Source organism: Photobacterium arenosum, from assembly GCF_014841115.1.
Taxonomy (GTDB): Bacteria; Pseudomonadota; Gammaproteobacteria; order Enterobacterales; family Vibrionaceae; genus Photobacterium; species Photobacterium arenosum.
In genome coordinates, this window is sequence record NZ_JACYTP010000012.1 from 57672 (window position 1) to 167252 (window position 109581).

Genomic DNA, 109581 nt, shown 5'->3' on the forward strand with positions numbered 1-109581 from the left:
TGCTTTATCCTCTGCAATGAACTATCCGTCCAAATTCTCAATAAGTGACAATGGCGCAATAACAGTGAGAATTATAATTAAGCGACTGTAAATCATGAGGGTAGCAGTTATGAAAGCCCCCATAACTAACAGTCTGTTATTGCTGGCTTTCCTGTTTTTTGTGTCAGGGCTGGCGAAGGCACAGACTGATGAGTCGCCTGCCCAGGCGGAGCAATTCGAACCAACAGCCAGAATTGTTGGTGGTATATCCGCTGTGCCCGGAGATATTCCCTGGCAGGCGTTTATCAATATTGATTTTTCTGATAACGGCACAGAAGTGTACCTGTGTGGCGGTGTGGTGATTGCTCCTCGCATCATACTGACAGCGGCGCATTGCATTATCAATGGCGGCCGAATTGCCACTCCCCTGCGTGTGAAAGTCTGGGCCGGTATTACATCGGTATTCAGTGCGACAAGCAGAAATGCTGTCCCTGTCAGCGCAATCAATGTGCATCCCAGTTACAACAGCAGTAATTTTAACAACGATATTGCCATCATCCGCCTGAGCCTGGATCTGCCGGAAACTGCGATCCCGATACAGATAGCGTCTGTCCCGACCCAGAACCGGGCGGATGCTGAATTTGCCAATACTTGGGTGGCAAACAGCAACCGTCCAGCCAATTTACTGATCTCGGGGTGGGGCAGTGTGACACCGGATCCGGATTCTGCAGGTTCCACTCAGCTGCAACAGACGGTATTGTCTGGCGTACCCGACCGGGTCTGTGACAACTTGTGGGGGAGTTCGGTGCACCCCGGGGTGTACAGTATTTTTGTCTGCGCCTCTCCTCCGTCACCTAATTTATCCCGCGACAGCTGCTTTGGTGATTCAGGCGGGCCGTTAGTCTGGCAGGATCCGCAGGCCAGCAGTGATCCGGATTTTGGCCTGCGTCTGCTGGGGCTGGTGAGCTTCGGCGAAGGGTGTGCCGGCAATCTGCCCGGAGTCTATACCCAAGTCCCTTCCTATTTTGACTGGATAGCCGCTGTCGCTGGCAGCGATTTCCGTCCCAATCCGGCAGCTGTGTTCAGCGTGAATCCTTTTCTGAAAGACTACAGCAATGCGGGGCTGGAACAGTTTCGGGTGGAGAGCAGTGGTAGCGATGACAGCGGGGGAAGCTATTCGCTGGCATGGCTGCTGGGACTCGTCGGCCTGCTTCTGTGGCGTTCGCGCAAGAAAGGCTGACAACAAATCATTTCATAACATTTCTCCGGGCTTGATATTGCAGTGTGGCGGCCTATACTAGCTGCCTGCTGTAAGTTAGGGCCTAAAAAATGCAAGTTTCAGATTTTCACTTTGACCTTCCCGATGAATTGATTGCACGTTATCCGCAGCCGGAGCGTTCATCCAGCCGCCTGTTACAACTGGACGGTAACAGCGGTGATGTGTGCCATAAATCGTTTAGAGATGTGTTGGATCTGGTGCGTCCCGGTGACCTGCTGGTATTTAACAATACCCGGGTGATCCCGGCGCGTATGTTCGGCCGTAAAGCCAGTGGCGGTAAGCTGGAAGTGCTGGTCGAGCGACTGCTTGATGATAAGAGCATTCTGGCTCACGTTCGGGCTTCTAAAGCACCCAAACCGGGCACCCAACTGTTATTGGGCGAAAATGACGAGTTTGAAGCCGAAATGGTTGCCCGCCACGATGCCTTGTTTGAAATTCGCTTCAACAGTGCGCTGACGGTACTGGAGATTCTGGAGCAGGTTGGTCACATGCCCTTGCCGCCTTATATCGACCGTCCGGACGAAGAAGCAGACAAAGAGCGTTATCAAACGGTTTATAATGCCAAACCCGGTGCAGTGGCTGCTCCGACCGCCGGGCTGCATTTTGATGAACAACTATTGGCGGATATCAAGTCAAAAGGGGCCGAGTTTGCCTTCGTGACCTTGCACGTAGGTGCCGGCACCTTCCAGCCAGTCCGGGTTGATAATATTCATGATCACCATATGCACGCAGAATACGTCGAAGTTCCGCAAGAGGTGGTTGATGCGATTCAGGCCACCCGAGCCCGTGGCGGCCGGGTGATTGCAGTGGGAACCACTTCTGTTCGTTCGCTGGAAAGTGCGGCTCAGGATGCCCTGAAGAACGGTACCGAACTGGTCCCTTTCTTTGGCGACACGGATATTTTCATCTTCCCTGGCTACGAGTTCCAGCTGGTGGACGTGCTGATCACCAATTTCCACCTGCCGGAATCCACCCTGATCATGCTGGTGAGCGCATTTGCCGGTTATGAAAATACCATGGGCGCTTATCAGCAGGCTGTTGAACACAGTTACCGTTTCTTCAGTTACGGGGATTCTATGTTCATCACCCGGCGACAGCGCTGAATCGGCTGCGCTGAGCCAGTGTCTGGCTGTGTGCGTGAATTCTGGCGCGGCAGCCTGAATAGCTGAACTTTTACTCAATATCACTGTCTGGTCTTAGGCCGGACAGTTCGCGATCCTGATTGATTGGGGGTTGCAGTGCATCAGGCGATGGGCCTTTTGCATCGACTTAACGTCAGATTGTTTCTCTGGCTTTTGGAGGCTTTGTGAAATTTGAATTAGATAAAACCCAGGGACGTGCACGTCGCGGCCGTCTGGTCTTTGAACGCGGTACGGTAGAAACGCCGGCATTCATGCCTGTGGGTACTTACGGCACCGTAAAGGGTATGACGCCGGAAGAAGTAAAAGACACAGGTGCACAGATCCTGCTGGGTAATACTTTCCACCTGTGGCTGCGCCCTGGTCAGGAAGTGATGAAACTGCACGGCGATCTGCATGACTTTATGCAGTGGCAAGGCCCGATTCTGACCGATTCAGGCGGTTTCCAGGTGTTCAGCCTGGGTGATATCCGCAAAATTACCGAAGAAGGGGTGCATTTCCGTAACCCGGTCAACGGTGACAAGATTTTCATGGACGCCGAAAAGTCGATGGAAATTCAGTACGATCTGGGCTCTGATGTGGTGATGATTTTCGACGAGTGTACGCCTTATCCGGCGACGCATGACGAAGCGAAGACATCGATGGAAATGTCACTGCGCTGGGCAAAACGCAGCCGTAACCATTTCGATAAAATGGGTAATAAGAATGCTCTGTTCGGTATAGTACAGGGCAGCGTCTATGAAGATCTGCGTGATGTATCGGTCAAAGGCCTGACTGAGATCGGCTTTGACGGTTACGCTGTGGGCGGTCTGGCCGTTGGCGAACCGAAAGAAGATATGCACCGTGTGCTGGAGCATACTTGTCCGAAATTACCGGAAGATAAGCCGCGTTATCTGATGGGTGTCGGTAAACCGGAAGACCTGGTTGAAGGTGTGCGCCGTGGTATCGACATGTTCGACTGTGTGATGCCAACCCGTAATGCCCGTAATGGCCACCTGTTTGTGACTGGCGGTGTGATCAAGATCCGTAATGCGAAACATAAAACGGATACAAGTCCACTGGATCCGCACTGTGACTGTTACACTTGTCGCAATTACTCGAAGGCGTACCTGTATCATCTGGATAAATGTAATGAAATTTTGGGTGCACGCCTTAATACAATCCACAACTTACGCTACTATCAGCGTTTGATGGAAAGCATTCGTCAGGCGATTGAAGAAGATCGTTTCGACGCATTCGTAGAAGAGTTCTACGCGCGCCGGGACCGCGAAGTTCCACCATTAAAAAACGTTTAACTATAACGAGGACGTGAATAAATGAGTCTTTTTATTTCTCAGGCACATGCAGCAGCAGAAGGCGCTCCACAAGGTGGCGGCATGCAGCTGTTTATCATGCTGGCTCTGTTTGCTGTAATTTTCTACTTCATGATCTACCGTCCGCAGGCCAAGCGGGTGAAAGAGCATAAAAACCTGATGTCTGCCATGGGCAAAGGTGATGAAGTGCTGACCAATGGCGGCCTGGTGGGTAAGATCACCAAAGTCTCAGCGGAAAATGACTACATTGTGATCGCACTGAACGACACAACTGAAGTTACCATCAAAAAGGATTTTGTTTCTGCCGTTCTGCCAAAGGGCACAATGAAATCACTGTAATTTATGGCTTTGAAGGATCTTCTCAGTGTTAAACCGGTATCCCTTGTGGAAGAACCTGATGGTGGTGTTCGCACTGCTCATCGGTTTGCTCTATGCACTTCCCAATGTGTTCGGTGAAGATCCAGCGATTCAAATCTCCGGGGCGCGTGGCGCCTCGGTAGAAATGGCCACGCTGGATAAAGTTACCGAGCAGCTTAATCAAGATAAACTCTCCTACAAATCTGTCGCATTCGAAAACGGGGCTATTCTGGTCCGCTTCAAAGACACTGAGACACAAATCAGTGCCCGCGATTTAATGAATCAATTTCTTGGCGATAACTATGTTGTTGCTCTGAACCTGGCACCTTCTACTCCTGCCTGGCTGGAAAGCCTGGGCGCCACCCCAATGAAACTCGGCCTGGACCTGCGCGGCGGTGTGCACTTTCTGATGGAAGTGGATATGGATGCTGCGATGGATAAACTGCTGGGCCAGCAAGAAGATACTTTCCGTACTGAGCTGCGTGAAGCCCGTATCCGTTACCGTGCGATTTCAGTGAAAGGCGACGGGGTGGAAATCCGGCTTCGTAACGACGAGCAAGTACAAGAAGCCAAGCGTACACTGTCGGCTTCGCACCCGGACATGCTGTTCGTTGAAGGCAGTGGTTTTGCACTCACCGCCAGCTTCACTGAAGCGCGGATGCAGGAAATTCGGAACTATGCCGTTGCTCAGAATATTACTATTCTGCGTAACCGGGTTAACGAACTGGGTGTAGCAGAGCCACTGGTTCAGCGTCAGGGCGCTAACCGCATTGTTGTGGAACTGCCGGGCGTACAGGATACGGCACGTGCCAAAGAAATTCTGGGTGCAACCGCAACCCTGGAATTCCGTGAAGTGGACACCAATGTGGATCTGGCTGCCGCCGCTGCAGGACGTGTACCACCGGGCAGCGAGGTGAAAACCTCCCGTGACGGTAATCCTGTGGTGCTGAAAAAGCGGGTGATCCTCGAAGGTTCACACATTACCGATTCCACATCCAGCAATGACGAGTATGGTCGCCCGCAGGTGAACATCAAGCTGGACAGTGAAGGCGGCAATAAAATGACAGCTTTCTCCCGTAATAACGTGGGTAAGCTGATGGCAACGCTGTTCATTGAATATAAAGACAGCGGCAAGCGTTCCCCGGCTGGCAAAGTGATTCTGGAAAAACACGAAGAAGTGATTAACCAGGCAACTATTCAGACCGCGCTGGGACGTGATTTCCGTATTACCGGGATTGACAGCCAGGCTGAAGCGCACAATTTGGCACTGCTGTTGCGTGCTGGTGCACTGATCGCGCCAATTTCAATTGTGGAAGAGCGCACTATCGGTCCTTCTATGGGTCAGCAGAACATCGACATGGGGATCCAGGCCTGTATCTGGGGTATGGTCGCCGTGATGTTGTTCACTTTGCTGTACTACCGCAAGTTCGGTCTGATTGCCAACCTGGCCCTGACGATGAACCTGGTATTGATCATTGGTGTGATGTCCATGATTCCGGGCGCCACTATGACCTTGCCGGGTATTGCCGGTATTGTACTGACAGTAGGTATGGCGGTGGATGCCAACGTGCTGATCTTCGAGCGGATTCGTGAAGAGCTGCGTGATGGTCGCAGCCCGCAGCAGGCGATTCAGCAAGGTTACGCCAATGCTTTCAGCACTATCGCTGATGCCAACATCACCACGCTGATCACCGCTATTATTTTGTTTGCGGTAGGTACGGGGGCGATTAAAGGCTTCGCGGTGACGCTGTCTATCGGTATTCTGACTTCTATGTTTACGGCTATCGTGGGCACCCGTATGTTGGTGAACCTGCTGTATGGCGGTAAGCGCATCGATAAACTGTCGATCTAAGGAGACGCTGACATGTTTCAATTAATGAAAGCGGATAAAGTGATCGACTTTATGCGTTGGTCGAAGCTGGCCTTTGTTTTGTCTGCAGTGATGATCATTGCTTCCATTTCTATTGTTGTCACTAAAGGCATGAACTGGGGGCTGGATTTCACAGGCGGTACCCTGATTGAAGTGGGTTTTGAACAGCCTGCGGATTTGGGCCAGATTCGTGATTCACTCGAAGCGTCCGGCTTTGGCGATGCTATTGTTCAGAATTTCGGAACGGCCCGTGATGTCATGGTGCGTCTCCAGCCGCGTGAAGGCGTGGCAGGTGAAACTCTGGGCAATCAAATCCTGGATGCACTCCGTGAAGGCACGCACCAGAGTGTCGAAATGCGCCGGATTGAGTTTGTCGGCCCGAACGTCGGTGATGAGCTGGCGGAAGCGGGCGGTTTGGCTATTCTGGTCTCATTGATCTGTATTCTGCTGTATGTATCCATGCGTTTTGAGTGGCGTCTGGCCGCCGGTGCTGTGCTGTCGCTGACTCACGATGTCATCATTACTATTGGTATTTTTTCACTGCTGCAAATTGAGGTCGACCTGACGATTGTCGCCGCGCTGCTGACGGTTGTCGGTTATTCACTCAATGACACCATAGTGGTGTTTGACCGTATCCGTGAGAATTTCCGCAAGATGCGTAAAGGTGGCCCGGCAGAGGTGATGAATAACTCTGTTACTCAAACCCTGAGCCGTACCCTGATCACTTCAGGGACCACCTTGTTCGTGGTGATCGCCCTGTTTATGAAAGGTGGCACTATGATCCACGGGTTTGCCACAGCACTGCTGATCGGTATTACCGTCGGTACCTATTCTTCTATCTATGTCGCTTCGGCACTGGCGCTGAAACTGGGTATTACCCGTGAGCACCTGATGCCGCCAAAAGTGGAAAAAGAAGGCGAAGAATTCGACGCCATGCCGTAATGGCGATTGGGGCAGGTTAAATTCTGCCCTTAAACGTTGGCGAAGACGTAAAAAAGCCCCGGCAATCTGATTGCCGGGGCTTTTTGTATGGCTGCTGAAAACCACCGTACAGACAGTGGTTTTCAGTGCAGTATTATTTTTTCAGTGCTTCGCTACCGTGTTCACGGATTTTCGCCAGCATAGGCTTCACGACGCGCACATTCCCGGCAACTATGTTGCCAGAGGTCAGGTAATTGGTGTTACCGGTGAAGTCGGTACAGATGGCGCCAGCTTCACGGGCAATCAGCTCACCGGCGGCCATTTCCCAAGGCTTCTGACTCAGCTTGAACACACCGTCTACACGGCCGGCGGCCAGATAGCACAGATCCAAAGCGGTACAACCGGACAAACGCATGTCATCACATTCAACAAACATCGCCTGCTGAATTTTGGCGTAGCTTTCAGAGTGTTGTTTGGCAGTGAAAGGCAGGCTGCTTGCCAGAACCGTACCGGCCAGATTACGTGGCTGAGAGGCACGGATACGCTGGCTGTTCAGCTGTGCGCCAGAACCGCGGGTTGCGGTGAACAGTTCGTTACGGGCAGGATCGTAAACAGCGGCGACTTCAGTACGGCCGCGCATACGCAGGGCAACAGAAATTGCATAATGCGGGATACCGCGCGCGAAGTTATTGGTGCCATCCACTGGGTCGATGATCCATTGGCATTCTTTGTCGCGGCCTTCTTTGGTGCCGGACTCTGCACCGACGATGCAGTGATCAGGATAAGACTTCAGAATAGTATCGATGATGATAGCTTCTGCTTCGTGATCGATATTGGTGACAACGTCGTTGCCTTTTTTACTTACTTCAATGCCTTGCGGTTTTTCTAAAGACTTAGCGACATGGTCACCGGCTTTACGGACAGCACGGATCGCGATATTTAGCATCGGATGCATAGGATCTTCCCAACGGATGTTAAAGAACTAAAAAGCGGCGGCGAGTATATCAGAGCCTGAGTAAAAAGGAAGTGGTGATTTTTTATCCAGCATAAGGACGGAATTAACTGCCAGGCTTCGCTTACAATGTTTTCCCCACTTTACAGAAGGCTGTGCTAAAATCCCCCGGTTTTGGAATCAGAGTTGGAAAACAGGCCGTCATGTTAGATCAAATCCGCGTGGTGCTGGTGGGCACATCACATTCAGGCAACATAGGCTCAGCGGCACGAGCGATGAAAGTGATGGGGTTGAGCCAGCTTGTTCTGGTCGAGCCCGCTTGTGAAATTGATGGCCAGGCTATCGCGCTGGCTGCCGGCGCGGCAGATATTGTCGAAAATGCCCGTATTGTTAACAGCCTGGATGAAGCCATTGCCGATTGCGGCCTGGTGATCGGTTCAAGCGCCCGTTCCCGCAGTCTGGAATGGCCGCAACTCAATCCCCGAGAATGTGGCATTAAAGCCATTCAGGAAGCGCCGGCTCACCCGGTTGCCTTGCTGTTTGGTCGTGAACGTACTGGTTTGACCAACGAAGAGCTGCAAAAGTGCCACTGCCACGTGTATATTCCCGCTAACCCGGAATACAGTTCGCTGAATCTGGCGATGGCTGTGCAGACGATCAGTTATGAAGTGCGCATGGCCTGTCTGGATAAGGAATCCCAAGCGTTTCCTGCCGATGACAGTTTGCCTGAATACCCGCGCACCATGGAACTGGAAAAGTTCTTTGACCATTTGTACGACGTCATGGAGCAGACACAGTTCATCAGCAGCCGTTCCGGCATGGTGATGGCAAAATTACGGCGCCTGTTTGTGCGCGCCAGACCCGAAGAGCAGGAGCTGAATATCCTGCGCGGTGTGCTGTCATCGGTACAAAAATCCCTCGCCGGACAGAAAAAGTAGTTGTTTAATGTACAGATAATGCCTGACTAAATTAGTCGGGTATATACTTGACCATTTTAGTCGGGTATGCGACACTGCTGCCATAGATTCGAGTAGGTAGCGGTGTGTTATGAGATTGACATCAAAAGGACGGTATGCAGTCACGGCCATGTTGGACGTTGCGCTGCATTCTCAGGAAGGTCCAGTACCTCTGGCTGATATTTCAGAGCGTCAGGGGATTTCACTGTCTTATTTGGAGCAATTGTTTGCTCGCTTGCGTAAAGCCGGCCTGGTGGCCAGCGTGCGTGGTCCGGGCGGTGGTTACCGACTGGGCGAAGAGGCGCATCAAATTGCTGTTGGCACTGTAATTGCGGCCGTCGACGAATCAGTTGATGCCATGAAGTGCCACGGTAAAGGGGATTGTCAGGGTGGTGTACGCTGTCTGACTCATACCCTGTGGCATGACCTCAGCGCGCGCATCAGTGACTTTCTGAACAATATTACGCTCGGTGAACTGATGCAGGACAACGACGTACTGACGGTGTCAGACCGCCAGGATCAGCGCCTTCAGAAGTCGTCTTTTGGACATAAGAATACACACGACAGCGCCACTATAGGTGTCGATGTTCGCTCCTAGCGCCCAGCGGCCCGTGTTTTTGGAGATGAAGATGAAATTGCCAATATACTTAGATTATTCCGCTACTTGCCCTGTAGACCCACGCGTTGCCGAGAAAATGGTGCAATGCATGACAATGGACGGTAACTTCGGTAACCCGGCTTCCCGTTCCCACCGTTTTGGCTGGCAGGCTGAAGAAGCGGTTGATAATGCCCGTGAGCAAGTGGCAGACCTGCTGAATGCGGACCCACGTGAGATCGTGTTCACCTCAGGTGCAACAGAATCTGATAACTTGGCGATCAAAGGTATTGCGCACTTCTACGGCAAAAAAGGTAAGCACATCATTACCTGCAAAACAGAACATAAAGCGGTTCTGGATCCTTGCCGTCAGCTGGAGCGTGAAGGTTACGAGGTGACTTACCTGGAGCCTGAGTCAAACGGTCTGATCGATTTGGCTAAGCTGAGTGACGCCATCCGCGAAGACACCATTCTTGTTTCCATTATGCATGTGAACAACGAAATCGGTGTGATTCAGGACATTACCGCGATTGGTGAAATCTGCCGCGAACGTGGCGTGTTTTTCCATGTTGATGCCGCTCAGTCTGCTGGTAAGTTGCCGATTGATGTACAGGAAATGAAAGTTGATCTGATTTCCCTGTCTGCGCACAAAGTTTACGGTCCTAAAGGTATCGGTGCACTGTATGTGCGTCGTAAACCACGTATTCGCCTGGAAGCACAAATGCACGGTGGCGGTCATGAGCGTGGTATGCGTTCCGGCACCCTGGCTACCCATCAAATCGTTGGTATGGGCGAAGCCTTCCGTATCGCGAAAGAAGATATGGACCTGGACCGTCAGCATGCTCTGGCTCTGCGTAACCGCTTGCTGGACGGCGTAAAAGACATTGAAGCGATGACAATCAACGGTGATCTAGAGCAGCGTGTTCCTAACAATCTGAACATCAGCTTTGCGTTTGTTGAAGGTGAGTCACTGCTGATGGCGCTGAAAGATCTGGCGGTCTCGTCCGGTTCTGCCTGTACATCAGCCAGTTTGGAGCCTTCGTACGTATTGCGTGCTTTGGGCCTGAATGATGAATTGGCTCACAGTTCAATTCGCTTCTCTTTTGGTCGATTCACGACAGAAGAAGAAGTAGACTACGCAATTTCGCAGATCCGTACCGCAGTAGATAAACTGCGTGAGATGTCACCGCTTTGGGATATGTACAAAGAGGGAATCGACCTGAACACAGTTGAGTGGGCACACCACTAAGTTGCGGTCTTCACGAATTCGAGGAAATTACCATGGCCTATAGTGACAAAGTAATTGATCATTACGAGAACCCGCGGAACGTGGGCTCATTTGATAAAGATGATAAAAATATCGGTAGCGGTATGGTTGGCGCGCCAGCATGTGGCGACGTCATGAAACTGCAAATCAAAGTGTCTGATGAAGGCATTATTGAAGATGCACGTTTTAAAACCTACGGCTGCGGTTCTGCTATCGCATCCAGCTCACTTATCACTGAGTGGGTGAAAGGCAAGACCTTAGACGAAGCCGCATCGATCAAAAACTCAGCGATTGCTGAAGAACTTGAGCTGCCGCCAGTGAAGGTTCACTGCTCAATTCTGGCTGAAGACGCCATTAAAGCCGCTGTTAGCGATTACAAAAAGAAACATCAAAGTAATTAATGAAATAAGGGTTGTTGTTCATGGCCATTACCATCACTGAAACTGCAGCGAGCCGTGTTGCGGCTTTCCTGGAAAATCGGGGCAAAGGTTTAGGCCTGCGCTTGGGTGTCCGAACATCAGGATGCTCTGGTATGGCCTATGTCCTTGAGTTCGTTGATGATATCGACGAGGGCGATGAGGTCTTTGAGCAATTCGGCGTCAAAGTGATCGTCGATGCCAAGAGCCTGGTTTACCTGGAAGGGACAGAGCTGGATTTCGTCAAAGAAGGACTGAATGAAGGTTTCCAATTTAACAACCCTAACGTGTCTAGCGAATGTGGTTGTGGTGAAAGCTTCAACGTTTAATACTCGCTGACGGCGAGACATTGCCTGGGCGCGAGCATTCTGTTTCGCGCCTCTTGCTTGTAAACCGATATCAGACGCCATATGAATCATTTCGAACTATTTGGCCTGCCTTTCCAGTTTGAACTGGACGGTAGCCTTCTTGCCACACGTTTCCGTGACCTGCAGCGACGTTTTCATCCGGATAACTTTGCTACAGCTTCTGAGCGCGATCGACTGATGGCCGTTCAAAAAGCTGCTCACATCAATGACGCATTCCAGACCCTGAAAAACCCGGTGACTCGTGCTGAGTATATGCTGGCGGAAAACGGCGTTGATATTCGCGCCGAACAGCAGACCTTGCAGGATCCTGAATTTCTGATGCAGCAAATGGAACTGCGTGAGGCCTTGGAAGAGATCCCTTCCGCTGAGGATCCTGAGTCCGCTCTGTTTGATTTTGAACAGCAGGCAGTCAGTTTGCAGAAAGCCCAACTCAGTGAGTTGAAACAATTGCTGGAAGCTAGCGAGTGGGAACCAGCAGCAGACGCAGTACGTAAACTCAAATTCATCGAAAAGCTGCGAGTCGAGGTCGAACGTCTGGAAGAGACGCTGTTCGACTGATTTTATTTACTTATCAGCTTAAAGCCCACAGGAAGGACAATGGCACTGTTACAGATTGCTGAACCTGGTCAAAGCGCTGCACCGCACGAACATAAACTGGCGGTAGGTATTGACTTGGGAACGACCAACTCTCTCGTTGCTGCTGTGCGTAGTGGCGTGGCCGAGACCCTGCCCGACGAGAAAGGCAAGTCAATTCTACCTTCTGTTGTTCATTATAATGAGCAAAGCATTCTCGTTGGCGACGAAGCCAGAAAACTGGCCCAGCAGGATCCTGCGAATACCATTATTTCCGTTAAACGCATGATGGGACGCTCGCTGACCGATATTCAGCAACGTTACCCTAATTTGCCTTATCAGTTTGAGGCATCAGAGTCAGGTTTACCGCAATTGCTGACTCGCCGCGGTAAGGTCAATCCAGTTCAGGTCTCTGCGGATATTCTGAAAACCCTGACTGAGCGTGCGAAGGCGACCTTGGGCGGTGAGCTGGAAGGTGTCGTGATTACGGTTCCTGCCTACTTTGACGATGCTCAGCGTGCAGGTACCAAAGATGCGGCGTCATTGGCCAACCTCAAAGTATTACGTTTGCTGAACGAACCCACCGCCGCAGCCATTGCCTACGGTCTGGATTCTGGTCAGGAAGGTGTGATTGCCGTTTATGACCTTGGTGGCGGTACCTTTGATATCTCGATTTTACGTTTGTCTAAAGGCGTATTTGAAGTTCTGGCAACCGGTGGTGATACAGCACTGGGTGGTGATGATTTCGATCATCTGCTGGCGGAGTGGATTCTGGCACAAAGTGGTCACAGTGACGTCCTGACAGCGTCCGAGCGCCGTGCACTGCAGGATGTGGCCACAGACGCCAAAGTGGCTCTGACCGACAGCGACAGTGCTGAGATTGACGTGCTGGGCTGGCAGGGGCAGATTACCCGAGCTCAGTTTGAAACCCTGATTCAGCCGCTGGTGAAAAAGACGCTGATGTCTTGCCGCCGGGCGGTGAAAGATGCGGGTATCGAACTTGATGAAGTGATTGAAACCGTGATGGTCGGCGGCTCAACACGCGTGCCACTGGTGCGTGAGATGGTGGGCGGATTCTTTGGCAAAACACCGCTGACATCGATTGACCCAGATAAAGTGGTCGCTATCGGTGCGGCAATTCAGGCCGATATTCTGGCCGGCAACAAACCCGATTCTGAGATGTTGCTGCTGGATGTGATTCCCTTGTCACTGGGTATTGAAACCATGGGCGGCATGATCGAAAAGATCATTCCCCGTAACACTACTATCCCGGTTGCCCGCGCGCAGGAATTCACCACCTTCAAAGACGGCCAGACGGCGATGTCTGTACATGTGGTACAAGGTGAGCGTGAAATGGTCGCAGACTGTCGTTCACTGGCCCGCTTTACCCTGCGTGGTATCCCTGCGATGGCCGCGGGCGCGGCACATGTGCGCGTCACCTACCAGGTAGATGCGGATGGGTTGCTGTCGGTCACCGCGATGGAAAAAAGCTCTGGTGTACAATCGTCCATTCAGGTCAAACCGTCTTACGGTTTGACGGATGACGAGATTGCCAACATGATTCGCGATTCGATGACACATGCTCGTGAAGATAAAGATGCCCGTGCACTGGCTGAGCAGCGCGTAGAGGCGGATCGGGTACTGGAAGGGCTGATTGCTGCCTTGGCTGCCGATGGCGAGACTCTGCTGTCGAAACAAGAGCGTGAAGCACTGGAAACCGCCATGATGGAGCTGGTTCAATTGCGTCAGGGTGAAGACCCGCGTGCGATTGAAGCCGGTATTAAGAAAACTGATAAAGCAAGCCAGGAATTTGCCGCACGCCGTATGGATAAATCCATTCGGGAGGCACTGGCCGGTCAATCGATTGATGAGGTTTAGGCATGCCTAAAATTGTTGTACTACCCCATGAAGAACTTTGCCCAGAAGGCGCTGTGCTGGATGCATCTAGTGGCGAAACTGTGCTGGATGTGGCACTGCGAAACGGCATTGGTATTGAGCATGCCTGTGAAAAGTCCTGTGCTTGCACAACCTGTCACGTCATTATCCGTGAAGGGTTTGATTCACTGAACGAAAGTGAAGAACTGGAAGATGACATGCTGGATAAGGCATGGGGCCTGGAACCTGAGTCTCGTCTGGGCTGTCAGGCCCGAGTGTCTGATGAAGATCTGGTGGTTGAAATTCCTCGCTACACCATCAATCTGGCCAGCGAAAACCATTAATCAGCAAGCCCGTCCCCCTTTGGTGACGGGCTTGCTACACTTTTAATACTTTCTGTTTGCAACGGGGGCAGGTGAATCATGGGACTGAAGTGGATTGATTCCAGAGACATTGCCATTGCCTTGCTGGAAGAGCATCCGGACGTTGACCCGCAAAGCATTCATTTTGTCGAGTTACGGGATTGGATTCTGGCGCTGGACGAGTTTGATGATGACCCAAACCACTGCGGGGAAAAAGTATTGGAAGCGGTGCAATTGTGCTGGATGGAAGAAAAGGACTGAGTGGATATTCGTTAATAGTCGATCATTCTCTTAATCTTGTGGCAAATGCCTTGTTTATTTGTCTATTTGACGGCAAGGTAAACCAATCGCTTTGATATGTGAGTGACAGCCAGCAAATTGCCTGCACTGACAAAACTAAATGGCGGACCAAAAGGTCCGCTTTGTTGTATTTTCGCATTGCTTAACTTGAAATTACGCATTCATGCACCATAAACACAGTAAATTCAGTGTGACTGGATGCGGGCTATGGCCTATCAGGCACAGACAGCCGAAGGACAGAATCCGGCTTTCTGGAAGTCTTAAGCATGCCGCCTGTACGAGCTGTGAGTGCTCGTTGGGCATATACTCAAGGAGTTTTACATGTCTTCTACTATGTCAGTATTTCTGACTCAGGACGCTGCTGCTGAGCAGTGGGGTGAGAATGCACTGGTTTCTTATACCGCTAACGGTGTTCAGATTCATGTGACCAACGACGATGTGCTGAATCTGATTCAGCGTGCCGGCCGGACTCTGGACGGTCAGGGTATCAAGCAAGTCACTCTGAGTGGCGAAGAGTGGGATCTGGAAACCATCTGGTCTTTCATTCAGGGACACCGTAATGCCAAGCCGGGCAACAGTGTCAGCTGGCCTGAGCTGGATGATGAAGATGAAGCGGAACTGCAGGCGCGTCTGACCGCCACCAACTGGGTTCGCGATATTATCAACCAGAGTGCAGAAGTGGTGAATCCTTCGCATCTGGCGAACCGTGCCGGTGAATTTATCAAATCACTGGCCCCTGATCATGTCAGTTACAAAGTGATTAAAGGCAACGATCTTCTGGATGAAGGCTGGATCGGTATTCATACTGTTGGCCGTGGCTCAGAACGCTCGGCTGCGATGCTCATTCTTGATTACAACCCAAGCGGTGACGCCGAAGCACCTGTTGCTGCGTGCCTGGTCGGTAAAGGCATTACTTTCGATTCCGGCGGCTACAGCATGAAGCCTTCTGAAGGGATGGCGGCGATGAAAGCCGACATGGGTGGCTCAGCAATGGCCACCGGTGGTCTGGCGTTGGCGATTGCCCGCGGTGTGCAAAAGCGCATTAAGCTGATCTTGTGCTGTGCGGAAAACATGGTATCGGGTCGTGCCTTTAAACTGGGCGATATCATCACGTACAAAAATGGCAAGACGGTTGAAATCCTCAACACAGACGCAGAAGGCCGCCTGGTACTGGCGGATGGCCTGATTTATGCCAGTGCCCAAAAGCCGGGCCTGATCATTGACTGTGCGACCCTGACCGGCGCGGCGAAGAATGCCCTGGGTAATGACTACCATGCCTTGTTCAGTTTTGACCACAGCATGGCGCAGAAAGCACTGATTGCCGCCAGTGAAGAGCACGAAGGTTTGTGGCCTTTGCCTCTGGGCGAACATCACCGTCGTATGATGCCATCCAGCTTTGCTGATCTGGCCAACATTTCAACCGGCGATTTCATGCCGGGTGCAAGTACAGCGGCGGCTTTCCTGTCTTACTTTGTCGAAGACTATAAGCATGGCTGGCTGCACTTAGACTGCAGCGGTACCTACCGTAAATCGGCCAGTGATAAATGGGGCGTGGGCGCAACGGGTATGGGTGTACGCACACTGGCGAACATTCTGGCCCAGGATTAATTTCATTCTCCGGTCTATTTTTACGCACAACAGTTCACGCTGTTGTGCGTTTTCAACTTAGGGAACACAGATATGCTTACCGTACTACTTTCCGCAGAACCGAGTCAGGGTGCCTGGGGCGATAAAGCGTTGGTCTCTTACCAGCAGGACAGCGTGCTCATTCACTATCAGGATGATTTTGTACTGCGCCGCATTCAGCAGGCTGCTCGTCAGCTTTCTTCTCAGGGGGCGACTCAGGTCAGCCTGAGCGGCGAGGGCTGGAGCTACGAGCGCCAGTGGGCGTTTTATTGTGGCTTTGCCGCAACACGCAAATCGGTGGACGTGCAATGGGCTTCCCAGGATGACGACGAGCTGGAGTTGCTGAACGCACGCCGTCGCAGTGCAGACTGGGTACGTCAGGTTGTTAATGCGACGCCGGAAGACATGTACCCGGAAAAACTGGCGCAGGATGCGGTAACTTTCCTGAAAAGCGTGGCCGGCGACAATATCACCCACGAGGTACTGGTTGGCGACGAACTACTGACCGAAGGCTGGATTGGTACGCACAGTGTTGGCCGTGCAAGCAGTCGTCCGCCTGTGATGCTGACGCTGGACTTTAACCCTACTGGGGATGCGGATGCACCTGTGCATGCCTGTCTGGTCGGTAAAGGAATTACGTTCGACTCCGGTGGTTACAGCATCAAGTCCAGTGCCGGTATGGTGGCGATGAAATGCGACATGGGCGGTGCGGCAACAGTGACAGCTGCTCTGGCCTATGCCATTGAACAAGGCCTGAAAAAGCGCGTTAAACTGATTTTGTGCTGTGCCGAAAACATGGTCGCCGGTAATGCCTACAAGCTGGGCGATATTCTGACCTATAAGAATGGTCTGACGGTGGAAGTGGTCAATACCGATGCTGAAGGGCGTCTGGTACTGGCAGACGGCCTGATCAAAGCCGGTGAAATGAAGGCACCGCTGATCATAGATGCCGCAACGCTGACCGGTGCGGCTATGATGGCTGTGGGTCAGGATTATAACGCTATCTTCTCCATGCAGCCTGAGCTGCTGCGCAAAGCGCAGCAATTGTCTGAGCTGGTTAATGAGCCCGCGTGGCCGTTACCGCTGCAAAAATGGCACCAGAATAATTGTCCGTCTGATTACGCAGACACCGCCAACAGCCGTGCTGTGAAAGGTGGTGGTATGGGCGGTGCTTCGAATGCTGCTGCTTTTTTGTCCCGTTTTGTCAGCGATGACAGCCGCTGGGTTCATTTCGATCTGGCTTCTTGCTTCCGTGACGGTGCTGATGCACGCTGGGCAGCGGGCGCGACGGGGCTTGGGGTGGCAAATATTGCCGCGTTGCTGTTACAGTAAGCGCTATGGGACAGGGAAACCTGCCTGCCAGAAGTGAACTGAGTATAAGGAATATAATAATGACAATTGAACGTACCTTCTCAATTGTAAAACCGGATGCAGTAGGCCGTAATCAGATCGGTGCAATTTATCATCGTTTAGAAAGCGCTGGTCTGACGATTGTTGCGGCGAAAATGCTGCGTTTAACTGAACAGCAGGCACAGGGGTTTTACGCTGAGCACGAAGGCAAGCCGTTTTACGCGCCGTTAATTGAATTCATGACGTCTGGCCCTGTGATGGTACAGGTACTGGAAGGCAACAATGCGATTACGCGCTACCGTGAGCTGATGGGTAAAACCAACCCGGAAGAAGCTGCGTGCGGTACACTGCGTGCCGATTACGCAGAAAGTACTCGCCTGAATGCCGTACACGGTTCTGACAGCCCAGAGTCTGCAGCCCGTGAAATTGCGTATTTCTTTTCCGAGGATGAAATTTGTCCTCGTGACTGATTCATGATCTGAAAGCCGGATACAACGGGAAGCCAAGGCTTCCCGTTTTTTTATCTTTTTTATCTATTAAGGTTTGATGGAGGCGCTGGCTGGCGTCAGCTAAGCTGTAATCAGCTGCTTAGCTGACATTAGCAGCAAAAGTGGAAACACGCCGATAAAGTCTGTACAATTTCGCGCCTTGAATCTTCCCGCTATTTGGGGCCACCCTGGGTCAGCGTTCCCTGACATACCGGGTGCAGGATCTGTCATTTTTTAGTGAGGCGACAACCGATGACGAATGCCAAAATCAATCTGCTGGATTTCGATCGCGAAGGACTGCGGCAGTATTTTGCCGAAGAGCTGGGCGAAAAAGCCTTCCGCGCGGATCAGATCATGAAGTGGATGTATCATTTCGGTTGCGATGACTTTGATCAAATGACCAACATCAATAAGAAGCTGCGCGAGAAACTGAAAGCCGTGGCTGAGATTCGTGCCCCTTATGTATCTGAAGCGCAACACTCGGCCGACGGCACTATCAAGTGGGCCATGCGTGTCGGCGATCAGGATGTTGAAACTGTGTACATTCCCGATGATGACCGTGCCACCCTGTGTGTGTCTTCTCAGGTGGGCTGTGCGCTGGACTGTAAATTCTGCTCTACTGCACAGCAAGGGTTTAACCGTAACCTGAAAGTGTCAGAAATTATCGGTCAGGTATGGCGCGCTGCCAAAGAGATCGGTGTTGAGAAAGAAACGGGCCGCCGTCCTATCACCAACGTGGTCATGATGGGCATGGGTGAGCCATTGCTGAACATGAAAAACCTGATTCCGTCACTGAAAATCATGCTCGATGACCTGGGTTTTGGTCTGTCGAAGCGCCGTGTCACTGTGTCAACGTCAGGCGTCGTGTCTGGTCTTGAGCAGATGATAGGTAAGATAGATGTGGCACTGGCTATTTCTCTGCACGCCGGTAATGACCAGTTGCGCTCCGAAATCATGCCGATTAACGACAGGTACAATATCGAGACTTTCCTGGATGTGGTACGTCGCTATATCGCATCCTCGAATGCCAACCGCGGCAAAGTCACGGTGGAATACATACTGCTGGATCATGTGAACGATGGCATGGAACACGCGCGGGAACTGGCGCATACGCTGAAAGACACCCCGGCGAAAATTAACCTGATCCCTTTCAATCCGTATCCGGGTTCACCCTATCGTAAGCCAAGTAATTCACGAATTGACCGCTTCATGAAAACACTGATGGAGTACGACTTTACTGTGACTGTGCGTAAAACACGTGGTGATGATATCGACGCTGCCTGTGGGCAATTGGTTGGTGATGTGATTGACCGCACAAAACGTACTATGGCAAAACAAGCGAAAGGGGAACCAATCCCAGTAAAAGCAGTCTGATAACAATAACATAAAGCTCGGAATGGATGTGAGCAAGGAGTTGTTATGATACGCTGGACCCTGTATCCGATCACAAGCGGCTTTTTTGCCGCTTGTTTGCTAGTGGGCTGTGTAACCGTTGACCCAACAGCGAAGGATCGCAGTGTGGATCCCATTGCGGTGGCGGATGCCAGAGTGACACTCGGACTCAGTTATCTTGAACAAGGTCAGCGGCAGAGAGCACAGCAAAATTTACAGAAAGCCTTAGACGTTGCGCCGGATCACCCCAGAGCACAACTTGCCATGGCACATTATTACCAACAAGTGGGTGAAAACCGTTCAGCTGAAGCGCTCTATGTCCGAGCATTGCAATATTCCCCCAAAAATGGCGATGTGCTTAATAACTATGGTGTATTCTTGTGTAATGAAGCACGGTTTGATGAAGCAGATAGCGCCTTTATGCGTGCTGTTTTACAGCCGGATTATTTTCAGGCTTCAGCGACGTATGAAAATGCGGCTTTGTGCAGCATAAAACATGGTGATGCGACACAAGCTGCAGATTATTTCAGAAAAGCATTGGATCATGAGCCTTACCGTCCGCTGTCTATGTTGCAGCTGGCAAGACTGGAGTTGACTGGTGGTGATTACCAGCTGGCCGATGCCAGGCTGGATGCATTCAGTCTGCGATACGGAGAGACTGCTGATAGTCTTGTTCTTAAAATTCAGTCGTCACGCCAGAGCGGTCGCCTTGATCGGGTGGAAAAATATGCCGAATTGTTGCGACAACAATTTCCTGATTCTCAGCAATATCAGAATTATCTAGCCAATGAATACTGAACAGAACGAAGAACGAGTAACGGAAGACGTCATTCGTCCCGGAGATATGCTACGCCAGGCGCGTGAGCAGCTTGGCTATTCTCAAAAGGATGTAGCGAGCCGACTGCGCTTGCGGATGTCTGTAATCGATGACATTGAAAACAACCGGTTTGATGAAGCTCAGATGGCCACCTTTACCCGTGGTTATGTCCGCTCGTATGCAAAATTTGTCGGTCTTGATGTTAACGAAGTACTGAACAAACTTGAAAGCATTGGTCAGGGGCAGCCGCAAGCCCAGACTATGCAAAGTTTTTCACGTAAAACCAAGCGTGACAAACACGATAACCGTGTCATGGGCCTGACCTGGCTGCTGGGGGCTGTGATCGTCGGTATGACAGCAGCCTGGTGGTGGCAAACTGAGCAAAAAACGGAAACCCCGGTTATTTCTGAGCAAGTATCGCCAGCGAATCCGCCTCTGGATGAATCACTGGCCGGTACGGTCGATGATATGGCGGGAACGCTGAACACAGACGACGTGAGTGCGATTGCGGAAGGGGCAACGCAAGAGAGTCCCGCTGACGACCCATACAGCAATACTGCTGGCGGTGATGATTTACCGCTCAACACCTTCGATGAAGCTGCTAACAATAGCACCAGCGAGATGCCTGCGGGCAGCGTGATTGATGATGAAGGCAATGTGCTTTTTGATGAAGCCAATGACTCACTGATTAGCGTTACAGCCCCGGTTGCGGAAGAAGCGCCGGCACCTGATCTGCAACTGACTTTTAACGGTGATTGCTGGATTGATATCCGTGATGCCAATGGCAAACAACTTGATACAGGTATCAAATCCAGCGGCGATGTTGTCTCTATTGAAGGACAGGCCCCGTTTAAGATAGTGCTCGGTGCGCCGAGTGTTGTTACAATGAGCTTCAAAGGTGAACCAGTTGATCTGAGCGGCTACCCGGCTGGCAGAGTCGCCAGGTTGAAGTTGCCGTTGTAAACAGAGAATGAAAGATGCATAACGAGTCTCCGATTAAACGCCGTCCTTCCACCCGAATTTATGTGGGTAAGGTGCCAATTGGTGATGGTGCACCGATTGCGGTGCAGTCAATGACCAACACCCGTACTACAGATGTGGCAGCGACGGTCGCACAAATCCGCGCACTGGAAAAAGTCGGTGCAGATATTGTCCGCGTTTCAGTGCCCACTATGGATGCGGCTGAAGCTTTTAAAGCGATTAAGCAACAGGTGAATCTGCCCTTGGTGGCTGATATTCATTTTGATTACCGCATTGCGTTGAAAGTGGCGGAGTATGGCGTGGACTGTCTGCGCATTAACCCTGGCAATATCGGTCGTGAAGATCGTATCCGTGCTGTGGTGGACTGTGCTCGCGACAACAATATTCCAATCCGGATCGGTGTAAACGGCGGCTCGCTGGAAAAAGATATTCAGCAGAAATATGGCGAACCAACGCCTGATGCGCTGGTTGAATCGGCGATGCGTCATGTTGAAATTCTGGATCGGCTGAATTTTGATCAATTCAAAGTCAGTGTTAAAGCTTCTGACGTATTTCTGGCTGTGGAGTCGTACCGCAGGCTGGCAAAGCAGATCAAACAACCTTTGCATTTGGGTATCACTGAAGCCGGTGGCGCGCGTGCCGGCGCCGTCAAATCTGCCGTTGGCCTGGGCATGCTGCTGGCTGAGGGAATTGGCGATACGCTGCGTATCTCTTTGGCCGCCGACCCCATCGAAGAAATTAAAGTCGGTTTTGATATCCTGAAATCCCTGCGAATCCGTTCCCGCGGCATTAATTTTATTGCCTGCCCAACCTGTTCACGTCAGGAATTTGATGTGATTGGCACAGTTAACGAGCTGGAACAGCGCCTGGAAGATATCACTATTCCTATGGACGTCTCTGTCATTGGCTGTGTGGTTAACGGGCCGGGCGAAGCAGAAGTGTCCCATATGGGCATTGCCGGCGGTAACCGTAAGAGCGCCTTCTATGAAGACGGTGTGCGCCAGAAAGAGCGTTTTGATAATGACAATGTGATCGATCAGCTGGAAACCAAGATCCGGGCCAAAGCGTCCATGATGGATCAGCGGAACCGGATTGACGTCATCGAAAAGTAAGCCTTTTCTGTCTGACTTACCCCGGAATCCTTCGGGGTAAGGTTCACAACGTCCTGCATAACTTATATATTCAGTTCTATTCATTCGAACTTAATCCCCATCGGTTAATTGAGAATCAACGTGGCGAAACAAATTCAAGCAATTCGAGGCATGAACGATTGCCTCCCAACTCAGTCTCCGCTTTGGCAGAAAGTGGAAAATACCGCGAAACAAGTCGTCAGCGCTTACGGATACAATGAAGTTCGTATGCCGATTGTCGAGATGACGCATTTGTTTAAGCGTGCCATCGGTGAAGTGACCGATGTGGTCGAAAAGGAAATGTATACCTTTGAAGACCGCAACGGTGACAGCCTGACACTGCGCCCTGAAGGGACAGCAGGTTGTGTACGTGCCGGTATCGAAAATGGCCTGCTGTACAATCAGGAACAGCGTTTGTGGTATATGGGCCCCATGTTTCGCCATGAGCGTCCGCAGAAAGGCCGTTATCGCCAGTTCCATCAGTTTGGCGTAGAAGTGTTTGGCATTGAAGGGCCGGATGTTGATGCAGAACTGATCATGATGACGGCACGTTTGTGGCGTGAACTGGGCATTGATAAGCATGTACGCCTGGAGCTGAACTCTATTGGTTCTTCTGAAGCCCGTGCTGCGTATCGCGATGCTTTGATTGCATTCCTTGAGCAGCATCTTGATGTGCTCGATGAAGACAGCAAGCGCCGTATGTACACCAATCCTCTTCGTGTGCTGGATACCAAAAATAAAGATATACAAGCGATTTTGACCGATGCGCCGACCTTGTCTGACTATTTGGATGATGATTCCAAGGCGCATTTTTCAGGTTTGTGTGAACTATTAGACGCTGCTGGCATCGAATACCAGGTAAATGAACGCCTTGTGCGTGGTTTGGATTATTATAACCGCACGGTTTTCGAGTGGATCACCGACAGCCTGGGTGCCCAGGGCACTGTATGTGGTGGTGGCCGCTATGACGGTATGGTTGAACAGCTGGGTGGCAAAGCGACGCAAGGCGTGGGCTTTGCTATGGGCCTGGAGCGTCTGGTACTGATGCTGGAAACCCTGGAGCTGACCGACGTTCGCCGCAGTGTAGATGTCTACGTAGTGACTGCCGGTGAAGGTACACTGATGGCAGGCATGAAGCTGGCTGAAACCCTGCGCGAAGCCGTATCGGGACTGAGAGTGATGAATCACTTTGGTGGCGGTAACTTCAAGAAACAGTTTAAACGCGCAGATAACGTGGGTGCGATTGTTGCTCTGGTTCTGGGGGAGAACGAAATTGCAGAAGGTACTGTAGTCGTTAAGGATCTCCGTGGCGGTGAGCAGCAAACATTGGCTCAGGCAGAGGTTGCCGCTAAGCTGGCAGAATTGATTTAAGAGAGGACAGGACGTGGACGTCAATACCACAGAAGAGCAACAGATTGAATCCATCAAGGCATGGATGAAAGAGAACGGTAAAGCCGTTGTGCTTGGTGCCGTACTTGGCCTGGGCGGCCTGTATGGCTGGCGTTATTATCAGGGAGAAGTGCAGGCTGCTAAGGAACTGGCTTCTGAAGCTTATACTCAGACTGTACAGGCTCTGGACAGTGGCAGCGACGAGGCTGTCAGTCAGGCTCAGACGTTTATCAATGATAACCCAAGCAGTCAGTATGCGGTGCTGGCTGCATTGCAACTGGCCAAAGTGCAGGTGGATAAAGGTGAACTGGACGCTGCAGCAGAGCAGTTAAACTGGGCTATCAGTCATACAGAAGATGTTGCTCTGTTGCCTGTGGCTCACACCCGACTGGCGCGAATTCTGGCGGCTCAGCAGTCTTACGACAATGCACTGGCGGAACTGGACAAAGTGAAAGCGGAAAGCTGGCAGGGTAAAGTGGCTGAACTGCGCGGTGATATTTTGCTGCAGAAAGGGGATAAATCAGGAGCTCGTGATGCTTATATCAGCGCACAGCAACTGGGCGCTTCTCCGGCACTGCAAATTAAACTTGACGATCTGGCCCAGTAAAGGCGACAGAGTATGCGAAAGCTATTGAAGCAAGCTGTAGCGCTCGCTGTCGCTATTGGTGTATTGAGCGGCTGTGCCAGTGAAGAAGAAGCGGTGCAAATGGCACCTCTTCCTGCGGTTGAAAACCAGTTCACGCCTGTTCAGGACTGGACACGCAATATTGATGAAGGCGTACAGCATTATTACTCGCGTCTGTCTCCGGTGACGGGATACGGGAAGTTGTTTGTAGCCAGCCGTGAAGGCAAGGTGGAAGCTTTAGATCCGGCGACGGGTAAGAGCGTGTGGGAGCACGAGATTGCCGGCAGCGACAATGCTAAGTTGTCTGGCGGCCTGACGGTGGCTTACAACAAAGTCTTTATCGGCAGTGAAAATGCTGAAGTTATTGCGCTGGATGCAGAAACCGGTGAGCAAGCCTGGCGTGTTGATATTGATGGCGAAGTGCTGGCTAAACCACTGGCGGATGAAGGCCTGCTGCTGGTGAACACCAGCCGCGGCATTCTACAGGCTTTAGATGCAGAAACCGGTGCGTCTAAATGGCAAATCAGCAGCGAAGTACCATCGTTGACGCTGCGTGGTGACAGCTCGCCTGTGTCTATCTCCGGCGGAGTATTCTGGGGGCAGGCCAACGGTCGGTTGGCGGGTGCTTTCATTCGTAACGGCCAGCTTTTGTGGCAACAGCCTATCGGCCAGCCGCAGGGAGCGACGGAAATTGATCGCCTGGTCGACGTCGATGCTGCACCTGTGATTAACGGTGACCGCCTGTATGCTGCCGGATACAACGGCAATCTGGTATCCATTGATCTGCGTAGTGGCCAACAGGTGTGGAAACGCAACTACTCTTCAGCGACTGACTTTGTGATCGACAGCGGCTTGCTGTTTCTGGTAACGGCAGAGGATCACCTGGTAGCCGTGGATATTCGCAGTGGCACAGAGCTGTGGCAAAATACTGAGCTTGCTCACCGCATTCTCAGTGCTCCGTCTGTGATCAATGGGAAATTAGTGCTGGGTGACAGCCTGGGCTATCTGCACTGGCTGGATACCCATACGGGTGAATTTCTTGCCCAGCAGCAAACCGATGGCAGCGGCATTGCTATCCCGCCGTTAGCGCTGTCAGATGGCTACCTGGTGGTGACCCGAGAAGGCAAATTGAGCAAAATGCATTTGCCTTAGTCACAGGCATATTCTGTGATAAGATTAACGCTTCGGCTCCTGTTTGTATTCACATCAGGGGCCGTTGTTATTCTACCCTTGACGTAGTGATTGTCGTTTGAGACAGACATTACTGTCATTAAGATGATGAAAAAGATAGAGGTAAACTCATTATGATTCCTGTAGTTGCCCTTGTCGGGCGCCCGAATGTGGGTAAATCGACGTTGTTTAACCGTCTTACCCGCACCCGGGATGCGCTGGTCGCTGACTTTCCTGGCCTAACCAGGGATCGTAAGTACGGTCGAGCAGAGCTCGAAGAGAACGAATTCATTGTCATCGACACCGGCGGTATTGATGGTTCCGAGGAAGGTGTCGAGACCAAAATGGCGGAGCAATCGCTAACCGCCATCGAAGAAGCAGATGTTGTACTGTTTCTGGTTGATGGCCGTGCTGGCCTTACCGCATCGGATGAAGCCATTGCCAAGCACCTTCGCAGCCGTCAGAAACCGACATTTTTAGTTGTGAATAAAATTGACGGTATTGATGCCGACAGCGCCTGTGCGGATTTCTGGCAGTTGGGCGTGGATGCTATGTATCAGATCGCCGCAGCCCAGAACCGTGGTGTGACCGCGCTGATGGAGCGTGCACTGGCACCTTTCGTTGAAGAATGGAAAGCACGCCAGGCCGAGGAAGATGACGGCTTTGTCGATATCGAAAGCCTGGATTCCGCCAATGCCATCGAAAAGGCTAACCTGACAGAAGAAGATGCAGAAGCTGCCTATAAGCGACTGCAGGAACAACCTATCAAACTGGCGATTATCGGTCGCCCGAATGTGGGCAAATCGACTCTGACTAACCGGATTCTCGGTGAAGAGCGTGTTGTTGTTTACGACATGCCCGGCACCACGCGTGACTCCATTTACATTCCGATGGAGCGGGACGGTCAGGAGTACGTGCTGATTGATACCGCAGGTGTGCGTCGCCGCAAGAATATGAATGAAGCGGTAGAGAAATTCTCGGTTATCCAGACACTGAAAGCCGTTGAAGATGCCAACGTGGTGCTGCTGATCATTGATGCCCGTGAAAATATTTCGGATCAGGATTTGAGCCTGCTTGGTTTTGCGCTCAATTCCGGCCGTTCGCTGGTTATCGCAGTGAACAAGTGGGATGGATTGGATAACGAAGTCAAAGAGCGGGTGAAATCAGAGCTTGATCGCCGGCTTGGCTTTGTCGATTTTGCTCGCATCCACTTTATCTCTGCCCTGCACGGCACGGGTGTGGGCCATTTGTACGAATCTGTGAAGGAAGCGTACCAGTCGGCGACTAAGCGTATCAGTACCTCCCTGCTGACCCGTATTATGCAAATGGCACAGGATGACCACCAGCCGCCTATGATCCGCGGCCGCCGGGTGAAACTGAAATATGCCCACGCAGGGGGTTATAATCCGCCCATCGTTGTGGTGCATGGGAACCAGGTGAACGACCTGCCGGGTTCCTATAAGCGTTATCTGATGAACTACTTCCGTAAGACACTGGACATGATGGGAACACCGATCCGGATTCACTTCCATAACAGTGATAACCCATTTGGTAATGAGAAACGTCAGAAGCTGACTGTGTCTCAGGAGCGGCAGCGTAAACGCCTGACCAATGCCCTGAAGAACAGGGACCGCAACCAGTAAACACCCAGACCCGGCTGATTGAGCCGGGTTTTTTTTGATCAGAGCAAACCGCCAGAGGATCATGTTACCGGGGGAAAGGGATCGATGAGCGAAGATTATCCTGTTAGCAGACTTGTTTTTGATCGTATCACTATGACGCTAAGCCCCTGTAAATACAGCACTGACAGGCGAGCAAGCGAACTGATTTCGAATTTCCATATATGCTGGATCTTATCTAAATAGAACACTTGGTTAGACTTTTGTGCTGTTTAAAATTCATATACAGAACATGTAACTTATGCTTTCGGGAACTGTATTGATAAATGTTCTTTTTGGAGGTGATCGCTGATCAGCCGGGACTTTGTCGTTGATCAAGCCACTGTTGCCGATCTCTGCTATTGATACACTTAAGCAGATAACACTGATCTGCATACTCAGGAGCGTGCGATATGTCTCAGCCACTTTGTCCGGAATGCCGGCTCAATCTTGTCTGGCAGCATCAAGGCTATTTTTGTCTTCACTGCGAACGCAGGGCGATAAAACATGCCACTTGTCACGATTGCGGACACCCGTTAGAAAGCCTCAATGCTTGTGGTGCCACCAGTTATTTCTGTGCGCACTGCAATGAACTCAAGTCAAAGTCTCAAGCCTTGATCACTTATACTCTGGCAGATAAAACCACGGAGTGACCTGTTACTACCAGTGCGAAAGCCGATCTGTGACGGGTTTTCTCACTTTTTACCGCATGAACCATACTCATTGATAGCCAATTCCACTCCTTTGATTTATTCTCATTTGCTAATAATTATCATTTATTAAGATCAGGAAAAGGATTCCGGTATGGATAAGCAGTGTCCGCTGCTGACGGTAGACAAGCTGTCAGTATCATTCACCATGGAGACAGGCATCGTTGATGCGGTAAAGCAAATCAGCTTTAGTGTGGACAAAGGCCAGACTCTGGCACTGGTGGGGGAGTCGGGTTCAGGTAAATCCGTCACTTCTGGCGCTGTCATGGGGCTGCTGCCGAAAAATGCCTGGGTCGATCCCGACAGCCAGATTCATTTTCAGGGAACCGATTTATTATCGCTGCCGGAAAACGTGTTGCGGGGCTACCGAGGTGGTAAGATAGCAATGATCTTTCAGGAGCCTATGACTTCGCTCAATCCCTATATGCCAATTGGGGAGCAAGTGGCTGAAGCGATTCGCTGCCACCGCGATGTCACGCGAAAAGAGGCGATGGAAGAAACGCTGGTGCTCTTTGAGCGGGTACAGCTTCCTGAGCCGCGCAAGCGACTTCGTCACTATCCTCATGAGTTCTCCGGCGGGCAGCTACAGCGGATCATGATTGCCATGGCGTTGGCGAATAAGCCTGACCTGCTGATTGCGGATGAGCCGACCACAGCGCTGGATGTCACAGTGCAGGCAGAAGTGCTGTCGTTACTTAAAGAGATCCAGGCTGAGATGGGGATGGCAATTCTGTTTATTACCCATGACCTTGGTGTGGTGCGCCATTTTGCCGATGATGTGGTGGTGATGTGTAAAGGCGAAGTGGTTGAGGCCGGTCATGTTGACAAGGTCTTTCATGCGCCAGAGCACCCGTACACCAAAATGCTGCTTGACGCTGAGCCTAAGCCGGGCGAGGTGAGCGATAAGCATCACGCCCCCGTTATCCTGGACGCCCAGGATATCAAAGTCAGCTATGTGCTGAAGTCAAACTGGCTGGGCCAGCCGATCGAACACCTGGATGCGGTGAAGGGCATCAGTCTGACATTACGGCAGGGAGAAACGCTGGGAATTGTTGGTGAATCCGGTTCGGGAAAATCCACTCTCGGCCGCGCTCTGATGCAATTGCTGCCGTTTAGTGGTGCTGTCAGCTTTGATGGCAGGAAACTGGGCGAGATGACGGCCAGAGAGCGTTTTGAACTCAAGCGTCACATGCAGATGGTCTTTCAGGACCCCTATGGTTCACTGTCACCCCGGATGACCATCGGTGAGATCATCACTGAACCTCTGACTGTTTTTACCCAAATGACAAAAAGTGAGCGCATCCAGAAGGCGCGAAAAGCACTGGACGAGGTGCGCATGGATCCCGCCAGTATCAACCGCTATCCGCATGAGTTTTCCGGCGGTCAGCGTCAGCGGATTGCGATTGCCCGCGCCTTGGTCTCTGAGCCTAAGTTTATTCTGCTGGATGAACCGACATCGGCGTTAGACCGCTCGGTACAGCTCACTGTGCTGGAGTTGCTCAAAGACATTCAGCGTCGCCATAACATTGGTTATGTCTTTATCAGCCATGATCTGGCCGTTGTGCGTGCCATTTCAGACCATGTGATGGTGATGCAGCGTGGTGAGGTGGTCGAGCAGGGTACGCCTGAGCAGATTTTTGACCATCCGCAGCAGGCGTATACCCAACGTCTGATCAGCGCCTGTATGTTGGTGGAAGTCGCTGCCTGACAGGATGAGCGATGATACTAGTCGCTGACTATAGAGCGTATATTGCCATCGGCCAGCGTGGTTTGCAGTGTATCACCGGTGTTAACCTGGCTGGCACTGCGGATCACCTGGCCGTTCTCGTCGCGGGTAATCGAATAACCCCGGGCCAGTGTTGCCAGCGGGCTGACGGCATCGAGTTTTTCAGTCGCCAGAGCCAGCTGGTGGCTGGCTTTAACGAGCCTGCGGTCCATGGCATCGAGTAAACGACGCTGGTTGGTGGCCAGCTGAGTACCTAACCTTTCCAGCTGATGGGCCGGTGAATGCAGCATCAGTTTATAGTCACTGCGATGCAGGTGTTGCTGACGGTCTGACACCTGCTTGCGCATCGCCCGTTCCAGACGGCTTCTCAGCTCATCCAGGCGCTGGCTTTGCTGGTTAAGTTGTACTTGCGGATGCTGGCGATCCAGCCTGTGTTGCCAGCGAACGAGCTGGCTTTGCCTGACGGACAGATAGTGCCGCATTGCATGCCGCAGTTGTTGCTGGTGCTGATGGATTTTCTGCATCTGTGCGCTGAGATCGCGGCTGACCAGTTCGGCGGCGGCGGAAGGTGTGGGTGCCCGCATGTCGGCGACAAAGTCTGCGATCGTCACATCCACTTCATGACCGACCGCACTGATAATGGGGATCTGGCTGGCTGCGATGGTGCGGGCCACAATTTCCTCGTTAAAGGCCCATAAATCTTCCAGTGAGCCGCCGCCACGTCCCACAATCAGCACATCACATTCCAGGCGTGTGTTGGCTCGGCCTATGGCCTGCGCAATCGAGATAGCGGCGCCTTCACCCTGTACCATAGTGGGGTAGATAACGACAGGTAAACTGGGATCCCGGCGCTTGAGCACCTGGAGAATATCGTGCAGGGCAGCCCCGGTTTTTGAGGTGATAATGCCCACCCGTTTAGGTTGCTCAGGCAGCGTTTTTTTCAGTGTCTGGGCAAACAATCCTTCTGCTGCCAGCTGCATTTTCAGTTTTTCGAACTGCTGCTGCAGACGGCCATCCCCTTCGGGCTGCATGCTGTCGATAATCAGCTGATAATCACCCCGTGGCTCGTAGAGCGACAGCCGCGCTTTCACTAACACCTGGTTGCCGTTCGCCGGGCGAAAGGTGACACGCTGGTTGTTGCCCCGGAACATGGCGCATTTAACCTGTGCCCGGGCGTCTTTCAGGGTGAAATACCAGTGACCGGACACCGGCGCTGAAAAGTTAGACAATTCACCGACCAGCCAGACAACCCCCATTTCATTCTCAAGCAAAAGGCGAACCTGAGCATTCAGACTGGACACTGTATAGATACGCGAATTCTGGGATGAGGCAGTACTGTAAAGACTCACGACAAGGAAACCTGTGGTTGCAGGAAATTAGTTCTGAAGAGGATGGTGCACGATTTTGATAGCAGTATCAAATGAATGTAGCCGCAAGGAAGGCTGAAAAGCGTACAGGCGTAGAGAGGCCCTGAACTACGGCCCGCAGCTTGGTCACTTAAACCGGAATATATTACGTATCAACGGAAAAGTGTCAATAAAAAAGATTTAATTTTTTCTAGCCAAACGTTTGCTTCGTACGTATAATTTGTTCGCAATATTTTATCCCTTCTTTAAAACCTTACATGGTGTGAGATATTGCGATGTTACGTATCAAACAAGAAGCTTTGACCTTTGATGATGTCCTGCTAGTTCCGGCACATTCGACTGTTCTTCCTAACACTGCCGATCTGCGCACCCGTCTGACCAAGACCATTACTCTGAATATCCCTATGGTATCTGCCTCCATGGATACAGTAACGGAAGGCCGACTGGCAATTGCGTTGGCCCAGGAAGGGGGAATTGGCTTTATTCACAAGAATATGTCAATTGAGCAACAGGCACGTGAAGTGCGCATGGTGAAGAAATTTGAAGCCGGTGTCGTGCAGGAGCCGGTGACGGTGAAGCCTTACCAAACCATTTCTGATGTGAAACGTCTGACGGAAGAAAACGGCTTTGCCGGTTTCCCTGTTGTAGATGACAACCACGCGCTGGTGGGTATCATTACCGGCCGTGATATCCGTTTCGTGACCGACCTGACACAGAAAGTAGAAAGCGTGATGACCTCGAAAGAGCGTCTTGCTTCTGTGACGGAAGGTGCGTCCCGTGAAGAAGTCGAAGCCGTGATGCAAGCGCATCGCGTCGAGAAAGTACTGGTGGTGAATGACCAGTTCCAGCTTAAAGGCATGATCACTGCCAAAGACTTCCAGAAAGCCGAGCGTAAGCCGAATGCCTGCAAAGATGAGCAGGGTCGTCTGCGTGTGGGTGCTGCCGTTGGCGCAGGTGCCGGTAACGAAGAGCGCGTGAAAGCGCTGGTAGAAGCTGGTGTCGATGTGCTGCTGATTGACTCGTCTCACGGTCACTCTGAAGGTGTACTGCAGCGTATCCGCGAAACCCGTGCGGCTTTCCCTGAGCTGCCGATTGTCGGCGGTAACGTGGCGACGGCAGAAGGTGCGCGTGCCTTGATCGAAGCCGGTGTCAGTGCAGTGAAAGTGGGTATTGGCCCGGGTTCAATCTGTACAACCCGTATCGTGACCGGCGTGGGTGTACCTCAAATTACGGCGATTGCTGATGCAGCGGCTGTCGCTAATGAATATGATATCCCTGTGATTGCCGACGGCGGTATCCGTTTCTCCGGTGACATGTGTAAAGCCATTGCGGCGGGCGCATCCTGCGTTATGGTCGGCTCTATGTTTGCCGGTACCGATGAAGCGCCGGGTGAAGTCGAGTTGTATCAGGGGCGTGCCTACAAGTCATACCGTGGTATGGGCTCTCTGGGTGCGATGTCTAAAGGGTCTTCTGACCGTTACTTCCAGACGGACAATGCGGCTGACAAACTGGTACCTGAAGGTATTGAAGGGCGTGTCGCTTATAAAGGCCACCTGAAAGAAATCGTACACCAGCAAATGGGCGGCCTGCGCTCAAGCATGGGCCTGACCGGCTCACCAACGATTGAAGACCTGCGCACCAAAGCGGAATTTGTCCGTATCTCCGGTGCGGGTATGCAAGAGTCGCACGTTCACGATGTGACTATCACCAAAGAAGCGCCTAACTACCGTATGGGCTCATAACACACGGACTGGACCGGTTGCTGAGGCAGCCGGTCTGCGTTAATCCGACGATTTTTCCTGGGGTGGTGAGCCGCCCCTTTTGATTGCAATTGATATTTGAGACTGCCCGAATGACCACAAATATTCATGATCAACGTATTCTTATCCTGGACTTTGGTTCCCAATACACACAGCTGATCGCACGTCGTATCCGTGAAATCGGCGTGTACTGCGAACTGTGGAGCTGGGATGTGGAAGAGGCGGATATCCGCGATTTCAATCCTAACGGTATTATCCTGTCTGGTGGTCCGGAGAGTGTCGCGGCAGAGAATTCACCTCGCGCCCCTCAGTATGTTTTTGAAGCTGGTGTGCCTGTTCTGGGTGTGTGTTACGGCATGCAGACCATGGCTGAGCAACTGGGCGGAAAAGTGGCCGGTTCCCACGTGCGTGAGTTTGGTTATGCGCAGGTTGAAGTGATTGAGCCAACGGCGCTGCTGAAAAATATTGAAGACGCTGTGGCAGAAGACGGTAACGCCCTGCTGGACGTCTGGATGAGCCACGGTGACAAAGTAGTCGAAATCCCTGCTGATTTCGTGAAAGTCGCCGCCACTGAGACCTGCCCGTACGCCGCGATGGCGAACGAAGAGAAACACTTCTACGGTGTGCAGTTCCACCCGGAAGTGACTCATACCCGTCAGGGTCTGCGTCTGCTGGAAAACTTTGTTCTCAACATCTGTGGCTGTGAGAAGCTGTGGACGCCATCTACCATCATTGAGGATGCCATTGCCCGCATCAAGGATCAGGTAGGTGACGATGAAGTGATTCTGGGCCTGTCCGGCGGTGTTGATTCATCGGTTGTGGCTATGTTGATCCACCGTGCTATCGGCGACAAGCTGACCTGTGTGTTTGTTGATAACGGTCTGCTGCGTCTGAACGAAGGTGAGCAGGTGATGGAAATGTTCGGCGATCATTTTGGTCTGAACATTGTGCATGTCAAAGCAGAACAGCGTTTCCTGTCGGCTCTGGCCGGTGAAGCGGATCCGGAAGCCAAGCGTAAGATCATCGGTCACGTGTTCGTTGATGTGTTCGATGAAGAATCGAAGAAGCTGCAAAACGCCAAGTGGCTGGCTCAGGGCACTATCTACCCTGATGTGATCGAATCTGCGGCGTCTAAAACCGGCAAAGCACATGTCATCAAGTCGCACCACAACGTAGGTGGCCTGCCGGAAGATATGGCTATGGGTCTGGTTGAGCCGCTCAAAGAGCTGTTCAAAGACGAAGTGCGTAAGATTGGTCTGGAACTGGGTCTGCCGTACAACATGCTGTACCGTCACCCGTTCCCTGGACCAGGTCTGGGTGTGCGTGTGCTGGGCGAAGTGAAGAAAGAATACTGTGACCTGCTGCGCCGTGCGGATGCCATCTTCATTGAAGAACTGCATAAAGCCGACCTGTACAACAAGGTTTCTCAGGCCTTCACTGTCTTCCTGCCGGTTCGTTCTGTCGGTGTAATGGGCGATGGCCGTAAGTACGACTGGGTGGTATCGCTGCGCGCGGTAGAAACCATCGACTTCATGACAGCCCACTGGGCACACCTGCCATACGACTTCCTGGGTAAGGTATCCAACCGCATCATCAACGAAGTGGACGGTATCTCCCGCGTGGTTTACGACATCTCCGGTAAACCACCAGCGACGATTGAGTGGGAATAATTTCCTTATTCAAATACAGTCATAATTATTGAAGAAAGGCGCCTGCAAGGCGCCTTTTTCTTTTTCCTGTCATCAGGAATACCTTAAGACTTATTGCGGTTTAACAAACTTTATATAAATCACCGTTTGGTTATTTATTCTGATTGTTTGATTTTTTTGTTAATTTTTATGCTTCTCTATTAATTATTAATGGTTTTACTGACTTGCATTGATGGGGTAGTCTTTAGCGATTTTTATACTCATTCGATTTAATAAGGAAGTACGACTATGAGTGAAGCCTTGAGTCCTGGCCAAAAATCGCGGGGCATTATCGCGTTCATTGAACGCGCCGGGCAGAAAATCCCCGATCCTGTGGTGATTTTCATGTTCTTGTTCGCCGTTGTGCTGGTGCTGACCAGCCTGATTGGCGGTATGCAGTTTGACGTGATGGGGGCTGACGGCGGTGCAGTCACACACAGTATTAAGAATATGCTGGATACTGAGCATGTCCGTTGGCTGTTCGATAATGCATTGCTGCAGAACTGGCTGGCGTTTGGGCGCGGTGTGCTGGGCGTGATTCTGATTGTGATGCTGGCGGTGGGCATTGCAGAACATTCCGGATTACTGGCCGCGCTGATCAAGAAAGTCGGCCTGCACATCAGTGATCGCTGGCTGCCTTATATGGTCGTGTTCCTGGGCATCATGTCATCCGTTGCCAGCGATGCCGGTTATCTGGTGCTGATCCCGCTGGCTGGCCTTTTGTATGCCGGGTTGGGCAAGAACCCTTTGATTGGTATGGCCGCGGCATTTGCCGGTGTGTCGGCGGGTTTTAGTGCGAACTTGATCCCCGCAACACCTTCTGATGTCATCCTGGGTGTCAATGCCCGTATTTTTGCCGAATCGCAGGGTGTTCCATTTACCACGGCCAGCGGTGAGCCACTTAACCCTGCCACCATGCATTATTACTTTATCGTTGTCTCGACGATTATACTGACCCTGGTTGGCGCCTGGGTGACCAAACGTTTTGTGGCCCCGCGCTTGTCTGCCATGAGCTATGAGTTGCCGGATGATCTCAAACTGGATGATTTCAAACTGACGACGCAAGAGCAAAAAGGGTTGCGGATGGCGGGATTGGGGCTGCTTGCGGCTCTGCTGGGTATTTATCTGCTGGTGACAGGCCCGCTGGCTCCCTATACCAATGCTGCTGGCCGGGAAATTACGCCATACCTGGACAATGTCATTCTGCTGATTTCGTTTGTGTTTGTTGTGGTGGGCCTTTGTTATGGGGTGACTACCCGCAAGTTCACATCGCTGCAGGATGTGGTCAAAGCCATGGTCAAGCAAATGAATACCATGGGCTATATTCTGGTGCTGACTTTCTTCTGCTATAACTTTTTGGCTATGCTCAGTTACTCCGGCCTTGGCACTTACGTGACCTATCTGGGCGCGACCTTCTTAGGCTCGCTGGGACTGCAGTCATTCCCGGTTGCGCTGATTATCGGTTTTATCCTGACCACGGCCTTCATCAACCTGTTTGTGGGCGGCATGACGTCGAAATGGATGCTGTTGGGGCCGATCTTTGTGCCCATGCTGTATCAGGTGAACCCGAATATGACCCCTGATTTGGTGACCGCCGCTTACCGTGTTGCCGATTCTTCAACCAATATTATTACCCCTATGATGACCTATGCCGGTGTTGTGCTGGCCTTTATGCGCAAATATAAACCTGAACTGAAATTCGGGGATGTGATTAGCATGATGGTGCCTTACTCGGCGGCTTTCCTGCTGATGTGGACAGTTGTGCTGGTGATCTTCTTTGCCTTCGGTCTGCCCCTGGGTTTCTGATCAGGCACAAGTGCCCGTCAGATACTACAGCGCCCGGTACCTGCCGGGCGCTGTGCGATAAAACATTTGTTGTCACTGACATTGTCCAGCTTCATACCATGGTCCCGGTTCAGTAGTGAATCACAGAACGTATACTCTTACCCTGATGCATCAGTTCAAAGGCCTGGTTGATATCATCCAGCGGCATGGTATGTGTGATGAAATCGTGCAGCTGAAATTCACCCTGAAGGTAACGCTCCACGATGTCGGGCAATTGGGTACGGCCTTTAACGCCGCCAAAGGCGGTGCCGCGCCAGACCCGTCCGGTGACCAGCTGAAATGGCCGGGTGGAGATTTCCTGACCCGCACCGGCAACGCCTATGATAACCGACTCTCCCCAGCCCTTGTGGCAGCACTCCAGTGCTGAGCGCATGACGTTGACATTGCCGATACACTCAAAAGAAAAATCGACGCCGCCATCTGTCATGTCAACGATGACCTCCTGGATAGGCTTGTCGTGATCCTTGGGATTCACACAGTCGGTGGCGCCCAGCTTTTTAGCCAGAGCGAACTTATGCTCATTGATATCAATACCAATAATGCGGGATGCCCCGGCCATGGTGGCGCCTATGATGGCGGACAGGCCAATGCCACCTAAGCCGAAAATGGCGACAGTATTGCCTTTATGCACTTTCGCTGTATTGAGCACGGCCCCCATTCCGGTTGTGACCCCGCAGCCGAGCAGGCAGATTTCTTCCAGCGGGGCGGCCGGATTCACTTTCGCCACTGAAATTTCAGGCAGCACAGTGTATTCAGAGAAGGTTGAGCAGCCCATGTAGTGATAAATCGGCTCGCCATTGAGGGAGAAACGTGTGGTGCCGTCTGGCATCAGCCCTCTGCCCTGAGTGTCGCGAATTTTCTGACACAGATTGGTTTTGCCCGACAGACAGAATTTACATTCTCCGCATTCCGGGGTGTAGAGAGGAATAACATGGTCGCCCACTTGTACTGTGGTGACCCCGGCACCGATTTTCTCAACAATGCCGCCCCCTTCGTGGCCGAGAATGGCGGGGAAGATCCCTTCCGGATCCTCTCCCGACAGGGTAAATGCATCGGTATGGCAGACGCCTGAGGCGACGATACGCACCAGTACCTCACCGGCTTTGGGGAGCTGGACATCGACGTCTTCTATGGTCAGGGGCTGATTCGGTCCCCAGGCAATGGCGGCCCGGGATTTAATAGTGTCCATGATGGTGGTCTCTCAGCAGCGGTAACTATTCATATAAAGTAGGAGAGATTTAGCCATTGTGCCCACTGCGGGGCGGGTCGCTGTCATCATGACGCTTAGGCACTGGAGAGGAGGCGGCGCTTGGCTTATAATCCTCCGCCCAAACCTTGTGAGATCAGAGACCCCGTGGTGAGTGACATCAACAGTCAGGATGAATTTTTTATGCGGCGTGCCATTGAACTGGCAAGCCTGGCTGAAGCCGAAGGTGAAGTTCCTGTCGGCGCCGTTGCTGTACTCAATGGCCGGGTGATCGGTGAAGGCTGGAACCGTTCCATCGGTCAGCATGATGCCACGGCACACGCAGAAATCATGGCGTTGCGTCAGGCCGGAAAAGTATGCAGCAATTACCGCCTGCTGGATGTGGTGCTGTATGTCACCCTGGAACCTTGCCCTATGTGCGCAGCGGCCATGGTGCACAGCCGCATCGGCCGGGTCGTTTTCGGCGCGTCGGATCCGAAAACCGGGGCCGCGGGCAGTGTGATGAACCTGCTCAGTTATTCAGGGGTGAATCACCATGTGGCGTTTCAGGGCGGGGTGCTGGATGCTGAGTGTCGCCAGCAGCTGCAGGCCTTTTTTAAACGCCGCCGTGCCGAGAAAAAAGCCCTGAGGCAGCAGGCCGATCAGGCCCCTGCAACTCAGGACAGCCACAAAAAAGACCAGTAAAAAACGGGTGACAATGCCTGCCACCCGTTTACTTCGTTCTGTCACTCCCTGTTACGGCAGTGACGCGCCTTTCCCCGAAAGATCTGCCGCTGAAAGGATCAGCGGCTCACGCTTTTGTTAGCTTTGGTTTTATCCAGCACCTCATCCAGCGTCTGTTCGGCGGTGTCGCTAACTGTATTATTTGCGTTGCCTTTCTGCTCGGCCGGGGTAATTGTCTGCCAGTCATCAACCAGACGGATCCCCTCGCTGTTCACCGGCTGACTGTGCGCCTGCTCGTAGCCTATGATGCTCTGATAGTAGCGACGGATGTTTTCCACATACAGCAGCGCTTCATCGCCACGGGCATATCCATAGCGGGTTTGCCGGTAGTATTTACGTTGCCGTAGCAGCGGCAGCCGCTGTTTGACATCGCTCCAGGCATCCGGGTTGCCGCCTTGCTTTTTGGTCAGGCGGCGGGCATCCATCATATGGCCGAAGCCGACATTATAAGAGGCCAGGGCAAACCACACCTTTTCATGCTCTTCAATGCTGTCGGGCACGCGGGCGACCATCTTTCTCAGGTAATCCGTACCGCCGCGGATACTCTGCTCCGGATCCAACCGGTTCTGGACCCCGACGGATTTGGCCGTCGGCAGTGTCAGCATCATCATGCCGCGCACCCCTGTGGGCGAAACGGCTCTGGGGTTCCAGTGCGATTCCTGATAAGAGAGCGCTGCCAGCAATCGCCAGTCAAATTCGCTGGCGTACTTCTTGAATGTGCCTTCCCAGCGAGGGAGCTTAGTTTCCAGCGCCCTTAAAAAGGCGCGCGTATCGACATAATCGAACTGATCAACATGGCCGAAATACTTTTCTTCCAGCTTGGCGAGTTCACCGCTTTGTTTCAGTTCACCGAAAAACTCAATCAGCAGCGCATAAAGGCTATCGTCATTGCTCTGTTCCATGAACCAGCCGATGGGTTCGTCATCTGTCAGCTCAAGGGCCACAGCAATATCGGGGTGGATACGCTGGCTGAGGGCGACATCAACTGAATCTGCGACGGTATAGTCCAGCTCACCGGCGGCGACCTGGCGCAGCAGCTCCTCGCTGTCAATTTCATCAATGGTCTGCCACACCAGGGTCGGGTGGTCTTTCTTGACAACATCCAGCGTTTTCTCATGACTGGAGTCGCGGACTATGGTCAGAGACCCCTTGTTCTGAGACAGATCGGCAAGATCACGCGGCCGCCATTGACCCTTCTTGTACACCAGGATCTGGCTGGCATAGTAATAGGCCGGCGCAGCCCGGAACATGCGTACTCGCTCCGGCGTCATGGTCAGGCCGGCAGCAAGCAGATCGACATCGCCCCGTTTCAATGCCGGAAACAGGCCGGATAAGGAGAACAAAGGCTGCATTTCCAGCTTTACCCCCAGTTTGTCTGCGAAGCGCTGCGCAAGGTCATAATCCAGCCCGGTAGGGCCGTCCGGACCTATATAGTAGGAAATCTGGTTATTCAGCGTGCCAATGCGCAAAACGCCACTGTCGCGTATCCGTTCCAGCTCAGTGCGGGTGTCGCTTTCCCACTGACAGCCAGATAATGTCAATGCTGTCAGTAGTATGGCGACAAAGGCGCGGAGATTAGTGGAAAAAACTACTCGTCTCAATAATGCATGCTCATTTTTTTATTCAGTCGTTCTTTATACCAAAGGTCGCATTCAGGACAAAGCCGACCCCCTTTGATCTTATCCGGCGGTCTGGATTTAGGTGAAAAAATGTCCGATTTTGGGCTGGTAGTCAAAGATCGCTGTGGATATCAGCCGGATTGAAAAAAAATAGCGCAAACGGTTGCGTCAGGTGTTACGTCACACTGTGTTTTCCCTTATACTATCGCCCATCGTAATTTTTCCTCCCGGACAAGTGAGAAAAAAGGGCGCTGAACAAGGTGACATTGACGTGATTCCCGGCTGGGGAGCAGGCCAATATCACCTTCATTCAACTGCTAATCGAGAGTCGTACGCACATGGAAATTTTGCGTGGTTCACCCGCACTGTCTGAGTTTCGTGTCAACAAGCTGCTAGCGCGTTGCCAAGAGTCCGGTCTGCCTGTCACCGGCATCTACGCCGAATACATGCACTTTGCTGAGCTGGCATCGCCGCTTAACAGCGAAGCGCTGGGTACGCTGACCAGCCTGCTCACCTATGGCCCTACGATTGCCGAACATGAACCTACGGGTAGCTTGTTCCTGATCACTCCGCGTCCCGGCACCATTTCTCCCTGGTCTTCCAAAGCAACAGATATCGCCCATAACTGCGGTCTGGAGCAAATCAAACGCCTTGAGCGCGGCACGGCATATTATGTCGAAACCGACGCAGCGCTGAGCCAAGACCAGCTGTCTGTGCTTAAAGGGCTGCTGCATGATCGTATGATGGAAGTCGTCTTTGACGATGTTGCTCAGGCTGAAGCCCTGTTCCGTCATGCCGAACCGGCACCGCTGCAGAGCGTGGATATCCTGGCCGGCGGTCGCCGCGCGCTGGAAGAAGCCAATATCGCACTGGGCCTGGCACTGGCCGAGGACGAAATTGATTATCTGGTTGAGAACTTTACCAAGCTGGGTCGCAACCCGAACGACATTGAGCTGATGATGTTTGCCCAGGCAAACTCTGAGCACTGCCGTCATAAAATCTTTAACGCTGACTGGACTATCGACGGTGTCGATCAGGAAAAGTCACTGTTCAAGATGATCAAAAATACCTATGAGCAGAACAGCGAGTATGTGCTGTCGGCCTATAAAGATAACGCCGCTGTGATGACCGGCTCTGAGGTAGGGCGTTTCTTCCCGGATGCGGAAAACCGCCAGTACAACTACCATCAGGAAGCGGCGCACATCCTGATGAAAGTAGAAACCCACAACCACCCGACGGCGATTTCACCCTGGCCGGGTGCATCGACCGGTTCTGGCGGTGAAATTCGAGATGAAGGCGCAACAGGGATCGGCGGTAAACCCAAAGCCGGTCTGGTGGGCTTTACTGTCTCTAACCTGCGTGTGCCGGGTTTTGAGCAGCCGTGGGAAACGGATTTTGGTAAGCCTGGTCGTATCGTGACTGCGCTGGATATCATGCTGGAAGGCCCGCTCGGTGGCGCGGCATTCAATAACGAGTTCGGCCGTCCTAACCTGCTGGGTTACTTCCGGACTTATGAAGAAAAAGTCACTTCCCATAATGGCGAAGAAATTCGCGGTTACCACAAGCCGATTATGATTGCTGGTGGTATGGGTAACATCCGTGAAGATCATGTTCAGAAGAAAGAGATTCCGGTTGGCGCCAAGCTGATCGTGCTGGGTGGCCCGGCAATGAATATCGGTCTGGGCGGCGGCGCGGCATCTTCCATGGCATCCGGCCAGTCGGCGGAAAATCTGGATTTTGCCTCGGTACAGCGTGAAAACCCGGAAATGGAACGCCGTTGTCAGGAAGTGATCGACCGTTGCTGGCAGCTGGGTGATGACAACCCGATTGCCTTTATCCACGATGTCGGCGCGGGCGGTATCTCCAATGCCTTGCCTGAGCTGGTGAACGATGGCGAGCGCGGCGGTAAGTTCCAGCTGCGTGATGTTCCTAACGACGAACCAGGCATGAGCCCGCTGGAAATCTGGTGTAATGAATCCCAGGAGCGTTACGTTATGGCGGTTGCCCCTGAGCATATGGCTGTCTTTGATGCTATCTGTCAGCGTGAGCGTGCACCGTATGCTGTGGTGGGCGAAGCAACGGAAGAGCGTCATCTGACTCTGGATGACAGTCATTTTGATAACACGCCAATCGACATGCCGCTGGACATTCTGCTGGGCAAGCCACCTAAAATGCACCGTGATGTGACCACACAGAAGGTGCAGGGCAGTGCGATTAACCGTGACGGGATTGAACTGGCAGAAGCGAGCCATCGCGTATTGCGTCTGCCAGCCGTTGCCGAGAAAACCTTCCTGATCACCATTGGCGATCGCACGGTGACCGGTCTGGTTGCCCGTGATCAGATGGTCGGTCCCTGGCAGGTGCCGGTTGCCAACTGTGCGGTCACCGCAGCCAGTTATGACACCTACCATGGCGAAGCCATGTCTATGGGTGAGCGTACCCCTGTGGCTCTGCTGGACTTTGCCGCTTCTTCCCGCCTGGCTGTCGGTGAAGCGCTCACTAACATTGCCAGTGCCGATATCGGCGATCTGAAGCGGATTAAACTGTCGGCCAACTGGATGTCACCAGCCGGTCACCCGGGTGAAGATGCCGGTCTGTACGAAGCCGTTAAAGCGGTGGGCGAGGAGTTGTGTCCGGCGCTGGGCCTGACCATTCCGGTGGGTAAAGACTCCATGTCGATGAAGACCAAGTGGCAGGAGAACGGCGAAGAGAAAGAAGTTACTTCTCCGCTGTCCCTGGTGATCACGGCCTTTGGTCGCGTGGAAGATGTGCGTAAAACCGTAACCCCACAGCTGCGTACCGACCAAGGCGACTCCAGCCTGATCCTGATCGATCTCGGCTGCGGTAAGAACCGTCTGGGTGCGACAGCACTGGCACAGGTCTACAAACAACTGGGTGATAAGCCTGCGGACGTTGACAGCCCTGAACTGCTGAAAGGTTTCTTCCACGCAGTACAAAAGCTGGTGCGGGACGAAAAACTGCTGGCGTACCATGACCGTGGCGACGGCGGCCTGTATGTGACGCTGGCTGAAATGGCTTTTGCCGGTCATACCGGTGTTGAAGTGGATATCAACACCACAGACGGCGACAGTTGTGACGATGTACTGGCTATGCTGTTCAACGAGGAGCTGGGGGCAGTCCTGCAAGTGCGGACTGATGATCTGGCACTGGTTGAAAACGAGCTGGCGAAGTACGGTCTGGCATCGTGCAGCCATGTGATAGGCACTGTGGTTGACGAAGACGCAGTCCGTATCTGGAACGGGAACGATCTGGTGCTGGATCAAAACCGCACTGAGCTGCGCGCTATCTGGGCGGAAACCACCTATCAGATGCAGGCGATGCGTGATAATCCTGCTGGCGCTGTGCAGGAATTTGAGGCTAAGAAAGACAGCCAGGATCCGGGTCTGAGTGCTTCGCTGAGCTTTGATATCAACGAAGATGTGGCCGCGCCATTTATCGCTACCGGTGCCCGTCCTAAGATGGCCATTCTGCGTGAGCAGGGTGTGAACTCCCACGTTGAGATGGCAGCAGCCTTCGATCGTGCTGGTTTCGATGCCCGCGATGTTCACATGAGTGACATTCTGTCCGGGCGTGTGGAACTGGATGGCTTTAATGGTCTGGTAGCCTGTGGCGGTTTCTCGTACGGTGACGTACTGGGTGCCGGTGAAGGCTGGGCCAAGTCTGTGCTGTTTAATAACATGGCCCGTGATCAGTTTGAGCGTTTCTTCCACCGTGACAGCACCTTCGCATTGGGCGTGTGTAACGGTTGTCAGATGATGTCTAATCTGCGCGACCTGATCCCGGGAGCTGAGCTGTGGCCGCGTTTCGTGCGCAATGAGTCGGAGCGTTTTGAAGCCCGTTTCAGCCTGGTAGAAGTGCAGCAGAGCGATTCACTGTTCCTGAACGGCATGGCCGGTTCGCGTATGCCAATTGCAGTGTCGCACGGTGAAGGTCGCGTGGAAGTGCGTAATGCTGAGCATCTGTCTGCGATAGAGCAGTCAGGAACGGTTGCGCTGCGTTTCCTTGATAACTACGGCAATGTCACGCAGAACTATCCGGCCAACCCGAATGGTTCCCCTAACGGCATTACCGGCCTGACAACCCAGGATGGCCGGGTGACTATCATGATGCCTCACCCGGAGCGTGTGTTCCGTACTGTGGCTAACTCCTGGCATCCTGATGACTGGAACGAAAACAGCCCTTGGATGCGTATGTTCCGTAATGCGCGCGTCAATCTGGGCTAATCTTTCACAGCCTGATGTCTGACTGGCTGATGATAGGAAAACCGCTGCATTTCGCAGCGGTTTTTTTCTGCGCTGACAGCAGGCGCCAGCGAATCAGAAAATGGTGTAAGTTTATAGGGAGCCGTTGAGTTTTCTATGAAAAATCGGTGATAATGGGGCCTTTCCGGCGTCGAAAACGGTCCCTGTTTAATCGACCCCCGCTGAGCAAAGGATATTGTGATATGAAAAAAATCGAAGCCATTATAAAGCCATTCAAGTTGGATGATGTGCGTGAGGCCCTGGCAGAGGTGGGGATCACGGGTATGACAGTATCCGAAGTGAAAGGTTTCGGTCGTCAGAAAGGCCATACTGAACTGTACCGCGGTGCGGAATACATGGTGGATTTTCTGCCTAAAGTGAAACTGGAAATCGTGGTGACCGATGATGTGGCCGAGCAATGTGTCGACACCATCATCGAAACGGCCCAAACCGGTAAGATCGGCGACGGTAAAATTTTCATGTTTGATATTGAACGTGTTGTCCGTATCCGTACCGGTGAAGAAGACGAAGACGCGATCTGATTGCTCTGTAACGAATTGTTTTCGCAAACATTATGCTACTCCTTGCAGCCTCGGCCTTGTGCCGGGGCTGTGCTTTATGGAGCCATCTCTGATTCTCGATCTGATTATTTAATATCCAGTTTTCCCTGCCGCATTGATGCCTTAGCCAATCTGATTTTGCCTGTTTGCTGACGTTGCCTGTATCTGACGTTGAAAACAGTCTGATCATCCTTCTGTTTCAGTGTCTTCAAGGAGAGTCATCATGAAGCACGTGTCTTTGTCCACTTGCGGCGGGCTTGCCATTTCGGTGCTGACGACGGCAGTCGCGGTACTGATCGCATCGCCACTACTGACAAATAACCTGAGTGTTAACCCTAACGGATTTATCGCTGCCGCTATCAAAGAGCACCGGGAGATCCTGTCACTCTGGCCCTTGCTGGCGGCGGCCGCTGTGCTGGTTCAGGGCGTGAGCCTCTGGCTACTGACAAGAAGCCCGCTCACCGGAAAATGCCTGAGTTTGCTGACAACCTTCGTTCTGTTTCCCTTTGGCCTGTACTTCCATATTTGTTATCTGGCAGATTGTAAGCGCTGGGAGCTGCGGCTGTTGCAGGAAGTCAAACCCGAGCTGAAACCTGAGTATCCGCAGTTTGGTTTTTGCGATGAAGACCCGTTAGCTTTCGGTCTGTGCGGCATAGGTATCCTGACCATGATAGTCGGTATTCCCTTTGGCGGACTGGCTGTAGTGGCGGGCGTGGTGATTTTTGTCCGCAACCTGGCCGGTAAAAAGAAAACCGCCCTGATGGTGACCCCTCAGGCATTATTTATTACGCCTAACCCCTGGCTGGGCTGCTATCGGGTGCCTTATACCCAGGTGTCTGCCGTGGCGGTTGTTAAAAACCAGCTTAGAATTCAGATCGATATTGAAGCAGGAAAGACAATTACGGTGCCGGTGAACATCAATGTGCTGGACCGGGATTTACGCCGCCAGGCGAGGGGAATATTACTCGATAAACTGGCCCATGCCGGACTGTTGCATGAGCCAGTTGCCGTGTGATCAGTCTGCGGTTTTAGCCATGGCCTTGCCGTCGTTGTAGCGGCCAGGTTTGTGGTTCATGGCCAGTACCAGATTGAGCATCACGGCACCGAGCAGTGACAGCATCAGAATGGTGGGTGTCATCAGGACATAGGAACAGAGCAGAATACTGATATCGATACCCATCTGAAGCTTACCGGCTGACACCCCGAATTTCTCCTGCAGATACAGCACCAGTACGTTAAATCCGCCCAGGCTGGTGTTATGCCTGAACAGGATCAGCATACCCAGTCCCATCAGCATCCCTCCCATCACGGCGCAGTACACAGGATCAAACTGACTGATCTCAACAAAGTGATGCAGGTTATCTGTAATCACAGACACTAATGCGCCGCAGCAAATACTGGACAGTGCGAAACGGCGGTTCATCCGGCACCAGGCCATGATGTAAAACGGAATGTTCATAACGAAATACAGCTGGCCGAAACTGAAATCAACAAAATGGGTAAGCAAAAGTGCTAAGCCAGTTGTACCACCTGTCAGTAAGTGGGCTTGCTGTAAGAAAAAAACGCCTTGCGCGACGATGAATGTACCAGTAAGAATAGCGATTAGGTTTTCTTTGCGAGAGTGACCGCGGTGTTTCAATCTGTACCTCCAAAATGGTTCCTTTACAGCCTGCCAGTCGGGGTGGCCTTGATGCTGAAAGGTAATGCGCGCGATATGATATAGAGTGAAAATAAAAAAAGAATAGTGTGATCTAACTTAAAGAAAAACCACCCGTAATGAATTCTTTACTGTTTTGTAAATTGTTATTTTCGCTTCATGGTTGCAATCACGGTTTCTCTGTCATGTTTTTAATGGAAACCGGTGACAAGGTGAAATAAATTCATCTTCCAGATGAAAAAAACGAACAAAAAAACCGGTTAAAAAACCAGAAAAGGGCTACCTGTAGAGAAGCAAATTCGCTAAAATGCGGCTTAATCTTCCGGTGTGACGAAAACGTTTGCGTCGCCGTGGTTACTGGGGTTGTGTTTTTTGTCTGAATGAGGAAAAATGCCAATTATCCCGCGTTGACCTAAGTGTCTGGCCTTGTCTGATACTTAGGTCAACGAATTTGAGAACTATCTGAGTCAGGAGAGACTGATGCTAAAGCGTGACATGAATATTGCTGATTATGACGCAGAACTATTTGCGGCCATCCAGGAAGAGACTGCCCGTCAGGAAGAGCACATTGAGCTGATTGCTTCTGAAAACTACACCAGCCCGCGTGTAATGGAAGCACAGGGTTCACAGCTGACCAACAAGTATGCAGAAGGCTACCCGGGCAAGCGCTATTACGGCGGCTGCGAGTATGTTGATAAAGCCGAGCAACTGGCTATTGACCGTGCCTGCCAGCTGTTTGGTGCCGAATATGCCAACGTTCAGCCGCATTCAGGCTCTCAGGCCAACAGCGCTGTATACATGGCACTGCTCAATGCCGGCGATACCGTTCTGGGCATGAGCCTGGCACACGGCGGTCACCTGACGCACGGTTCACCGGTTAACTTTTCCGGTAAGCTGTACAACGTGATTCCTTACGGCATTGATGAAGCCGGCCAGATCGACTACGCAGAAGTTGAAGCGCTGGCACTGGAACACAAGCCGAAAATGATCATCGGTGGTTTCTCCGCTTACTCGCAAATCGTTGACTGGAAGCGGATGCGTGAAATCGCAGACAAAGCCGGCGCTTATTTCTTCGTGGATATGGCGCACGTAGCCGGTCTGATTGCAGCAGGTGTTTACCCTAACCCTGTGCCGCATGCGCACGTGGTCACCACCACAACGCACAAAACACTGGCCGGTCCTCGCGGCGGTTTGATCTTGTCAAACGCGGGTGAAGATCTGTATAAGAAACTGAACTCTGCGGTATTCCCTGGTGGTCAGGGCGGCCCTCTGATGCACGTGATTGCAGCCAAAGCCGTGGCGTTCAAAGAGGCGATGGAGCCAGAGTTCCAGGCGTATCAGCAACGTGTGGTGGATAACGCGAAAGCCATGGTCAGCCAGTTCCTGGAGCGCGGTTACAAAATCGTTTCCGGTGGCACCGAAAACCACCTGTTCCTGGTTGATCTGATTGACAAGAACATCACAGGTAAAGACGCCGATGCAGCACTGGGTGCGGCCAACATCACGGTCAACAAGAACAGTGTTCCGAATGACCCGCGCAGCCCGTTTGTGACTTCCGGTATCCGTATCGGTACACCAGCAATTACCCGCCGTGGCTTCAACACTGAAGATGCCAAAGAACTGGCGAACTGGATTTGCGATGTGCTGGACAATATCGATAACCCCGCGGTTATCGAAGCGACCAAAGCCAAAGTGCTGGAAATCTGCCAGCGCCTGCCGGTTTACGCATAAGCCAGCACAATGGGTGTCACTAAACACCATTAAAGACCGATCCGCTCTTGGGTCTATCTTGTTCAACGGCATCCCTGGGATGCCGTTTTTGTTGATAAAAATAATGGGCTAAGTCCTCGCATAGCGGTTGATTTGGGGTACACTGAGGCGACGAAATTGAGGAGGCAAGATGCATTGTCCGTTTTGTGGTGCCAATGACACCAAAGTAATCGATTCCCGTCTGGTCGCTGATGGACATCAGGTTCGCCGACGTCGTCAGTGTCTGGCGTGCAGTGAACGTTATACGACGTTCGAAACCGCTGAGCTGGTGATGCCGCATGTCATCAAAACCAATGGCAGCCGCGAGCCGTTTAACGAAGAGAAACTGCGCGGCGGTATAGAACGTGCGCTTGAAAAGCGGCCTGTCAGCGCTGATGACATTGAACGCGCCATCAACACTATCAAATCTCGTCTGCGTGCAACGGGTGAGCGGGAAGTGAAATCAGACATGATTGGTAATCTGGTCATGGATGCCCTGATTGAGCTGGATAAAGTGGCTTACATCCGGTTTGCCTCTGTCTACCGTTCATTTGACGATCTCCGCGAGTTTGGCGAAGCCATAGCTAAACTGGAAAAATAAACCAAGATGTTTACGCCTACTGATCACGCCATGATGCGCCGAGCCGTTAGCCTTGCCCGGCGTGGCCGTTTCACGACCGCCCCGAATCCGAATGTGGGCTGCGTCATCGCCAAAGATAACGACATTATTGGCGAAGGTTATCATTACCGCGCGGGCCAGCCGCACGCCGAAGTGTTTGCATTACGTGCCGCTGGCGAGCAGGCCAAAGGGGCGACGGCCTATGTCACCCTAGAGCCTTGTTCCCATTACGGCCGTACACCGCCCTGTGCCGAAGCCCTGATAGCAGCGGGCGTTTCCCGGGTTGTCTGCGCCATGGTTGACCCTAATCCGAAGGTGGCGGGACGCGGTGTTGAGATGCTCAAACAAGCTGGCATTGCCGTTGAGACGGGTCTGCTTGAAGCCGATGCACTGTCATTGAATCCCGGTTTTATCAAGCGAATGAAAACCGGCCTGCCTTATGTTCAGCTAAAACTGGCGGCCAGCCTGGATGGTAAAACCGCGCTGGCAAACGGTGTCAGCCAGTGGATAACCGGCTCTCAGGCTCGTGCTGATGTGCAGCGTTTTCGCGCCCAGGCGGGTGCGATTCTGTCAACCAGCTCAACGGTACTCGCCGATGACCCGTCCTTGAATGTGCGCTGGCAGGAATTAGGGGCAGCCGTCCAGTCTGACTATCCGGAATCTGAGGTACGCCAGCCGGTACGGGTGATTACTGACAGCCAGAACCGCTTGTTGCCGTCACAGCGTTTATTCGCGTTACCGGGAAAAGTGCTGCTGGCCAGAACACAAACTGATGAAGCACTATGGCCGGAACAGGTGCGGCAGTTACTGGTGCCTGCTCAGCCGGACGGTCAGCTAGACTTAACAGCACTGATGAAAGCGCTGGCAGCGGAAGATATTAACCATATTTGGGTAGAGGCCGGTGCGAGTCTGGCCGGGGCCCTGCTCAATGCCGGGCTGGTGGACGAATTCATTCTTTATCAGGCACCCAAACTCATGGGCAGCCATGGTCGCAGCCTGATAGATCTGACACAATTCACGGCTATGTCTCAGGTACCGGATGTGACGCTGAGCGATGTGCGCATGGTTGGTGCCGATATTCGGATCCGTGGCACTATAGCTCACCCTGCGTAACAGAATACGTCTGTGTATGGCATCGACAGGTGCCGGGTAAGGAAAAATTAGAATGTTTACAGGTATTATTGAGGCCGTAGGTACGATTACGGCCATCACGCCAACCGGACAAGATGTGTCCGTGACTGTCGACAGCGGCAAGCTGGATTTAGCGGATGTCAAACTGGGCGACAGCATAGCGACCAATGGTGTGTGTCTGACCGTGGTGAAACTGACCGGCAAAGGCTATGTCGCCGATCTGTCACTGGAAACCCTGAACCGCACGGCCTTTACCGATTACAGCCCGGGTCAGCGGGTCAACCTGGAAAAAGCCATGTTGCCGACCACCCGTTTTGGCGGCCATATGGTTTCCGGCCACGTTGATAATGTCGGGGAGATCATTTCCCGCACTCAGACCGGGCGGGCGATTGAGTTTTGGATCAAAGCACCGGATACCCTGGCCCGCTACATTGCTGAGAAAGGATCGGTGGCGATTGACGGGATCAGCCTGACAGTGAATGCCGTCCGCGGGGCGGAATTCAAATTGACGATTGTGCCTCACACGGCATCGGAAACCACTATGGAACACTTTAAGCCAGGCCGTAAAGTGAATCTTGAAGTGGACGTGATTGCCCGTTACCTGGAGCGTTTGATGCTGGGAGAGAAAGCGGCTGAGTCTGAGCCATCGTCTGAACTCAGTATGGCGCTGCTGGCCCGTAGCGGGTTTCTGGGCTGATGATGCAGCCTGAGCAAGATTAAGTACTACGACAATCATTTGGGTAGAGGGAATACAACATGGCGTTGAGTAGCGCGAAGGACATCATTGAAGATATACGTCAGGGTAAGCTGGTTATCCTGATGGATGACGAAGACAGGGAAAATGAAGGCGATCTGATCATTGCCGCGGAAAAAATTACCCCTGAAGCGATCAACTTTATGGCGACTCACGGTCGCGGCCTGATCTGTCTGACACTGACGCAGGCCCGCTGTCAGCAGCTGAAACTGCCACTGATGGTGCAGGATAACGCGGAACAGTTCAGTACCAATTTCACCGTATCGATAGAAGCTGCCAGCGGCGTGACCACAGGGATCTCCGCAGCGGATCGTGCCCGTACTGTGCAGGCTGCGGTGGCCCAGAATGCGTCTCCTGCCGATATTGTCATGCCTGGTCATATTTTCCCTCTGATGGCGCAGGAAGGCGGGGTGCTTGCCCGCGCAGGCCATACTGAAGCGGGTTGTGACATCGCCCGTCTGGCAGGTCTTGAGCCATCCAGTGTGATTGTTGAGATCCTCAACCCGGATGGCACCATGGCACGACGCCCGGATCTGGAAGTGTTTGCCGCCGAGCACGGCCTAAAGCTGGGGACGATCGCCGATTTAATCGAATACCGTAACAATAACGAAACCACGATTGAGCGTGTGGCCGAATGCAGTCTGCCAACGGAATTTGGCGATTTCGATCTGATCACCTATCGCGATACTATCGACAACCAAATTCACCATGCCTTGCGTAAAGGGGACGTAAACCCATCGAATCCGACGCTGGTTCGCGTTCACCTGCAGGACACCTTCAAAGATATCCTGCATTCCGGGGCGTCGCAGTGGACTTTGCCGATGGCCATGCAGCGTATCGCTGAGGAAGGCGGTGTGATGGTGATTCTCAATCGCCATGAAACCCAGGAAGGCATTATCACCAAAGTGAAGAATCTGGCAGCCCAGGCCGATGGTCAGCCTGGTGTGAAACTGAATCCGAAGAACCCGTCACGTCAGGTGGGTGTCGGCTCGCAGATCCTGGCGGATTTAGGTGTTGGCAAAATGCGTCTGCTGTCGTCCAGCAATCAGCGCTATCACTCACTGTCCGGTTTCGGACTGGAAGTGGTGGAATATATTTGCGATTAAGGTCTGTTGACCCTAACGCACTGTTTTTATTAATCCCTAATCCGGAATAGAGATCGCATAACGCTGCCGGGAGAGCCTTGACAGTGAAGTCAATTGGTATCATGTATAAATTGTGATAGACTCCCGCGGTTTCTCAATCCGGAAAGAAAAGACATAGTCACAGGAAGGCCCATGAAGGTAATCGAAGGCGCCATTGCGGCACCCAACGCAAAAATTGCTATTGTTATCAGTCGCTTCAACAGTTTCATCAATGACAGCCTGCTGGCGGGTGCGCTGGACGCACTCAAACGTCAGGGACAGGTAAGCGACGACAACATTACCGTTGTTCGTTGTCCTGGTGCTTATGAGCTGCCTCTGGTCGCCCAGCAAGTTGCTAAAAGCGATCGCTACGATGCTATCGTGGCACTGGGTTCTGTGATCCGCGGCGGTACTCCGCATTTCGAGTATGTTGCCGGTGAATGTAATAAAGGTCTGGCTCAGGTGGCTCTGGAGTACAACACTCCGGTTTCATTTGGTGTTCTGACTGTAGACACAATTGAACAAGCCATCGAGCGTGCCGGTACCAAGGCTGGTAATAAAGGGGCAGAGGCTGCACTCAGCGCGCTTGAGATGGTAAATGTCCTGTCCCAAATTGAATCCTAATGGGGGTTAGAGTGAAACCAGCCGCACGTCGTAACGCACGACACTTTGCCGTCCAGGCCATTTATTCCTGGCAAATCACCAAAGAAAATGCTGCCGATATCGAGCTGCATTTTCTGTCTGGCGAACAGTTTGAAGAAGAAGCTCATCGGGCTGATGCTCCTGTACTGGCAGCACCGCACACTGATGTTGAGTACTTCCGTGACTTGTTCACCGGAGTGGTGCTGAACTATCAGGAACTGGACAGCAAGATGCGTCCCTATCTGTCACGTCCTTTGCAGGATCTGGACCAGATGGAACTGGCGCTACTGCGTCTGGCCTTGTACGAAATCATGAAGCGTGAAGACGTACCGTACAAAGTTGTGATTAATGAAGCGATTGAGCTGGCGAAAATCTTCGGTGCCGAAGACAGCCATAAATTCGTAAACGGTGTGCTGGATAAGCTGGCCCCGGTTTTACGTAAAAAAGCATAATCGCTTCGATGCGAACTGAGGCCAGCTCTGCTGGCCTTTTTTCTGAGTTTCAGCAACCGACTTGACCTCTTATGGCTAGTAATGAATTTGATTTGATAGCCCGTTATTTTGCCCGCCAGCCGGTCCAGCGCCGGGATGTGGTGCTGGCCATCGGTGACGACTGCGCCTTGCTTGAGGCACCTGCAGGTAGCCACCTTGCGGTCAGCACGGACTCACTGGTTTGCGGTAACCATTTCCTGCCCGGTATGGATCCCGCGCTGCTGGCTAAAAAAGCCCTGGCTGCGAACTTAAGTGATTTAGCGGCCATGGGTGCCACGCCTGCCTGGGTATCTCTGGCGCTGACCCTGCCGGAAGCCGACGAAGCCTGGTTAGCCCGGTTCTGTGATGGCTTTTTTGAGATGGCCGATTACTATCAGGTACAGCTGATTGGCGGGGATACCACCAAAGGCCCGCTGAGCCTGACACTGACCATTCAGGGATTTGTGCCTCACGGGCAAGCGCTGACGCGGCACGGGGCAGGTTCCGGGGACTGGATTTATGTCACTGGCTGTCTTGGCGACAGTGCGGCAGGGCTGGCGGTGTTGCTGGAGCAGGCAAAGCATATTGATGCTGCATTAGCTGAACATCTTCTTAATCGCCACTATCAACCTCAGCCGCGGGTGCTGGCCGGTCAGGCATTACGGGGCATTGCCTCTTCGGCACTGGATATATCCGATGGTCTGATTGCTGATCTGGGCCATATCCTTAACCGCTCTCAGGTGGGGGCGGTGATTGATGCAGACAGCCTGCCATTGTCACCCGAGCTGGTGGCATTTTGTGGCGGAGACAGGGATGCGGCCATCAAGATGGCGCTGACAAGCGGCGAGGAGTACGAGCTGTGCTTCACCGTGCCAGCCCATAACCGTGGTACCTTGGATGTTGCTCTGTCTCATGCCGGGGTGAAAGCAACCTGTATTGGCCAGATCCGGCCCGGCAGCAATGTTGTACTTGAGCGAAACGGGCTGCAATTGGACTGGCAGCTGCGTGGATACGATCATTTTTCGGGGTAAGTAGTGCGAGATCCCAAACTTTATATCAAATTAAGTAATCCCTGGCATTTTCTGGCCACGGGATTTGGCAGCGGTTTGTCTCCTGTGATTCCGGGAACTGTCGGTACACTGGCATCTGTCCCGCTCTATTACTTGCTGGCTCAGTTACCTTATGCAGCTTATATCGGCATTACGCTGGCAGCGGCAGTGATTGGGGTGCTGATTTGTCGTAATACCGCCCAGGATATGGGCGTGCATGACCACGGCAGCATAGTGTGGGATGAGTTTGTCGGCTTCTGGATCACCATGGCTGTTGCCCCGCCTATGAGTCTGCCCTGGGTCGTCAGCGGTTTTATCTTATTTCGCTTTTTCGACATGGTAAAACCCTGGCCGATCAGCTGGCTGGATAAAAATGTCCACGGCGGGCTGGGTATCATGATAGATGACATCCTCGCTGGTTTTATGGCTATGATCACCCTGTGGGGCGTGGGCCACTGGATGGGCTGGTAGCCGCGAATCACAGCAGGTAAAACCCTCAAACCGTGCAAGCTGCACGGTTTTTTTTGTCCAATTTTTAACCCAACTTCACAGCACGATTCACACTATCCTTAAGCTGAACCGGGGAGAGGATCCTGGGAGAATAAGATGCAGAGAGTGAATCTGATCCTTGTCGTTCTACTGTTGCTGGCCGGTGTTGCCCGGGCGCAGGTGTATCCGTCGACAGGCAGTGCCTGGCTGACACCGGGAGGGTGGGAAGAGCCGCTGTCTACCTCACGGTTTGATTCTGCCGAAGCGGTGACGCGCTGGGAGTTCCGCCATGCCGATTTGGTGCTGGGTAACTGGCAATCGGCCGCGCTGAATGAAGCTGGTACAGTACTGCTACCTTTTCACGCTCAAAACCTGTCTTGTGAACCCGATGAGCAACAGCGCTGGCTGGCGCAGCAGGCCGGCGCAAATGGCCGGGATCCGGAAAGTGCATTCCTGCATTTTGCGCAAGATACCCGGCTGTCACTCAGCGCTACAAACCTGCAATTAGACCGCCTGCTGGAAACCAAACCCTGGCTGAGCAGGACCGCGGATACCCTGACCATTCCGGGCTGGGATCCGGTGAACGACACAGACAGTAACGGACAACTGAGCGACGCGGAATATCAGCAGCGGCTGAACCCCTTGGCCAGCGCTCGGTTTGCGTATCAGGCCCGGGTATTGCTGACCGGCCAGCTGCAAGGCGGCATCTGCACCTTTCGGACTAACCTCTCTGATTCTGCCGTTCGAACCCAACTGATCAACTGGTATCGCTATCACTGGCGGCAGATGGCAGCAGATGGCGGTTATACCCCTCGTCTGAGGCCTTTGCTCGGGCCTGATATTCTGCCGGTAGTGAGCGGTGGTCAGATCCTGGAATTGTCATTACAGGCCGGCACCACGGAAGCAGAAGAGCGGTATTTGGCACAATTGGTTGAGTTTTTAGGTCAGTTAAAGCAACAGCTCGATCCTGCTCTTCTTGGCGTTTCAACTTCCGGACTGGCGTTATGGCCTGATGAGACGGTTTCCGCGCCATTGCGCTCGCAGGTTGATTTTTGGGTTCGCCCTCGCTTTCTAACACCGGCAATGGGGCTGGCCCGTATTCAGCAAAGCTGGCAACATTTTGCGCTGAGTAGCGAAGGAGCCAACAGTGTGCTGATGGTGTCGATGCGTGATGGCCACAGCTATCTCCATCCGGGAGATGAAAGGGCCTGGCATCAGGATGTCGAAACCGGGCTTGCACTCTATTACCTGTTTAATTTGCCGGGCCAGACTTACTATCACAACTGGAGCGGCAGCCTGAGCGTTGACAGTACCAATACCAGTATGCGGGACTGGTACCGGCCAGGGCTGCCTAAAAACTGGGTCTATCAGCCGACTGCCATGCTCAGGGTGGATCTCGGCGAGCCGGTATCCGCACCTAAAGGTTATAAGCCTGTCTGGTGGCAGGCTGAGCCGCTCAGTGGTGACAGTCGCGATTCTGTGCTGGGCAGCTACAAGGTCGCGCCTGTTCACTGGTTCTGGCTGTACCGCACTGGCTGGTTTGGCAAACAGCCCTCAGAGGGGGTGATTGCCCGTCGCTATGAGCATGGGCTGGTGCTTTACCGGGCGGTTCAGCAAGCGGGTCAGAGTCGCTTTCTGGAAGCGAAACCGATGCGCATCTCCCTGCCGGGTACCTATATCCGGATCTTTTACGACGGTACCACCAGCGAGCCGATGAATTACATTGAGCTCGGAGGCTATGAAGGGGCGGTATTACAAAAAGCAGGGTCAGAGCAATAAACAAGAGAGCAATAAAAAAGGCGGGATGAGCCGCCTTTTGAAGGTCTTATCGAAAACTGGGTATCGGGATCAGCCCAGCAGCAGACTGTCATCGGCCAGCTCTTCGCCACGCACTTTACTGAACATGTCGAGCAAGTGCTTCACGTCCATATCAGCGCGTTCCTGTCCTGCCACATCCAGCACTATATTGCCCTGGTGCAGCATCACGGTACGATCGCCGTATGCCAGCGCATCTTTCATTGAGTGGGTGACCATCAGGACGGTCAGGTCGAATTCTTCGACTACCCGTTTGGTCAGCTCCAGCACGAAAGCGGCCATACGCGGATCGAGCGCGGCGGTATGCTCGTCCAGCAGCAAGAGTTTACTGTCTGCCAGTGTGGCCATGACCAGACTGACAGCCTGACGCTGGCCGCCGGACAGCAAGCCAATGCTGTCGCTCAGCCTATCTTCCAGTCCCAGCCCCAGAATGCTGATGCGTTCCTGAAACAGCTTACGGCGCTGGGAAGATAATGCCAGTTTCCAGGTACGGCGGCTGCCACGCTGGACAGCTAGCGCCATGTTCTCTTCAATCGTGAGTGAAGCACAGGTGCCAGCCAGTGGATCCTGAAACACCCGGGCAGCATATTGCGCCCGCTCGTGCACGGCTTTGCTGGTCACGTCGACACCATTAATGACCACCTTGCCGTCTGACATAGGCGTTTCACCGCTGACAGCACCGAGCAGGGTCGATTTACCGGCACCGTTTGAGCCGATAACAGTGACAAACTGGCGTTCCGGCACTGTCAGGTTAACCCCGCGCAGGGCCTGATTTTCCAGAATGGTGCCTTCATTGAAGGTAACGCGGATATTACTGAGTTCAATCATAGTGTTACTACCTTCTTTTCCGGCTTACGCGAGCTTCTTTGCTGCGACGGTTTGCTTCTTTTTTCGCTGAAAATTGCGTTTCATCTTAGGCGCAATCAGAGCAAGGGCGACCAGTACTGCAGTGATCAGATTCAGATCCGAAGCCTGCAGGCCAAACATGCCACTGCTCAGGGCAAACGCAACGGCCAGCCGGTAGAGCACTGAGCCTAGAATCACAGCGATAACGGCCACCCAGATCTTGCGGCCCGGAATCAGTGTCTGACCCAGAATAACCGCTGCCAGACCCACCACAATCGTACCCACACCCGAGGTGACATCGGCAAAGTTATTGGTTTGCGCGAACAGAGCGCCGGAGAAGCCGACAAAGGCATTCGACAGCGCCAGGCCAAAATAGGTATACAGCGCCGTACTGCCGCCTTGTGCGCTCACCATACGGCTGTTTACGCCGGTAGCGCGCAGTCCGAGGCCGAAGTCACTGGCCAGCAACCGGGTAACGAACCAGCCGCTGAATATGACCAGAGCCAGCACGACAGCCAGGCGTACCAGTCCCGCATCCAGGCCGCTTTCGAAGGCAAAGTTTTCGAATGGGGTCAGGATAGTATCGTCACCCAGCAGGGCCAGATTTGGTCGACCCATAATGCGGATATTGATAGAGAAAGCAGCAATCATGGTCAGAATACTGGCCAGTAAGTGCAAGATACCGCAACGTACTGCCAGAAAGGCTGTTACCAGGCCACACATACCGCCGGCCAGAATTGCCAGCATTGTTGCCATCCACGGATTCACACCAGCCACTATGGCTGTTGCCGCAACGGCTGCGCCCATTGGAAAACTGCCGTCGACAGACAGATCAGGAAAGTCCAGTACCCGAAATGTCAGGTAAACCCCCAGAGCAACCAAGCCGTAAACCAAGCCGATTTCTAAGGTACCGATCAAAGCAAAGAAAGACATATACAACTCCTTATTCCTTGCTGGCACCGGCTGGAACGCCGGTGCCCGATAGAGAGGTAAGGTTACTTGGCGATAGAGGTCGCGCGGTCAACCAGAGCCTGAGGGAAGGTAATGTTCAGTTTGGTGGCAGCTTTCTGGTTCAGAGCCAGATCTGAACCCACAGCAACTTTTACCGGCAGTTCAGAGACTTTCTTGCCTTTGAGCAGCGCATCCACATAGTCTGCGGTCTGAACACCCACCTGATAATAGTCGAAGCCCAGCGCCGCCAGTGCACCACTTTCAATGTAGGTAGTAGAGGCGCCGATAACTGGAATGCCTGCCTGATTGCCGGCATTGACTAAGCCTTCAACGGCACTGGCCACAGTGTTATCTGTTGGTGCGTAGAGCGCGTCAGCTTTTGAGGCAACGATTTGCGCTGCTGACTGCACATCAGCACTTTTCAGGGCTGTTCCTTCTACCACTTCCATGCCTTGTTCTTTGGCGGCTTTGCGCAGTAAATCAACCAGTGCGACGGCATTGGCTTCGCCCGGGTTGTAAACGACACCAATGCGTTTGGCATCTGGCAGAATTTCTTTCACCAGTGCGACGTGTTGTGCGACAGGGGATAAATCAGACAGACCGGTGACGTTGCGCTCGGGTTGATCAATATTACGCACCAGTTTAGCGCCAACAGGATCGGTGACTGCAGTAAAAACGACGGGAATAGAACGGGTGGCTGCAGCCAGTGCCTGTGCTGTTGGTGTTGCAATACCCACCAGGACATCCGGTTGCTCCCCGACAAACTGTTTGGCGATTTGCACCGCAATCGCAGGGTTACCCTGAGCGGTCTGATAGGAGAATTCCAGATTCTTGCCTTCTTCGTAGCCTTTCGCTTTCAGGCCATCAAGCAGGCCCAGACGAGTGGCGTCCAGCGCCGGGTGTTCAACGATCTGAGACACAGCCACTTTGGCCATTTCGGCTAAGGTTGGTGTCGTCGTTAGGGCTAACGCCGCAGCGATGCAGGCTGCCGAAAGCAATTTGTTTCCCTTCATAGTATGCAATCCTTGTACTGGTGTGATGACAAAGATGGGCCGGCGAGCTGTGCCATCAGAAACACCCATCATTGGCATAATGTTTTAGCGCAATGAGAAAAGAAAGAACATCCAAAAATTAACAACACTGTAACATTGAGCGGGGCTAAGTAACTGCTAAATACTCTATACATGGTCTATTATATTGTGTTTTAGATGATTTTCAGGTTGAAAAATATACAATGTCAGTGAAAATCAGAGTCATGTTTTTTATTGGTATTTTTGTGAGCATGATGAGCTATGACTCAGCAGGAGCGAATTCGGCTGCACGGCTGGATGAATTATGAACAATTCTCTGGTGTGGTGAGACTCTGAGCAAAGCAAGGGGAAGTTCGAGGAAGGCAGTCTGTACAGACTGCCATGACAGGAAAAAGGTGTTATTCAGCAATACATTGAAGTGTATTGTTGCGCTTGCCGATATGGGCAAAAGCCGCTTTCATATTGGCTTCCTGAATATAACGGGGCGGCAGAGGCATGACTTCAACCTGAAAATCCGGTGCATCTGCAGCGATAGGGTTGTCGGCGGTTACCGGGGTGACCATCACCACTTTCAATGCCGGATTGCGCGACAAAATACGGGAAGCTGTCCCTAATCCTTCTGCGGTGTGAAAGCGCCCGGCGACGTGCATTATCTGGTGGTCTGGGTGGGCTTGCAGGTAGTTGACCATGCTTTCAGCCATGGTGTCGTCCCAACTGGTCTGAGCAGCAAATTGTCGTTCAGACTGGGCAGGATCACCATGATGCATAGACTCAGTGAATTTTTCTTTGTATTTGTCATTTCTCAGTGTAAGTGACTGGGCCACCCACTTACGCTCAGTAACTGGAAGTCGATTCAGGTATTCAGCCCCGTAACGGCCGACACAGCGGACGATGGATTTCGGCGCATTGGCGGCGATCACATCAAGCTGATGCTGGCGAGCAAAGTCGACAAGGGGACGGTAATCGGATTCATAATTCGGCCAGGCATTGCCCTGCTTGATCAGTACCTGCTCACCGATTTCGCCGTGAAGGAACTGGTCAACGACCTGCTGTTTGTCGCGGGTAAACTGCTCCATGGACAAAGCCAGTCTGGGGCTATTGGCATACAGTGCTGCCAGCAGCCGGGCTTGCAGCAGGTGAGTGCCCGGATGGCTGTGCCATTCACCCACCAGTACGATATCCGCATCGGACAGCGCATTCGCCAGGGCTTGTTCTGTCAGTTCGGCCCCGGAAGGAGATCGAATGGTGTAATCGTACAGAGTTGGAGGAGTCGCAGCCGTTGTCGTGCTGGATGTTGGCTGTGTGGCACAGCCACTCAGCAGGGCGGCTAATAGCATCGCGTAGCCAGTCTTCATGTATACCATCCTTTGTCTGAAGCATACTTACCGAGCTTATATTAAGAATCAGTATGATAGCCTCAGGGGGTTATGTCATGGGCCGTATGATATTGAAGACTGACGGCAGACTCAATAGAAATGAGAATTAGTTGCAATTATCCTGTTCGGAATCATCCACTGTTGCGGATTTTTGGTAAACGCGCAGGGTGAAATCTGCCTCGCAGCTGAATGCGTGCTGCTGCGCCAGGTGCTGCCAGACAGCGTCACTGGTTTTCCACGCAAACGGTGTCATCTGCATCAGTGACGTTGCTTCACTGCCATTTAAGCTCATGGTGTAATGCAGCTGTTCTTCCTGCACCAAGGACATACCCGGCAGAACTTCAGGCTGAGTATCATGCAGCCTGACGTCGTCATAAATGAGTGCTTTCAATTGATACAAGTGCCGCGGAGCGGGTGTCACTGTTAATAAAATCGCACCGGGTTTCAGCGTGCGGACAATTTCTTCCGCCTTGCATGGCGCATAAATGCGCACCATGGCATCCAGACTCTGATCGGCGAACGGCAGTCTGTGACTGGATGCCACGCAGAAGTGGCAATCCGGATAGCGTTTGGCGGCATAACGTACGGCCACTTTGGAAATGTCCAGGCCGTGCACTTCCAGGCTCGGGTGGCTGGCGCTCAGAGCTGTAAAGGAGGAGGTGTAATAGCCTTCACCACACCCGATATCCAGCATTTTCTTGCTGTTCTCCGGCAGATGCACAGTCAGAAGTTTAACAATGTTTTCTCTCATTAACCGGTAGTGATTTGCCTCAAGAAACTGTCTTCTTGCCTGCATCATCTCTTTGTTATCACCGGGATTTTTTGAGCTTTTATGATGAACAGGCATTAAGTTGACATATCCTTCCTTAGCCTGATCAAACTGATGATTATTTTGGCAACGCCATTGATGTTGCTGATGATGAAGAGGCTGATGGCATAAGGGACATTGATAGGACATAAGAAAGCACCAACGCTGAAAACAAAGGATTGTAACCTGTTTGGGTATGGCATAGAAGCGCAGGGAAAGATCCGGCGGCCTGAGTAATAAGCCCAATAGTCTGAGACAAAAGATGATCTTTTTCACAGAAAAATATCTTATTTAATCAATAACCCATATACCCAGTTTTATTAAGGGCTTATTCAGGGAAAAAGGATACTCTGGTTGCGCGTAAAGTGAACCTCTGCTCTATGCTTGGATTATGAAATTTTTTTGACGCCAGTAACAGGATTTGGCTGTCTTTTCCCTGTTTCTGGCTGAGTAACTTACCTGCTTTTTGCGTTTATGAGTGCCATCAGCGTTGTGGTCACTCAGAACACATACTCAAGGAAACCAAAATGAAAAAAACACTAGCAGCGGCAATTATCTCCAGCGTGTTTGCCAGTGGCGCAAGCTACGCGGCGAATATCTATCAAGGCGAAGATGGTAGTGAAGTGAATCTTTACGGCCGTCTTGGCTACAACATTACAGACAAAGCAACCGATGATGGCGACACCAACGGTGAATTTGATGCGCGTCTTGGCCTGGGTGGTTCTCAGCCAATCAATGATCAGTTTTCTGTGATTGGCTGGGCTGAATACCAGGTTAATGCGGCAGAAGCCGAAAACTCTGGTGATGACAGCCTGTCCCCTCGTTATGTCTGGGCCGGTATCGACGGTAAAGAAATGGGTAAAGTGACGGGTGGCCGTGTGGCTTCTGGTCTTATCATGTTTACCGACATCGTTGATGTGTTTGCTTTGTCTGATATCGCCGCAGCCCGTCAGGCAGAGGTGGTCGATGGTACCGCTGTCCAGGTTTTCCGTCAGGATGCGACGCTGCAATACCAAAACAGTATCAATGGCTTAGATTTCTCTCTTGGCTATATTTTTGGTAACAATGATAAAAACGCGTTCGGTAATTCACTGGATAACGGTATGAACGCCGCGCTGCGCTATACGCTGGATCTGGGACAGGGCGGACGCCTGGCGCCTGTGCTGGCGTATCAGTACAGCGAAGACAAAGACGGTAATGAGTATAACTTCTGGGGTGTGGGTGCCACCTACAGCATCAATGCATTCACTTTAGGTGCAGAGTACTCTGAAGACGAAGTTGATGCCGGCGGCCCAAGCAAGAGTAAAGATGAAGTGTGGGAAGTGGTTGCCATCTATGATCTGAACACCGACTGGACATTGCGTGCTGGTTACCGCAACCTGGAAAACACAGACGGTGACGAGTTGGAGCTGAAAGACACTACGCTGGAAGCTCAGTATCACCTGACCAGCCGTTCTTCTCTGTTCACCAGCTATGTATTCCGTGACGGTACAAATGGTGTTTCAGGCGGTTTCGGCGGTGATGCCGACGAAGACTTCTACCAACTGGGTATTCGTTACGAGTTCTAAGCCGCTCGCAACAAAGACAATAAAAAGGCCGGATCTGCTCCGGCCTTTGTTGTCTCTGCGCTGAGGTGATTTATCCTGCCTTGTAATCGGCTTTATCCAGATTGTGCTTTTTCATTCTCAGATAGAGCTTTTTACGTGGGATCTGCAGGTAAGTTGAAACCTCATTAATTCTGCCGCCGAAAAGGTACAGGGCATCTTCAATCACCTGTTTTTCATAGTCATCAATCAGATCATCCAGCGGGCTGCTCATTTGATCCAGCGACTTGGTCCGTTCTTGTCCGGTGAGTTTGACGATACCGATAGCGTAGAGCTCTGCCACGTTACGTAATTCCAGAACGTTACCTTCCCAGGTGTGCCGGTTCAGCGTATTGATATAGGCTTTATCCACCACAGGGACAGGTTTGTTCAGTTTCTGGCAGCTGGCCTCCAGAAAGTATCGGAACAGCAGTGTAATATCGCTTGCCCTTTGCCTTAGTGGCGGTATGACAAACCGCGCCTGGCTGAGAAAGTAAAACAGCTCAGGCACTAAGGTTTCTTTTTCGACCGCTTGTTCTGCCGTCCCTTCAACAAGCGCCAATACACGTACTTCTCTTTTCGCCAGGCGCTCTTGTTCAAGGAGAAAGCGGCATAACCAGTGCTGTGCGTCGGTCGGCATAGCCGGCAGGTTACTGATGCAAAGACTGCCCTCGCGGGCATTGAGCATTGCCCGTTGCAAATCAGAGGTGCGCTGCACTTTATTGCCGCACAATTTAATAAACGGGCCTTTACCCATTTTTGTGTGGGCATGAAGCAAGCGGGCCAGGGTGTGGCGTCCCGTTCCGGCTTCTCCTTCAATCAGGGCATCTTTGTCATTGTTTTCCGCAGCTGCAATCTGATGGCGGAGCTTGACTATCAGCGGGCTGTCACCCAGCAGCACGTCGCTGGCTGTTTGCCTGAGCCTTTTACGGTGTTCAATCAGCTGCTTTCGCTTCGGCAGATGCTTGTCCAGCAGTGTGATCAGCTCAGCGGGCTGTAATGGCTTTTGCAGAAAGTCGGCTGCCCCGTTTTGCAAGGCGTCTACTGCCATAGGAATGTCGCCATGGCCGGTGATTAGTATCACAGGCAGGGTGCTATCCAGTGATTTAATGCGATGCAGCACCTCTTTCCCGTTCATACCTGGCATATACATATCGGTAATCACCACGCCGGGCCATTCTTTATGAAGCAAGGTCAGAGCCTGCAACGGATCTGTGGCTGTCCGGGTCTGATAACCAGCTACTTCCAGCAGGTGCTGGTAAGCATCGGCAACATCCTGATCGTCATCAATGATCAGTACTTCAATGTTATCGCTAATCGTCATATTTATTTAACTCCAAAACAACCATTGCGCCTCCTTGTAAGGTGGAAGCAAGGAAAATATCGCCGTTCAAGCGGTTCATGATGGAACGGCAAATGTTCAGTCCCAGTCCCAGGCCCACATCTTTAGTGGTGGTAAAGGGGGTGAACAGTTTTTCAATAATGTCTCTCGCAAAACCCGGGCCTGTATCACAAATGGCTAAACTGAATGTCTGGCGTTCAGCAGAGTGATTAAGCAGTTCTACGTAAATGTCTCTGGTATCGCAGCCAGCCACCGCATCACAGCTATTGATGAACAGGTTAACCAGCACCTGTTCCAGCTGAACGGGATCGGCGATGACCTGAAACGGGCTGTTTATTCCGCTGATCAGACTGGTCTGCTGAACTTTCAGCCTGCTTTCTATCAGTTGCTGGGCGTGATTGATCGACTCTTGAATATCAACAGCCTGAAGCATTCTGTTGGCTGATTGTTTTTTCGCGAAGTTGCGCAGGCTGGCAATGATACGGGCCATGCGTTCAGTCAGACTGTCCATCTTGTCCAGGCTGGCTGCAAGCTGAGTGAGGTTGTTCTTATCTACGGCCATTCGCGTGGCAAAGATATGGGTTGTCATGGCCGACAGCGGCTGGTTCAGCTCGTGCGCCAGCGAGGTCATGGTCTGCCCGACCACGGCCATTTTTGCTGCTTGGATCAGTTCATCCTGTGTGGCCCGTAAATCTTCCTCAATACGCTTTCTGTCTTCGATTTCGGCTTTCAGCTGTCGGTTTCGCTTGGTCAGTGACTCGGTTTTTTCCTGCACCATGTTTTCCAGCCAGCGGGCCGCGCTTTCCTGTTCGGTAATGTCTGTCACAGTGATGATGACTTTGGCTTCCCGCCCCTGTTTGAACAGGCGAAAGTCCAGACGAAGATAGCGCGGTTCGCTGGAATGTGTCTGTTTGATGGTGAGGTTGCAGGCGCCATTGGACTGCAAAGGGCTGCTGGGCAGAAACAGCCGTTTCAGACGGGGTTCCATGACGCGGTTAAACAGCGCCCAGATGGTCTGATTGGCGGGGATAGCTTCGGCATCAAACAGCGATAACGCACTGGGGTTGACCGATTCTACGATGCCGGATAAATCACAGGTGATGATACTGGCCTGAGTGTTATTGATCAGGTTCAGTGCATTGGCTCGCTGCATTTCCAGCATTTGCTGGCGGAATTGACGCAGACTGTCACCCAGCAGGCCAATTTCATCATCACCATCAACCTGAATTTTTGCATTGAGATCGCCGTGCGCCACGGCATACAGATCCTGGCTGAGTTGATTCAAACGCGCGACAATCCCGCGGCTGACCAGATAGACAGACAGAAAGACGGACAGCGTAATGGCCAGCAGTACCACGCCAAGCAGAATGTAGCTGCTGATGATGACAGACCGACGGGTGTGATCGTTGAGAGTGAGCAGAGAGGAATCTGCCTGGTCAACCATAGTCTGGATCAGATCCTCCTGATAAATCAGACGGTTGTTGATGCGCTTTTTATAACTTCGGATTGTTTTTTCCAGTGCAGACAACACGCTCAGTTGCATTGCCACCGGGCCATTGGGCTCAACCTGGCTGATCATCTCGTTGAGCTGTTGCCGGAACGCCAGCGTCGATGGGTAGTGGCTGAGGGAATCACTCATGGTTTTCAGTTGCTGGGTTTTAAAGCCAATGTAGTGAAAAGCGTTGGCGATGTCCCGGTTATCGTCCCGATGAAACATTTCCTGCACCAGCTGGTACAGCTCACTCTCTTTTACTGTGATGGACTGAATGAGAGAAAATTCATTGACCGTTTCCCGTATGGTGTCACTGTCCAGGTGATGGGGTGTGGTACGCGTTAATTGCCATTCCACTTCCTGGCGAATGGGAGCAAGCTCATCCACCACTTTTTGGTGCAACCAGCTGATCCGGCTTTCCGATTGCGCCAACGCCAGCAGCAAGGTCGACCGCTTGCTCAGCAAATTGCTGTATGTCTCTATGTCTTTGAGCAAGCTGACGTGTTCAATTTTCAGCGCCGGATAGGAAGACAGGCTGGCTGTATTCGCAATGGAATGGGTGATCCTTTCAGCTTCGAGCTGAATTTGTTGTTTCAGCTCAGCATGTCGGGCCGGGTCCTGATTGCCCCCGATATTATGCAGTCTGTCTTTCAGCGCCGCTGTGCTGCGTTCCAGGTGATAGCTGGATCTGAGCGTTGGCAGGTTTTTACTGACTATGGCATCTATCTGATCATCGAGGTTTTCCCAGGTAATCAGCGCGATGAGGCTGACGCCTATACTCAGGAATGCCATCAGGCTGATGGCGCTAATCAGGCGATTTCCGATCGTTTTGCGCTTTAGCATCACAGCTCCTGCTTGTACGACATGAGTATGTCTTGGGATAAACGGATGGATTGCTGTAATTGCTGGCTCATTTGTTCTTGCCAGAGCCCGACGGTACGGGCAGATGCCGGGTGACGCACAGGGTCTTGCAGCGACAAAAAATCCTCAGTCGCGGCTTGCTCGGCGCTGATCACCGTGGTTGAAGCCAGCGCAACGGATCGTTCCAGTTGCTCGGTTTGCTGAGGAGTCAGGCCCGGCAGTAACTGGATTTTATGGATCAGCTGCCAGGCATAGTTCAGCAGGGGCTGCTGTTGGCTGATGCTGATATCAAAGAGTTGCTGTACAGCTACCGCCCGCTCTTCCATTAACCCGGTATCGACAGTGAAAGTCGCTGTGTCTATGGTTGGTATCTTCGTTCGGCGATGCTTGTAATTGGGGGACTGCTCGATGCGCGCCTGCGAAGAGGCAGACAGCATAAATCGCACGAACTCAATACCCAGCTGATCGGATTGTTTTCTGTTCAGTGCGGCGATATAGCTCGGCAGGACAATACTGTTGGGTTGATATTGAAAATGAATAAACGGGAAATGATCTTGCTGCTCTTTGGCATAACTGTCGATAACCAAACCGATGCCAGATTGCCCGCTGGCGACGAGATCGGTGGCGCGCTGGCTGTTGGCTGAAATGGCATTCAGGTTGCCTCCCAGCTGTAAAAGCAAGCGCCAGCCTTGATCCCAGCTATAACGCTGCAGCAGGCTTTCCACCATCAGGTGCGTGGTCGCAGAACGGGAGGGACTGCTCATGACCAGGTGGTTGTGGTAGACCGGGGCAATAAGGGACTCCCAGCGCGACGGAACTGGCAGTGCATTCCTGTCGATATAACGCTGGTTCCATATGATGCCGCAGCCTGAGTACCCCAGAACGGCAATGTAGTCTGAATCGAGCTGGCTGTGCTCATCGGTCAGTTCGGCAACAGGCACCAGAGAATGGCTGTCGGCCAGTGGCTGAAACAGACGACGGGAAGAGGAAAGCACCACATTCACGCCATGATCCGGCAGCGCCAGCAACGCCAGTCCTTCACTTTCCCGGCGTTGCAGAATAGTGACATCCAACCCAGCATGCTGCTGTTCAAAAATCTCAATGCTGCTGCTCAGCAGGGCAGGGTTGAAGGTGGTCAGAATCACCAGCTGCTTTTTTTCACTGGCATGCAGGGGGGAGATCGCCAGTAATGCTAAGATCAGAAGCCGGTATAACATGACAAAGAATCCTTCCTTACGTAGCCTGATTCATTCCTTATTTCCCACCTTTACTCGTCGTTTGCAGATGGCAGACAGAAGAGATATTCGTTACGCGCTTATATACAAGTAAGGGGCCGTAGGGAACAGTAAAAAGTCGATTATCATGGCTGAAGTTATGGTCGGCTAGCTCTTTAGTGCTTTCCATGCCATAAAATGTGCCAATCGTGACCCAATCATTACTCACTTTGCGATAGCCCGCGCAAATCTATCAGAACAGCAGATTTCGCCAATGGGGAAATTGTAAAAAAGATATGCCAGTAATACGGCGTCTTGCTGTTGTCTCAGAAGGATACAGGGATAGTTCAGGCGTGGAAGGCGGCCCGAATCAAATCAAGGCCGCGATGCGGGAGACATTGTTCGTCATCCGGGCTAATTTGTCAGGCACTCAGTATCTGCTGTATTTCGGTGGCGGAGAGATGATACTGGCGAGGGCACTGTTGCCACACGCCCAGCATGCGGCGATATTTACTCTGCATTGGCACATGGCTGTTAAAGCTGTGCTCTGAAGGCAGGAAATGCGGATAAAGATTTTCTACCATTGTCAGGAAACGAACATAATGCATTTGCTGGGGCTCACTGGCGGCATCAAAGCCCAGGAATGTCAGACGGCGAGTATCAATCCGGGTCTGCTCGGCTGCGTTTAACTGTTTGCAGGATTCTTGCATGGCATGGTGCATTTCCATCACTTGTAGGATTTCTTTACATTCATCTTCTGAGATCGCCCCGAAGTTTTTATCCAGCTCTCTGAGCTGCAGTCCGTATCCGCGCTCTACTATGGTTTGCAGACGCTGAAACTTGCCGGCATGTTCGGGATCGAGCTGCGCCATCAGTCGATATTGATTAGCCAAAATGAGACGTTGTGCATGTGTCATTTCCATAGGGGTATCCTGCAATGATTTTACTGGTTTCAGCATAGCAGCAAGTCGTCGAGCGGCTTTGATCTGAGCCGGGTTTGCGGCCGACTTTACAGAAAAATCGACTGCATTTGCGTTACACTGGCCAGAATGAAGTGTGATTCAACTGGGTGAATACAATGCAAGGATGCTGGCAATGACAATGCTTCCCTGGGCTGGCTGGGCCGTATGGCTGGCCGTGCTGTTTTTCTCTTATCCGCGAGAATTCTATCCTAAGTTCAAACACCAGAAAGACTATCAGCACCTGGTCTCAGGGACTGTGGTGATACTCTTTTTGTTGTGGAGCCTGAGGGCCGGACTGGTCGACGGGCTGAAAGTCCATTTTCTGGCCTTGACTGTACTAACCCTGACCCATGGCTGGCGAATCGCCATATGGATAGCCGCGGTGCCTGGTTTGCTGCTGGTGGCATTCGGTATTCAGGACTGGCAAGAGCTGGGGCTGGTGAATCTGACCAGCGTGGTGGTACCCGTACTGATCAGTTATTGGGTTTTCTTGCTGAGTTACCGTTACCTGAGCCGGCATCTTTTTATTTATATTTTTGTCGCGGCATTTTTTAACGGCGCCCTGTCGCAAGTGGTTCATATGCTGCTGACTGGAAGCTGGATCTGGCTTGAAGGAGAATACAGCTGGCAATATATCGTCGATAACTATTTATTGCTCATTCCCTTGCTGTTGTTTCCTGAAGCGCTGCTCAACGGTATGTCGACCACCTTGCTGGTGGTGTACAAACCCGAGTGGGTGAGAACCTTTTATGAACGGGATTATATTTACCAGCGGGATAAGTAATGCTGTTAATAAAGCATAACGGTATGATTTATATGTGATAATTTGTCATTCCCGCGCAGGCGGGAATCTATATCTCAGCCACGGCAAAATGGCCGGTACGGCCTGTTACCGGGAACTCAGCGCAATCAATACATCACATTGGGATGATATTGCGACAGGATGGCTTTTACCCTGTCCATCACAGCTTTTGACGGCGGTTTGACCCCTTCCAGCGGATAGTCATACCCCATGGCTTCCCATTTGTGCGCGCCTAGCTGATGGTAGGGGAGCAGTTCGATTTTTTCGATATTGTCCATATCCTTAATGAATTCTCCCAACTGATGGGCAGAGGTGTCATTGTCGGTAAAACCGGGTACCACGACATGACGGATCCAGGTTTTCTGGCCTGTCTTGTGCAGATAACGGGCGAAGTCGAGAATGCGCTTATTGGGCACGCCCACCAAATCATGGTGAATCTCATCGTCGATTTGTTTGAGATCCAGCATCACAAGATCCGTCGCATCCAGCAGCTCATCAATCACAGGGGTATGCTTACGGACATAACCGTTGGTATCCAGACAGGTATGGATGTTCTCGGCTTTGGCCGCCCGGAAAAAGTCGCGAATGAATTCTGGCTGTAATATCGCCTCACCACCGGATGCGGTAACACCGCCACCTGAGGCTGTCATGAAATGGCGATAAGAGAGGGCTTCTTTCATCAGCTCATCCACTGTGATTTCACGTCCGCCTTCCAGATCCCAGGTATCGCGGTTGTGGCAGTACTGGCATCGCAGCAGGCAACCTTGCATAAACACGATGAAGCGTATGCCCGGGCCATCCACAGTACCGCAGGACTCAAAGGAGTGAATACGGCCTTTTACTGTCATAACGTGGCGCTCCCAGATAAAAAATTGCATGGCGGTTTAAGTATAATCCCCGCGACTCTTGCAAGCCGCGGGGAAAGTGCAGTGCCGGGCCGTTGCTGCCCGGCAAGGGTTACAGCGACTCAGTAAAGGTACGTGCAATCACGTCCTGTTGCTGCTCTGTCGTCAGTGAGTTGAAGCGTACCGCATAACCGGATACCCGTATGGTGAGCTGCGGGTATTTCTCCGGATGCTTCACGGCATCTTCCAGCGTTTCCCGGTTCAGCACATTGACGTTCAGGTGCTGGCCGCCTTCAATACCGGCATCGTGGTGAAAATAACCGTCCATCAGACCGGCCAGATTGGCGCGGCGGGTATCGTCAGATTTACCCAGTGCATTGGGCACGATAGAGAAGGTATAAGAGATACCGTCTTTGGCGTGTGCGAACGGCAATTTACCCACTGATGTCAGCGAGGCCACCGCCCCTTTCTCATCACGACCGTGCATAGGGTTGGCACCCGGTGCGAAGGGCTGGCCGGCACGACGACCGTCCGGGGTATTACCGGTTTTCTTACCGTACACCACGTTGGAGGTGATGGTCAGGATAGACTGAGTCGGAATGGCATCGCGATAGGTTTTCAGCTTACGGATCTTATTCATAAAGCGTTCGACCAGATCGCAGGCGATGTCATCGACACGGGCATCGTTATTACCGAATTTCGGATAGTCACCGTCGATTTCAAAGTCAGTGGCAATGCCGTCTTCGTCACGCACCGGTTTCACTGTGGCGTACTTGATGGCAGACAGAGAATCTGCTGCCACCGACAGGCCGGCAATACCACAGGCCATGGTGCGACGCACGTCTCTGTCGTGCAGTGCCATCAACGCGGCTTCGTAGCTGTATTTGTCATGCATGAAGTGAATGGCGTTCAGTGCGGTGACGTACTGTGTCGCCAGCCAGTCCATTAAAGAATCCAGACTGGCCATCACTTTGTCATAGTCCAGCACCTCATCCGTCATCGGAGCCGCTTTCGGGCCGACCTGCAATTTCAGTTTTTCATCCACACCGCCGTTGATGGAGTACAACAGGGTTTTTGCCAGGTTGGCCCGGGCGCCGAAGAACTGCATATGCTTACCGACCACCATAGGTGAGACACAGCAGGCAATGGCGTAATCGTCTGAATTGAAATCCGGACGCATCAGATCATCGTTCTCATACTGAATAGATGAGGTATCGATAGACACTTTGGCGCAGAATTTCTTAAAGCCTTCCGGCAGGCGATCAGACCAGAGCACTGTGATGTTCGGCTCCGGGCTTGGCCCCATGGTGTAGAGGGTATTGAGGAAGCGGAAGCTGGTTTTTGATACCAGTGTCCGGCCGTCAACCCCCATACCACCAATGGACTCTGTCGCCCAGATGGGATCGCCGGAGAACAGTTCATCGTAGTCAGGTGTACGCAGGAAGCGAACCATACGCAGTTTCATCACGAAGTGGTCAATCATTTCCTGCGCTTGCTCTTCGCTGATCTTACCGGCCGCCAGATCCCGCTCCATGTAGATGTCAAGGAAGGTCGAGGTTCGACCCAGTGACATCGCTGCTCCGTTTTGCGATTTCACCGCCGCCAGATAGCCGAAGTAAGTCCACTGAATCGCCTCTTGCGCAGTGTCGGCAGGACGCGAAATGTCGTAGCCGTATTTGGCGGCCATTTCTTTCATCTGTGCCAGCGCATGGTGTTGGTCGGCAATTTCCTCGCGCAGCTGCATGGTCATCTGCAGATCTTCGCCTTGCTCGAAACGCGCTTGCAGCGAGGTAAACTGAGCCAGTTTGTCCTGCATCAGATAGTCAATACCGTACAGAGCCACACGGCGATAGTCGCCTATGATACGGCCGCGGCCGTAGGCATCGGGCAGACCGGTCAGCACGCCTGATTTACGGCATTTCATGATGTCAGGGGTATAAATATCGAACACACCCTGATTATGGGTTTTGCGGTATTCAGTGAAGATTTTCTTCACCTGAGGATCCAGCTCGCGATCGTAAGCTTTACAGGAACTCTCGACCATACGGATGCCGCCGTTAGGAATGATAGCCCGTTTCAGCGGGGCATCCGTTTGCAGACCGACTATGGTTTCCAGTGATTTGTCGATATAGCCCGCATCGTGTGCGGTGATGGTAGAAATGATTGACGTATCGAAATCAACAGGAGAGTGCGTGGCATTTTCCTGTTTGATGCCTTCCATCACTTTAGCCCAGAGCTTCCGGGTTGCCGCTGTGCCTTCGCTGACCAGAAAGTCTTCATTGCCCTCGTAAGGGGTGTAGTTTTTCTGGATGAAGTCACGGACGTTGACTTCGCTTTGCCATTCACCGGCCTTGAAGCCTTCCCAAGCCGTAGCAAATTGATCTGCCATATTATACCTACCTGTTTTCGTCAGTAGAAAATGTCTGCAAGTGCTGCCATGAGTCTGCAGCCTGTGCAATTTGTATCATTTCTGCCAGTGCGGCTTTTTGATTTACCGCACTGATAGGTCGGAACGTTTTGTTTTCCTGCTTTATCCCAGAAGGGCGGGGATGCCAGGAATCATGCCGACCGCCAGCATGGCTCCCAGGCACACAAGCAGTGTCAGACCCGGGATGATGATGCGGTCAGCCAGTGTCAGGTGATTCGGCCGCTCTTTGTCGCCAATAAGACCGTTGTTATCCAGCAGCATAGTGACAGCCCAGCCGAACACAGGGTTCACCGCCATGGATGCGAAGATACAGATCCCCGCCGACTGGCTGGACCTGGCATCTTTTACCATCTGCATACCAGCTTCCAGCAGCGGCAGGAACACACCGGCCAGCAGGGCAATCGTCATCACCGGCGGCCAGATCGCAATATCCATAGGGTAGCCGATAATAGCCACAACGATGCATATGCTGCCCAGCAAAATAGCACCAGCAGGAATCGGCCGTTTGGCGATGGCGGCTGGGATCATATAAGTCCCCCAGGATGAGGTGACATTACCGCCGCCAAATGCTGCGCCGACTATCTGGCGAACCGAGCAGCCTGTCATGGTGTCATCGACATCCATCAGGGCTTTCTCAGCTTTTTCAGGGTAGTTCATTTCCTGAAAAATGCGGTGACCAAGAAAGTCGGGTGACCACATGGCAACGGCCAGCAGGGCAAACGGCAGCGACGCAATGAAGTGCTCCACAGTCGGCATGCCCAGTTTCCAGCCTGTTTCAGTCGATCCCCACCAATAGGCCGGGTTCAGATTAGGCAGGCCAGGTGTGGTATGGAACTCGAACGGGGCACCCATGATGGCGGCGATGATACCGGCAGTGACTGCGCAGACAGGAATCGCCAGCCAGCGTTTGCCGATTCGGGCCAGAAAGGCATAAAGCACAATAGAAATAAAGAGGATGAAAGTGGCGACATAGCCCATATTGATGTCGCTGCCCCAGCTCAGCAGGCTTTTTATCTGCCCGCTGGAGCCGACAAAACCAAGGAAAATCAGCAGCCCGCCAGCCACACCGTCACTGGTGAGTTTGACCAGTCGGGAGCCGCCTTTACACAGGCTGAGCGCCAGGCCGAAACCGCCCAGCAAAATAGCCAGTGCCAACGGGTGACCACCGGCGGCTGCAATCATGCCTATCATGGGGATCATCGGGCCATGGTTGCCCGCCAGATTGGCGCGCGGGTTCATAAAACCGGATATCAGAATACAAAACAGCGATGCCGATATCAGCATCTCTACCCTGACGTTCTCAACCACGAAATCCGGGCCAAGCCCGTAGGCCGCGGCATAAGAGGACATCACTGCTGAATACATCGCAATAATGCCGATAGTACCGGCTATTGCGGGCACCAGATCTTCCCACTCAAAACGGAAATCTCGACCGGGCAGGTTCAGTGCCCACCGGCGAGGATTCAGGATCTGAAGTTCATGATCAAGATACCGGGAGCGGCTGGGAAAGCAGCTGGCGGGTTTGTGATGGGACGAATAACGCTCGGAGTCCACATCGATTTGGACGTCACCGAAATGAAGGTTTGATGACATAAGGGCCTCGTTCTACAAGTCTATAATTCTTGTGTTCTGCACCGGGGGTATGGCCTGAATCCAGTGCGGATTTATGTTCTGGTATCAATTACTGATAATGAAGACAGTTTACTCCCCGGATTCCCAGGAAAAGTTGATCCTGATCATCCATGCCTCTTGTATGAAGAAATACTACGTAAAAACCCGTTTTCGGTGAGATGTGAGTAGGTATTTTGGCTTTGTTTGTAATTTTATTACGTAAATTTATATCTTTGTGACGTAAAGGGGAGGGGGAAACGGACAGGATACGGCGCAGAAAAACGCAATGCTCGTATCCTCTGCGGCCATTTTCGCGGGATGAACAAATTCAATTTCTGCAAGCCTCGTCATGTTATGACGAATTTTATATTTAGCATAAAGCACATTATCAGTTACTCATTCTGCATGTTTGCCCACTTTCATTTTGCTGAAGCAAACAGAAGGAATGATTGGGTACGGCGGGATTATTATTCTCTTAATGGCGCGATATCGATTACATCCTGGCGTAATCCAAACCGTTGCCTTTATCACCCGTAAATTCAGAAGACTCCCTGTCGTGCTTTTATTTAGCTGAGTCTGATGTTTATTCTTTTTATCGCACGCAGCGGATAATTCTCCCGGATGTATGAAACTGATTTTTTATACTAAAATAGTGAGAATCTATTGCGCTTATTAAATAATCGTTTGCAGTGTTTTATTGATTAAATATGCGATTTTTCCATCTTATAATGCTAAAATCCGAAAGTTAACAAAATGTTGTCAAGCAAAGTTCGTGGTGATACCTTCGTCAAAGGGCTGCGAAAACAGACTTTCTCACTGTCGGATTACCGAGAGGAGCAGGATGAATGGTAGCGTCACTAACTGGCTTGATAAAAAGATAAAGTTATCCGTGGCGTGTATTAGTGATGAGTTACCAGGAATAACAATGGGTAACAAATATCGTTCTGCTAATGTTGATCTAGTGTTAATAGTGATGTTTTACGAACTTTCACTATCATGCATAAAGACTTTAGCCGACAGTATTCAGCGCACTCAGCCACATTTGCATCATTTGTTTCAGGTGCAGTATTTGGGTTTGACAAGCAACAGGAGACAAAGCGCATGACAGAAGCAGTAGCGCTTGAAGTAAAGGATTTACATAAATCTTTTGGCCAGAATGAAGTATTGAAAGGGATTTCGCTCACTGCGCATTGCGGGGATGTCATCTCTATCATTGGCTCTTCTGGTTCAGGTAAAAGTACATTTCTTCGCTGTATTAACCTGTTGGAAACGCCAACTCAGGGTGAAATTTGGGTCAATGGCGAACTGATCAAAATGAAGAACAATCGCCGGGGTGAATTCCTGCCTGTTGATGATCGTCAGGTGCAGCGTATTCGTTCCCGGCTGGCAATGGTTTTCCAGGGCTTTAATCTCTGGTCGCACATGACTGTGCTGGGAAATGTCATCGAAGCACCTGTTCATGTCCTCGGTGTGCCTAAAGCAGAAGCTATCGAAAAAGCCGAAGCCTTACTAAAGAAAGTGGGTTTGTACGAAAGACGCCATTATTACCCGGGTCACCTCTCTGGTGGTCAGCAGCAACGGGCAGCCATTGCGCGCGCACTGGCGGTAGACCCCGAAGTGATGCTGTTTGACGAACCTACCTCCGCCCTTGACCCTGAGCTGGTCGGTGAAGTATTGGGCGTCATGCAGGATCTGGCCCAGGAAGGACGCACTATGCTGGTGGTGACACACGAAATGGCGTTTGCCCGCGATGTGTCGAATCAGGTGATGTTCTTACACCAGGGGCTGGTTGAAGAGCAGGGACATCCTGAAAAGCTGTTCCAGAACCCGGATTCAGAAAGATTAAAACAATTTATTTCCTCCATTTACTAAAATAGGGATGTGAGTTTTACTCAATCCCGATAATTAACAACTTCGCTGTTTCAGCGGTTTACAACCATCTCTGACTCACAAAGGGGTGGATGCAAATACAACAGGAGTAAGACAATGAAAAAATGGATTTTGGCTGCCGCCGTCGTTTCTGCTCTGGGGGCCACCTCAGTTCAAGCGAAAGAGTGGAAAGAAATTCGTTTCGGTATCGAAGGCGCCTATCCTCCATTCAGCTGGACCGAACCAAGCGGTGAACTGAAAGGTTTTGACGTCGACATGGCCAATGCGCTGTGTGAAGAACTGCAAGCAAAATGTAAGATCGTAGCCCAGGACTGGGATGGTATTATCCCGTCTCTGCTGGCACGTAAATACGATGCCATCATTGCCGCTATGTCAATCACGGAAGAGCGTAAAAAGAAAGTTGACTTCACTGGCAAATACGCATTGATTCCCAATAAATATGTGGCCAAGAAAGGCACACAGATTGACTTCAGCAAAGAAGGCCTGAAGGGCGTCAAAATTGGTGTTCAGCGTGCAACGACGCATGATAAATACCTGACCGACAACTATGGTGATGCTGTTGAGATCGTACGTTACGGTTCTTTTGATGATGCTTATCTGGATCTGAAAGCTGGCCGTATCGCCACCGTGCTGGGTGATGCTTCGGCGCTGGAAGAAGGTCTGCTGAACAAAGACGGCGGCGAAGGGTATGAGTTCATCGGCCCTTCTCTGACCGATCCTAAGTGGTTCGGTGAAGGCTTCGGGATTGCAACCCGTAAGCAGGATAAAGATCTGACAGAAAAACTGGATAAAGCCATCTTGTCGCTGCGCGAAAAAGGCGTCTATCAGCAACTGGCATCTAAGTACTTCTCTTACGACGTATACGGTGACTAATCGCTGACAGTGGACTCAGAGACATCAATATGTCTCCCGGTGTACGAGCGATGTGATGAGACGAATAAGAGTGCCGGGTCGAGGGTGGCTCGGCACTTTTACTATCTGTCGCTGACTCTTTGCAGTTTAAAGGAGTGACCCCTTGTTAGATTTAAAAGGATACGAATGGTCGTTGATCGAAGGCGCATGGATAACCTTGCAGGTTGCTTTGCTGTCTTTGGTGCTGGCGATGGTATTGGGCATGATAGGTGCGCTGGCAAAATTGTCACGTTATCGCCTGGCCCGCTTAACGGCGACCACTTACACCACTGTCATCCGCGGTATTCCTGATCTGGTACTCATGATGCTGATCTTCTTTGGCGGTCAGGTACTGCTGAACAACAGTTTGTATGGCATCAATGAGTGGCTGAACAATTATTTTGCGTCATCAGATCCCAGCCATGAATGGACAGCTTATCTGCCTGACTATATCGAAGTCAGCCCATTTGTCGCGGGTATACTGACCATTGGCTTTATCTTCGGTGCCTACATGGCAGAAACCTTCCGCGGTGCCATTATGGCGGTGGACAAAGGTGAGCTGGAAGCGGCGAAAGCCTATGGCATGAGCAGTGCGATGTCGTTCCGCCGTGTCCTGTTGCCGCAAATGATCCGCCATGCCTTACCGGGCTTTGGTAATAACTGGCTGGTGCTGCTGAAAACCACAGCTCTGGTTTCTATCATTGGTCTGGATGACATGGTGCGTAAGGGGGCACTGGCCGCCGGTACGACTCAGATGCCATTTACCTTCTACATGGCAATTGCTGTGTTGTTTCTTGTGTTTACCTCGCTTTCCACTTCGGTACTGAAGTGGGCAGAGCGTCGGTTCAGTATCCATACGAGGTAAGAGATGGACTTTAGTATTCTGACTGATAGCTGGCCGCTGTATCTGCAAGGTTTTTACACCACACTGTGGATGGTAGCGCTGGCACTTGCCATTGGTCTGGTGATTTCCATTCCTATCGGTGTGGCACGAAACAGCAAGAATCCGCTGATTTCAGGGCCCGCCTGGGCGTACATTTACTTCTTCCGTGGTACGCCGCTGCTGGTACAGCTGTATCTGATTTATTACGGCATGAGCCAGCTGTTAAATGTACAAGGCACGCTCTGGGAAGAAGCTTGGTTCTGTGCCCTGGTATCCTTTGTGCTCAATACCGCCGCTTATACGGCAGAAATCGTTCGGGGTTCCATCAACAGTATGCCGAAAGGGGAAGTGGAAGCGGCGAAAGCTTATGGTATGAGCCACTGGCAGGCATTCAGCCGGATTATTTTGCCAAGCTCGCTGCGTCGCGCCTTACCGGCATACAGTAATGAAGTGATCTTCATGATTCACGGCTCGGCGGTCGCCGGTATCGTGACCATTGTGGATTTGACCGGTGCGGCACGGATAGTGAACTCCCGCTATTACGCACCTTTTGAATCCTACCTGTTTGCAGGATTGTGTTACATGGTACTGACGTTCACTGTGATCTGGGCTTTCCGCAAGCTTGAAGGGCGATTCCTGCGTCACATGAAAGCGCTGAGCTGATAAGATCTCCTCACGCTTCAAACACTAAGCCAAGGCTGATGCCTTGGCTTAGTTGTTTATAGCAGCTTATCGCATGGCGAACTCAGCAATTACACTGCCACCTACACCGCCACTGCATCGTACAGGCTGATGCCAGTCAGCACGGCCACTTGATCAAGGTACTGGCGCACCCGGGAAGGGAAAGTCAGCCCTTTGACCACAGTCAGGTTTCTCAGGGTCGGGAACAGATTGACATCGTCATAGCTGAGCACATTATCGCGCTCGGAAGGCAGGGTCAGCCAGTCGAGCTGAGCCAGCACCGCTTCCATACCACTGAGATACTGAGCGGTCTGCGCAAAGGCGTCATCAAAGGTTTGTTCGATCATGGCTGATTTATTGTTTTCAAACCAGTCTTTGGCTTCCTGGCACTGAAATTCAGGCAGGTCAATCATCAGCCAGCGCGGATACACTAAACGGCTGCTGAAAGGCCGGGCAGCGTCGTACCATTCGGCAATGCGTGCCTCATGCTGGGCCTTCGCCAGCAGAGGTTGACCGTCCTGCTCGTCAAGATAGCGGGCAATATCCAGGCTTTCTGCCATATAGCTGCCGTCAGGTTTTTGCAGAATAGGCACCATATTGGCACCCACTTTATCGATACGCGCCTGCACATCATGGTTTTGCAAGAAAACCAGCTCAACATTGGCTTTGTTCAGCCCGGCCACCATCATGGCTTTAATGCAATACGGGCAGTGATCGAAAACAAAGAGTTTCATTTATTCAAACCTCGTCAAACCCAGCCCCGGATGAAGGGGGCTGGGAGGGGATTTATGGCGGTAATTATTTGAAAACAGACCAGATAGGTGCGTGATCAGATGGCTTTTCGATACCGCGCAGTTCGTAATCAATACCGGCTTCCTGGCAACGGGCCGCCAGCGACGGGGTCGCCAGAACCACATCAATGCGCAGGCCGCGGTTGTCATCAAAGCCTTTAGAGCGATAGTCAAACCACGAGAATTTGTCATCCGCGGTGGGGTGAAGCTGACGGAAGGTATCGACAAATCCCCAGTCCATCAGGGTTTTCAGCCATTCGCGCTCAATTGGCTGGAAGGAACATTTACCGGTTTGCAGCCAGCGCTTGGCATTTTGCGGGCCAATGCCGATGTCCAGATCAATGGGGCTGATATTGATATCGCCCATGACAACCAGTTCTTCATCACTGCTGTGATGGGTATTGAGGTAGGTCATCAGATCAGCATAAAACTTTTCCTTGGCCGGAAACTTGGTTTCGTGATTGATGTTTTCACCCTGAGGGAAGTAGCCGTTCAGCACAGTCACGGTTTTACCGTCTTCTTGCTCAAAAGTGGCCATAATCATCCGGCGCTGGGCTTCATCATCATCGGTCGGAAACCCTTTGCGTACATGAAGCGGTTCCTGCTTGCACAACAGTGCAACACCGTAATGGGCTTTCTGGCCGTGGTGGTAGACCTTATAGCCCATGGCTTCTACGTCTTCCAGCGGAAAGGCTTCGTCATGCACTTTGATTTCCTGCAAGCCGATCACATCCGGCTGGTGTTTATCGATGACTGCTTGCAGTTGATGGAGTCTTGCTCTTAATCCATTGATATTAAAAGAAATAACTTTCATTTGATGATTCTGTATTGTCAGGGTTTAGAATGAAGCAATCCTAGCACAGTTGCTTGTCATAGCGTAAGGCCAGCGCTGAGCTGTTCGAATATCTTGATGATCTTTACCGGATTTTCTGCGCCGACTGGTGACTCTGCCTTACCTATAATCAAGGCAAGTGAAAATCAACGGTGAGGCAAATATGGGCAAACTGATCAAGGGTGTGTGGCACGATGTGTGGTACGACACAGATAAAAGCGACGGTGAATTCGTGCGTGAAGATGCCGGCTTTCGTCACTGGTTAACGGCGGACGGCCGTCAGGGACCACAGGGCCAGCAAGGCTTTAAGGCGGAATCCGGCCGCTATCACCTTTATGTCTCACTGGCCTGCCCCTGGGCGCACCGGACCCTGATATTCCGTGCTCTGAAAGGGCTGGAGCCGTATATCGGGGTCACAGTGGTCAGCCCGGACATGCTGGAGCACGGCTGGGAGTTTGCGCAGCCAGAGCCACTGTATGGCTTTGACTTTATGCACCAGCTGTATGCCAAAGCCAAACCCGATTATACCGGCCGGGTAACAGTGCCTGTGCTGTGGGACAAAGAAACCCAAACCATAGTCAGCAATGAATCCTCAGAAATTATCCGCATGCTGAACAGTGCTTTCAACGAGATCACCGGTAACCAGGATGATTACTATCCCCAATCGGCTCAGGCCGAAATTGAGCTGTGGAATGCGTTTATTTATCCGTCGATCAATAACGGTGTGTACCGGTGCGGCTTCGCCACCACTCAGGAGGCTTACAGCACGGCCTTTTCTGAGTTGTTTGCGGCGTTGGATAAAGTCGATGCGCATCTCGCCAATCACAGGTATTTAACCGGAAGCAGGCTGACGGAGGCCGACTGGCGGCTGTTTACCACGCTGATCCGTTTTGATGCCGTGTACGTGGGCCATTTTAAATGTAATAAGCAGCGCATTGCTGATTATCCGAATTTACAGGGCTACCTGAAGGAACTGTATCAGGTGCCGGGTGTGGCTGATACGGTCGATTTTTACCACATCAAACGCCATTACTATTTCAGCCATCAGATGATCAATCCAACCGGCGTGGTGCCTCAGGGGCCAGAGCTGGATCTGGACTCACCACATGACAGGGGCAGATTGAGCCTGAACGCCTAATATCGTCTTAATGCAGCAATGGCGCCCAGACCTCAATGCGGACCGGAGGCAAGTCCCGATTCACCGAGTAAGGCAGTGGCACAGACAGACCGCCTGTCGCCGGATTGGATTGTCTGCCGGCGCGCATTTGGCTCAGTATCTCGCAGCGCCACTGAGCCAGCGCATCAGGCAGAGGCATCATGCTGACGGCAAGCAGGCTGGGACGGATACTGGCTGCCAGACCTGGCCCCTGAAGCCTGAGCAGGCAATCCAAACGTCCCAGATGCGCTTCGCTGCAGAGCGGATAGTCGTGAATGATGGCATCAAAATGAAACAGCGCCTGGGATGGCTGCGAGTGGCGAATGGCCTGAGCGCGTTTGAAGGTGGACTCCAGCCAGCGCAATGCGTCAAAAGCGTGAGTATTTTCCCGCAATGCCTGCAGCCTTAACTGGCTGTGACCGTCATAGCTGTCTCTGTGTTTGAGTACCTGGCAGATATCTGCAATCAAACGGGTTTCGCCGAGTTGTAACAGCAGCGGCAGCGCATCGGCCAGAATCACTGACGGCAGCTTATTGAGGCGTTCAAAATAGCCGGATAAGCCGAGCAGAAGGCGGCGTTTGGCTTTCAGCTGTTTGCCTTGCGCCAGCAGCAATCGGGCGCTCAGTAACTGCTTGAAGCAATAAAGAAAAGGGCGCTGAGCGGGCAGTAATCTGTGATGCGCGCGCTGGGCTATCTGGCTCAGCGTCTGGTGGAGCTGACGGCGGGTGCGCTGATCATCCAGACTGAAATACAGTTGCTCGAAGCTGGCACTGAATTCGGCCAGGCAGATAATCCAGCCAACATCAATAATCGGTAAATGGGTGGCCAGCGAGAGCCCGGCCTGAGCGAATGCATCTGGTTGTTGGCACTTGGCTGCCAGCTGCGCAACTTTCAGGGCCCTGTGACTGGCAGAGGGGGACAGTTTCAGTGCCCGCTGGGCTGTGGCCAGTGCCTGCAGCGGTTGCCCTTGCCCTGCCTGATAGTTTGCCAGCAAATCCATCGCCTCAAGGCATAAAGGGTGTTTCCCGATCAGGTGCGTCAGCAGTTGCAGGGCTCTGGCTGAGTCACCGCACTGGTGCTCAACTTTGGCTTCCGCCAGCGTGACTTTGATTGAGGGGTGATAGCTCTGAAATAGCCTGATATAACGACGGGCCAGCGCCCAGTCTTTTTTCTCCATCAGCATATCGAGCAGCAGGCTTTCCAGCTGATAATCCGGACCATGTTGCAGCAGCTGCTGTTTACAGTGTCGGATCCCCTGATCCAGACCATGCTCACTCAATTGTTTATACACAGGTTGGCGGGCCTGACTGTTGCGCCATGCGTGGCTCAGCTTTTGCTCAAGTGTGTTGAGCGGCAGCGGCAAAGTAACAAAGGCATCCGGTTCAACCGCCAGTGCATTGAGCACCACTCGGGCACTGGTGTCTGCCGAAAAAATCACTATCCCGCAATCGGCACTGAGCAGCTGTTTTTTCCGCAGCAAGGTCAGCAATTCGCTGCCTGTCAGGGTGTTATCTAAATGAAAATCGACCATCAGCAGATGATAGGCCGAACGCTGGCAATGCTTGATGGCTTCACGATAGTTGGCGGCGGTGTCAATGTGACGCAGGCCAATCTGCACCAGTACCCCTTTCATCAGGCTTTGGGCACTGGGCTGATCGTCGACCAGCAAGACTTTCAGTTTATGCCAGGGCGGGGGAGCAAGGCTCATGGTGTGCAATCGGGTAGCCATCCTATGTCCTCAGAGCAACCAGGATGCAACTGCATGCAAATGTGGCGGCAGTCACACTTTAGATAGACTGAGTGTAGTCGGTTTTTGTGGTGAAAAATTGTGCTATGTGGTGATTGGAGGGCAAGAAAGCATAAAGTCGCAAAAGTGAGAATTGTGCAGGGCTTGCGACGAAGAGAAAGAAAAAGAGAGGAATAAAAAAAGCCAGCGCGATGCACTGGCTTGAAAGATGGTGGAGGGAGAAGGATTCGAACCTTCGAAGGCGGAGCCGTCAGATTTACAGTCTGATCCCTTTGGCCACTCGGGAATCCCTCCACGGGATTTTTGCGTATTGTCTGGCTATATCAGCCGTGAAAGCAGAAAAGCGCCACTTTCATAAAAGATGGTGGAGGGAGAAGGATTCGAACCTTCGAAGGCGGAGCCGTCAGATTTACAGTCTGATCCCTTTGGCCACTCGGGAATCCCTCCACGGGATTTTTGCGTATTGTCTGGCTTTATCAGCCGTGAAAGCAGCAAAGCGCCGCTCTCATAAAAGATGGTGGAGGGAGAAGGATTCGAACCTTCGAAGGCGGAGCCGTCAGATTTACAGTCTGATCCCTTTGGCCACTCGGGAATCCCTCCACGGGATTTTTACGTATTGTCTGGCTTTATCAGCCGTGAAAGCCGTACAGCGTACCACTTTCATAAAAAATGGTGGAGGGGGAAGGATTCGAACCTTCGAAGGCGGAGCCGTCAGATTTACAGTCTGATCCCTTTGGCCACTCGGGAACCCCTCCACAAGTGCGGTGCGGATAATAGCAAACAGGTGAAGACTGTAAACCCTTTTTCTGAATATTCATCGTTGCTTGCTGGATTTTTCGTCGTTTTGCAAGTTACGTCTGCGGTTTGTGATTTTTTGTGAGGAAAACTTGCTTAGCTTTACATTTCTTTACCCCGATTATTCTGTGGGTCAGATATGATTAGCCCATAACAAAGAACAGGATGCGTAAGCATGAAGAAAGTTGTTTTGGCCGTTGTGGTAGCGGCATCCCTGGCCGGCGGGGGTTATTTCTATTTTCAGCAGCAGTCTCATGCTGCCCAAGCCGCCAGTCAGCCCAAGCCTGGTCGCAGCGTGCCGGTTGCGACAGGCGAAGTAACGTCACACGAAGTGGTCAGTTCTGTCTCTCTGGTGGGTAAACTGGCCGCTCAGCGTTCAGTAACCATTGCCACGGAAGTGGCCGCCAAGGTGGACAGCATCGTGGTGGATACCGAGCGGAAAGTGACACAGGGGCAGTTGCTGGTTCAGCTCGATAACGCCAAACCCAAGGCCGCTTACGACGAAGCGAAAGCCTATTATGACGACGAAAAGCGGAAATACACCGAATATCAGCGGTTGGTGAAGCGCGGGGCGCTGACCCAGACCGAACTGATAGCGCAGCAGGCGAGCGTGAGTATCGCCAAAGCCCGTCTTGATGCGGCCAAAGCAGAGCTGGATGATCACCAGATTCGTGCACCGTTTACCGGCACTGTTGGCCTGATTGATTTCAGCGCAGGTCATACCGTGACGGTAGGCAGTGAGCTGTTTACCCTGGATGATCTGTCACAAATGCGCCTTGATGTACAAGTGCCTGAGCAATATCTGTCGAAACTGGCACCTGGTATGGCGGTACTGGCGAAAAGTCAGGCATGGCCGGACGACACCTTTCACGGCACGATTCAGGCCATTGACTCACGGGTGCAGGCCGAATCACTCAATATCCGGGTGCGCGTCTCGTTTGACAATGCCAGCGGCAAGCTCAAACCCGGCATGCTGATGGCGGCAGCATTGGATTTTACCCCGCAGCAGGCCGCGATTATTCCGGTTCAGGCGCTGGAGTATTCCGGCACCAAGCGTTTTGTTTACCTTGTTGATGCCAAAGGCATTGCACACCGAACTGAAGTGACGCTGGGCGCCAGAGTGAAAAACGAAGTGGTGATCGAATCGGGTATTCAGATCGGTGATCGTATTGTGGTTCAGGGACTGGTCAATATGCGCGACGGTCTGGCCGTGCAGGATGTCAGTCTTGGCAACCCGTCTGAGACCAAAGCGGCCAGTGTAGTGCAAGCGGGAGATAATGCCTGATGTGGTTATCTGACGTTGCAGTAAAACGCCCTGTAGTTGCAATTGTGCTGAGCGTGCTGCTGGTGGTGTTTGGTCTGGTGTCATTCAGCAAACTGCCGGTCCGGGAAATGCCCGACGTTGAAAATCCGGTGATCAGCATAGGTACTTCGTACGAAGGGGCATCGGCAACCATCATGGAAAGCCGTGTCACCACTGTGCTTGAAGACGAGCTGTCGGGCATCAGCGGCATTGAAAGCATTACTTCTACCACTCGTAACGGCAGCTCGCGGATCAGCGTTGAGTTCGAAATGGGCTGGAACCTGACCGAAGGGGTCAGCGACGTACGTGACGCCGTTTCCCGTGCCCGGCGCAGTCTGCCCGATGGCGCAGACGAGCCGATTGTCTCCAAAGATGACGGGTCAGGCGAAGCGGCTATCTATATCAATCTGACTTCAAGTGAAATGGATCGCTCGCAGCTGACGGACTACGCCGATCGGGTGCTAACCGACAGGTTCAGCCTGATCAATGGTGTCAGCTCAGTGCAACTGACCGGCGCGCTGTATAAAGTTATGTATGTCCGCCTGTTGCCTGAGCAGATGGCAGGACGCGGCGTGACTACCACGGATATTATCGACGCCCTGCGTGATGAAAACGTTGAGCTGCCGGGCGGCGAAGTGCGTAACGATGCGACCACTATGTCGGTGCGCACCGCGCGTTTGTACCGCACCGCAGAAGATTTCTCGTACCTGATGGTGCGGCATACTGAAGACGGCACGCCGATTTATCTCAAAGATGTCGCCGATGTGGCCATAGGTGCGCAAAACGAAGATGCCACCTTCAAGAGCAATGGCGTATCGAGCCTGAGCTTGGGTATAGTGCCGATGTCAGACGCCAACCCGCTGCAAGCCGCCGATGCGGTACAAAAAGAAGTGGACCGATTACAGCGTTTTCTGCCGGACGGTACCCAGCTGGCAGTGGATTATGACTCGACCATCTTTATTGAACGCTCGATCAACGAGGTCTACAACACCTTGTTGATCACAGGCGCGTTGGTGGTGCTGGTGCTGTATGTCTTTATCGGTCAGGCAAGGGCGACCCTGATCCCGGCGGTCACTGTGCCGGTGTCGCTGATTTCCGCCTTTATGGCCGCTTACTATCTCGGTTTTTCCATCAACCTGCTGACCCTGATGGCCCTGATTCTGGCTATCGGCCTGGTGGTGGATGATGCCATAGTGGTGGTCGAAAACATTTACCACCATATCGAAAGGGGCGAGCCACCTTTGCTGGCTGCCTTTAAAGGCACCAGAGAGGTCGGGTTTGCCGTAATTGCCACCACACTGGTACTGGTCATGGTCTTCCTGCCTATCGGTTTTATGGATGGCATGGTGGGACCGCTGTTCACCGAATTTTCCGTGCTGCTGGCGATGTCTGTGCTGTTCTCGTCTCTGGTGGCACTGACCTTAAGTCCGGTGCTGGGCAGTAAGCTGCTCAAAGCCAATGTCAAACCCGGGCCGTTTAACCGCTTTGTCGACCGTCAGTTTGCAGCGCTGGAGGCTGTGTACCGCAAAGCCGTCACTCAGGCCGTTCGCTGGCGCTGGGCTGCGCCATTGCTGATTGTCGCTGTGGTAGGCGCCAGTGTCTGGCTGTTCAAAATGGTCCCGAGCCAGCTTGCGCCCTCTGAAGACAGAGGGGTGATCTTTGCCTTTGTCCGCGGCGCGGAAGCGACCAGTTATAACCGCATGGTCGGCAATATCGAGCAGGTTGAGCAGCGCTTGTTGCCCATGGTAGGCAAAGGGCTGATCCGCTCTGTCAGCATCCAGACCCCGGCCTTTGGCGGCCGGGCCGGGGATCAGACCGGTTTTGTGATCATGCAGCTGGAAGACTGGGAAGATCGCGATGTCAGCGCGACTCAGGCGCTCGGGGTGATCCGCAAAGCCCTGCAGGGCATTCCGGATATCCGTGTCTGGCCATTCATGCCGGGATTCCGGGGCGGTTCTTCCGAGCCGATGCAGTTTATCCTCAATGGTGCCGATTACGACGAGCTGTTTGCCTGGGCCACCAAACTGAAAGATGTCGCGCAGGGCAGCGGCATGATGGACGGCGTGGACATAGATTACGCCGAAACCACCCCAGAGCTGGTGGTGACGGTTGATCGCCCGCGGGCAGCCGAGCTGGGCATTCCGCAGTCGGATATCGCAGAAACGCTGGAAGTCATGCTGGGCGGGCGAAGTGAAACCACGTTTGTCGAGCGCGGCGAGGAATACGATGTGTATTTGCGCGGAGATGAAAACAGTTTTAACAATGCAATGGATCTGAGCCGGATTTATGTCCGTGCCAAGAACGGTGAGCTGGTTTCGCTCAACAGTGTGGCGAAAGTCGAAGAAGTGGCGGCGGCCCGCAAGTTGAGCCATAACGAGAAGCAGAAGTCGATCACCATTTCTGCCAACCTGCTGCCCAGCCATACCTTGGGTGAAGCGCTGGACTTTATGGATGAGCAGGCTTTGTCTATGCTGCCGAGTGATATTGTTATCGACTATGGTGGCGAATCGAAAGATTTCCGCGAGAACCAGAGCAGTATGGCGATGATCTTTGGTCTGGCATTGCTGGTGGCTTATCTGGTGTTGGCGGCGCAGTTCGAAAGCTTCATTAACCCTATGGTGGTGATGCTGACCGTGCCGCTGGGGATCTTCGGCGGCTTGCTGGGACTGATCCTGATGGGGCAGAGCCTGAATATCTACAGTCAGATCGGCATGATCATGCTGATTGGTATGGTAACTAAAAACGGCATTCTGATTGTGGAATTTGCCAACCAGCTCAGGGATAAAGGCATCGCCTTTGAGCAGGCCATTGTCGATGCCTCAGCACGGCGTTTACGCCCAATCCTGATGACGGCATTCACTACCTTGTTTGGTGCCTTGCCACTGCTGCTGTCGACTGGCGCAGGTTATGAAAGCCGTATTTCGGTCGGTACTGTGGTGTTCTTCGGCATGGCGTTTGCGACTTTGGTGACTTTGTTCGTGATCCCGGCCATGTATCGCCTGGTGTGCGCGAAAACCCAGTCACCGGGTCATGTCGCGGCGCAGCTGCAAAAAGCCCTGGAGCATGATTATGTCGGACGTCGGTCTCACGGCGAACTGCCATTGAATGAAACAGGTAAATAAATATAAAGGGGCGTAAAGCCCCTTTGTCTTACTGAGTTTCGTTTTATGGTTTGGATGTGATCAGAAGCGATATCCTACCGCTATTTGAGCGCCCTGATAGTCGAAGTAATCACTGAAATCATCCAGTGAACTGTCTGCTAAATTTGTCAGGTATTCGCCGCGAATCATAAAGTTATCATTGATATTCCATTGGATACCCACACCACCATCCAGCATGGCACCAGTATCGCTGGAGTTTAATGTGTAGCCATTCAGGCTTGAACCGGAAACTTCTGCATCGGCACTGACCATAGAAGCGTTCAGGCGTGCGTAAAGTTTAATGCCTGAATTACCCAGTTCACCGGTTGACGGCACAACACTGACGCCAATCTGGCTGAGTGAAAGCTCAATTTTAGTATTATCATAAGGATTCCATTCATTGGAATATTCTGTCGAGCTGAAACTGATGAAGGTTTCCAGAGCAAGATATTCACTGAACTCGTGACCCAACCCCAGAGAAAGGTTTGGTGTAATATCTTCAGTAATTGCATCGGGTTTGTCTTTCATCGTCAGGCCGATAGTACCAATACCACCATAAAAATACGTTTTGTTGGATGAGACTGTCTCGGCGGGTGATGATGTCTCTGCAAAAGTAGGGGCGGAGGCCATGAAACATGCAGCAGAAAGAATAACGATTGATTTCATTGATATAACCAACTTTGTATTAAAATGTTTAATGTAAAAAAGCGAGAAGCTTAATACCAAACCCATTAAATGAAATCAAGCGAACTGATATCTAATGCGTATTATGAGGCAGTGAATACCATGGGTACGCCTTTTTTGTATCTAAAATGACGCATTGGAATATCAAACGTTGAGTGAAATCAATCTGATACTGTGTAAAGGATTGATGAGTCAGTCTGTTTCGTTGTTCATTAGATGTTAAAGCATGGAAATTCGACTATTTTTCAGTAAAATCCCTGCTTCCGAACGCGTTGTGAAACGCACAATGAAGAAGATCATCATGCCAGAAAATAAACCTCAGTCTCGTAATGACGCACCATCCTCAGACACCAGTCTGGTTCGCCTGAATAAATTTATCAGTGACACAGGTTACTGCTCGCGCCGGGAAGCCGACAAACTGATTGAGCAAGGCCGGGTGCTGATTAACGGCCAGCAGCCAGAAATGGGAGTGAAAGTCGGCCCGGATGATGAAGTACTGGTGGATGACAAACCGCTGCGCCGCAAAGAGCAGCCTGTCTATATTGCGCTGAACAAGCCTGCCGGGATCACCTGCACCACGGAAAGGCATGTTGAAGGCAATATTGTTGACTTCATTGGCCACCGCAAACGTATTTTCCCGATCGGCCGACTGGATAAGGCGTCTGATGGTCTGATTTTCATGACCAATGACGGCGATATCGTCAATAAGATCCTCCGCGCCGGTAACTCGCACGAAAAAGAATATGTAGTGCGGGTGGATAAGCCGGTGACTGAGGCGTTTCTGGCCAAAATGGCCTCCGGTGTTGAGATTCTCGATACCGTCACTCTGCCGTGTAAAGTCACCAAAGAAACCACCTACTCCTTTCGTATTGTGCTGACGCAGGGCCTTAACCGCCAGATCCGTCGTATGTGTGAAGCACTGGGCTTTGAAGTGTATAAACTTCGCCGCGTCCGCATCATGAATATCACCATTGACGGTCTGACAAACGGTAAATGGCGCTATCTGACCGAGGATGAAATGGCCGAGATTCACCGTTTACTGGCGCTGTCGAGCAAGACAGAAGAAGCGTCGCGGGTTGACAGCCAGGGGCAGGCCATCAGCAAAGCCACAGACGCTAAACTGTACGATGCCCGCCAGCAGAGTGAGCAGGAAGCGCCGGTCAGGTACAAAACCTATAAAGGTAAAGGCGAGGTCGAGCGTCGTCGTCCAGGCAGCAAACCGGGCAAATCGCCGCAGCGTCCGCACGATAAGAAATCCGGCGGGCAAGCGGGCAAAGGGCCGAAAGGTGGTCGTCCGGACCGTTCAGGTCATGAGTCGACATCGCCCGGCATAAAAAAATGGAAGTCTAAGAAAGACCAGTAACGGCTCAACGCCGATTCTGCTTGCATTCCCCTGCGCAACTTTGCACTATTCAATGATTACAAAAAGCCAGAAGCAAAGTTACAGGGGAAGTCATGGCAGGCAACACAATTGGACAAGTTTTTCGCGTCACCACCTTCGGCGAAAGCCATGGTCTGGCGCTGGGCTGCATCGTTGATGGTTGCCCACCGGGGTTGGCACTGACAGAAGCCGACATGCAGCACGATCTCGACCGTCGTCGGCCGGGAACCTCTAAGTACACCACACAACGCCGTGAGCCGGATGAGGTCAAAATCCTGGCCGGCGTGTTTGAAGACCAGACAACCGGCACTTCTATCGGTCTGATGATCGAAAATACTGATCAACGTTCAAAAGACTACTCCCAGATTAAAGATCTGTTCCGTCCCGGCCATGCTGATTACACCTACGAGCAAAAATACGGTGTCCGCGATTACCGCGGCGGCGGCCGTTCTTCTGCCCGTGAAACCGCGATGCGTGTAGCGGCTGGTGCAATCGCTAAAAAATACCTCAAACAGGTTCACGGTATCGAAGTGCGTGCTTACTTATCGCAAATGGGCGACGTCAGTATTGATACGGTTGATTGGGATCAGGTCGAGCAGAATGCGTTTTTCTGCCCGGATGCCTCGAAAGTCGATGCGCTGGATGAGCTGATCCGCAAACTCAAGAAGGAAGGCGATTCCATCGGTGCCAAACTGACAGTCGTGGCTGAGAATGTCCCGGTTGGACTGGGTGAGCCGGTGTTTGATCGTCTGGATGCCGACATTGCCCATGCGCTTATGGGTATCAACGCAGTGAAAGGCGTGGAAATTGGCGATGGCTTTGACGTTGTGACACAGCGCGGCAGCGAACACCGTGATGCTATGTCACCGCAAGGTTTCAAATCAAACCACGCCGGCGGCATCTTAGGCGGGATTTCCTCCGGTCAGGACATCGTCGCCCACCTGGCGCTGAAGCCGACATCCAGCATTACCGTGCCGGGCGAGACAATCAACAAGCAGGGCGAAAGCGCTGAAGTGGTGACTCGTGGTCGGCATGACCCGTGTGTCGGCATTCGCGCCGTACCTATTGCAGAAGCCATGGTGGCTATCGTCCTGATGGATCACCTGTTGCGCCACCGCGCGCAAAACGCCGATGTGATGACCTCGACGCCTAAGCTGAAATAAAGAAGCTAAAAGAGATCAGCTGAAAGAAATCAGCTGAAAGAGAGCAGCTGAAAGAGAGCAGCTTAAAGCAATCGAATAAAGCGTAAACCGCTCAACCTGATTCAGAGCGGCAAGTTAAACAAAAAGAGGACGTTGGGGCGTCCTCTTTTTTGTTGCTGAACACTCAGTCGCATCGCAGTTGCAAACCCGCTATAATCGGCGGCATTCTTGCGGGAGGGGCTGGGATAATCAGCGCTGACCTCCCAGATGTTAAATGAAGCCACACAGTCCATGCCTCACGATTATAACGACCTGATAACACTCTTTAACCGCACTTTCTTAACCAGCCTCAACACCGAATTGGTGCTGGGCGGTGATGAGCCGGTTTATCTTCCTGCCGATACTGGGCACCCGCATCACAGAATTGTGTTTGCCCGTGGTTACTTCGCCTCTGCACTGCACGAGATAGCGCACTGGTGTATTGCCGGCCCCGAGCGTCGCTTGCTGGAAGATTATGGCTACTGGTATTTGCCAGACGGGCGGGACGCTGATCAGCAGGCAGTGTTTGAGCAGGTTGAAGTGAAACCTCAGGCGGTAGAGTGGCTGCTGTCGGCCAGTTGCGGCTTTCGTTTTCAGGTCAGCTGCGACAACCTGAGTGGTGATCATGAGCCGGATCGGGTAGCATTTACCCGCAAAGTCCGCCAGCAGGTGCTGCATTACCTGAATGGCAATACACCGGAGCGAGCAGGCATACTGTCAGAAGTGTTGCGTCAGCATTATGGTGTCCAACCGCTCAGCGCAGACGATTTTCCTGAGCCGCTTTGATTCGCATCACAGCAATGCGTATCAGTGGCGTGAGTAAACCTATTCTGATCCGCACAGGGCCAGATTCAGATAAAACGAAAGAGTGACGAGATGATCCAGCAATACGAAGAAAAGCTGCTCACCCTGATTGACCTGATGGTGGAAACTGCATCGGATGACGAGTTATTTGCAGGCGGTTACCTGCGTGGCCACATTTCGTTGTCGGCAGCAGAGTGTGAACGTGGCGGCATTGCGTCTTTGGATGCGATGAACCAGGCTGTGAACGACAGCCTGAAGAATGCGCAGTCTGAGCTGAACCCTGCCGATCAGCAACTGGTGAAATCACTGTGGCTTCAGTTGCAACAGTCGGCGGTTGAATAACTGCTCTGGTTAGATTGCCGTAATCCAGGCATATTGCCAGTAACTGAAACAGAAGTACAAATAGATACAAAAAGGCCAGTCCGGGTAACGGACTGGCCTTTTTGTTTATGCCGTCTCTGATTGCTTGTGTTGGCAATCAGTCGTGATTTCTGAACGCAGAGCGGATCAGGACAAAAGCCACAGCCAGCATACCGCCCAGCAGGGTGGCGATCACTACAATCAGTGAGCGTTTGGGTTTGTCTTTGGTTACCGGCTTTTCTACGTTTTCAAGAAAACGGTAGGTTTTGAATTTGATATTTTTATCCAGCTCAGTGCCCTGCAGCAGCGACAGACGCGCTTCTACCTGCTGAATGCGGGGTTCAACCACGCTCAGGTTCTTAACTGATTCCAGGGCACTCACCTTGGCCGCCAGTGCTTTGGCACCTAAGTTGATAGCAAAAATCTCGTTATCACCCAGGTTCTGAACTGGCTGGTTGACATCCGCGGCGCTGGCGATATTCAGGGCGTATTGGGTACGCTCTTTTTCAACCTGCAGATAACTGCTGGCCTGACTGCGCAGTACCTTAAGTTGTTGTTTCAGCTCATACTCTTTGGCTGACACCAGCGCCTGCACGTTAGCTAACGTATCGTTATAGACCTTGGCAGACACGAAATCGATGTACTGTTTCAGCATATCAAAGCTGCTGTTGCTGGTAGTCGCCTGCAGATTAATCACGAAGGTATCGGATTCCTGCTTGCTGGCCTGCTGAGCGGTGATTTTATCGAACCAGTTTTCCAGGGCTCTGTCGGTATTTTCTTCAGAGGCAACATTATTGTCAGTCAGAAATTGCTGAAAATCGCTATTGTCTGTCAAAAAGGTTTTTTTGTTTTCCAGCGAATTAAAGCCATTGATGAAATGCTTAAACAACACTTCGGCATCAGCCACATCCTGAAGCTGGGTGCTGACCAGTACGGTACCGTCAGCCTGATAGACATCAAAGGCAGGCTGGAAGGCACTGATTTCGCGTTGCAGCTGAGCAAAGTCGGTGATCTGAGGTTGTATCACTTTGGCTTTGGCCGTCCACCATTCTTGTGCGGTCAGTGCATAGGCAACACCGGCGATGGCGAAAACAACAGTAATCAGCGCTATCAGCAGTTTTTCTTGCCACAGTGTTCTTACCAGCTGGACGAGATCGATTTCATCAGTGCTGTCTGGTGTTGGCATAGTTTGATTAGATTGATGAACAAGTTGAGGGCCTGACGGGACGGCTTTTGTGTGTGTATCTGTCACTATGACACTTCCATTGATAACTGCAATTTGTGATGCGATAAAGAAGAAAAGTAAAAATTATCTTTGTAATTTTATCTTAATGCGTTCAGTAGAGCATTAGAATTAAGTAAATATGTACTCACAAGGCAAATTATAGGTGGGTGCTCTTAGCGGAAGCAAGCAGCCATAGGCCACTTGCAGGAAATTATTGAACAAGTTTCTACTATCCGTGATCCCTGACAAAAAAATCGGATAACCGAGGCCCATTAAAAGTTACTTTTTATACAAAAAAGCAACATGAGCTAAGCGTGGCCTTAAGACACGGGATGCCGATCCCGGCTCTTGCTTTGATTTACGATGTTCGCTTTCATTTGCAATGAATGTCAGGGTCAATCGACTGAATAGGGGAAGCTGATATATTTACGCCGGTAATTTGACGAACCGGCAAAAAGAGTCAGCAGGAACACGACGGCCAATAGCCCCAGACTGAAGACGATATCTTCCTGAACCACCAGTTGGTAGCAGCAGGTGGCAAAAAACGCGATCGCCAGCAACAGGTTGATTTTATGCAGTACGGGAAATGTTACCGAAAAAACAGCATACTTTCTGAACATATTTCTACCTCACAAACGTCGATTACGAGATCACTCCATCAGTTCAGGAAGGCGACAGTATTTGATGAAGATTAATATTTAGCCACTTTCTATATTGCCGATACGGGATCCCGGTGCAACTGTTCAGCTGATCGACTTAGTAAAACCACAGCGCACGAGTGCAATAAATCCAATTAATGTTCAGGGTTAATTGTTGGCGAAATCAGACACACAGAACAACAAAAAAGAGTTGAAAGGATATAAAGAAAGCTAAAAAAACAGGAGAAAAAATGAAGAGGGCAAAAAAGCAGGAGCGGTTGTGCTCTCAGCAGTAAGCTGACCCGCCGAGGCGGGCCATCCAGTGTCACCTGACTCTAAAGTCATGATCCTTATACTTATTTCGCTTGCATCATTTTCCGGCTGTACCAGGGATAACGCGCATCGGTAATGTTGTAGAGCTGGTACTTACGGTTGAGCATCTGCCCGCCGTCACGCGTCAGAGGAAGCCAGGAAATATTGGCGCGGTTGCGGCTTGGTTTTACTGTCATCAGATCGTAAGGGATCGAGATGTAAAAGCCTTTATTGTAACTGCCCTCACCAAATTCTTCGGCCGACAGGTTGGTTTTGGTCACAAAGGCACCGGCAATCACCCCACTGTCAAACTGCTTGGAGAAGTCGAAGGTGACACCCACATCTTCTGTCAGGTAGCGCCCGGCACTGATTTTCATCAGCGTATTAGGTAACAAAGACCACTGCGGCTGGTAATAGAAAGTGGCATGGCCGGTTAGCGCGCCAGTTTGCACTTTGTAATCACGTCCTGTGATGGGATCAAAATGCACTTCGTCATGGAAAAGACCAAACTGGGTATCCGGGTCTCGCTGAATCACATAGTTCATATCAGCGCCCAGCGCCCAGTTCTTTCCCATAGGGCGATAAAGCACTTCACTGCCGGCACCGGCAAACATCATTTCCAGGTAACCTGTGTACGCTTGCCCGTACCAGTTATCCGCCAGTTGATCCATCCAGGTCAGCTGAAGATTGTTGACCCGGATAGGATTGCCATCAATGTACTGGCGAACCAGAGTACGAACACGTTTTAAATCTGTGCCATCGGGCGGCACATCGTAGAGGAACTTATCATAGTTATCGAACAGATTGAGATAGACGCTGCCGCCCAGCTCCCAATGGTCCGTCATGTGATAACTGGCACCAGCCGTCACCCCTAAGTTGTACAGATAAAACCCTTCCGAGCCGCCAAAAGACTGCTGAAGGGTCGGGGAGACACTCAGGTCCCATTTGTCAGTGTCTGTCGCAATCAGTCGGCCTTGTGGTTGTGCCGGTACCTGATGAGTGATGGTATCGTCGATAGAGGCATTGACATAGCTGTGACTGGCTACCTGATCAAATGCCTTCACATTCACTCGGGTTTCTTTGACCGGCAGCTTGTTGCTGGTTTCGATCAGGCGGTATTCGCTATAAAGCGGCAGACCGGTGTCAGGATCTGTCGGTAACTGATTGCTTAGCAGGGTTGCCGCACGCTGATAGCCCTGGTCTCGATCCCGGTATTTGTTCTGCGGCGCCTCTATAGTCACCGTATGGTCATCTGCGTACAGGGTCGGGTTTTCATAACCAGCGTTGGTATGCAACTGATTCGCGATGTTCTGCCAGTCTGCGCTGGTGGTGGAGCGTTTTTGCCTGTCGGGCGCATAAGCGGCGGCAGGTGTATCGCGCCAGGAGGTTGTCAGCTGATTAAAATTGGTATTAAGGTTAAAACCGGCGGTCCAGGTATTGCCGCGCTCATAGCTTATCCGCAGATCGCCCCAGTCGCCCAGGCGGTATAACACCCCCAGGTTTATCGGGCTGCCCTGTGACATATCCGAGTCCGCACGGGTAACAGGAAAATCACTGGTATAGTCGTTGCCGTCATATTCCAGTTTCAGTCGTAAAGGCCGCCAGGGCGTCTGGTATTCCACCCCGCCAAATACTGCCATGCAGCCAGAGAACCAGCGCTCGAAATCGACACTACCGCCTTTGCCTTTATACTCGGTATTACGGCCGCAGTCGCTGCTCAGGCTTTTATCGCCGGACAGATTGGCGCCGTTGCCAATGTAGCCCCAGCCCAGCCCCAGGGTAAAATCCAGCGCTCCCCAGTGTTTGCTGGCCGCAATGTATTCGCCGTCAAACAATCCGGTACCGCCAAAATCACGAATACCAACAGAGGTTTCTGGTATCCAGAAGCTTTCTTCTAATAGCCTGAGCTTAAAGTCTATGCCTTTGTCTGTGTATTTGGTGTCGCCACTGAAGTTCTCGTCCTCACTGTAGAGAACATCCTGAACCAGCGTGTAGCGTATGGTGGTTTCCAGCCAGGGGAACAACTGCAATGATACATTGTAATGCAGGTAATCCTGGTTATAGGTGGCACCAAAGGTGAATTCGCCTTCCGGCGCAACACGACCGGAAGGCATTTGGATTAGGCCTACGCCACCAAAATCGGATTGGGAAACGGAAAAATCAGGGTAACTGAAGTCATCGGCATGGGCCGTAAGGGTGATAATCCCCAGAGATAATCCTGACAGAAAACGGAGACCCGGAAAACGAAGACCCAGGTGCTTGGTACAGGAAGACATAACAGGCTGATCCATCAGAAGGGCCTTTGTGAAAGCAAATGAATAATTTGAGAATTTGACGACTTCGCACTCGCTGGCAGATCGGTAAACGCAAGATAAAGAATGGCACCCGGCGCGATATCTTTATGTTGTCGGTTCCAGTACGCGATGCTGTGTTGTTCGGCTTTGCCGTCGGGCTGAATCACCCAGACGTAATCCCGGTTGGCCACCGCTAACGCTTGTATCTGTTTCAGATAGCCTGCGGCATCTTGCCTTTCCTGCCAGGGCAGGGAAATTTCAGCCGTATTGCCCGCCGGCAGCTTGAGGGCGCCAGTCACCTTAACGGTATTGGGCCGGGTGGCGAATCGCAACACAAAAGGCCCGTTCAGCGCAGGGTTGTTGTCCGGCACAATACGCACGCGATCGCTGTCTAACGGAAGAAAAATGCGCTCACCCGGGATAGGCGAAGCCAGACTTTGCGCCAGCTGAATAAGAGTCTCACTGGCAGCCGGGTGACGATAACGCCAGTGATCGGCCAGCGCTCGGATCTGCCTGTCCACGCTTTGCTGCTGCAGCGCGATGGCTTGCTTAGCTGGGTGATCGGCTTTCCATAAAAAGGAACCGCTCCAGTACAGAGACTGCCAGTACAGAGCCTGAGCAGTATTGTCTGATTTTGTTGATAACTGGTATATATTGGCCAGGGCGTCTTGTTGAACCCGATCCAGGCGGACAGTTTGCGGGTAGCGCAGTTGCAGTTCTTTTTCGCTGTTGTCCAGCTGTACCCTGACGAAGGTGGGTGCCGTTTCAACAGGCGTCGCCATGGCGGGCGATACAATTGATGAAGCTATTAGTATTAAAGCTTTCATCATAGATCCTGGTGCGAAAAGCCATGTCTGGCGAGGTGAAAAAATACGCTGCGAGTGATTGTCTGGATTCATAAACTGTTATCGTCCGTAAGCTTTAAGCAATTGTGTTTCGACTTCAGGTAAGCCGGGTGCGATAAGCTGGCGACTTTTCAGTACCTGACCACTGGTGGGTTCAACCCAGAAGGCGTTGTCAAACTGCAGATCCAGACTGGGTACATTGACCGTCTCAACAAAATAGCGTGCAGACTGAGTGATATTGTTGATGGTAATTGTCACCAGTCCTTTGTCCTCAAAGCGGGAGGTGAGCTGATAACCAAAGTGGTAGCCGGGCTGCCAGTCGATGCGGCGGGTCCAGGTTGTCGGCGTAGTGGGCAACTGCAATCCGAGTGCGACCGGGTCTGGCGTTTCTGCCGTAACTTGTACCAGATTGCCAAGGGGCAGGTTCAGGGTTTTCACCAGCCGCCCGTGTTCTGTCACTAGCATGCCTTTGTCGGCGGCCAGCCATTTCAGCTGCATAGCCGGCTCGGTAGTTTCTGACTCAGTAGTCGTTTTTGACCCAGTAGCAGCTTTTGGCTCAGTCGCTGTGATTGACGATGTCAGAACCGCAGCTGGCTCTGCCAGTGCCAGCACCATAAAGGCCTGAGGGCCGTCTCCGATACGGGCGTACATACTGGCGTAAGGGAGTTGTTCAATCCAGGCTGAGGATTTTACTGTGTCATCATCACCGCGAACAGCAAGACGAAAGGTATCCGACACATTCTGAAATTTTTGGCTGCATCCGGATAAAAGAAGTGGTAACAGGGCGATGAGTACCAGAAAGCGTCTGTTTACAGAAAGACGGGCGTCGAACATTAGGTATCCGCTAGTCATAGGTCAATGGGGGTCATCGGTCAATAGTAGTCACAGGTCAATGACAGAAATAAAAATAACCGCACAGAAGTGCGGTTATAGCATCAGAGGTAGCAAAGCGTGTTTGCTTAGCCCTGATTGACAGAGGTTGATGTCGCTGTATCGTTGTCGTTGGCATCAACAACAGCAATTGCTGTTACTGCCACGGCAGCGCCTACAGCAACAGTGGTAGCTGTGATACCGCCAACAGCGGCAGCCGTTGCACCCGCAGTACCGGCTGCAGTACCTGCCGCAGCCGTTGAAGCTGTAGTTGCTGTGGTCGTAGAAGTAGTAGCTGCTGCAGTACCTGTGGTGGTGCCGGTAGCTGCAAACGCTGAACTGGCCATTAGCAATGCAGCCAGAGAAACGATTACCTTGTTCATCCTATTCCCTTATTGATTTGTGTTAAGTGATAAATACGAAAGATTGCGACTTGTTGATAACGCAAAACGCTTTTCAATGATATTTCGATATATAAAGGATAGCAATGTATAGAATGTGAAGATTGCTGATTACTGCGCTTTTAAAACAAAACACTCAGTTAGAATATTTGTACTAACAATTATACTAACCATTATAGTAGTGTTGCATTCATTTGTAAGTTCATGGGATTCGGTGAACACTCTGTTGAATGCACTGGAAATTGAATTTTTTCATGTGAACAATAACCTGACGGTGACTAATTACTCTAATTTGAGACCTGTTGCATTTAATGGTTTCTCAGTGGGGTGCGATTGTGTAGAATGCGGCAGCCAAAGTGACAGTCAATCAGGGCGTTTTTACACGCTCTGCAACGATTGTGATGGGGTAATACAGGCGTTTTCACAGGTTTTGCTTAAAACGCAGGCAAGTGTAACCTAAATCACATTTTTCTAATAAAATGTCATCCGGCTGACACGAGTGTCATGTGAAAACGTTAACCTGCACCTTGCAGAAAACATGGATGTTATTGAAGGCGTTTGGGAGCTGTAACCTAAGGGCGGTAGCGTGTCTGAAAGGTCAAGAGGCTGTATTTTAGCAGTCGCTGAAATACAAAATTCCTTGCAGTTTCTCTTTTAACAGGCTTTCAATTCCTGTCTTTATGCACTGTGCCGGGTGTTATGTGGCAGTTCGTGCTCATCACTCCATCAGGTTTGTCTAATTAAGCGGTTGCTGTCACCTTAGTGTGATTCAGCTGTTTGCATAATGTGCGACTAACTTATCTATTGGCAACTGCAATTTGCATATTGCGATTAGTTTTTCGATCAAAATTCAATTTTTTTATTTATCAACGTTGACTGGATATGGATTTCTCTAAGAAGCTCCTTTTTACTGCTGTGGCGTCATTGTTATTAGCAGGTTGTACGGTTGTTCCCGGCTCCCATCTGTCGTTACCCGACAATAAACAACAAGCAGACAACGAAACGTTCAACGTGTCTGAGCAGGTTAACGTCTATCCGTTGACACCTTCTGTTATTTACCAGTCAAAACGGCCAGAAGTGACAGCCAGAACCAATCCAGCGTTGGATGCCGAACTCACGGGTTATGAGTACTATATTGGCCCCGGTGATATTCTGAATATTACCATCTGGGATCACCCTGAGCTGACCATTCCTGCCGGTTCTTACCGCAGTTCCAGTGAGTCTGGTAACTGGGTGCATGCCGATGGCAGCATCTTCTATCCGTATATCGGTATTGTTCAGGTCGGCGGCAAAACTGTGACGCAAATCCGTGATGAAATCTCGCATCGGTTGGCGGCTTTCATAGAAAGCCCGCAAGTGGATGTCAACGTCGCGGCCTTCCGCTCGCAAAAAGCGTACGTGACCGGGGAAGTAAACACGCCGGGTCAGCAAGCGATTACTAATGTGCCGATGACACTCTTAGATGCTATTAACAAAGCAGGCGGTCTGGCAAAAGAGGCCGACTGGCGAAATGTAACCCTGACCCGCAATGGCATAGAACAGGATATTTCGCTGTATGCCTTAATGCAGCGCGGTGATCTGACACAAAACCGCCTGCTTCGTCCTGGTGACATAGTGCATGTGCCGCGCAACGATGCGCAGAAAGTGTTTGTCATGGGTGAGGTAAACGCGCCGCAGTTGCTGAAAATTGATCGTGCCGGTATGACGCTGACCGAAGCACTGAGCAGTGTTGGCGGTATTAACGAGCTGGAAGCGGATGCGACCGGTGTGTTTGTGATCCGTAACGTACGCAAAAATAACAAGGCAAATACTGTATCCACAGCAGACAACACGCAACTGGCGGACATTTACCAGCTCAATATCAAAGATGCCGCGGCACTGGTGCTTGGGACAGAGTTTGAACTGGAACCTTACGATGTGGTGTATGTCACCTCGGCACCGATTGCGCGCTGGAACCGTGTAGTGCGTCAGTTGCTGCCAACCATTACCGGGTTTAACCAGCTGACCGAAGGGGCAATACGAGTGAGGGATTGGTAAGCCATGTTCAATAATATTCTTGTGGTGTGCGTCGGCAATATTTGCCGCTCTCCGTCGGGGGAAGCATTGCTGAAACAACTGCTGCCGGCGAAAAATATTCAGTCGGCAGGCTTAGGCACAGAGAAAAGTAATCTGCAGGGCAAACCTGCAGATCGCACAGCCAGCGAGATTGCCGCTGGAAATGGGGTGTCCCTTGACGGGCATCAGGCTCAGCAACTGACCCCGGCGATGTGCCGTGATGTCGATTTGATTCTGGTGATGGAAAAAAGCCATTTGGATGCCGTGGCGTCCATAGTGCCGGAAGCCAGAGGCAAAACCATGCTGTTTGGGCAATGGATTGGTCAGCAGGACATTCCCGACCCCTACCGCCTGAGCCGGGAAGCGTACGAACATGCCTATCAGCTGATCGACAAAGCCGCCCGTGCCTGGGCGCAAAAGCTGTAACACCTGACATCGTCTTTACTGACAGATGTTTACAGAGTGATGCTTAGTAAGTGATCAATAACTGTCGGTCCGAACCCTGAACGACAGTGTTTCAGACTGGGACGATCATCATGACATCCACCCTGACTCCACCCTGACATCCACCATCATGAGTAGCCTGAGTAGATAGACACTATGACTGTTTCGCAACAAGTGTCGGTGAAACAATCCGACTCCGACGAGATTGATCTGGGCAAGCTGTTTGGCATATTGCTGGACAGACGCTGGACTATTATCGCCATTACGTTCGCCTTTGCGGTTGCCAGCATTGCTTATGCACTGTTGGCGACACCCATCTATAAAGCCGATGCCCTGCTTCAGGTTGAAGAGAAAAGCAATGGTTTGTCTGCTCTGGGGGAAATGGGCGATCTGTTTTCGGGTGAATCTTCTTCGAGTACTGAAATTGAGATTATCCGCTCACGCATGATCCTCGGCAAAACCGTGGACAAACTCAACCTGACTACACTGGCTGAACCTGCAACTTTGCCTTTGATTGGTAAGGGTTTACATCGTCTGTCCGGTAATAAAGACAGCATTGCAATCAGCCGGTTTGACATCCCTCAGGGTACAGAAGAGCCGGTGTATACCCTGGTGGTGGATGACCCGGACAGCGGGACTTATATCCTGTTCGACAGTGAAGAGCAGAAAGTGTTGTCGGGTAAAGTCGGCGAGTTGGCAACATCCGGTGAGTATCAGCTGTTTGTCTCGGAGCTGACTACTGAGCAGGCAGGGACAGAGTTCAGCATCAGCAAACGTTCACGCTTAGATACCATCCAGTGGCTACAGCAAAACTTAGCAGTTTCGGAGCGCGGTAAGCAAACCGGTATTTTGCAGTTGTCGTTCACGGGGGCCGACAAAGCGCAGAATACGGCGATTTTGAATGACATCAGCCAGAACTATTTTTTGCAGAACGTGGCCCGTAATTCGGCTGAAGCGGAAAAGAGCCTGGAGTTTTTACGCGGCCACCTGCCGGATGTGAAAGAACACCTGACCAAAGCAGAAGACGAGCTGAACCGGTTCCGCCAGGCCAACGATTCGATTGATCTGGGGCTGGAAGCCAAATCAACCCTGGATGTGATGGTCACGCTGGAATCTCAGCTCAATGAGCTGACCTTTAAAGAAAGTGAAATTTCCCAGCGCTTCACCAAAGAGCACCCGGCTTATATTTCGCTGATGGATAAGCGCAAAACCTTGCTGGGTGAGCGCGAGAAACTCAACCGCCAGGTGCAAAAACTGCCAAAAACCCAACGTGAAGTGCTGCGCTTAACCCGGGATGTGGAAGTTAACCAGCAAATCTACGTTCAATTGCTGAACAAAGTGCAGGAACTCAATATTCTCAAAGCCAGTACGGTCGGTAATGTCCGTATTCTGGATGTCGCCCAGTCCTATACAAACGCGATTAAGCCAAAGAAAGCCTTAATCGTGATATTAGCGACTTTGCTGGGCGGTATGCTGGCGGTGGCGCTGGTTCTGATTCGCGCTGCCTTTCACCGCGGGGTGGAAAACCCGGATGAAATTGAAGCCATTGGCTTACCTGTTTATGCCAGCATTCCGCTGTCGGACTGGCAAAGTGACATGGAAAAGAAACAAAAAAGCAAGCGGCAGCTCACTGTGGAAGAGAGTTTGCTGGCGGTGGCGAACCCGGCGGACCTGTCGATTGAAGCGCTGCGCAGCCTGCGCACCAGCCTGCACTTTGCCATGATGGAAGCCAAAAACAATATCCTGATGATCTCCGGCCCCAGCCCAGGCATTGGTAAGTCGTTTGTGTCATCCAATATGGCGGCAGTGATCGCCAAAACCGGCCAGCGCGTATTGCTGATTGATGCTGATATGCGCAAAGGCCGGCTGGAAAAGAACATGGCAGTGAATCATACGCCGGGCCTGTCGAGTTATCTGGTTGATAAAGCCGCTATAGAAGAGATTATCAAACAGCCTGGCGTGGACAATCTGGATTTTATCGGCCGCGGTGAAGTGCCGCCTAACCCGTCTGAACTTTTGATGCACCCAAGGTTTAAGAAATTGTTAGAATGGGCATCGGATAATTACGATATCGTAGTGGTGGATACCCCGCCAATTCTGGCTGTTACCGATCCTGCTATTGTTGGTGCCCATGCCGGCACCACCTTGCTGGTGGGGCGTTTTGGCCAGAACGCAGTGAAAGAGATTGAAGTGACCAAGCAACGCTTTGAGCAAAACGGTATTGAAGTAAAAGGCTTTATTCTCAATGCGGTACTGCGAAATGCAAGTTCACATTATAGCGGTGGTTACTACAACTACAGTTATGAGTCGAAATAATCGGGTTTAAATAATTTTATGTCTAAGAAAAAAGTACTGACTGTTTTTGGCACACGTCCAGAAGCGATAAAAATGGCGCCATTGGTTCATGCATTGAATGATGATGAGCGTTTTGAAGCAAAAGTCTGTGTGACTGCTCAGCACCGAGAGATGCTGGATCAGGTTCTGGAATTATTCGATATAGCACCAGACTACGATTTAAACTTAATGAAAGCCGGGCAGACGTTGAATGATGTTACAGCAAGAATACTTCTTGAATTAAAGTCTGTACTACAAGAGTTCAAGCCTGATATTGTTCTGGTTCATGGCGACACAGCAACCACATTTGCTGCAAGTTTAGCTGCTTATTATGAGCAAATCCCGGTTGGGCATGTGGAAGCGGGTCTGCGTACCGGCAATATTTATTCGCCCTGGCCGGAAGAAGCTAACCGTAAGTTGACGGGAGCTCTGACAAAATACCATTTCGCACCGACAGAGACCTCAAAAGAAAATCTGCTGAAAGAAAATTATGACGAACAGAATATCACGGTTACTGGTAATACGGTCATTGATGCTTTGTTGATGATTAAGTCAAAAATAGATAATAACACTAATTTAAAGGCAACTTTATCTGCACAATTTCCATTTTTGGATGAAAATAAAAAGCTAGTTCTTGTCACGGGGCACCGGCGTGAAAGTTTTGGCGGTGGTTTCGAGCGCATTTGTCAGGCATTGGCAGAAACAGCAAAACAACACCCAAATATTCAGATATTGTATCCAATGCACATGAATCCGAATGTTCGAGAACCAGTGAATCGTATTTTATCGGATATTCATAATGTTTATTTAATTGAACCACAACAGTACTTACCTTTTATCTATCTAATGGATCGAGCTCATATCATCTTAACTGACTCAGGTGGCATTCAAGAAGAAGCTCCAAGTCTAGGCAAACCAGTGCTAGTTATGCGTGATACCACAGAACGACCAGAGGCGGTATCTGCCGGTACAGTGAAATTGGTTGGAACCAATATTAAACAAATTGTGGATAACTTGAATGTTTTATTAACTGATAAGAATGCATATCAGTCTATGAGTTATGCCCATAATCCATATGGTGATGGTAATGCATGCAAAACAATTTTAGATAAATTAATTTAGAGTGGTAACTTGCCATGTTCAATATGAGATTTAGAGAATACGAGCGTAATGTTTTGAGCATGAAATGAGAAAGTAATTAACTTAAAGATAAGTAGTTGGAAAAAATTGCATTTCAAATTCCTTAAAATAATTCAGGCTACAGGAATAGTACACTGTTGAAAGTTAATGTGTTCAAATATAAAGTTGTAAATTAATTATGGCGATTCTGAAAATATTCAGTTCTAATATTTCAAATGCCGCGTTTGCCTTTTTGGCAACATTTCTTGTGGCCAGTTTTGCAACTGTTGAGGTATATGCATCATATGCAAAAATCATTAATTATGGTTTGATTTTCACAGTATTGTTTGAGTTGGGTATAAGTGTATTTATCGTAGTTTACTCTGATTTTAGAAACTATATCTTCAGAGTTACCATAATTTATTTGTTGTCAATGGTATTACTGACAATAGTAGTAGTGCTATATTATGGTATGACAAACCTTACCGCTGGATTACTATTAGGTGCAGTGATGGGATGTTTTAAGCTTATAACATCATACCATCAAGCATGTGGGAGCTGGAATAAGTACTCCATATCAAATTCAGTTTTCAGCTTTTCACGAGTAGCATCAGTAACCCTAGTATTTGCCTTTTTCGTGGTGAATGATGAAACGGTGTCAATAGAAAGTTTAATTACAGTCACACTTTTCATATCGTTATTAGCCTTATGGTTACTTTACCTATGTTCATTTGATGAGGGGGAAAGAAGAGTTCGGCCAAAAACGGTTATAGCTTCTCCTATTAAAATATCTTGGTTAATAAAGAAAGTATCACCATATTGTTGGTCAGCAGTAATTATAACGCTCGCCATGAGAATAGATATAGCGATTGCAGATTGGTTGCTAACCGATGTTGAATTAGCCTCATATTCAATAGCTATTCAGATAGCTTTTGTTCTTCCTTTAATCGCTAATAGCCTACTTTCATATTATTTAAAGGATAATATAAATATAAAATTTAGTTTGCCTAAGATTATAAAGAAATTCTTTATTTGCCAAATTGCAGCTTTGTCGATAGTTTATATATTATTTAACATTTTAGAGTCTTTTGTATTTTTTGGTAAATACCCACAATTTGATGTGGTTGGTTATATATTGGTGTTTTCATTCTGTGGCGGAATAATATTTACGCCATATGAGGCAAAAATATACAATGAAAACCCAAGAGTGATATTGAAAATGAAAATTTGTCAGCTTGTTAGCATTGTTGGCATAAGCACTTTCTCTACTATTACTTACGGTATGATTGGGTTAGCTTTTGGTGTCTTGATCTCAAGAATTTTTGGATGGATATTTATTTATGCCTTTTATTCAAATTGGATTTTTAATGAAAAAATTAAGGCGACTGATTAATAGTAGAAAAATAACTGATGCAAGAATTAGATTTGGTGGAGAGTACTATATTGAATATGCTGACAATATTCAATTGAATGGCTATGTTTATGTCGGCCCTGGAGCATATTGGTCGGCAAAAGGTAATATAATTCTGGGCTCAAATGTGATTTTTGGTCCTAAAACTACGATTTGGACATATAATCATGATTATATGTCCCATGAGTCAATACCTTATGGTGGAGAGGATCTTCTAAAAGAAGTGGTTATCGAAGATAATGTTTGGGTGGGTTTAGGTGCAATAATTCTTCCTGGGACGATAATACGTGAGGGTGCTGTTATTGGGGCTGGAAGTGTTGTTCATGGAGAAGTGAAAGCATGTACTATTGTTGCCGGTAATCCAGCAAAAGTAATCGGTGAACGAGATTCAAAAATATATCAAAATCTCAAAAGAGAAAATAAAAAATACCTTTATCTGAAGAGCTGAAAGGACAATGAAGACACTATTATTTGGATACTATGGATATGGAAATTATGGTGACGATCTAATGTTAAAAGTCATTGATGATTATTCTTCAAGCAACGTAACTGTATTTACATCGTCAAGCGTTAAAGAACAGCTTAATTTGAAGTCTAAAGAGGTTATATTTAAGCGATTTCATTTTGATTTAATAAAAAATATTGTGAAACATAAGCAAGTTGTTTGGGGCGGCGGGACTTGTTTTTATTCCAATAAAACTAATCTTTTTATGCTTCTATTGGTTTCTATATATACAAGATTGCTAGGAAGGAAAATTATATTTTTCAGTGTTGGCGTTGGGCGAATCAATGGCTTTCTTGATAAGTTAATAAGTATATTAGTTTTCAATTTGTCATCAGAAATATATCTAAGAGATAAATGTTCACAAGAATTAGTATCAAGATTTACATTTAAGAAGAAGGGTAAAATAGTTGAAGATCTTTTTTTACTGTCCAATGTAAATGCTTTAGAACAAAGAAAAACAGGTTCGAATAAAATTGTATTTAATCTCAGCTCAGAATGTGTCACTGAGGAAAATATAGTAAAGGTTATTGAACTAGCTGAATATTTAGAAAGTGAGTTATCTTTTGATGTTGAATTTATAAGCCTTCAGAATGTAGGAAACTCACCAGAAAATACATTTTACGCAGATCAACCTTTTATGAATGATCGTAGGTTTGTAAAGTACAATTCGCCAGTAGAATTACATGATGCAATATCGAGCTGTAAACTATTTATTGGATTTAGGCTCCATGGTTTATTGACAGCTATATCTGCAGGGGTTCCTATTTTAGCATATCCATATTCTCCAAAGGTAGTGAGAATGTTAGATAATTTCATCTTAGAACCAGAATTGGTTACTTTAGAAATGGGTCAAGTGCCAACGTTAGAATCAATTATTAAAGCAATAAGTAGAGAAAATAAATATAAAGAGACAGATCAAGATTTGATTAGAAAAACTGAACGAGAACTGAATGAGATTATCTTGTGATATAAGTAAAGTAAAGACAAATAAGTACTTATTTTTTGTCATTACAATAGCAACTTTTTTATATATATACTTAGAGTTTATCTCTCAGAATTCAATTGGTTTATATTTAAGCTTGCTGCTGTTTTCTATTGTCTGTGTATTATCAATCAAGAGTTTATCATTTTCAATCTTGGTTGTGCTTTTTTTATCCATTACGATACCTGAGTATCCAAGGGATATACTTACTTCCTATGAGGAACTGCAAAACTTAGGTACAAAAATATATAACGCATATTCAAGTGTTAAAATTGGTCCCGCAACATTGTTACTATATAGTGTGATCATTGTTGGTATATTATCAATCGCTAAATCCAGAAGTTTCAATACTAAGTTTTTAGTGGTTTACGCTGTTGCAATTTTTATAGTAGTTCTTTCTCTATTAGTTGAATGGTCAATTTCTGATATTGATATAAATCTAGGGCTTACACTAACTAATTTTAAATTCCTATTAGTGGTGTTTTTTAGTTACTCAATGGGACACTACCTTTCTAAGAATTATGGAATAATGTCAATAAGACTAGTTTTCGCAACTCTTTTATTTGCATTATTGGTTATGTCTATTCGGGTATTGTTGTATGTTTTAAACGATTATTTTTTCGCTAGAACTCTTAGCTTCAATATTCAAGCAAAACCGATGCTGGCTTTGTGTGTTGTATTGTTTTTCCTTCCTTATTATCAAATAATATTTAGTGGGTTTAGGAATGTTATCTATTTATCCTTTTTTATTGTAAGCCGTGGCGAAATTATTTTATTTTTAATTGCTGTAACAGTAATTTCTCTTCTATCTTCTGATTTTTTCAAGAGGTTCACTGTCAAGCTGATAGTTGTTATTCCGCTTTTATTGGCTTTTTTCTTCTATTTGAACCCTTCAATATTTAGCTTTTTTTTATGGAAAATTTCCGAATTATCCATATTTGGTGGGGATAATGTATCTGGATCTGCTGTAATAAGAAAGGTGGAAGTTTTAAATATACTCTGTATGGAGTCACAGAATATATTCCAGTTATTTTTCGGTAAAGGTTTATCTGGTACTTACAACTTTGAGTGTGTAAATTTACCACCTGATTTAGTTTTAGATTTAAAAAGCTATAGTCAGGACCAATTAGACTCAGGTATCTATTATACTGTTCATACATTTATTGGTTCTATACTGCTAAAGTTTGGTATAGTTGGATTAGTGACTTATGTATGTACCCCAATATACCTTATTCTCGCCCGATTTCAGATAATAAGTGCGACATTCATGGGAAGGTGTAGAAGAGGAAGCCAACTGCTAAAAGTGGTACGCTCTTCTCGCCAAAGAAACAAGCAGTACTACCATGAATTATCAGCAGTTG

The 109581-nt window shown here is 51.0% G+C and carries 93 protein-coding genes and 4 tRNA genes; 66 read left to right on the forward strand and 31 right to left on the reverse strand.

The features are described 5' to 3' along the window. Window positions 1-109 precede the first annotated feature (109 nt). From IFO68_RS16720 to secF, 6 genes are all read left to right on the forward strand, one after another. On the forward strand, window positions 110-1219 hold the full coding sequence (locus tag IFO68_RS16720; RefSeq protein WP_192016974.1) for a S1 family serine peptidase: 1110 nt from the start codon (window positions 110-112) through the stop codon (window positions 1217-1219). An 89-nt stretch (window positions 1220-1308) separates the two neighbouring features. Next, window positions 1309-2361 carry a tRNA preQ1(34) S-adenosylmethionine ribosyltransferase-isomerase QueA gene (queA, locus tag IFO68_RS16725; RefSeq protein ID WP_192016975.1) on the forward strand — a complete coding sequence of 351 codons (1053 nt, stop codon included), beginning with the start codon at window positions 1309-1311 and terminating at the stop codon, window positions 2359-2361. Window positions 2362-2564: 203 nt separating this feature from the next. Next, window positions 2565-3692 (forward strand): tRNA guanosine(34) transglycosylase Tgt, encoded by a 1128-nt coding sequence (gene tgt / locus IFO68_RS16730; RefSeq protein ID WP_192016976.1) that lies wholly within the window; start codon window positions 2565-2567, stop codon window positions 3690-3692. A 21-nt stretch (window positions 3693-3713) separates the two neighbouring features. After that, on the forward strand, window positions 3714-4049 hold the full coding sequence (gene yajC / locus IFO68_RS16735; RefSeq protein ID WP_192016977.1) for a preprotein translocase subunit YajC: 336 nt from the start codon (window positions 3714-3716) through the stop codon (window positions 4047-4049). A 25-nt stretch (window positions 4050-4074) separates the two neighbouring features. Beyond that, entirely contained in the window at window positions 4075-5919 is a 1845-nt protein-coding gene (gene secD, locus IFO68_RS16740; RefSeq protein ID WP_192016978.1) for a protein translocase subunit SecD, read from the forward strand. 12 nt (window positions 5920-5931) lie between these two features. Further along, complete coding sequence (secF, locus tag IFO68_RS16745) at window positions 5932-6879, forward strand: protein translocase subunit SecF (protein ID WP_192016979.1); 948 nt, start codon at window positions 5932-5934, stop codon at window positions 6877-6879. 133 nt (window positions 6880-7012) lie between these two features. Here the strand turns inward: secF and suhB are convergent, their stop codons facing one another. Further along, a complete protein-coding gene (suhB, locus tag IFO68_RS16750; protein ID WP_027252966.1) occupies window positions 7013-7813 on the reverse strand; it encodes an inositol-1-monophosphatase in 801 nt (266 codons plus the stop codon). Window positions 7814-8013: 200 nt separating this feature from the next. Between suhB and trmJ the strand changes: the two genes are divergently transcribed. The 22 genes from trmJ (at window position 8014) to IFO68_RS16860 (ending at window position 29566) form a co-directional block, all read left to right on the forward strand. Continuing rightward, window positions 8014-8748 carry a tRNA (cytosine(32)/uridine(32)-2'-O)-methyltransferase TrmJ gene (gene trmJ, locus IFO68_RS16755; protein ID WP_192016980.1) on the forward strand — a complete coding sequence of 245 codons (735 nt, stop codon included), beginning with the start codon at window positions 8014-8016 and terminating at the stop codon, window positions 8746-8748. Between the two features lie 109 nt (window positions 8749-8857). Beyond that, window positions 8858-9364, forward strand: a complete 507-nt coding sequence (iscR, locus tag IFO68_RS16760) for a Fe-S cluster assembly transcriptional regulator IscR (RefSeq protein WP_027252964.1) — start codon at window positions 8858-8860, stop codon at window positions 9362-9364. A 31-nt stretch (window positions 9365-9395) separates the two neighbouring features. After that, window positions 9396-10610, forward strand: a complete 1215-nt coding sequence (locus tag IFO68_RS16765; RefSeq protein ID WP_192016981.1) for an IscS subfamily cysteine desulfurase — start codon at window positions 9396-9398, stop codon at window positions 10608-10610. 32 nt (window positions 10611-10642) lie between these two features. Beyond that, window positions 10643-11029 carry a Fe-S cluster assembly scaffold IscU gene (gene iscU / locus IFO68_RS16770; RefSeq protein ID WP_046218868.1) on the forward strand — a complete coding sequence of 129 codons (387 nt, stop codon included), beginning with the start codon at window positions 10643-10645 and terminating at the stop codon, window positions 11027-11029. Window positions 11030-11049: 20 nt separating this feature from the next. Beyond that, on the forward strand, window positions 11050-11373 hold the full coding sequence (gene iscA, locus IFO68_RS16775; protein ID WP_027252961.1) for an iron-sulfur cluster assembly protein IscA: 324 nt from the start codon (window positions 11050-11052) through the stop codon (window positions 11371-11373). 81 nt (window positions 11374-11454) lie between these two features. After that, the gene (gene hscB, locus IFO68_RS16780; protein ID WP_192016982.1) at window positions 11455-11970 is read left to right on the forward strand and encodes a co-chaperone HscB; all 516 of its coding nucleotides are present in this window, start codon (window positions 11455-11457) and stop codon (window positions 11968-11970) included. A gap of 39 nt (window positions 11971-12009) precedes the next feature. Beyond that, window positions 12010-13863: a Fe-S protein assembly chaperone HscA gene (gene hscA, locus IFO68_RS16785; protein ID WP_192016983.1), complete on the forward strand. Its 1854-nt coding sequence runs from the start codon at window positions 12010-12012 to the stop codon at window positions 13861-13863. 2 nt (window positions 13864-13865) lie between these two features. After that, on the forward strand, window positions 13866-14204 hold the full coding sequence (gene fdx, locus IFO68_RS16790) for an ISC system 2Fe-2S type ferredoxin (RefSeq protein ID WP_192016984.1): 339 nt from the start codon (window positions 13866-13868) through the stop codon (window positions 14202-14204). Window positions 14205-14282: 78 nt separating this feature from the next. Then, window positions 14283-14483 carry a Fe-S cluster assembly protein IscX gene (gene iscX, locus IFO68_RS16795; RefSeq protein ID WP_027252957.1) on the forward strand — a complete coding sequence of 67 codons (201 nt, stop codon included), beginning with the start codon at window positions 14283-14285 and terminating at the stop codon, window positions 14481-14483. A 360-nt stretch (window positions 14484-14843) separates the two neighbouring features. Next, window positions 14844-16130, forward strand: coding sequence for an aminopeptidase PepB (pepB, locus tag IFO68_RS16800; RefSeq protein ID WP_192016985.1), 1287 nt, complete (start codon window positions 14844-14846; stop codon window positions 16128-16130). A 72-nt stretch (window positions 16131-16202) separates the two neighbouring features. Next, complete coding sequence (gene pepB / locus IFO68_RS16805; protein ID WP_192016986.1) at window positions 16203-17480, forward strand: aminopeptidase PepB; 1278 nt, start codon at window positions 16203-16205, stop codon at window positions 17478-17480. Window positions 17481-17539: 59 nt separating this feature from the next. Next, window positions 17540-17968 carry a nucleoside-diphosphate kinase gene (gene ndk, locus IFO68_RS16810; RefSeq protein ID WP_192016987.1) on the forward strand — a complete coding sequence of 143 codons (429 nt, stop codon included), beginning with the start codon at window positions 17540-17542 and terminating at the stop codon, window positions 17966-17968. A 270-nt stretch (window positions 17969-18238) separates the two neighbouring features. Further along, on the forward strand, window positions 18239-19360 hold the full coding sequence (gene rlmN / locus IFO68_RS16815; RefSeq protein ID WP_192016988.1) for a dual-specificity RNA methyltransferase RlmN: 1122 nt from the start codon (window positions 18239-18241) through the stop codon (window positions 19358-19360). Between the two features lie 45 nt (window positions 19361-19405). Next, window positions 19406-20176, forward strand: a complete 771-nt coding sequence (gene pilW / locus IFO68_RS16820; protein WP_192016989.1) for a type IV pilus biogenesis/stability protein PilW — start codon at window positions 19406-19408, stop codon at window positions 20174-20176. Continuing rightward, complete coding sequence (gene rodZ / locus IFO68_RS16825; RefSeq protein ID WP_192016990.1) at window positions 20166-21158, forward strand: cytoskeleton protein RodZ; 993 nt, start codon at window positions 20166-20168, stop codon at window positions 21156-21158. The genes pilW and rodZ overlap by 11 nt, the downstream gene beginning before the upstream one ends. Before the next feature lie 14 nt (window positions 21159-21172). Then, complete coding sequence (gene ispG, locus IFO68_RS16830) at window positions 21173-22288, forward strand: flavodoxin-dependent (E)-4-hydroxy-3-methylbut-2-enyl-diphosphate synthase (protein WP_192016991.1); 1116 nt, start codon at window positions 21173-21175, stop codon at window positions 22286-22288. Window positions 22289-22408: 120 nt separating this feature from the next. After that, the gene (gene hisS / locus IFO68_RS16835; RefSeq protein WP_192016992.1) at window positions 22409-23677 is read left to right on the forward strand and encodes a histidine--tRNA ligase; all 1269 of its coding nucleotides are present in this window, start codon (window positions 22409-22411) and stop codon (window positions 23675-23677) included. A gap of 13 nt (window positions 23678-23690) precedes the next feature. Then, on the forward strand, window positions 23691-24302 hold the full coding sequence (locus IFO68_RS16840) for a YfgM family protein (protein WP_192016993.1): 612 nt from the start codon (window positions 23691-23693) through the stop codon (window positions 24300-24302). A gap of 12 nt (window positions 24303-24314) precedes the next feature. Beyond that, window positions 24315-25472: an outer membrane protein assembly factor BamB gene (gene bamB, locus IFO68_RS16845; protein WP_192016994.1), complete on the forward strand. Its 1158-nt coding sequence runs from the start codon at window positions 24315-24317 to the stop codon at window positions 25470-25472. A 152-nt stretch (window positions 25473-25624) separates the two neighbouring features. Further along, complete coding sequence (gene der, locus IFO68_RS16850; protein WP_192016995.1) at window positions 25625-27133, forward strand: ribosome biogenesis GTPase Der; 1509 nt, start codon at window positions 25625-25627, stop codon at window positions 27131-27133. A gap of 428 nt (window positions 27134-27561) precedes the next feature. After that, window positions 27562-27801, forward strand: a complete 240-nt coding sequence (locus IFO68_RS16855; RefSeq protein WP_192016996.1) for a zinc ribbon domain-containing protein — start codon at window positions 27562-27564, stop codon at window positions 27799-27801. A gap of 151 nt (window positions 27802-27952) precedes the next feature. Next, complete coding sequence (locus tag IFO68_RS16860; protein WP_192016997.1) at window positions 27953-29566, forward strand: ABC transporter ATP-binding protein; 1614 nt, start codon at window positions 27953-27955, stop codon at window positions 29564-29566. A 17-nt stretch (window positions 29567-29583) separates the two neighbouring features. Here IFO68_RS16860 and xseA read toward each other — a convergent pair whose 3' ends face one another. After that, window positions 29584-30933, reverse strand: coding sequence for an exodeoxyribonuclease VII large subunit (xseA, locus tag IFO68_RS16865; RefSeq protein WP_192016998.1), 1350 nt, complete (start codon window positions 30931-30933; stop codon window positions 29584-29586). Between the two features lie 293 nt (window positions 30934-31226). Between xseA and guaB the strand changes: the two genes are divergently transcribed. From guaB to IFO68_RS16880, 3 genes are all read left to right on the forward strand, one after another. Beyond that, window positions 31227-32693 (forward strand): IMP dehydrogenase, encoded by a 1467-nt coding sequence (gene guaB / locus IFO68_RS16870; protein WP_192016999.1) that lies wholly within the window; start codon window positions 31227-31229, stop codon window positions 32691-32693. A gap of 110 nt (window positions 32694-32803) precedes the next feature. Continuing rightward, window positions 32804-34381 (forward strand): glutamine-hydrolyzing GMP synthase, encoded by a 1578-nt coding sequence (gene guaA / locus IFO68_RS16875; RefSeq protein ID WP_192017000.1) that lies wholly within the window; start codon window positions 32804-32806, stop codon window positions 34379-34381. 267 nt (window positions 34382-34648) lie between these two features. Then, window positions 34649-36205, forward strand: a complete 1557-nt coding sequence (locus IFO68_RS16880) for an AbgT family transporter (RefSeq protein WP_192017001.1) — start codon at window positions 34649-34651, stop codon at window positions 36203-36205. Window positions 36206-36314: 109 nt separating this feature from the next. On the opposite strand, the gene IFO68_RS16885 is transcribed toward IFO68_RS16880, so the two are convergent. Beyond that, window positions 36315-37433: an S-(hydroxymethyl)glutathione dehydrogenase/class III alcohol dehydrogenase gene (locus tag IFO68_RS16885; protein ID WP_225445297.1), complete on the reverse strand. Its 1119-nt coding sequence runs from the start codon at window positions 37431-37433 to the stop codon at window positions 36315-36317. 168 nt (window positions 37434-37601) lie between these two features. On the opposite strand from IFO68_RS16885, the gene tadA reads away from it, so the two are divergent. Next, complete coding sequence (tadA, locus tag IFO68_RS16890; RefSeq protein WP_192017057.1) at window positions 37602-38135, forward strand: tRNA adenosine(34) deaminase TadA; 534 nt, start codon at window positions 37602-37604, stop codon at window positions 38133-38135. Between the two features lie 98 nt (window positions 38136-38233). Here tadA and mltF read toward each other — a convergent pair whose 3' ends face one another. Further along, complete coding sequence (gene mltF, locus IFO68_RS16895; RefSeq protein WP_237028886.1) at window positions 38234-39724, reverse strand: membrane-bound lytic murein transglycosylase MltF; 1491 nt, start codon at window positions 39722-39724, stop codon at window positions 38234-38236. A gap of 407 nt (window positions 39725-40131) precedes the next feature. Between mltF and purL the strand changes: the two genes are divergently transcribed. From purL to IFO68_RS16910, 3 genes are all read left to right on the forward strand, one after another. Further along, window positions 40132-44037 (forward strand): phosphoribosylformylglycinamidine synthase, encoded by a 3906-nt coding sequence (gene purL, locus IFO68_RS16900; RefSeq protein WP_192017003.1) that lies wholly within the window; start codon window positions 40132-40134, stop codon window positions 44035-44037. Window positions 44038-44258: 221 nt separating this feature from the next. Beyond that, complete coding sequence (gene glnB / locus IFO68_RS16905) at window positions 44259-44597, forward strand: nitrogen regulatory protein P-II (protein ID WP_027252937.1); 339 nt, start codon at window positions 44259-44261, stop codon at window positions 44595-44597. A gap of 241 nt (window positions 44598-44838) precedes the next feature. Next, a complete protein-coding gene (locus IFO68_RS16910) occupies window positions 44839-45630 on the forward strand; it encodes a hypothetical protein (protein WP_192017004.1) in 792 nt (263 codons plus the stop codon). Here the strand turns inward: IFO68_RS16910 and IFO68_RS16915 are convergent, their stop codons facing one another. After that, window positions 45631-46254, reverse strand: coding sequence for a YitT family protein (locus IFO68_RS16915; RefSeq protein ID WP_192017005.1), 624 nt, complete (start codon window positions 46252-46254; stop codon window positions 45631-45633). A 498-nt stretch (window positions 46255-46752) separates the two neighbouring features. On the opposite strand from IFO68_RS16915, the gene glyA reads away from it, so the two are divergent. The 10 genes from glyA (at window position 46753) to IFO68_RS16965 (ending at window position 56078) form a co-directional block, all read left to right on the forward strand. Then, window positions 46753-48003 carry a serine hydroxymethyltransferase gene (gene glyA / locus IFO68_RS16920; protein WP_192017006.1) on the forward strand — a complete coding sequence of 417 codons (1251 nt, stop codon included), beginning with the start codon at window positions 46753-46755 and terminating at the stop codon, window positions 48001-48003. A 169-nt stretch (window positions 48004-48172) separates the two neighbouring features. Next, the gene (gene nrdR, locus IFO68_RS16925; protein WP_027252933.1) at window positions 48173-48622 is read left to right on the forward strand and encodes a transcriptional regulator NrdR; all 450 of its coding nucleotides are present in this window, start codon (window positions 48173-48175) and stop codon (window positions 48620-48622) included. Window positions 48623-48628: 6 nt separating this feature from the next. Continuing rightward, window positions 48629-49753, forward strand: coding sequence for a bifunctional diaminohydroxyphosphoribosylaminopyrimidine deaminase/5-amino-6-(5-phosphoribosylamino)uracil reductase RibD (ribD, locus tag IFO68_RS16930; RefSeq protein ID WP_192017007.1), 1125 nt, complete (start codon window positions 48629-48631; stop codon window positions 49751-49753). A 52-nt stretch (window positions 49754-49805) separates the two neighbouring features. After that, on the forward strand, window positions 49806-50468 hold the full coding sequence (locus IFO68_RS16935; RefSeq protein ID WP_192017008.1) for a riboflavin synthase: 663 nt from the start codon (window positions 49806-49808) through the stop codon (window positions 50466-50468). A 59-nt stretch (window positions 50469-50527) separates the two neighbouring features. Further along, window positions 50528-51631 (forward strand): bifunctional 3,4-dihydroxy-2-butanone-4-phosphate synthase/GTP cyclohydrolase II, encoded by a 1104-nt coding sequence (ribBA, locus tag IFO68_RS16940; RefSeq protein WP_192017009.1) that lies wholly within the window; start codon window positions 50528-50530, stop codon window positions 51629-51631. Between the two features lie 171 nt (window positions 51632-51802). Further along, window positions 51803-52273, forward strand: a complete 471-nt coding sequence (gene ribH, locus IFO68_RS16945) for a 6,7-dimethyl-8-ribityllumazine synthase (protein WP_027252929.1) — start codon at window positions 51803-51805, stop codon at window positions 52271-52273. Next, entirely contained in the window at window positions 52273-52743 is a 471-nt protein-coding gene (gene nusB / locus IFO68_RS16950; RefSeq protein ID WP_192017010.1) for a transcription antitermination factor NusB, read from the forward strand. The genes ribH and nusB overlap by 1 nt, the downstream gene beginning before the upstream one ends. A gap of 71 nt (window positions 52744-52814) precedes the next feature. Next, window positions 52815-53792 (forward strand): thiamine-phosphate kinase, encoded by a 978-nt coding sequence (thiL, locus tag IFO68_RS16955; protein ID WP_192017011.1) that lies wholly within the window; start codon window positions 52815-52817, stop codon window positions 53790-53792. Window positions 53793-53795: 3 nt separating this feature from the next. Then, window positions 53796-54281, forward strand: a complete 486-nt coding sequence (gene pgpA, locus IFO68_RS16960; protein WP_192017012.1) for a phosphatidylglycerophosphatase A — start codon at window positions 53796-53798, stop codon at window positions 54279-54281. A gap of 135 nt (window positions 54282-54416) precedes the next feature. Further along, window positions 54417-56078: a hypothetical protein gene (locus tag IFO68_RS16965; protein ID WP_192017013.1), complete on the forward strand. Its 1662-nt coding sequence runs from the start codon at window positions 54417-54419 to the stop codon at window positions 56076-56078. A 69-nt stretch (window positions 56079-56147) separates the two neighbouring features. Here the strand turns inward: IFO68_RS16965 and IFO68_RS16970 are convergent, their stop codons facing one another. The 5 genes from IFO68_RS16970 to rlmA form a co-directional block, all read right to left on the reverse strand. Continuing rightward, window positions 56148-56942 (reverse strand): ABC transporter ATP-binding protein, encoded by a 795-nt coding sequence (locus IFO68_RS16970; protein WP_192017014.1) that lies wholly within the window; start codon window positions 56940-56942, stop codon window positions 56148-56150. Between the two features lie 24 nt (window positions 56943-56966). Beyond that, window positions 56967-57893: an ABC transporter permease gene (locus IFO68_RS16975; RefSeq protein WP_192017015.1), complete on the reverse strand. Its 927-nt coding sequence runs from the start codon at window positions 57891-57893 to the stop codon at window positions 56967-56969. A gap of 62 nt (window positions 57894-57955) precedes the next feature. Beyond that, window positions 57956-58924, reverse strand: coding sequence for an ABC transporter substrate-binding protein (locus tag IFO68_RS16980; RefSeq protein WP_192017016.1), 969 nt, complete (start codon window positions 58922-58924; stop codon window positions 57956-57958). 416 nt (window positions 58925-59340) lie between these two features. After that, on the reverse strand, window positions 59341-60297 hold the full coding sequence (locus IFO68_RS16985; RefSeq protein ID WP_192017017.1) for a ChaN family lipoprotein: 957 nt from the start codon (window positions 60295-60297) through the stop codon (window positions 59341-59343). 127 nt (window positions 60298-60424) lie between these two features. Beyond that, entirely contained in the window at window positions 60425-61276 is an 852-nt protein-coding gene (gene rlmA / locus IFO68_RS16990) for a 23S rRNA (guanine(745)-N(1))-methyltransferase (protein ID WP_192017018.1), read from the reverse strand. 377 nt (window positions 61277-61653) lie between these two features. Here rlmA and IFO68_RS16995 point away from each other — a divergent pair, with 377 nt between their 5' ends. Beyond that, on the forward strand, window positions 61654-62694 hold the full coding sequence (locus IFO68_RS16995; protein ID WP_192017019.1) for a porin: 1041 nt from the start codon (window positions 61654-61656) through the stop codon (window positions 62692-62694). A gap of 70 nt (window positions 62695-62764) precedes the next feature. On the opposite strand, the gene IFO68_RS17000 is transcribed toward IFO68_RS16995, so the two are convergent. The 4 genes from IFO68_RS17000 to IFO68_RS17015 form a co-directional block, all read right to left on the reverse strand. Further along, a complete protein-coding gene (locus IFO68_RS17000; RefSeq protein ID WP_192017020.1) occupies window positions 62765-64033 on the reverse strand; it encodes a sigma-54-dependent transcriptional regulator in 1269 nt (422 codons plus the stop codon). Next, window positions 64023-66386, reverse strand: a complete 2364-nt coding sequence (locus IFO68_RS17005; protein ID WP_192017021.1) for an ATP-binding protein — start codon at window positions 66384-66386, stop codon at window positions 64023-64025. Before IFO68_RS17005 ends, IFO68_RS17000 begins: the two co-directional genes overlap by 11 nt. Continuing rightward, window positions 66386-67621 (reverse strand): ABC transporter substrate-binding protein, encoded by a 1236-nt coding sequence (locus IFO68_RS17010; protein ID WP_192017022.1) that lies wholly within the window; start codon window positions 67619-67621, stop codon window positions 66386-66388. The genes IFO68_RS17005 and IFO68_RS17010 overlap by 1 nt, the downstream gene beginning before the upstream one ends. A gap of 419 nt (window positions 67622-68040) precedes the next feature. Further along, window positions 68041-68541 (reverse strand): YfbU family protein, encoded by a 501-nt coding sequence (locus IFO68_RS17015; protein WP_192017023.1) that lies wholly within the window; start codon window positions 68539-68541, stop codon window positions 68041-68043. Between the two features lie 172 nt (window positions 68542-68713). On the opposite strand from IFO68_RS17015, the gene IFO68_RS17020 reads away from it, so the two are divergent. Then, window positions 68714-69364 (forward strand): energy-coupling factor ABC transporter permease, encoded by a 651-nt coding sequence (locus IFO68_RS17020; RefSeq protein WP_311568612.1) that lies wholly within the window; start codon window positions 68714-68716, stop codon window positions 69362-69364. Between the two features lie 125 nt (window positions 69365-69489). On the opposite strand, the gene pflA is transcribed toward IFO68_RS17020, so the two are convergent. The 3 genes from pflA to IFO68_RS17035 form a co-directional block, all read right to left on the reverse strand. Then, complete coding sequence (pflA, locus tag IFO68_RS17025; RefSeq protein ID WP_192017024.1) at window positions 69490-70230, reverse strand: pyruvate formate lyase 1-activating protein; 741 nt, start codon at window positions 70228-70230, stop codon at window positions 69490-69492. 109 nt (window positions 70231-70339) lie between these two features. After that, entirely contained in the window at window positions 70340-72616 is a 2277-nt protein-coding gene (gene pflB / locus IFO68_RS17030) for a formate C-acetyltransferase (RefSeq protein ID WP_192017025.1), read from the reverse strand. 141 nt (window positions 72617-72757) lie between these two features. Then, window positions 72758-74248: a DUF3360 family protein gene (locus tag IFO68_RS17035; RefSeq protein WP_192017026.1), complete on the reverse strand. Its 1491-nt coding sequence runs from the start codon at window positions 74246-74248 to the stop codon at window positions 72758-72760. 1119 nt (window positions 74249-75367) lie between these two features. Here IFO68_RS17035 and IFO68_RS17040 point away from each other — a divergent pair. From IFO68_RS17040 to IFO68_RS17055, 4 genes are all read left to right on the forward strand, one after another. After that, a complete protein-coding gene (locus IFO68_RS17040) occupies window positions 75368-76138 on the forward strand; it encodes an ABC transporter ATP-binding protein (RefSeq protein WP_120511453.1) in 771 nt (256 codons plus the stop codon). A gap of 114 nt (window positions 76139-76252) precedes the next feature. Beyond that, window positions 76253-77029 (forward strand): ABC transporter substrate-binding protein, encoded by a 777-nt coding sequence (locus IFO68_RS17045; protein ID WP_192017027.1) that lies wholly within the window; start codon window positions 76253-76255, stop codon window positions 77027-77029. Window positions 77030-77171: 142 nt separating this feature from the next. Then, on the forward strand, window positions 77172-77912 hold the full coding sequence (locus IFO68_RS17050) for an ABC transporter permease (RefSeq protein WP_192017028.1): 741 nt from the start codon (window positions 77172-77174) through the stop codon (window positions 77910-77912). A gap of 3 nt (window positions 77913-77915) precedes the next feature. After that, window positions 77916-78593 (forward strand): ABC transporter permease, encoded by a 678-nt coding sequence (locus tag IFO68_RS17055; RefSeq protein WP_120511450.1) that lies wholly within the window; start codon window positions 77916-77918, stop codon window positions 78591-78593. A 101-nt stretch (window positions 78594-78694) separates the two neighbouring features. On the opposite strand, the gene grxB is transcribed toward IFO68_RS17055, so the two are convergent. Together grxB and xthA are read right to left on the reverse strand one after the other, a co-directional pair. After that, window positions 78695-79345 (reverse strand): glutaredoxin 2, encoded by a 651-nt coding sequence (gene grxB, locus IFO68_RS17060; protein ID WP_192017029.1) that lies wholly within the window; start codon window positions 79343-79345, stop codon window positions 78695-78697. A gap of 64 nt (window positions 79346-79409) precedes the next feature. Next, window positions 79410-80216 carry an exodeoxyribonuclease III gene (xthA, locus tag IFO68_RS17065; RefSeq protein WP_192017030.1) on the reverse strand — a complete coding sequence of 269 codons (807 nt, stop codon included), beginning with the start codon at window positions 80214-80216 and terminating at the stop codon, window positions 79410-79412. A gap of 181 nt (window positions 80217-80397) precedes the next feature. Here xthA and IFO68_RS17070 point away from each other — a divergent pair, with 181 nt between their 5' ends. Further along, window positions 80398-81372, forward strand: a complete 975-nt coding sequence (locus IFO68_RS17070; protein WP_192017031.1) for a glutathione S-transferase family protein — start codon at window positions 80398-80400, stop codon at window positions 81370-81372. A 7-nt stretch (window positions 81373-81379) separates the two neighbouring features. Here the strand turns inward: IFO68_RS17070 and IFO68_RS17075 are convergent, their stop codons facing one another. The 5 genes from IFO68_RS17075 to IFO68_RS17095 all read right to left on the reverse strand — a co-directional run bounded on the left by IFO68_RS17075 (window position 81380) and on the right by IFO68_RS17095 (window position 83892). After that, window positions 81380-83119 carry a response regulator gene (locus IFO68_RS17075; RefSeq protein WP_192017032.1) on the reverse strand — a complete coding sequence of 580 codons (1740 nt, stop codon included), beginning with the start codon at window positions 83117-83119 and terminating at the stop codon, window positions 81380-81382. Window positions 83120-83346: 227 nt separating this feature from the next. Further along, a tRNA-Tyr gene (locus IFO68_RS17080) sits at window positions 83347-83431 on the reverse strand. Window positions 83432-83499: 68 nt separating this feature from the next. Beyond that, window positions 83500-83584 (reverse strand) — tRNA-Tyr (locus tag IFO68_RS17085). 68 nt (window positions 83585-83652) lie between these two features. Further along, a tRNA-Tyr gene (locus tag IFO68_RS17090) sits at window positions 83653-83737 on the reverse strand. Window positions 83738-83807: 70 nt separating this feature from the next. Further along, window positions 83808-83892: transfer RNA gene (locus IFO68_RS17095), tRNA-Tyr, on the reverse strand. Between the two features lie 215 nt (window positions 83893-84107). Between IFO68_RS17095 and IFO68_RS17100 the strand changes: the two genes are divergently transcribed. After that, entirely contained in the window at window positions 84108-85217 is a 1110-nt protein-coding gene (locus IFO68_RS17100) for an efflux RND transporter periplasmic adaptor subunit (RefSeq protein ID WP_192017033.1), read from the forward strand. Beyond that, window positions 85217-88357: a multidrug efflux RND transporter permease subunit gene (locus IFO68_RS17105; protein WP_192017034.1), complete on the forward strand. Its 3141-nt coding sequence runs from the start codon at window positions 85217-85219 to the stop codon at window positions 88355-88357. The genes IFO68_RS17100 and IFO68_RS17105 overlap by 1 nt, the downstream gene beginning before the upstream one ends. Before the next feature lie 60 nt (window positions 88358-88417). Here IFO68_RS17105 and IFO68_RS17110 read toward each other — a convergent pair whose 3' ends face one another. Continuing rightward, window positions 88418-89041 (reverse strand): porin family protein, encoded by a 624-nt coding sequence (locus IFO68_RS17110; protein WP_192017035.1) that lies wholly within the window; start codon window positions 89039-89041, stop codon window positions 88418-88420. Between the two features lie 319 nt (window positions 89042-89360). Here IFO68_RS17110 and rluF point away from each other — a divergent pair, with 319 nt between their 5' ends. The 4 genes from rluF to IFO68_RS17130 all read left to right on the forward strand — a co-directional run bounded on the left by rluF (window position 89361) and on the right by IFO68_RS17130 (window position 92767). Next, on the forward strand, window positions 89361-90422 hold the full coding sequence (rluF, locus tag IFO68_RS17115; RefSeq protein ID WP_192017036.1) for a 23S rRNA pseudouridine(2604) synthase RluF: 1062 nt from the start codon (window positions 89361-89363) through the stop codon (window positions 90420-90422). Window positions 90423-90514: 92 nt separating this feature from the next. Continuing rightward, entirely contained in the window at window positions 90515-91603 is a 1089-nt protein-coding gene (gene aroC / locus IFO68_RS17120; RefSeq protein WP_192017037.1) for a chorismate synthase, read from the forward strand. Window positions 91604-91873: 270 nt separating this feature from the next. Further along, window positions 91874-92407, forward strand: coding sequence for an elongation factor P hydroxylase (locus IFO68_RS17125; RefSeq protein WP_192017038.1), 534 nt, complete (start codon window positions 91874-91876; stop codon window positions 92405-92407). A 90-nt stretch (window positions 92408-92497) separates the two neighbouring features. Then, complete coding sequence (locus IFO68_RS17130; RefSeq protein WP_192017039.1) at window positions 92498-92767, forward strand: YfcL family protein; 270 nt, start codon at window positions 92498-92500, stop codon at window positions 92765-92767. A 136-nt stretch (window positions 92768-92903) separates the two neighbouring features. Here the strand turns inward: IFO68_RS17130 and IFO68_RS17135 are convergent, their stop codons facing one another. From IFO68_RS17135 to IFO68_RS17160, 6 genes are all read right to left on the reverse strand, one after another. Further along, window positions 92904-94037, reverse strand: coding sequence for a Wzz/FepE/Etk N-terminal domain-containing protein (locus IFO68_RS17135; protein WP_192017040.1), 1134 nt, complete (start codon window positions 94035-94037; stop codon window positions 92904-92906). Between the two features lie 368 nt (window positions 94038-94405). Beyond that, window positions 94406-94630: a hypothetical protein gene (locus IFO68_RS17140; protein ID WP_192017041.1), complete on the reverse strand. Its 225-nt coding sequence runs from the start codon at window positions 94628-94630 to the stop codon at window positions 94406-94408. A 374-nt stretch (window positions 94631-95004) separates the two neighbouring features. Beyond that, window positions 95005-97236, reverse strand: coding sequence for a YjbH domain-containing protein (locus tag IFO68_RS17145; RefSeq protein ID WP_192017059.1), 2232 nt, complete (start codon window positions 97234-97236; stop codon window positions 95005-95007). Between the two features lie 14 nt (window positions 97237-97250). Beyond that, entirely contained in the window at window positions 97251-98084 is an 834-nt protein-coding gene (locus IFO68_RS17150; protein WP_192017042.1) for a capsule biosynthesis GfcC family protein, read from the reverse strand. A 75-nt stretch (window positions 98085-98159) separates the two neighbouring features. Next, on the reverse strand, window positions 98160-98933 hold the full coding sequence (locus IFO68_RS17155; protein ID WP_192017043.1) for a YjbF family lipoprotein: 774 nt from the start codon (window positions 98931-98933) through the stop codon (window positions 98160-98162). A gap of 125 nt (window positions 98934-99058) precedes the next feature. Continuing rightward, window positions 99059-99352, reverse strand: a complete 294-nt coding sequence (locus IFO68_RS17160) for a hypothetical protein (RefSeq protein ID WP_192017044.1) — start codon at window positions 99350-99352, stop codon at window positions 99059-99061. 900 nt (window positions 99353-100252) lie between these two features. On the opposite strand from IFO68_RS17160, the gene IFO68_RS17165 reads away from it, so the two are divergent. From IFO68_RS17165 to IFO68_RS17200, 8 genes are all read left to right on the forward strand, one after another. Then, window positions 100253-101407 carry a polysaccharide export protein gene (locus IFO68_RS17165; RefSeq protein ID WP_192017045.1) on the forward strand — a complete coding sequence of 385 codons (1155 nt, stop codon included), beginning with the start codon at window positions 100253-100255 and terminating at the stop codon, window positions 101405-101407. 3 nt (window positions 101408-101410) lie between these two features. Then, the gene (locus IFO68_RS17170; protein WP_192017046.1) at window positions 101411-101851 is read left to right on the forward strand and encodes an arsenate reductase/protein-tyrosine-phosphatase family protein; all 441 of its coding nucleotides are present in this window, start codon (window positions 101411-101413) and stop codon (window positions 101849-101851) included. Window positions 101852-102025: 174 nt separating this feature from the next. Then, window positions 102026-104185 carry a polysaccharide biosynthesis tyrosine autokinase gene (locus IFO68_RS17175; RefSeq protein ID WP_192017047.1) on the forward strand — a complete coding sequence of 720 codons (2160 nt, stop codon included), beginning with the start codon at window positions 102026-102028 and terminating at the stop codon, window positions 104183-104185. Between the two features lie 18 nt (window positions 104186-104203). Then, on the forward strand, window positions 104204-105325 hold the full coding sequence (wecB, locus tag IFO68_RS17180) for a non-hydrolyzing UDP-N-acetylglucosamine 2-epimerase (protein WP_192017048.1): 1122 nt from the start codon (window positions 104204-104206) through the stop codon (window positions 105323-105325). Window positions 105326-105521: 196 nt separating this feature from the next. Further along, complete coding sequence (locus IFO68_RS17185) at window positions 105522-106715, forward strand: MATE family efflux transporter (protein ID WP_192017049.1); 1194 nt, start codon at window positions 105522-105524, stop codon at window positions 106713-106715. After that, window positions 106663-107181, forward strand: coding sequence for an acyltransferase (locus tag IFO68_RS17190; RefSeq protein ID WP_192017050.1), 519 nt, complete (start codon window positions 106663-106665; stop codon window positions 107179-107181). The genes IFO68_RS17185 and IFO68_RS17190 overlap by 53 nt, the downstream gene beginning before the upstream one ends. A 7-nt stretch (window positions 107182-107188) precedes the next feature. Continuing rightward, window positions 107189-108205: a polysaccharide pyruvyl transferase family protein gene (locus IFO68_RS17195; RefSeq protein WP_192017051.1), complete on the forward strand. Its 1017-nt coding sequence runs from the start codon at window positions 107189-107191 to the stop codon at window positions 108203-108205. Beyond that, a partial coding sequence (locus tag IFO68_RS17200; RefSeq protein WP_192017052.1) for a hypothetical protein occupies window positions 108189-109581 on the forward strand: 1393 nt, incomplete at its 3' end. The genes IFO68_RS17195 and IFO68_RS17200, both read left to right, overlap by 17 nt.

Coding starts and splice junctions, on each gene's coding strand:
- IFO68_RS16935 (WP_192017008.1), top strand. CDS start 49,806: ATGTTTACAGGTATTATTGAGGCCGTAGGTACGATTACGGCCATCACG.
- guaB (WP_192016999.1), top strand. CDS start 31,227: ATGTTACGTATCAAACAAGAAGCTTTGACCTTTGATGATGTCCTGCTA.
- secF (WP_192016979.1), top strand. CDS start 5,932: ATGTTTCAATTAATGAAAGCGGATAAAGTGATCGACTTTATGCGTTGG.
- der (WP_192016995.1), top strand. CDS start 25,625: ATGATTCCTGTAGTTGCCCTTGTCGGGCGCCCGAATGTGGGTAAATCG.
- purL (WP_192017003.1), top strand. CDS start 40,132: ATGGAAATTTTGCGTGGTTCACCCGCACTGTCTGAGTTTCGTGTCAAC.
- iscR (WP_027252964.1), top strand. CDS start 8,858: ATGAGATTGACATCAAAAGGACGGTATGCAGTCACGGCCATGTTGGAC.
- IFO68_RS17190 (WP_192017050.1), top strand. CDS start 106,663: ATGCCTTTTATTCAAATTGGATTTTTAATGAAAAAATTAAGGCGACTG.
- IFO68_RS17185 (WP_192017049.1), top strand. CDS start 105,522: ATGGCGATTCTGAAAATATTCAGTTCTAATATTTCAAATGCCGCGTTT.
- nusB (WP_192017010.1), top strand. CDS start 52,273: ATGGGGGTTAGAGTGAAACCAGCCGCACGTCGTAACGCACGACACTTT.
- iscA (WP_027252961.1), top strand. CDS start 11,050: ATGGCCATTACCATCACTGAAACTGCAGCGAGCCGTGTTGCGGCTTTC.
- guaA (WP_192017000.1), top strand. CDS start 32,804: ATGACCACAAATATTCATGATCAACGTATTCTTATCCTGGACTTTGGT.
- ribD (WP_192017007.1), top strand. CDS start 48,629: ATGTTTACGCCTACTGATCACGCCATGATGCGCCGAGCCGTTAGCCTT.
- suhB (WP_027252966.1), bottom strand. CDS start 7,813: ATGCATCCGATGCTAAATATCGCGATCCGTGCTGTCCGTAAAGCCGGT.
- rlmN (WP_192016988.1), top strand. CDS start 18,239: ATGACGAATGCCAAAATCAATCTGCTGGATTTCGATCGCGAAGGACTG.
- rluF (WP_192017036.1), top strand. CDS start 89,361: ATGCCAGAAAATAAACCTCAGTCTCGTAATGACGCACCATCCTCAGAC.
- IFO68_RS17040 (WP_120511453.1), top strand. CDS start 75,368: ATGACAGAAGCAGTAGCGCTTGAAGTAAAGGATTTACATAAATCTTTT.
- yajC (WP_192016977.1), top strand. CDS start 3,714: ATGAGTCTTTTTATTTCTCAGGCACATGCAGCAGCAGAAGGCGCTCCA.
- thiL (WP_192017011.1), top strand. CDS start 52,815: ATGGCTAGTAATGAATTTGATTTGATAGCCCGTTATTTTGCCCGCCAG.
- rodZ (WP_192016990.1), top strand. CDS start 20,166: ATGAATACTGAACAGAACGAAGAACGAGTAACGGAAGACGTCATTCGT.
- IFO68_RS17175 (WP_192017047.1), top strand. CDS start 102,026: ATGACTGTTTCGCAACAAGTGTCGGTGAAACAATCCGACTCCGACGAG.
- IFO68_RS16885 (WP_225445297.1), bottom strand. CDS start 37,433: ATGGACACTATTAAATCCCGGGCCGCCATTGCCTGGGGACCGAATCAG.
- IFO68_RS17020 (WP_311568612.1), top strand. CDS start 68,714: ATGACAATGCTTCCCTGGGCTGGCTGGGCCGTATGGCTGGCCGTGCTG.
- IFO68_RS17130 (WP_192017039.1), top strand. CDS start 92,498: ATGATCCAGCAATACGAAGAAAAGCTGCTCACCCTGATTGACCTGATG.
- hscA (WP_192016983.1), top strand. CDS start 12,010: ATGGCACTGTTACAGATTGCTGAACCTGGTCAAAGCGCTGCACCGCAC.
- IFO68_RS16910 (WP_192017004.1), top strand. CDS start 44,839: ATGAAGCACGTGTCTTTGTCCACTTGCGGCGGGCTTGCCATTTCGGTG.
- IFO68_RS16975 (WP_192017015.1), bottom strand. CDS start 57,893: ATGTCTTTCTTTGCTTTGATCGGTACCTTAGAAATCGGCTTGGTTTAC.
- pepB (WP_192016985.1), top strand. CDS start 14,844: ATGTCTTCTACTATGTCAGTATTTCTGACTCAGGACGCTGCTGCTGAG.
- IFO68_RS17000 (WP_192017020.1), bottom strand. CDS start 64,033: ATGACGATTAGCGATAACATTGAAGTACTGATCATTGATGACGATCAG.
- ribBA (WP_192017009.1), top strand. CDS start 50,528: ATGGCGTTGAGTAGCGCGAAGGACATCATTGAAGATATACGTCAGGGT.
- pilW (WP_192016989.1), top strand. CDS start 19,406: ATGATACGCTGGACCCTGTATCCGATCACAAGCGGCTTTTTTGCCGCT.
- pflB (WP_192017025.1), bottom strand. CDS start 72,616: ATGGCAGATCAATTTGCTACGGCTTGGGAAGGCTTCAAGGCCGGTGAA.
- IFO68_RS16965 (WP_192017013.1), top strand. CDS start 54,417: ATGCAGAGAGTGAATCTGATCCTTGTCGTTCTACTGTTGCTGGCCGGT.
- IFO68_RS17045 (WP_192017027.1), top strand. CDS start 76,253: ATGAAAAAATGGATTTTGGCTGCCGCCGTCGTTTCTGCTCTGGGGGCC.
- trmJ (WP_192016980.1), top strand. CDS start 8,014: ATGTTAGATCAAATCCGCGTGGTGCTGGTGGGCACATCACATTCAGGC.
- pflA (WP_192017024.1), bottom strand. CDS start 70,230: ATGACAGTAAAAGGCCGTATTCACTCCTTTGAGTCCTGCGGTACTGTG.
- IFO68_RS17105 (WP_192017034.1), top strand. CDS start 85,217: ATGTGGTTATCTGACGTTGCAGTAAAACGCCCTGTAGTTGCAATTGTG.
- IFO68_RS17100 (WP_192017033.1), top strand. CDS start 84,108: ATGAAGAAAGTTGTTTTGGCCGTTGTGGTAGCGGCATCCCTGGCCGGC.
- ndk (WP_192016987.1), top strand. CDS start 17,540: ATGACAATTGAACGTACCTTCTCAATTGTAAAACCGGATGCAGTAGGC.
- aroC (WP_192017037.1), top strand. CDS start 90,515: ATGGCAGGCAACACAATTGGACAAGTTTTTCGCGTCACCACCTTCGGC.
- IFO68_RS17010 (WP_192017022.1), bottom strand. CDS start 67,621: ATGTTATACCGGCTTCTGATCTTAGCATTACTGGCGATCTCCCCCCTG.
- grxB (WP_192017029.1), bottom strand. CDS start 79,345: ATGAAACTCTTTGTTTTCGATCACTGCCCGTATTGCATTAAAGCCATG.
- IFO68_RS16995 (WP_192017019.1), top strand. CDS start 61,654: ATGAAAAAAACACTAGCAGCGGCAATTATCTCCAGCGTGTTTGCCAGT.
- hscB (WP_192016982.1), top strand. CDS start 11,455: ATGAATCATTTCGAACTATTTGGCCTGCCTTTCCAGTTTGAACTGGAC.
- IFO68_RS17035 (WP_192017026.1), bottom strand. CDS start 74,248: ATGTCATCAAACCTTCATTTCGGTGACGTCCAAATCGATGTGGACTCC.
- iscX (WP_027252957.1), top strand. CDS start 14,283: ATGGGACTGAAGTGGATTGATTCCAGAGACATTGCCATTGCCTTGCTG.
- nrdR (WP_027252933.1), top strand. CDS start 48,173: ATGCATTGTCCGTTTTGTGGTGCCAATGACACCAAAGTAATCGATTCC.
- IFO68_RS17165 (WP_192017045.1), top strand. CDS start 100,253: ATGGATTTCTCTAAGAAGCTCCTTTTTACTGCTGTGGCGTCATTGTTA.
- IFO68_RS16860 (WP_192016997.1), top strand. CDS start 27,953: ATGGATAAGCAGTGTCCGCTGCTGACGGTAGACAAGCTGTCAGTATCA.
- IFO68_RS17155 (WP_192017043.1), bottom strand. CDS start 98,933: ATGTTCGACGCCCGTCTTTCTGTAAACAGACGCTTTCTGGTACTCATC.
- IFO68_RS17140 (WP_192017041.1), bottom strand. CDS start 94,630: ATGTTCAGAAAGTATGCTGTTTTTTCGGTAACATTTCCCGTACTGCAT.
- glyA (WP_192017006.1), top strand. CDS start 46,753: ATGCTAAAGCGTGACATGAATATTGCTGATTATGACGCAGAACTATTT.
- IFO68_RS17070 (WP_192017031.1), top strand. CDS start 80,398: ATGGGCAAACTGATCAAGGGTGTGTGGCACGATGTGTGGTACGACACA.
- IFO68_RS17160 (WP_192017044.1), bottom strand. CDS start 99,352: ATGAACAAGGTAATCGTTTCTCTGGCTGCATTGCTAATGGCCAGTTCA.
- IFO68_RS17055 (WP_120511450.1), top strand. CDS start 77,916: ATGGACTTTAGTATTCTGACTGATAGCTGGCCGCTGTATCTGCAAGGT.
- IFO68_RS17005 (WP_192017021.1), bottom strand. CDS start 66,386: ATGCTAAAGCGCAAAACGATCGGAAATCGCCTGATTAGCGCCATCAGC.
- fdx (WP_192016984.1), top strand. CDS start 13,866: ATGCCTAAAATTGTTGTACTACCCCATGAAGAACTTTGCCCAGAAGGC.
- IFO68_RS16985 (WP_192017017.1), bottom strand. CDS start 60,297: ATGAAGACTGGCTACGCGATGCTATTAGCCGCCCTGCTGAGTGGCTGT.
- ispG (WP_192016991.1), top strand. CDS start 21,173: ATGCATAACGAGTCTCCGATTAAACGCCGTCCTTCCACCCGAATTTAT.
- iscU (WP_046218868.1), top strand. CDS start 10,643: ATGGCCTATAGTGACAAAGTAATTGATCATTACGAGAACCCGCGGAAC.
- IFO68_RS16765 (WP_192016981.1), top strand. CDS start 9,396: ATGAAATTGCCAATATACTTAGATTATTCCGCTACTTGCCCTGTAGAC.
- IFO68_RS16970 (WP_192017014.1), bottom strand. CDS start 56,942: ATGATTGAACTCAGTAATATCCGCGTTACCTTCAATGAAGGCACCATT.
- IFO68_RS16880 (WP_192017001.1), top strand. CDS start 34,649: ATGAGTGAAGCCTTGAGTCCTGGCCAAAAATCGCGGGGCATTATCGCG.
- IFO68_RS17075 (WP_192017032.1), bottom strand. CDS start 83,119: ATGGCTACCCGATTGCACACCATGAGCCTTGCTCCCCCGCCCTGGCAT.
- glnB (WP_027252937.1), top strand. CDS start 44,259: ATGAAAAAAATCGAAGCCATTATAAAGCCATTCAAGTTGGATGATGTG.
- IFO68_RS16855 (WP_192016996.1), top strand. CDS start 27,562: ATGTCTCAGCCACTTTGTCCGGAATGCCGGCTCAATCTTGTCTGGCAG.
- rlmA (WP_192017018.1), bottom strand. CDS start 61,276: ATGTCCTATCAATGTCCCTTATGCCATCAGCCTCTTCATCATCAGCAA.
- queA (WP_192016975.1), top strand. CDS start 1,309: ATGCAAGTTTCAGATTTTCACTTTGACCTTCCCGATGAATTGATTGCA.
- pepB (WP_192016986.1), top strand. CDS start 16,203: ATGCTTACCGTACTACTTTCCGCAGAACCGAGTCAGGGTGCCTGGGGC.
- IFO68_RS17110 (WP_192017035.1), bottom strand. CDS start 89,041: ATGAAATCAATCGTTATTCTTTCTGCTGCATGTTTCATGGCCTCCGCC.
- IFO68_RS17015 (WP_192017023.1), bottom strand. CDS start 68,541: ATGGAAATGACACATGCACAACGTCTCATTTTGGCTAATCAATATCGA.
- IFO68_RS17150 (WP_192017042.1), bottom strand. CDS start 98,084: ATGATGAAAGCTTTAATACTAATAGCTTCATCAATTGTATCGCCCGCC.
- IFO68_RS17125 (WP_192017038.1), top strand. CDS start 91,874: ATGCCTCACGATTATAACGACCTGATAACACTCTTTAACCGCACTTTC.
- wecB (WP_192017048.1), top strand. CDS start 104,204: ATGTCTAAGAAAAAAGTACTGACTGTTTTTGGCACACGTCCAGAAGCG.
- IFO68_RS17170 (WP_192017046.1), top strand. CDS start 101,411: ATGTTCAATAATATTCTTGTGGTGTGCGTCGGCAATATTTGCCGCTCT.
- bamB (WP_192016994.1), top strand. CDS start 24,315: ATGCGAAAGCTATTGAAGCAAGCTGTAGCGCTCGCTGTCGCTATTGGT.
- IFO68_RS17195 (WP_192017051.1), top strand. CDS start 107,189: ATGAAGACACTATTATTTGGATACTATGGATATGGAAATTATGGTGAC.
- IFO68_RS16980 (WP_192017016.1), bottom strand. CDS start 58,924: ATGAAGGGAAACAAATTGCTTTCGGCAGCCTGCATCGCTGCGGCGTTA.
- IFO68_RS16720 (WP_192016974.1), top strand. CDS start 110: ATGAAAGCCCCCATAACTAACAGTCTGTTATTGCTGGCTTTCCTGTTT.
- IFO68_RS17145 (WP_192017059.1), bottom strand. CDS start 97,236: ATGTCTTCCTGTACCAAGCACCTGGGTCTTCGTTTTCCGGGTCTCCGT.
- xthA (WP_192017030.1), bottom strand. CDS start 80,216: ATGAAAGTTATTTCTTTTAATATCAATGGATTAAGAGCAAGACTCCAT.
- ribH (WP_027252929.1), top strand. CDS start 51,803: ATGAAGGTAATCGAAGGCGCCATTGCGGCACCCAACGCAAAAATTGCT.